General features: G+C 42.2%; 103 protein-coding genes, 4 tRNA genes and 1 riboswitch (2 of these 108 cut by a window edge). Of the genes, 39 read left to right on the top strand and 68 right to left on the bottom strand.

Annotation, left to right across the window (positions count from 1 at the left end):
• From ompR to MP622_RS15240, 3 genes are all read left to right on the top strand, one after another.
• Nucleotides 1-642, top strand: the 3' portion of a protein-coding gene (ompR, locus tag MP622_RS15250; RefSeq protein WP_016168735.1) for a two-component system response regulator OmpR. The gene continues 123 nt to the left of window position 1, outside the view; only the last 642 of its 765 coding nucleotides appear in the window; its start codon lies off the left edge, out of view; its stop codon occupies nucleotides 640-642.
• A gap of 270 nt (nucleotides 643-912) precedes the next feature.
• Nucleotides 913-2,373 (top strand): ATP-binding protein, encoded by a 1,461-nt coding sequence (locus MP622_RS15245; protein WP_243791665.1) that lies wholly within the window; start codon nucleotides 913-915, stop codon nucleotides 2,371-2,373.
• 432 nt (nucleotides 2,374-2,805) lie between these two features.
• Nucleotides 2,806-4,323, top strand: coding sequence for an acetyl-CoA hydrolase/transferase family protein (locus MP622_RS15240; protein WP_016168737.1), 1,518 nt, complete (start codon nucleotides 2,806-2,808; stop codon nucleotides 4,321-4,323).
• Between the two features lie 73 nt (nucleotides 4,324-4,396).
• On the opposite strand, the gene MP622_RS15235 is transcribed toward MP622_RS15240, so the two are convergent.
• The 5 genes from MP622_RS15235 to MP622_RS15215 all read right to left on the bottom strand — a co-directional run bounded on the left by MP622_RS15235 (nucleotide 4,397) and on the right by MP622_RS15215 (nucleotide 6,752).
• Nucleotides 4,397-4,909, bottom strand: coding sequence for a hypothetical protein (locus tag MP622_RS15235; protein ID WP_243791663.1), 513 nt, complete (start codon nucleotides 4,907-4,909; stop codon nucleotides 4,397-4,399).
• 84 nt (nucleotides 4,910-4,993) lie between these two features.
• On the bottom strand, nucleotides 4,994-5,746 hold the full coding sequence (locus MP622_RS15230) for a class I SAM-dependent methyltransferase (protein WP_243791661.1): 753 nt from the start codon (nucleotides 5,744-5,746) through the stop codon (nucleotides 4,994-4,996).
• Nucleotides 5,747-5,858: 112 nt separating this feature from the next.
• Nucleotides 5,859-5,934, bottom strand: a tRNA-Phe gene (locus MP622_RS15225).
• Between the two features lie 138 nt (nucleotides 5,935-6,072).
• Nucleotides 6,073-6,148, bottom strand: a tRNA-Phe gene (locus MP622_RS15220).
• 220 nt (nucleotides 6,149-6,368) lie between these two features.
• A complete protein-coding gene (locus tag MP622_RS15215; RefSeq protein WP_016168740.1) occupies nucleotides 6,369-6,752 on the bottom strand; it encodes a GNAT family N-acetyltransferase in 384 nt (127 codons plus the stop codon).
• 96 nt (nucleotides 6,753-6,848) lie between these two features.
• Between MP622_RS15215 and hisB the strand changes: the two genes are divergently transcribed.
• The 5 genes from hisB (at nucleotide 6,849) to hisA (ending at nucleotide 10,172) form a co-directional block, all read left to right on the top strand.
• Nucleotides 6,849-7,442, top strand: a complete 594-nt coding sequence (gene hisB / locus MP622_RS15210) for an imidazoleglycerol-phosphate dehydratase HisB (RefSeq protein WP_016168741.1) — start codon at nucleotides 6,849-6,851, stop codon at nucleotides 7,440-7,442.
• The gene (hisH, locus tag MP622_RS15205; RefSeq protein WP_016168742.1) at nucleotides 7,442-8,059 is read left to right on the top strand and encodes an imidazole glycerol phosphate synthase subunit HisH; all 618 of its coding nucleotides are present in this window, start codon (nucleotides 7,442-7,444) and stop codon (nucleotides 8,057-8,059) included. Before hisB ends, hisH begins: the two co-directional genes overlap by 1 nt.
• A 90-nt stretch (nucleotides 8,060-8,149) precedes the next feature.
• Nucleotides 8,150-8,656, top strand: coding sequence for a hypothetical protein (locus tag MP622_RS15200; protein ID WP_243791660.1), 507 nt, complete (start codon nucleotides 8,150-8,152; stop codon nucleotides 8,654-8,656).
• A gap of 66 nt (nucleotides 8,657-8,722) precedes the next feature.
• Nucleotides 8,723-9,355 carry a 3'-5' exonuclease gene (locus tag MP622_RS15195; protein WP_243791658.1) on the top strand — a complete coding sequence of 211 codons (633 nt, stop codon included), beginning with the start codon at nucleotides 8,723-8,725 and terminating at the stop codon, nucleotides 9,353-9,355.
• An 85-nt stretch (nucleotides 9,356-9,440) separates the two neighbouring features.
• Nucleotides 9,441-10,172 carry a 1-(5-phosphoribosyl)-5-[(5-phosphoribosylamino)methylideneamino]imidazole-4-carboxamide isomerase gene (gene hisA, locus MP622_RS15190; protein ID WP_016168744.1) on the top strand — a complete coding sequence of 244 codons (732 nt, stop codon included), beginning with the start codon at nucleotides 9,441-9,443 and terminating at the stop codon, nucleotides 10,170-10,172.
• A gap of 72 nt (nucleotides 10,173-10,244) precedes the next feature.
• On the opposite strand, the gene MP622_RS15185 is transcribed toward hisA, so the two are convergent.
• Nucleotides 10,245-10,793: an XRE family transcriptional regulator gene (locus MP622_RS15185; RefSeq protein ID WP_104441373.1), complete on the bottom strand. Its 549-nt coding sequence runs from the start codon at nucleotides 10,791-10,793 to the stop codon at nucleotides 10,245-10,247.
• Between the two features lie 97 nt (nucleotides 10,794-10,890).
• Here MP622_RS15185 and MP622_RS15180 point away from each other — a divergent pair, with 97 nt between their 5' ends.
• A complete protein-coding gene (locus MP622_RS15180; protein WP_243793560.1) occupies nucleotides 10,891-11,790 on the top strand; it encodes a DMT family transporter in 900 nt (299 codons plus the stop codon).
• 60 nt (nucleotides 11,791-11,850) lie between these two features.
• Here the strand turns inward: MP622_RS15180 and MP622_RS15175 are convergent, their stop codons facing one another.
• Together MP622_RS15175 and MP622_RS15170 are read right to left on the bottom strand one after the other, a co-directional pair.
• Nucleotides 11,851-13,263, bottom strand: a complete 1,413-nt coding sequence (locus MP622_RS15175) for an FAD-dependent oxidoreductase (RefSeq protein ID WP_044739115.1) — start codon at nucleotides 13,261-13,263, stop codon at nucleotides 11,851-11,853.
• 39 nt (nucleotides 13,264-13,302) lie between these two features.
• On the bottom strand, nucleotides 13,303-14,634 hold the full coding sequence (locus MP622_RS15170) for an APC family permease (RefSeq protein ID WP_104441371.1): 1,332 nt from the start codon (nucleotides 14,632-14,634) through the stop codon (nucleotides 13,303-13,305).
• Nucleotides 14,635-14,731: 97 nt separating this feature from the next.
• On the opposite strand from MP622_RS15170, the gene MP622_RS15165 reads away from it, so the two are divergent.
• Complete coding sequence (locus MP622_RS15165) at nucleotides 14,732-15,091, top strand: helix-turn-helix domain-containing protein (RefSeq protein ID WP_044739117.1); 360 nt, start codon at nucleotides 14,732-14,734, stop codon at nucleotides 15,089-15,091.
• A gap of 404 nt (nucleotides 15,092-15,495) precedes the next feature.
• Here the strand turns inward: MP622_RS15165 and MP622_RS15160 are convergent, their stop codons facing one another.
• The 3 genes from MP622_RS15160 to MP622_RS15150 are packed head-to-tail and all read right to left on the bottom strand — an operon-like array spanning nucleotide 15,496 to nucleotide 17,493.
• On the bottom strand, nucleotides 15,496-15,882 hold the full coding sequence (locus MP622_RS15160; RefSeq protein WP_044739118.1) for a membrane protein: 387 nt from the start codon (nucleotides 15,880-15,882) through the stop codon (nucleotides 15,496-15,498).
• A 31-nt stretch (nucleotides 15,883-15,913) separates the two neighbouring features.
• Nucleotides 15,914-16,528: a DUF1294 domain-containing protein gene (locus MP622_RS15155; protein WP_044739119.1), complete on the bottom strand. Its 615-nt coding sequence runs from the start codon at nucleotides 16,526-16,528 to the stop codon at nucleotides 15,914-15,916.
• Nucleotides 16,529-16,542: 14 nt separating this feature from the next.
• A complete protein-coding gene (locus tag MP622_RS15150) occupies nucleotides 16,543-17,493 on the bottom strand; it encodes a homoserine kinase (RefSeq protein ID WP_016168752.1) in 951 nt (316 codons plus the stop codon).
• A 110-nt stretch (nucleotides 17,494-17,603) separates the two neighbouring features.
• Between MP622_RS15150 and hisF the strand changes: the two genes are divergently transcribed.
• Nucleotides 17,604-18,365, top strand: a complete 762-nt coding sequence (gene hisF, locus MP622_RS15145) for an imidazole glycerol phosphate synthase subunit HisF (RefSeq protein WP_322873977.1) — start codon at nucleotides 17,604-17,606, stop codon at nucleotides 18,363-18,365.
• A gap of 153 nt (nucleotides 18,366-18,518) precedes the next feature.
• On the opposite strand, the gene MP622_RS15140 is transcribed toward hisF, so the two are convergent.
• Nucleotides 18,519-19,193, bottom strand: coding sequence for a sterol desaturase family protein (locus tag MP622_RS15140; protein ID WP_243791656.1), 675 nt, complete (start codon nucleotides 19,191-19,193; stop codon nucleotides 18,519-18,521).
• Nucleotides 19,194-19,296: 103 nt separating this feature from the next.
• On the opposite strand from MP622_RS15140, the gene MP622_RS15135 reads away from it, so the two are divergent.
• Both MP622_RS15135 and aqpZ read left to right on the top strand, forming a co-directional pair.
• Nucleotides 19,297-20,304, top strand: coding sequence for an AraC family transcriptional regulator (locus tag MP622_RS15135; RefSeq protein ID WP_026440940.1), 1,008 nt, complete (start codon nucleotides 19,297-19,299; stop codon nucleotides 20,302-20,304).
• 126 nt (nucleotides 20,305-20,430) lie between these two features.
• Complete coding sequence (gene aqpZ / locus MP622_RS15130; protein ID WP_243791654.1) at nucleotides 20,431-21,126, top strand: aquaporin Z; 696 nt, start codon at nucleotides 20,431-20,433, stop codon at nucleotides 21,124-21,126.
• 52 nt (nucleotides 21,127-21,178) lie between these two features.
• On the opposite strand, the gene MP622_RS15125 is transcribed toward aqpZ, so the two are convergent.
• Together MP622_RS15125 and MP622_RS15120 are read right to left on the bottom strand one after the other, a co-directional pair.
• Complete coding sequence (locus MP622_RS15125) at nucleotides 21,179-21,424, bottom strand: hypothetical protein (protein ID WP_044739124.1); 246 nt, start codon at nucleotides 21,422-21,424, stop codon at nucleotides 21,179-21,181.
• Between the two features lie 41 nt (nucleotides 21,425-21,465).
• Nucleotides 21,466-22,542, bottom strand: coding sequence for a DNA/RNA non-specific endonuclease (locus MP622_RS15120; RefSeq protein WP_044739135.1), 1,077 nt, complete (start codon nucleotides 22,540-22,542; stop codon nucleotides 21,466-21,468).
• 250 nt (nucleotides 22,543-22,792) lie between these two features.
• On the opposite strand from MP622_RS15120, the gene MP622_RS15115 reads away from it, so the two are divergent.
• Nucleotides 22,793-23,242, top strand: coding sequence for a hypothetical protein (locus MP622_RS15115; RefSeq protein WP_243791653.1), 450 nt, complete (start codon nucleotides 22,793-22,795; stop codon nucleotides 23,240-23,242).
• A gap of 92 nt (nucleotides 23,243-23,334) precedes the next feature.
• On the opposite strand, the gene MP622_RS15110 is transcribed toward MP622_RS15115, so the two are convergent.
• Nucleotides 23,335-25,212, bottom strand: a complete 1,878-nt coding sequence (locus MP622_RS15110; protein ID WP_044739125.1) for a potassium transporter Kup — start codon at nucleotides 25,210-25,212, stop codon at nucleotides 23,335-23,337.
• Between the two features lie 121 nt (nucleotides 25,213-25,333).
• Here MP622_RS15110 and MP622_RS15105 point away from each other — a divergent pair.
• Nucleotides 25,334-25,424, top strand: a tRNA-Ser gene (locus MP622_RS15105).
• 227 nt (nucleotides 25,425-25,651) lie between these two features.
• Here MP622_RS15105 and MP622_RS15100 read toward each other — a convergent pair.
• The 7 genes from MP622_RS15100 to MP622_RS15070 form a co-directional block, all read right to left on the bottom strand.
• Nucleotides 25,652-26,602 carry a hypothetical protein gene (locus tag MP622_RS15100; RefSeq protein ID WP_151504421.1) on the bottom strand — a complete coding sequence of 317 codons (951 nt, stop codon included), beginning with the start codon at nucleotides 26,600-26,602 and terminating at the stop codon, nucleotides 25,652-25,654.
• Between the two features lie 133 nt (nucleotides 26,603-26,735).
• Entirely contained in the window at nucleotides 26,736-27,800 is a 1,065-nt protein-coding gene (locus MP622_RS15095) for an enoyl-CoA hydratase/isomerase family protein (protein WP_243793559.1), read from the bottom strand.
• Between the two features lie 9 nt (nucleotides 27,801-27,809).
• Complete coding sequence (locus MP622_RS15090; protein ID WP_116759067.1) at nucleotides 27,810-28,613, bottom strand: enoyl-CoA hydratase; 804 nt, start codon at nucleotides 28,611-28,613, stop codon at nucleotides 27,810-27,812.
• 93 nt (nucleotides 28,614-28,706) lie between these two features.
• Nucleotides 28,707-29,831, bottom strand: coding sequence for an acyl-CoA dehydrogenase family protein (locus MP622_RS15085; protein WP_151504472.1), 1,125 nt, complete (start codon nucleotides 29,829-29,831; stop codon nucleotides 28,707-28,709).
• A gap of 120 nt (nucleotides 29,832-29,951) precedes the next feature.
• Entirely contained in the window at nucleotides 29,952-31,613 is a 1,662-nt protein-coding gene (locus MP622_RS15080; protein WP_243791651.1) for an AMP-binding protein, read from the bottom strand.
• 85 nt (nucleotides 31,614-31,698) lie between these two features.
• The gene (gene mmsB / locus MP622_RS15075; RefSeq protein ID WP_044739130.1) at nucleotides 31,699-32,589 is read right to left on the bottom strand and encodes a 3-hydroxyisobutyrate dehydrogenase; all 891 of its coding nucleotides are present in this window, start codon (nucleotides 32,587-32,589) and stop codon (nucleotides 31,699-31,701) included.
• 11 nt (nucleotides 32,590-32,600) lie between these two features.
• Nucleotides 32,601-34,118, bottom strand: coding sequence for a CoA-acylating methylmalonate-semialdehyde dehydrogenase (locus tag MP622_RS15070; protein ID WP_243791649.1), 1,518 nt, complete (start codon nucleotides 34,116-34,118; stop codon nucleotides 32,601-32,603).
• Nucleotides 34,119-34,287: 169 nt separating this feature from the next.
• Here MP622_RS15070 and MP622_RS15065 point away from each other — a divergent pair, with 169 nt between their 5' ends.
• Nucleotides 34,288-35,169 carry a LysR family transcriptional regulator gene (locus tag MP622_RS15065; RefSeq protein ID WP_243791648.1) on the top strand — a complete coding sequence of 294 codons (882 nt, stop codon included), beginning with the start codon at nucleotides 34,288-34,290 and terminating at the stop codon, nucleotides 35,167-35,169.
• 23 nt (nucleotides 35,170-35,192) lie between these two features.
• On the opposite strand, the gene MP622_RS15060 is transcribed toward MP622_RS15065, so the two are convergent.
• Both MP622_RS15060 and MP622_RS15055 read right to left on the bottom strand, forming a co-directional pair.
• Entirely contained in the window at nucleotides 35,193-35,657 is a 465-nt protein-coding gene (locus tag MP622_RS15060; protein WP_243791646.1) for a surface-adhesin E family protein, read from the bottom strand.
• A 160-nt stretch (nucleotides 35,658-35,817) separates the two neighbouring features.
• Nucleotides 35,818-36,738, bottom strand: a complete 921-nt coding sequence (locus MP622_RS15055; protein WP_243793557.1) for a LysR family transcriptional regulator — start codon at nucleotides 36,736-36,738, stop codon at nucleotides 35,818-35,820.
• Nucleotides 36,739-36,859: 121 nt separating this feature from the next.
• Here MP622_RS15055 and MP622_RS15050 point away from each other — a divergent pair, with 121 nt between their 5' ends.
• From MP622_RS15050 to MP622_RS15040, 3 genes are all read left to right on the top strand, one after another.
• On the top strand, nucleotides 36,860-38,104 hold the full coding sequence (locus tag MP622_RS15050) for an MFS transporter (protein ID WP_243791645.1): 1,245 nt from the start codon (nucleotides 36,860-36,862) through the stop codon (nucleotides 38,102-38,104).
• A gap of 33 nt (nucleotides 38,105-38,137) precedes the next feature.
• Nucleotides 38,138-38,464 carry a gamma-glutamylcyclotransferase family protein gene (locus tag MP622_RS15045; protein WP_243791643.1) on the top strand — a complete coding sequence of 109 codons (327 nt, stop codon included), beginning with the start codon at nucleotides 38,138-38,140 and terminating at the stop codon, nucleotides 38,462-38,464.
• A 126-nt stretch (nucleotides 38,465-38,590) separates the two neighbouring features.
• Nucleotides 38,591-38,666, top strand: a tRNA-Thr gene (locus MP622_RS15040).
• 56 nt (nucleotides 38,667-38,722) lie between these two features.
• Here MP622_RS15040 and MP622_RS15035 read toward each other — a convergent pair.
• From MP622_RS15035 to MP622_RS15025, 3 genes are all read right to left on the bottom strand, one after another.
• Entirely contained in the window at nucleotides 38,723-39,562 is an 840-nt protein-coding gene (locus tag MP622_RS15035) for a class I SAM-dependent methyltransferase (RefSeq protein ID WP_243791641.1), read from the bottom strand.
• Between the two features lie 4 nt (nucleotides 39,563-39,566).
• Entirely contained in the window at nucleotides 39,567-40,865 is a 1,299-nt protein-coding gene (locus tag MP622_RS15030; protein ID WP_016168781.1) for an FAD-dependent oxidoreductase, read from the bottom strand.
• 433 nt (nucleotides 40,866-41,298) lie between these two features.
• Nucleotides 41,299-42,183, bottom strand: coding sequence for a pirin family protein (locus tag MP622_RS15025; protein ID WP_243791640.1), 885 nt, complete (start codon nucleotides 42,181-42,183; stop codon nucleotides 41,299-41,301).
• A gap of 307 nt (nucleotides 42,184-42,490) precedes the next feature.
• On the opposite strand from MP622_RS15025, the gene ycaC reads away from it, so the two are divergent.
• Both ycaC and MP622_RS15015 read left to right on the top strand, forming a co-directional pair.
• A complete protein-coding gene (gene ycaC, locus MP622_RS15020; RefSeq protein WP_044738922.1) occupies nucleotides 42,491-43,117 on the top strand; it encodes an isochorismate family cysteine hydrolase YcaC in 627 nt (208 codons plus the stop codon).
• A 74-nt stretch (nucleotides 43,118-43,191) separates the two neighbouring features.
• On the top strand, nucleotides 43,192-44,148 hold the full coding sequence (locus tag MP622_RS15015; RefSeq protein ID WP_243791638.1) for a LysR substrate-binding domain-containing protein: 957 nt from the start codon (nucleotides 43,192-43,194) through the stop codon (nucleotides 44,146-44,148).
• A gap of 91 nt (nucleotides 44,149-44,239) precedes the next feature.
• On the opposite strand, the gene ahpC is transcribed toward MP622_RS15015, so the two are convergent.
• The 3 genes from ahpC to gabT form a co-directional block, all read right to left on the bottom strand.
• Nucleotides 44,240-44,803 carry an alkyl hydroperoxide reductase subunit C gene (ahpC, locus tag MP622_RS15010; RefSeq protein ID WP_044738920.1) on the bottom strand — a complete coding sequence of 188 codons (564 nt, stop codon included), beginning with the start codon at nucleotides 44,801-44,803 and terminating at the stop codon, nucleotides 44,240-44,242.
• Nucleotides 44,804-45,021: 218 nt separating this feature from the next.
• Nucleotides 45,022-46,479: an NAD-dependent succinate-semialdehyde dehydrogenase gene (locus MP622_RS15005; RefSeq protein WP_044738919.1), complete on the bottom strand. Its 1,458-nt coding sequence runs from the start codon at nucleotides 46,477-46,479 to the stop codon at nucleotides 45,022-45,024.
• Nucleotides 46,476-47,774, bottom strand: a complete 1,299-nt coding sequence (gabT, locus tag MP622_RS15000) for a 4-aminobutyrate--2-oxoglutarate transaminase (protein ID WP_016168786.1) — start codon at nucleotides 47,772-47,774, stop codon at nucleotides 46,476-46,478. The genes MP622_RS15005 and gabT overlap by 4 nt, the downstream gene beginning before the upstream one ends.
• A 156-nt stretch (nucleotides 47,775-47,930) precedes the next feature.
• On the opposite strand from gabT, the gene MP622_RS14995 reads away from it, so the two are divergent.
• Entirely contained in the window at nucleotides 47,931-49,430 is a 1,500-nt protein-coding gene (locus MP622_RS14995; protein WP_243791636.1) for an aminotransferase class I/II-fold pyridoxal phosphate-dependent enzyme, read from the top strand.
• A gap of 68 nt (nucleotides 49,431-49,498) precedes the next feature.
• Here the strand turns inward: MP622_RS14995 and MP622_RS14990 are convergent, their stop codons facing one another.
• From MP622_RS14990 to MP622_RS14975, 4 genes are all read right to left on the bottom strand, one after another.
• Nucleotides 49,499-50,938, bottom strand: coding sequence for an amino acid permease (locus tag MP622_RS14990; RefSeq protein WP_243791634.1), 1,440 nt, complete (start codon nucleotides 50,936-50,938; stop codon nucleotides 49,499-49,501).
• 526 nt (nucleotides 50,939-51,464) lie between these two features.
• A complete protein-coding gene (ssb, locus tag MP622_RS14985) occupies nucleotides 51,465-52,064 on the bottom strand; it encodes a single-stranded DNA-binding protein (protein WP_243791632.1) in 600 nt (199 codons plus the stop codon).
• 51 nt (nucleotides 52,065-52,115) lie between these two features.
• The gene (locus MP622_RS14980; protein ID WP_016168790.1) at nucleotides 52,116-53,480 is read right to left on the bottom strand and encodes an MFS transporter; all 1,365 of its coding nucleotides are present in this window, start codon (nucleotides 53,478-53,480) and stop codon (nucleotides 52,116-52,118) included.
• 150 nt (nucleotides 53,481-53,630) lie between these two features.
• Entirely contained in the window at nucleotides 53,631-54,716 is a 1,086-nt protein-coding gene (locus MP622_RS14975) for a DUF475 domain-containing protein (protein WP_016168791.1), read from the bottom strand.
• A gap of 211 nt (nucleotides 54,717-54,927) precedes the next feature.
• On the opposite strand from MP622_RS14975, the gene tenA reads away from it, so the two are divergent.
• The 3 genes from tenA (at nucleotide 54,928) to MP622_RS14960 (ending at nucleotide 56,945) form a co-directional block, all read left to right on the top strand.
• On the top strand, nucleotides 54,928-55,602 hold the full coding sequence (tenA, locus tag MP622_RS14970) for a thiaminase II (protein WP_104441358.1): 675 nt from the start codon (nucleotides 54,928-54,930) through the stop codon (nucleotides 55,600-55,602).
• A gap of 71 nt (nucleotides 55,603-55,673) precedes the next feature.
• Nucleotides 55,674-56,045 carry a MerR family transcriptional regulator gene (locus MP622_RS14965; protein WP_243791630.1) on the top strand — a complete coding sequence of 124 codons (372 nt, stop codon included), beginning with the start codon at nucleotides 55,674-55,676 and terminating at the stop codon, nucleotides 56,043-56,045.
• Nucleotides 56,046-56,138: 93 nt separating this feature from the next.
• The gene (locus MP622_RS14960) at nucleotides 56,139-56,945 is read left to right on the top strand and encodes an SDR family oxidoreductase (RefSeq protein WP_243791628.1); all 807 of its coding nucleotides are present in this window, start codon (nucleotides 56,139-56,141) and stop codon (nucleotides 56,943-56,945) included.
• Nucleotides 56,946-56,988: 43 nt separating this feature from the next.
• Here MP622_RS14960 and MP622_RS14955 read toward each other — a convergent pair whose 3' ends face one another.
• A complete protein-coding gene (locus MP622_RS14955; RefSeq protein WP_016168795.1) occupies nucleotides 56,989-57,330 on the bottom strand; it encodes a GlpM family protein in 342 nt (113 codons plus the stop codon).
• A 265-nt stretch (nucleotides 57,331-57,595) separates the two neighbouring features.
• Here MP622_RS14955 and MP622_RS14950 point away from each other — a divergent pair, with 265 nt between their 5' ends.
• Nucleotides 57,596-57,970, top strand: coding sequence for a hypothetical protein (locus MP622_RS14950; protein ID WP_243791626.1), 375 nt, complete (start codon nucleotides 57,596-57,598; stop codon nucleotides 57,968-57,970).
• Between the two features lie 52 nt (nucleotides 57,971-58,022).
• Here MP622_RS14950 and MP622_RS14945 read toward each other — a convergent pair whose 3' ends face one another.
• The 3 genes from MP622_RS14945 to MP622_RS14935 all read right to left on the bottom strand — a co-directional run bounded on the left by MP622_RS14945 (nucleotide 58,023) and on the right by MP622_RS14935 (nucleotide 60,029).
• Nucleotides 58,023-58,376 carry a DUF1304 domain-containing protein gene (locus MP622_RS14945; RefSeq protein ID WP_016168797.1) on the bottom strand — a complete coding sequence of 118 codons (354 nt, stop codon included), beginning with the start codon at nucleotides 58,374-58,376 and terminating at the stop codon, nucleotides 58,023-58,025.
• 69 nt (nucleotides 58,377-58,445) lie between these two features.
• Entirely contained in the window at nucleotides 58,446-59,423 is a 978-nt protein-coding gene (locus MP622_RS14940; protein ID WP_104441353.1) for a zinc-binding dehydrogenase, read from the bottom strand.
• A 3-nt stretch (nucleotides 59,424-59,426) separates the two neighbouring features.
• On the bottom strand, nucleotides 59,427-60,029 hold the full coding sequence (locus tag MP622_RS14935) for a TetR/AcrR family transcriptional regulator (RefSeq protein WP_104441352.1): 603 nt from the start codon (nucleotides 60,027-60,029) through the stop codon (nucleotides 59,427-59,429).
• 244 nt (nucleotides 60,030-60,273) lie between these two features.
• On the opposite strand from MP622_RS14935, the gene uvrA reads away from it, so the two are divergent.
• From uvrA to MP622_RS14920, 3 genes are all read left to right on the top strand, one after another.
• Complete coding sequence (gene uvrA, locus MP622_RS14930) at nucleotides 60,274-63,105, top strand: excinuclease ABC subunit UvrA (RefSeq protein ID WP_016168800.1); 2,832 nt, start codon at nucleotides 60,274-60,276, stop codon at nucleotides 63,103-63,105.
• A gap of 164 nt (nucleotides 63,106-63,269) precedes the next feature.
• Entirely contained in the window at nucleotides 63,270-64,847 is a 1,578-nt protein-coding gene (locus MP622_RS14925) for a DUF262 domain-containing protein (RefSeq protein WP_243791624.1), read from the top strand.
• A gap of 327 nt (nucleotides 64,848-65,174) precedes the next feature.
• Nucleotides 65,175-65,990, top strand: coding sequence for a toxin-antitoxin system YwqK family antitoxin (locus tag MP622_RS14920; protein ID WP_243791622.1), 816 nt, complete (start codon nucleotides 65,175-65,177; stop codon nucleotides 65,988-65,990).
• Between the two features lie 34 nt (nucleotides 65,991-66,024).
• On the opposite strand, the gene MP622_RS14915 is transcribed toward MP622_RS14920, so the two are convergent.
• Both MP622_RS14915 and blaOXA read right to left on the bottom strand, forming a co-directional pair.
• Nucleotides 66,025-67,728, bottom strand: coding sequence for a GGDEF domain-containing protein (locus MP622_RS14915; RefSeq protein ID WP_243791621.1), 1,704 nt, complete (start codon nucleotides 67,726-67,728; stop codon nucleotides 66,025-66,027).
• A 202-nt stretch (nucleotides 67,729-67,930) separates the two neighbouring features.
• Nucleotides 67,931-68,764 (bottom strand): OXA-1036 family carbapenem-hydrolyzing class D beta-lactamase, encoded by an 834-nt coding sequence (gene blaOXA / locus MP622_RS14910; RefSeq protein ID WP_158654371.1) that lies wholly within the window; start codon nucleotides 68,762-68,764, stop codon nucleotides 67,931-67,933.
• Nucleotides 68,765-69,831: 1,067 nt separating this feature from the next.
• Here blaOXA and omp33-36 point away from each other — a divergent pair.
• Nucleotides 69,832-70,710, top strand: coding sequence for a porin Omp33-36 (gene omp33-36, locus MP622_RS14905; protein ID WP_044738904.1), 879 nt, complete (start codon nucleotides 69,832-69,834; stop codon nucleotides 70,708-70,710).
• Nucleotides 70,711-70,761: 51 nt separating this feature from the next.
• Here the strand turns inward: omp33-36 and betT are convergent, their stop codons facing one another.
• The 4 genes from betT to MP622_RS14885 form a co-directional block, all read right to left on the bottom strand.
• On the bottom strand, nucleotides 70,762-72,735 hold the full coding sequence (gene betT, locus MP622_RS14900) for a choline BCCT transporter BetT (RefSeq protein WP_243791619.1): 1,974 nt from the start codon (nucleotides 72,733-72,735) through the stop codon (nucleotides 70,762-70,764).
• Between the two features lie 168 nt (nucleotides 72,736-72,903).
• Complete coding sequence (locus MP622_RS14895) at nucleotides 72,904-73,587, bottom strand: ion channel (protein ID WP_104441346.1); 684 nt, start codon at nucleotides 73,585-73,587, stop codon at nucleotides 72,904-72,906.
• A gap of 200 nt (nucleotides 73,588-73,787) precedes the next feature.
• Nucleotides 73,788-75,503, bottom strand: coding sequence for a cation acetate symporter (locus MP622_RS14890; RefSeq protein WP_104441345.1), 1,716 nt, complete (start codon nucleotides 75,501-75,503; stop codon nucleotides 73,788-73,790).
• On the bottom strand, nucleotides 75,503-75,835 hold the full coding sequence (locus tag MP622_RS14885) for a DUF485 domain-containing protein (RefSeq protein WP_104441344.1): 333 nt from the start codon (nucleotides 75,833-75,835) through the stop codon (nucleotides 75,503-75,505). The genes MP622_RS14890 and MP622_RS14885 overlap by 1 nt, the downstream gene beginning before the upstream one ends.
• Before the next feature lie 184 nt (nucleotides 75,836-76,019).
• On the opposite strand from MP622_RS14885, the gene MP622_RS14880 reads away from it, so the two are divergent.
• Together MP622_RS14880 and MP622_RS14875 are read left to right on the top strand one after the other, a co-directional pair.
• The gene (locus MP622_RS14880) at nucleotides 76,020-79,511 is read left to right on the top strand and encodes a PAS domain-containing hybrid sensor histidine kinase/response regulator (RefSeq protein ID WP_104441343.1); all 3,492 of its coding nucleotides are present in this window, start codon (nucleotides 76,020-76,022) and stop codon (nucleotides 79,509-79,511) included.
• A 436-nt stretch (nucleotides 79,512-79,947) separates the two neighbouring features.
• Complete coding sequence (locus MP622_RS14875; protein ID WP_104441342.1) at nucleotides 79,948-80,715, top strand: hypothetical protein; 768 nt, start codon at nucleotides 79,948-79,950, stop codon at nucleotides 80,713-80,715.
• A gap of 64 nt (nucleotides 80,716-80,779) precedes the next feature.
• Here MP622_RS14875 and MP622_RS14870 read toward each other — a convergent pair whose 3' ends face one another.
• Nucleotides 80,780-81,430, bottom strand: a complete 651-nt coding sequence (locus MP622_RS14870) for a response regulator transcription factor (RefSeq protein WP_016168813.1) — start codon at nucleotides 81,428-81,430, stop codon at nucleotides 80,780-80,782.
• Between the two features lie 369 nt (nucleotides 81,431-81,799).
• On the opposite strand from MP622_RS14870, the gene msuE reads away from it, so the two are divergent.
• Together msuE and sfnG are read left to right on the top strand one after the other, a co-directional pair.
• Nucleotides 81,800-82,534, top strand: a complete 735-nt coding sequence (msuE, locus tag MP622_RS14865) for an FMN reductase (protein ID WP_016168814.1) — start codon at nucleotides 81,800-81,802, stop codon at nucleotides 82,532-82,534.
• A 26-nt stretch (nucleotides 82,535-82,560) separates the two neighbouring features.
• Nucleotides 82,561-83,658: a dimethylsulfone monooxygenase SfnG gene (gene sfnG, locus MP622_RS14860; protein ID WP_044738897.1), complete on the top strand. Its 1,098-nt coding sequence runs from the start codon at nucleotides 82,561-82,563 to the stop codon at nucleotides 83,656-83,658.
• A 151-nt stretch (nucleotides 83,659-83,809) separates the two neighbouring features.
• Here the strand turns inward: sfnG and MP622_RS14855 are convergent, their stop codons facing one another.
• On the bottom strand, nucleotides 83,810-84,145 hold the full coding sequence (locus MP622_RS14855) for a hypothetical protein (protein ID WP_104441340.1): 336 nt from the start codon (nucleotides 84,143-84,145) through the stop codon (nucleotides 83,810-83,812).
• A 211-nt stretch (nucleotides 84,146-84,356) separates the two neighbouring features.
• Entirely contained in the window at nucleotides 84,357-86,306 is a 1,950-nt protein-coding gene (gene acs, locus MP622_RS14850) for an acetate--CoA ligase (protein WP_044738895.1), read from the bottom strand.
• A gap of 290 nt (nucleotides 86,307-86,596) precedes the next feature.
• On the opposite strand from acs, the gene MP622_RS14845 reads away from it, so the two are divergent.
• Together MP622_RS14845 and MP622_RS14840 are read left to right on the top strand one after the other, a co-directional pair.
• Complete coding sequence (locus MP622_RS14845) at nucleotides 86,597-87,178, top strand: DUF805 domain-containing protein (RefSeq protein ID WP_016168818.1); 582 nt, start codon at nucleotides 86,597-86,599, stop codon at nucleotides 87,176-87,178.
• A gap of 153 nt (nucleotides 87,179-87,331) precedes the next feature.
• A complete protein-coding gene (locus MP622_RS14840; RefSeq protein WP_044738935.1) occupies nucleotides 87,332-88,267 on the top strand; it encodes a mechanosensitive ion channel family protein in 936 nt (311 codons plus the stop codon).
• Here MP622_RS14840 and MP622_RS14835 read toward each other — a convergent pair.
• The 5 genes from MP622_RS14835 to prfB form a co-directional block, all read right to left on the bottom strand.
• Nucleotides 88,247-88,954, bottom strand: a complete 708-nt coding sequence (locus MP622_RS14835) for a 16S rRNA (uracil(1498)-N(3))-methyltransferase (protein WP_044738894.1) — start codon at nucleotides 88,952-88,954, stop codon at nucleotides 88,247-88,249. The two genes, MP622_RS14840 and MP622_RS14835, sit on opposite strands and share 21 nt — an antisense overlap.
• Nucleotides 88,955-89,176: 222 nt before the next feature.
• On the bottom strand, nucleotides 89,177-90,457 hold the full coding sequence (locus MP622_RS14830; RefSeq protein WP_044738893.1) for a 3-deoxy-D-manno-octulosonic acid transferase: 1,281 nt from the start codon (nucleotides 90,455-90,457) through the stop codon (nucleotides 89,177-89,179).
• 99 nt (nucleotides 90,458-90,556) lie between these two features.
• Nucleotides 90,557-91,636: an alkene reductase gene (locus MP622_RS14825; protein WP_044738892.1), complete on the bottom strand. Its 1,080-nt coding sequence runs from the start codon at nucleotides 91,634-91,636 to the stop codon at nucleotides 90,557-90,559.
• A 26-nt stretch (nucleotides 91,637-91,662) separates the two neighbouring features.
• Nucleotides 91,663-91,962, bottom strand: a complete 300-nt coding sequence (locus tag MP622_RS14820; RefSeq protein ID WP_016168823.1) for a metalloregulator ArsR/SmtB family transcription factor — start codon at nucleotides 91,960-91,962, stop codon at nucleotides 91,663-91,665.
• Between the two features lie 141 nt (nucleotides 91,963-92,103).
• A protein-coding gene (prfB, locus tag MP622_RS14815; protein WP_104441339.1) for a peptide chain release factor 2 occupies nucleotides 92,104-93,199 on the bottom strand; the annotation gives its coding sequence in 2 pieces (ribosomal slippage) (nucleotides 92,104-93,126 and nucleotides 93,128-93,199; 1,095 coding nt in all).
• A gap of 181 nt (nucleotides 93,200-93,380) precedes the next feature.
• On the opposite strand from prfB, the gene MP622_RS14810 reads away from it, so the two are divergent.
• Nucleotides 93,381-94,220 carry a putative porin gene (locus MP622_RS14810; protein ID WP_243791617.1) on the top strand — a complete coding sequence of 280 codons (840 nt, stop codon included), beginning with the start codon at nucleotides 93,381-93,383 and terminating at the stop codon, nucleotides 94,218-94,220.
• Nucleotides 94,221-94,529: 309 nt separating this feature from the next.
• Complete coding sequence (locus MP622_RS14805) at nucleotides 94,530-95,306, top strand: putative porin (RefSeq protein WP_044738891.1); 777 nt, start codon at nucleotides 94,530-94,532, stop codon at nucleotides 95,304-95,306.
• A gap of 56 nt (nucleotides 95,307-95,362) precedes the next feature.
• Here the strand turns inward: MP622_RS14805 and recJ are convergent, their stop codons facing one another.
• The 10 genes from recJ to MP622_RS14755 all read right to left on the bottom strand — a co-directional run bounded on the left by recJ (nucleotide 95,363) and on the right by MP622_RS14755 (nucleotide 108,853).
• Entirely contained in the window at nucleotides 95,363-97,063 is a 1,701-nt protein-coding gene (gene recJ / locus MP622_RS14800) for a single-stranded-DNA-specific exonuclease RecJ (protein ID WP_243791615.1), read from the bottom strand.
• Entirely contained in the window at nucleotides 97,064-97,720 is a 657-nt protein-coding gene (pdxH, locus tag MP622_RS14795; RefSeq protein ID WP_243791614.1) for a pyridoxamine 5'-phosphate oxidase, read from the bottom strand.
• 11 nt (nucleotides 97,721-97,731) lie between these two features.
• Nucleotides 97,732-99,063: a phosphoglucosamine mutase gene (glmM, locus tag MP622_RS14790; RefSeq protein ID WP_016168829.1), complete on the bottom strand. Its 1,332-nt coding sequence runs from the start codon at nucleotides 99,061-99,063 to the stop codon at nucleotides 97,732-97,734.
• Nucleotides 99,064-99,186: 123 nt separating this feature from the next.
• On the bottom strand, nucleotides 99,187-100,653 hold the full coding sequence (gene guaB / locus MP622_RS14785; RefSeq protein ID WP_016168830.1) for an IMP dehydrogenase: 1,467 nt from the start codon (nucleotides 100,651-100,653) through the stop codon (nucleotides 99,187-99,189).
• A gap of 183 nt (nucleotides 100,654-100,836) precedes the next feature.
• Complete coding sequence (locus tag MP622_RS14780) at nucleotides 100,837-101,634, bottom strand: MBL fold metallo-hydrolase (RefSeq protein ID WP_243791612.1); 798 nt, start codon at nucleotides 101,632-101,634, stop codon at nucleotides 100,837-100,839.
• Nucleotides 101,635-101,813: 179 nt separating this feature from the next.
• Entirely contained in the window at nucleotides 101,814-102,389 is a 576-nt protein-coding gene (locus tag MP622_RS14775) for a TMEM165/GDT1 family protein (RefSeq protein ID WP_243791610.1), read from the bottom strand.
• 85 nt (nucleotides 102,390-102,474) lie between these two features.
• A riboswitch (yybP-ykoY riboswitch) is annotated at nucleotides 102,475-102,616 on the bottom strand.
• Between the two features lie 71 nt (nucleotides 102,617-102,687).
• On the bottom strand, nucleotides 102,688-102,981 hold the full coding sequence (locus tag MP622_RS14770; RefSeq protein ID WP_243793555.1) for a hypothetical protein: 294 nt from the start codon (nucleotides 102,979-102,981) through the stop codon (nucleotides 102,688-102,690).
• A gap of 167 nt (nucleotides 102,982-103,148) precedes the next feature.
• Complete coding sequence (locus tag MP622_RS14765; protein WP_243791608.1) at nucleotides 103,149-105,116, bottom strand: 2-oxo acid dehydrogenase subunit E2; 1,968 nt, start codon at nucleotides 105,114-105,116, stop codon at nucleotides 103,149-103,151.
• A 2-nt stretch (nucleotides 105,117-105,118) separates the two neighbouring features.
• Nucleotides 105,119-107,833 carry a pyruvate dehydrogenase (acetyl-transferring), homodimeric type gene (gene aceE / locus MP622_RS14760; protein ID WP_016168835.1) on the bottom strand — a complete coding sequence of 905 codons (2,715 nt, stop codon included), beginning with the start codon at nucleotides 107,831-107,833 and terminating at the stop codon, nucleotides 105,119-105,121.
• Between the two features lie 330 nt (nucleotides 107,834-108,163).
• A complete protein-coding gene (locus tag MP622_RS14755; RefSeq protein ID WP_151504457.1) occupies nucleotides 108,164-108,853 on the bottom strand; it encodes a M23 family metallopeptidase in 690 nt (229 codons plus the stop codon).
• A 107-nt stretch (nucleotides 108,854-108,960) separates the two neighbouring features.
• Between MP622_RS14755 and MP622_RS14750 the strand changes: the two genes are divergently transcribed.
• A complete protein-coding gene (locus MP622_RS14750) occupies nucleotides 108,961-109,401 on the top strand; it encodes a hypothetical protein (RefSeq protein ID WP_016168837.1) in 441 nt (146 codons plus the stop codon).
• 97 nt (nucleotides 109,402-109,498) lie between these two features.
• Here the strand turns inward: MP622_RS14750 and lpxC are convergent, their stop codons facing one another.
• The 6 genes from lpxC to murC all read right to left on the bottom strand — a co-directional run.
• Nucleotides 109,499-110,401: a UDP-3-O-acyl-N-acetylglucosamine deacetylase gene (gene lpxC, locus MP622_RS14745; RefSeq protein WP_044738883.1), complete on the bottom strand. Its 903-nt coding sequence runs from the start codon at nucleotides 110,399-110,401 to the stop codon at nucleotides 109,499-109,501.
• A gap of 124 nt (nucleotides 110,402-110,525) precedes the next feature.
• Nucleotides 110,526-111,710 carry a cell division protein FtsZ gene (gene ftsZ / locus MP622_RS14740; protein WP_016168839.1) on the bottom strand — a complete coding sequence of 395 codons (1,185 nt, stop codon included), beginning with the start codon at nucleotides 111,708-111,710 and terminating at the stop codon, nucleotides 110,526-110,528.
• Nucleotides 111,711-111,871: 161 nt separating this feature from the next.
• The gene (gene ftsA / locus MP622_RS14735; protein ID WP_016168840.1) at nucleotides 111,872-113,134 is read right to left on the bottom strand and encodes a cell division protein FtsA; all 1,263 of its coding nucleotides are present in this window, start codon (nucleotides 113,132-113,134) and stop codon (nucleotides 111,872-111,874) included.
• 64 nt (nucleotides 113,135-113,198) lie between these two features.
• Nucleotides 113,199-114,053, bottom strand: coding sequence for a cell division protein FtsQ/DivIB (locus tag MP622_RS14730; protein WP_243791606.1), 855 nt, complete (start codon nucleotides 114,051-114,053; stop codon nucleotides 113,199-113,201).
• 3 nt (nucleotides 114,054-114,056) lie between these two features.
• The gene (locus MP622_RS14725) at nucleotides 114,057-114,986 is read right to left on the bottom strand and encodes a D-alanine--D-alanine ligase (RefSeq protein WP_016168842.1); all 930 of its coding nucleotides are present in this window, start codon (nucleotides 114,984-114,986) and stop codon (nucleotides 114,057-114,059) included.
• Nucleotides 114,987-115,037: 51 nt separating this feature from the next.
• A protein-coding gene (gene murC, locus MP622_RS14720) for a UDP-N-acetylmuramate--L-alanine ligase (RefSeq protein ID WP_016168843.1) crosses the window boundary here: on the bottom strand, nucleotides 115,038-115,343 show its 3' portion. It continues 1,143 nt past the right edge of the window; only the last 306 of its 1,449 coding nucleotides appear in the window; the start codon falls outside the window, past its right edge — the gene reads right to left on this strand; the stop codon is at nucleotides 115,038-115,040.

The following is a 115,343-nucleotide window of genomic DNA, read 5'->3' as shown; positions in this document are numbered from 1 at the left end:
GATAAAGGTTTCGTGGTGAAAACGGCTCACGATGCCACTCAAATGGATCGCTTACTTCAACGTGAACTGTTTTCACTTATCGTGCTCGATTTTATGCTTCCTGTGGAAGATGGTTTAAGTATTTGTCGTCGTTTGCGCCATTCAAATATTGATACGCCTATTATTATGCTGACCGCGCGTGGTAGCGATTCAGACCGTATTGCGGGTTTAGAAGCGGGTGCAGATGATTATTTACCTAAGCCATTTAACCCAAATGAATTGTTAGCCCGTATTCGTGCAGTGTTGCGTCGTCAAGTCCGCGAAGTGCCTGGTGCACCAAGTCAGCAAATGGAAGTAGTCAGCTTTGGACCTTGGTCATTAGACCTTTCAACCCGAACTTTAACGCGTGAAGGTCAAGTGGTTACACTGACTACGGGTGAGTTTGCAGTACTGAAAGCCCTCGTACAACATCCGCGCGAACCACTCACTCGTGACAAATTAATGAATTTAGCGCGTGGACGTGAATGGGGGGCTATGGAGCGTTCAATTGACGTACAAGTTTCTCGCTTACGTCGCCTGATTGAAGAAAACCCTGCCCGTGCCCGTTATATTCAAACGGTTTGGGGTGTAGGTTATGTTTTTGTTCCAGATGGTGCTGAGTAATTAAAACTCAAAGAAATATCTTAAATCATGTTTAAGAATTTCGTGACATAACCATTCGCAACTGTTCGAGGCAGGAGATTTTAAATAAAAATGTTTCTGCGAGAATTCAGATCAATGTTTGTATCTGTCGAGTTTTGCAAATGGAAATGGTTTTGCCTACTTTTGCCAAAACAAAAGTAGGTCGAACCGAAGGTTAAAACTGGAATTTAAATTAATCACAGTAAGACCCTGCACAAACTTAACCCTGTTCTTAAATTATGGGGAATTACCGTGAAACTAGATCCGATCGACCCGCAAGAATTTACCGATTTTGTCGCCTATTCTGAAAAGAAACGCACTTCTTCAGAACGTTTTTTCGATAAAATCAAGCCTCGTTCTGCTGCCATGCGTACCACGGTACTGGTGTTGTTTGTGGTGTTCTTTAGCTTATTCATGTCGTTATGGTTCTTCTGGAAAACCCTGTATTTACCTGAAATTCAACAACACGCGAGATTTCTTGCCGTTGAATTAGAAATGATCAACAACCCTCGCTTAAAGATTTACCACGATGATGTTCAACTCGACATTGACCAATGGCTCAAACAACGCGTTGGGGTTGAATATGTCACCGATCCTAATGAATATCCAAACGTCAAAGATAAACTGATTGCCGACTTCTTTACCAACCGCATTGAGCATCAGCTTGCCAAAGAATTAAATATCAAAGACGTCACCGTATATTTTCAGTTTAAACCAAGTCCCAGAATTTGGGTGCAAACCCCCGAAATGAATGGACACTGGGTACGTGAACCCTTAAAAACCTACGCTAACTACAGTCCAGAACTCATTTTCGGCTGGCTGTTTGGGGTTCCACTCATATCTGCTGTTATTATTTTAACGCTAGTGCGTCAATTGAATCGCCCATTGCGTCGTTTGCAAAATGCCGCCAACAGCTACAGTAGAACAGGCACTGCACCGTACTTAGAAACCAATCATGGTCCGCAAGAAATTCGTGAGGTGAATCAAGCATTTAACCATATGATTTATACACTAGATCAGACAGAGCGAGATCGTCGTATTATGCTGGCAGGTATTTCACATGACTTACGCACGCCCCTCACACGTATTCGCCTCAGCGCAGAAATGATGCCAGATGATGACTTCCTGAAAGAAGGTCTGATTTATGATGTGGAAGATATGGATGCAATTTTAAATCAATTCATTTCCTTTATGCGCGATGGCTCAGATGAAGTCCTACAAGCTACGGATATCAATAATTTATTGCAGGAATTGGTCATTCAATTTAAACCTCTTGATGTTCGCTTTAGTCCGCAAGAACTACCCCTAATTCAAGCACGCAGTCTGTCCCTGAAACGCTTAATTGGTAATTTAATTAATAATTCTAAACGGTACGGCGCAGAACCTGTTGAGTTATCCGCACGGGTGGAAGGCGAACATATTTTAATTAGTGTGGCAGATCATGGGGAAGGGATTCCAGAAGACCAAATTGAAGATCTGATGCAACCATTTGTGCGAGGCAATGCTGCTCGAACAGTGCAAGGCAGTGGCTTAGGATTGGCCATTGTGAAGCGCATTGTGGACATTCATCAGGGTAAACTCCTCATTCACAATCGTGAGCAAGGTGGGCTTGAAGCCATTATTTTACTGCCTTTGCCCAAAGACGAACCTGAAGAACTAAGCACCGCTAATCCCATAGAAAAATTAAAACAAAGTATTAGCGAACACTTCTAATTTATTTGCTTATCCTGCAATGGTGAAAGCCGTATTTCTAAATTATGGACTTTCACCTTTCAGTAATTGATGTCTTTACTCATGCCCTTCCGATCATTCCTTCAACAGCGATTGAGTGAAATTTCCAGCTTATTTAAAATGATTTACTCTGCTTTTTAATCTAAATTTTTCTGTATCGTGATGTTGTGATCTTCAAAACATGCCATTTGTAACAAATTTTGCACTAATTTTGATCAATAACCGTACAGTCAGTATTAAAAACAACCGAATAGTTATGAAATATCCCTCATAAAATCAATTGATTAAAAATTATCAAAATTTGTTATACCCGCATTTTTCTAAAAAATTAGACCTTAGCCTAACAGGTATGCAAAATGCGTTTTCTGATGGGTACAATCCCTATCAGTTTCAAAATTCCAACGAGAGTAAACCATGTCATTAGATCGCATTCGTTTAGCTTCACTACACGACAAAGTCATCAGCGCAGAACAAGCTGCGGAATTCATTCAGGACGGTATGACTGTCGGTATGAGTGGCTTTACCCGTGCTGGCGAAGCAAAAGCTGTTCCATTGGCTTTAGTAAAACGTGCTCACACGAACCCATTAAAAATCACGTTAATTACGGGTGCGAGTCTAGGGAATGACCTTGACAAACAATTGACTGAAGCGGGTGTTCTAGCTCGTCGCCTTCCTTTCCAAGTCGACAACACTTTACGTAAAGCCATCAACAATGGCGAAGTGATGTTCATTGACCAACACTTGTCTGAAACTGTTGAACAAATGCGTAATCTTCAGTTGAAAAAGCCTGATGTTGCGGTGATTGAAGCCGTAGCGATCACTGAAGATGGCGGCATCATTCCAACAACATCTGTAGGTAACTCTGCAAGCTTTGCAATTTTTGCTGAGAAAGTAATTGTTGAAATCAACACCAACTTAAGCCCAGCATTTGAAGGCTTACACGACATCTATATTCCAACATATCGCCCAACACGCCAACCAATTCCATTAACTCAAGTGGACGAGCGTATTGGTACAACTGCGATCAACATCGATCCATCTAAAATTGTCGGTATCGTATTCAACAGCGAATTACATGATTCTCCATCAACTGTGACTGCTCCAGATGATGAAACTCAAGCAATCGCAAACCACTTAATCGCATTCTTCGAAAAAGAAGTGGCTGAAGAACGTTTACCGAAAAACTTAGGTCCGCTTCAAGCAGGTATCGGTTCAATCGCAAACGCAGTATTGACCGGTTTGAAAGATTCAAACTTCGAAGACCTGATCATGTATTCAGAAGTTCTTCAAGACTGTACTTTCGAATTGATTGATGCAGGTAAAATGATTTTTGCGTCAGGTTCTTCGATTACACTTTCTGCAAAATACGGCGAGAAAGTGTTCAATAACCTTGAAGCATATAAAGACAAACTGGTGCTTCGTCCACAAGAAATTTCGAACCATCCTGAACTTGTACGTCGTCTAGGTATTATCGGTATCAATACTGCACTTGAGTTTGATATTTACGGTAACGTGAACTCAACACATGTTTGTGGTACAAAAATGATGAATGGTATCGGTGGTTCAGGTGACTTCGCACGTAATGCACACTTGGCAATCTTCGTGACCAAATCAATTGCAAAAGGTGGCGACATTTCTTCTGTTGTTCCATTTGCATCACACGTTGACCATGCAGAGCACGACGTAGACATCCTTGTAACTGAACAAGGTCTGGCAGATCTTCGTGGTTTAGCACCACGTGAGCGTGCTCGTGCGATTATCGACAACTGTGCACACCCACTTTACCGCGATGCATTAAACGACTACTTTGATCGTTCATGTGCAAAAGGTGGCCATACTCCTCACTTACTTCGTGAAGCGCTTTCTTGGCACTCTAACTTTGAAGAAACAGGTCACATGCTTGCTCCTGAAGTACAAGCAAAATCTGCTTAATTCAAATCAGCATAAAAAACGCCCCATCGGGGCGTTTTTTATTGGCTGAGTTTAGAATTTAAACCATAACAACTTAATGTGGCGTCAATAAAAACATCTTCATTAACCCATCAACATTCATCTGCTGCTCAATTGTCCCAATTGAAACCACGCCCAAATTCAACTGAATTTGGGGTGCTTGCTGTAAATACTGGATAGGACTATTCGGATTCACCACGGGATCAATCATTCGATATAGCCCCAGTCTCGGGTCATCCGACTGTAAGCCATCCGCAATTGAATAAACGTGTAACAAAATCGGTAAAGGCAAATCAAAAGTTGGAATACGTTCTGGAGGTAAAATTTCTTGTGAAACACGTGCCGTGTCGATCAATCTCCACTGCTGCGGAGCAGTCTCAAGTTTTATCAAATAATGGTCAAAGATTTGCTGTCTGACGTCATCGGGCTGGGATTGAATATCTCCAGTTTGAAGACGTAAATCTTGCTCTGTCAGCGCGGAAAGATCAGATGGGACATTGGCATAGCCATGACTCATCAACAATGCACCCAAAGCCAGTGCATTGAATATTTTGGGAGAGAAATACATGGCAAAATGTCCATTTAGATTTCTACCCTTTTTATTTTAAAACTCGGCAAATGATTAAACAGTTGTTTCAACGTAAAACAGCCTTTAGGCAACTTCACTCGCAAATTGACGCCCTACCCGTAACAAGACAGGAAAACTCAGCTTCACTGTAGGATTTCTCTTTGCTACCAAACACTGACGTATATTCAGCAATGGATCTTGCTGGCGTCGTTGCTGATAGTGCTGTACGCCTGACCATGTCGCTAAATACTGTAACAGTTGCATACTGCTCCATGTATAGCGTAAGGCTAAAGCAGGAACAGCCAACTCCTGAAAAGGGAAAGGAATGGTTTGATAATGCTCATCAATATAACGCCGCTCTGGATCCCAATAACCTTGTAGCGTTTTGAAATAGAGCTGCTGTAAGGCATGCTGCAATTCAGCATCCTGCAATTGAATCAGACCATAGCCAACCACGGCAAGTACACCCTCTGGTTTCAATACACGCTTTACCTCAGCATAGAAGGTCGTAAAATCGAACCAGTGAATGGCTTGCGCCACACAAACCAAATCCACTGACGCAGACGTACAAGGGCTGTGTTCCGCTGTGGCTTGTAAATAACGCACATTGGCAAAGACAGGAGCCTGTTGAAGCTGCTGCTCGCTTAAGTCTGTCGCGAGCACCTGCGCAAAATGAGGTGCAACTAACTGGGTAAATTGGCCCGAACCGGCCCCACAATCCCAAGCCAATGCCCGTTCGGGCACATAAGTCAAAATGGCATCAAGAATTTCTGTCGAATATTGAGGACGTGCTTGTTGATACAATTCACTGTTTGCAGAAAATAAATCCTTGGCCATTGCCCCTCGCTCCCCGCCATTTTTATTTTAAATTTAGTCATGATTGTACAGAGCACAACTTTTTTTTGTGCATAAAAAAACCCTTAAACAATGTTTAAGGGTTTTTTGAATATGGTGGCGAGACCCAGGATCGAACTGGGGACACACGGATTTTCAATCCGTTGCTCTACCTACTGAGCTATCACGCCGATGCCGTGTATTAAGCCTCATCTCAGCTGATTAGTCAATCCTAATCCATAACTTTTTGATCAATCGGATATTTTTCAGCCAAAAAAAATCCCTGATGGGATCAGGGATTGAAAACACAAATATGGTTTTAAAATATATGGTGGCGAGACCCAGGATCGAACTGGGGACACACGGATTTTCAATCCGTTGCTCTACCTACTGAGCTATCACGCCGATGGGGCGTATTAAAGCGGTTTAAGCCACAAGCGTCAAGCACATTTTTACAAATTTTGTATCAAATGATGGGTTTTTCAACAAATTTTGAGTTATCGCCATAAACTACCCCCATTCTCATACACCATTCAGGCTTACATATAAAAGGGCAGCATCAATGCTGCCCTTTTATTCAATCTATACAGATGCAATCCGATTACTACTTCATGATTAATTCTGTTTAGCTAGGTAATTTATTTAAATGGGCTAAACAGCGATGGATCGCACCACAACCAGGTTCAAATATTTTCACCCCTTTGGCCTCTTCCATACGGCAAACTTCTGCGACCAACCGTTCTGCAACGCCACGACCACGATTCGCAGGATGCACCACAATATACTCCAGCGTCTTACTTTCACCCTGCCCTGTACACCAAATCGCACCTATCACTTTAGTATTAAATTCTGCGGTGTAAACTAGGGTATACTGAGCTAAGTTTTGTTCAAGTTGTTCTATCGCATCTTGCCCATCACCAAATTCTGGGCTGGTGTCATACAGTCGCTCAAGCTGGCTGCGCATTTCTTCATTTTCTAGTGAAGTATAAGCATGTACGGTAATAGGCATTGATAAACCCTCCTGAGCAATCTAATATGCGGTGATTTCGTCACGGCGAAAAACATTTTACATCAATCATTTTTGACGTTTTTGAGGAACGTGTCTATGACAGAACGTATCAGTGAAGTGGTAAGAAATACCAACGAAACCAAAATTCGAGTACGCTTAAATCTCGATGGTACTGGTCAAGGCACTTTAAACACTGGAGTTCCTTTTTTAGACCATATGATTGATCAAATCAAGCGGCATGGACTATTTGATATTGATATCCATTGTGATGGCGACTTAGAAATTGATGATCACCACACGGTGGAAGACTGCGGTATTACGCTAGGTCAGGCCTTTGCCCAAGCATTAGGTGATAAAAAAGGCTTGCGTCGTTATGGACATTTTTATGCGCCACTTGATGAATCTTTAAGCCGTGCGGTGGTCGATCTTTCTGGTCGTCCGGGTTTATTTATGGATATTCCATTTACTCGCGCTATGATTGGTCGTTTTGATGTGGATTTATTTTCTGAATTCTTCCAAGGTTTCGTCAATCATGCCCTCATGACAGTGCACATTGACAACCTTAAGGGTAAAAATAGCCACCACCAAATTGAAAGTGTGTTCAAAGCATTTGCTCGTGCATTGCGTATGGCATGTGAGGTTGATCCTCGTGCTGCCAATACCATTGCGTCAACCAAAGGAAGTTTGTAATGACCCGTATTGCACTTCTTGATTATGGCATGGGCAATTTGCACTCAGCTGCAAAAGCACTGGAATATGTCGGTGCTACGGTGGATGTCACCAATGACCCGAAACTGATTGCTCAAGCAGACAAAATTGTGTTCCCAGGTGTCGGTGCGATGCGAGACTGTATGCAAGGCATGCATGAAGCAGGGATTGATGAAGTGGTACGTCAAGCCGCATTTAACAAACCTGTTTTGGCCATTTGCGTAGGTATGCAGGCACTGATGCAGCATTCTGAAGAAAATGGTGGTACGGATGCACTCGGCATTTTTGAAGGTGCCGTCAAACGCTTTCCAGACATGGATGGCTTAAAAGTACCTCACATGGGCTGGAATCAAGTGCATCAGGCCGATCCAAGCCACCCAATGTGGAATAATATTGAACAAGATGCACGTTTCTACTTCGTACATAGTTTCTATGTCGAACCGAAAGACAGCAATATTGTCGCGGCAACCTGTGATTATGGCATTCAATTCTGCACTGCTATTCATCAAGAAAACTTGTTCGCGACACAGTTCCATCCAGAAAAAAGTCATACGGCTGGACTACAATTGCTGAAAAACTTTGTGGAATGGGATATTTAATTCATTCTTATTTTAAATTTATTAAAAGCTCAACTTCGGTTGAGCTTTTCTTTTAATATCAGGCTATCACAGCATAGAAATATATAAAAAATGATTCAATTTCAGTTTTTTCCTCGCTCTCATCCAACAACACCAAAACTTTTAGAAGTTACTCAGGTTTTCGAATATTGCCTTAATGATATCAACTCACAAATACATCAACTCTCAAGCAATGAGGTACTTCTTATTATTGCAAGTGGTCTTGAGCAAATCGGATTCAAAGTTGAAAAAAGTAAATCTGCCGAAGATAAAATCCCTGTTCCAGTCCTATACGGTTACAATAACAAAACTTCTAAAAGTTTCTTAGCCGATGCAATTCACTTTGAGCAAAAAATCGTTATTGAAGTTGAGGCTGGCCGTGCTGTTGTCAATAATCAGTTCTTAAAAGATATATTTCAAGCCAGTATGATGGTTGATATTGATTATCTGGTTTTGGCTGTACGAAATACTTATCGCCAATCGGATGATTTTCAAAAAGTCTATCAATTCTTAGACACACTATATACATCCCAAAGAATCCAGCTACCCTTAAAAGGAATATTGATCATTGGTTATTAACTTCAAATCTTTTGCCAATCAACATGAAAGGCTATAGGCTAAAGCATCATCTTAGGCACTTATTCTATGGATAAGCTAGATTTATCATTAATCCCCAGTAAAGAACAAATTCAACAATTACCTGTTTTTCAAAATTTGCTACCCGATCAGATTCAACTAATTTCCAAGCTCGAACAGTGTCATGCTCTACAAGATGAACTATTTTCTGCCCCGTTCTTTGGCTTTGATTCCGAATCTAAACCCACCTTTCGTAAAGGTGAAGTTGCGACGGGGCCGCATGTCATTCAATTGGCAACAGCCAATAAGGCCTATGTTTTTCAAATTAGCCCTGCTATTTTGGACTTTTTAACTCCAATTTTTGAAAATCCTGAACAACTCAAAGTTGGCTTTGGTTTAAAAAATGATGCCCATCTGTTTCGTAAAAAAGGCATTCATTTCAATCAAGTGCTTGATCTTGCCAAAGCTTTTACTGCATTTGGCATCACGACTCCCGTAGGTGTTAAAAATGCGATGGCCTTGCTGTTTCAGGTCAATTTTCCAAAAAGTAAAAGTGTCAGCACCTCAAACTGGAGTAAATTTCCTTTAAGCGCGGCACAAATCCAATATGCGGCTGCCGATGCCTATGCCCCTGTGCTGATTTATCAAGAGTTACAACGTTTAGGTATAACTTTGCCTGCTGCACAACATAGAACGAAATAAAAGCAACATCTTGCTTAGATATTTGCCAATACTTTGCTAAGATTGCGGCGAATAAATTCTAAAAGATCGGGTAAGGAGCGAAAGCATGCTGATCATCCCTGCAATTGACCTGAAAGATGGCAAATGTGTCCGTTTAAAACAAGGCCGTATGGAAGACGATACCGTATTTTCTGATGACCCTGTAGCAACTGCACAGCATTGGGTTAATGAAGGCGCACGTCGCTTGCATTTGGTCGATTTAAACGGTGCTTTTGCGGGTACCCCGATTCATAAACCTGTGGTTGAGGCGATTGCCAAAGCACAACCTGAGCTGCCAATTCAAATTGGTGGCGGTATTCGTTCACTGGAAACCATTGAGCATTACCTTGATGCAGGCGTGTCATTTGTGATTATTGGCACCAAAGCGGTGAAAGAGCCTGAGTTTGTCGAAGAAGCATGTAAGAAATTTGCTGGTCATATCATTGTCGGGATTGATGCCATGAACGGTATGGTCGCAACCGATGGTTGGGCTAATGTGACAGATGTGAAAGCCACTGATCTCGCAAAACGTTTTGCAGATGCTGGCGTATCGAGCATTGTGTATACCGATATTGCCCGTGATGGCATGATGCAAGGTGTAAACGTGGAACAAACCGTTCATTTGGCACAATACTCAGGCTTGCCTGTGATTGCCTCTGGTGGTGTGACGAATTTAGATGATGTCCGTCACTTAAAAGGTCAACCTGGTATTTTAGGTGCAATTACAGGTCGTGCTATTTACGAAGGTTCATTGAACTTACGTGAAGCACAACTGTTATTGGATCAGCAATCGCTTTAAGTCTAAGCAATAAAAAAGAGGTCAAATGACCTCTTTTTTCGCTGAAAATTAGATTCAGCCCATATGCTCGCTTTAGTAAATCGCATTACGAATAAATTTGAGCGGAACTTCGGCCTGATTAATGTAACGGTATTCAATCGTACTGGCATACACGATCGATTCGCCTGCATGGAGTACTTGCACTTCACCTGCCAAATCTAAGGTGAGCTCCCCTTCAATCACATACAACATCTCACGATAGCCTTCTGGGTCGGGTTCGGCACAATATTGTTCATTGGGTGCCAAAGTCCACGTCCAGAGCTCTACCTTTTTGCTGGCAGATACAGAAGCCAAAAGTATTGCTTCACTTTGGGCTTGTGTTCCTTGCCATGCTAACGCATTTACAACGGCTTGGCCGTGTTGTTCAGGCGCAGCAATCATCTGGGCAAAATCCACCTCAAGTACATCGGCAATTAAGCTCAGTTTCGCCAGACTAATATTGTCTTGCCCAGTTTCCACCCCTGCCACCATGCGCCGACTTAAACCTGCCAAATCTGCCAATTGCTGTTGACTTAAGCCTTTTAGATTACGGTAATGGCGAACATTTTGACTCACATATTGTAAAACCGCAGGATGCTTCATATTGGCATTTCAAGAAAAATTTGAGCAATATATTGCACAAAAAATAAAAGCATGACAAGCTATGTGCAATATACTGCACACAACTCCAATGATCGCTATGTTCAATGCACGTTTTGGCTCCAATGCTCCTGTGATTGCCCTGATACTTATTACTTTTATTTGGGGTGGTACATTTTTGACTGTGAAATATGCCCTTAATTTTAGTTCACCAATGTTTTTTGTAGGTTGCCGTTTTGCCTGTGCAGCAACCATTATTGGTTTGCTCTCTTTTAGGCAACTCAAACACATTACCGCACAAGACCTATTCGCAGGTTGTATGATCGGCTGTATGCTCACTATCGGCTATGGTACGCAAACTGTGGGTTTACAAACCATTAGTAGCAGTGAGTCGGCATTTTTAACCGCATTGTATGTGCCCTTAGTCCCTGTATTATTGTGGTTAATTTTCCGTAAAGCCCCACATTTTATGATTTGGATTGGCGCGCTTTGTGCGTTTATAGGCTTGGTTTTATTGACGGGTAATGGTTTCCATGCAATCACTTTAAACTTTGGTCAGGTAGTGACTTTACTCGGTGCAATTGGAATCGCATTGGAAATTATTCTGATTGGTTATTTTGCCCCAAAAGTAAATTTAGGTCGGGTGACAGTTATTCAACTGGCGGTGGCTTCTGTACTGGCCTTTGCCTCAATGCCATTGGTAGGTGAACATACCATTCCAAGCTTTTCATGGCCTTTGCTCAGTATTGCGATGGGTTTGGGTCTCGCCAGTGCCTTGATTCAGTACGTCATGAATTGGGCACAACGTTCGGTAGCCCCTTCACAAGCGGCCATTATTTATGCAGGCGAACCCGTTTGGGCAGCACTTTTTGGACGCCTTGCAGGTGAACGCTTGGCACCATTGGCTTTGTTAGGTGGTGTGTTGGTGGTTTTTGGTATCCTCATCAGTGAATGGAAACCCAAACGCTTGAAATCCAAAACAGAAATTGAACAACTCTAATGACTTAAAAGAATGAAGTCGATTGCTACATTCAATCGACTTCATCATCACGCGATTTATTTAGAATGACACCATTTTTCCTGGATTCATCATGGCGCCGATGCCATACATGCTCTTGGCAATCGGAATGACAATCGGTGCCAATGCACGACCCATTGGAATATTCATGTGTTGAATTTTGGTCAGCATTTCAAAATCATCTGACAGTCCCAAGAAATCATCAGCAATCGCTTTCCCAATGCGTACGGTTTGCGCCACGCCATGTCCACTCCAACCATGTACTGCGTAAATCGGATATTGATTGCCAAATTTACGACTGTCAGTAGCCCCATTCACGGTTAAATCAGTGGTTCCACTCCAAACAAAATCGAGCTCGACCTGTTTAAGTTGTGGAAATACATGTTGAATACGCCCTAACAAATAATCGTGTGTTTGTGCAGCATCCCAACACGAACCCGTTCCTTCCCCCCCAAACAATAAGCGGTTTTTTGATACACCACGATAATAGTCAATCTGAAACTGTGTGTCATAGACAGGGAGATCAGTCGGGAGCAATGCTTTTAAATCAAGCTCTAATGGCGCTGTAGTACACACATAGGTATAAAACGGAATAGTGGTTTGTTTTTGTTCTTCTAGCAATTTAAACGATGCATGATGTACCGCCATCACCACACTTTTACGTGCTTTAATGACTCCATTGGCCGTAGTGACATAAATACCATCAGCACGTTCTTGTATAGATTGCACTTCAGTTTGCTCATAAATTTTGCCACCATTTTGACAAAAACCATATGCCAAACCACGGGTCAAGGCTAAGGGATGAATGTGTCCCCCGAGGTGATCCAACAAACCGCCAAAATAATGTTCAGAAGCGACATGTTCACGCAATTCATCCTGATTTAAGAGCGACGTATTTGTTTCTTGCAAATACTCACGTGCTTGCATTCCTGCGCACAAAGCATCTAAATGCCCAGGGTGTACCGCAGCCGTAATGTGACCGCGTTTGCGTTGCAATTCCAACTCATATTTTTCACTGATGCCATCAATTAAGGACATGGCTTCGGTGGACGTGAAATGCCATAACTTTTTAGCATCTTCAAAACTAAAGTGTTCCACCATGGTTTCAGCTTCCCAACGCGCCAAACCGGGAGTCAGTTGTCCCCCATTACGTCCAGATGCAGCACTGCCGATACGGTTTTTTTCGACCAGTACAGTGTCTACACCTTGCTCTGCCAAATGCAAAGCTGTGGATGTTCCCAATAATCCTCCACCAATTACCAGTACATCACAGACCAGATCGGCATTTAAAGTCTCAAATTCATGCCATGTTTTTAATGAACTTTCATAGTAATTTGCAGGATGACTAAACTCGCCCCGCTTCGGATTAAGCCAATTCCATTCTTTACCACTGTGTAAAGCATGACTGGCCTTATATTCCACGTCATTTTCAAATATTGGTTTATTTATCTTCATGTCATTCACACTCTCATTTACTTTATTTTCATGTCAGGCCTAATAGGCATTTTCAATCACAATGTTTTGTCTTTTCAGTCTTTTATAGATAAATAATGCAATACCGACAGCCAACCAAGAACATCCAAACATCAAGGCATTACGCTCTAAATTCAACCAAAGCCCAATCATGACCGTCACCGATAAAAGCGGCAGAATCAGGTTGAAAAATTTGTTCTTCAACCCTTGTGTTTGTTTGTCACGCAAATAGAATTTTGCAAAGACCGAGAAATTCACTGCGGTAAAGGCAATTAAAGCGCCAAAACTAATCATGCTCACCACTGTCGCCAACTCTAGGAAAATAGCCGCCAGTGAAATCAATCCAATGGTCAATACGGCATACAACGGTGTACCTAATTTTGCATGTAACTGCCCAAATGTTGCTTTAGGGAAAATACCATCCTTCGCCATGATATGAATTAAGCGTGAAGCACTGGCATGGGTCGCCAAACCTGAAGCAAATGTGTTCATAATTTGAGCACATAAAAAGACTGCTTGGAATAAAGTTCCACCGACATACAGTACGATTTCAGGCAAGGCTTCATCTGGCTTGTTAAAGCGAACATTGCTTGGGAAATACAATTGAATAAACCATGAAGCTGTGAAGAAGATGGCACCTCCCACCAATGTGGTGAGCAACACCGCACGTGGAATATTCTTTTTCGGATCTTTGGTTTCATGTGCCAGTGTAGTCACGGCGTCGAAACCCAAAAATGAAAAACATAGAATAGATGCACCTGCAATCAAAGGTAGAACCGTGGTATCTCCATTAAATAAAGGAGCCAAGGTCAATACATGGGCATAACCTTGTTCTGAACCCACGCCCTGAATAACCAAATAAATAAACACCACCATGAGCAATAGCGGCATAAATACAAAAAGCAGACTTAAATTTGCCAAGAAATTAATGCGGAAGCAGTTAATCAGCGTCACGATGCCAGTGAACAAAGCAACCCAAACCCAATACGGTACACTTGGAATCACAGCTTCTAAATAAATGCCTGCCAATAAAGCATTCACCAAAGGCAGCAAAATATAATCCAGCAATGAACACCAACCCACAAAGAAACCTGCTTTTGCTCCGCAGGACTGAGCAGTGTAATTATAAGCTGAACCCGAATCTTCACTAATTCGACTGAAACGTGCGTAACTAAACGCCGTTAAGAGCATCGCAAATAGCGCCAATATGTAGGCGAGGGGTACTCGACCTTCAGTCACCCCCGAGACGATACCAAAGGTATCGAATACCACCATAGGGGTCATGTACGCTACACCAATAATAATGACTTGCCACAAGGACAACGATCTTAAAGAAACCTCTGTTCTTTTCATTTAAACTCCATTTACATATTTTATTTAACTTAATTATTTTTTTGCAACAACTATGCCATATAATATAAAAAATCTTATTTTAAAATGAGACAAGTTAATGCCTAGATACTCTGTTGAACTACGTAAAGCTGCAATTCAAGCCTACAAGATAACCGACTACAAAGTAGCGGTATGCAAACAATTTAACATTTCCCGCGTCACCCTAGATGCTTGGATCAAGCTTGAAGAAGAGACAGGAGATCTTGTACCCAAGCCGAGTGAAAAGCGTGGTGCTCCAAATCATATCAAGGACTGGAATAGCTTCCAAGTATTTGTTAAAAAAACAAAATTTCAAAATATTAGTGATCTAGTTCCACTTTTTGAACAAGAGTTTGGTTATGCCGTTTCGTATGCGGTTTTGGTCCGTGCGATTCATGTTTTGGGCTTACGCCGACGTCGTGGTCGGTTTTATTCTTAATCATTTTTTAAATAAATTAAGTTTACTTATTTAATTAAATAAGTGTACATATATGTAAAGTTAATTTATTAAAAACGTAAATTATAATTATTAAAAATATAAACTTTAAAATAAAAAAATGTAAACTTTAATTATTAAAAAAGCAAATTATTTAATATAAAAATGTAAATTATAATTATTAAAAAAGTAAATTATTTAATAACAATTTCAAAACTTTAAAACGATCATGTCACATTTTCATGCCAAAAAAGTCCAGCTTGGGGCACAATACTGCCAAGCAGTGGTGCACTGGGTCTCAGAATCGGGCAAAAAAAAAGAGTGGCAAACGCCACTCTTTTTCATTTGAGATTTCATTTTACATCAAGCCAAATCTAAAACTCTCGACTCATCATTTGCCAGAAGTTTTAAATAGGCTGATTATCATTTAAAGTGATAATGCCTCGAATGGCTCGATAGACAATCCAAATCCATGAGAGTGCAATCACGCTAATACAAAAGATGGTACTGCCCAAAGCAACACCCGCAAACAAATCTGGGCTATTCCCAGTAAAGAACAAGAAAAAAAACGGCACAAATGCAATCACATTCCAGAACAAATACCACCAGAAACTTCGGATTTGCCAGAGAAAGTGGCTTTCGAAGATAGAGCCACGAACATCATTGAGTTTGACATAATTAATAATCAAGGCGATGAGTGCCAATAAACCACCAGTAAAAATCGCAATGATATAAAGGACGTATAGAACCAGCGTTAAGCTACGATTAGGATCTTGATCAATGGGTTTATTCATTTTTTTCCCTTATTGTTAGAAAACTCTCCTTCTAAATTGGCAAGCTATTTAAAGGAGAGATCAGCCATAAAATAAGTAATAGATTTAAGGCTATGGTACAGAAATACACCTTCCTGAAAGGTTGTTTTTGTGTTTTATGTCGCAACTTTTGTTGGGCTAACCATGCCGCTGGCCATCCACCCAAGAAGGCCAAAACATGCAGTGTTTGTTCGGGCACACGACGCCCACCCAGTTGTGCAGCTTCTTTATCTTGTGCATAGAACCAATAACTTGCCGCATTCATCAAGCAAATCAATAACAACACTAAACCACTGAGCAGCCCAGCAATCACCAAAACGGTCAAAACCACAAAATAAGCCATACATGCCAATTGCATAATGGAATGCTTTTGTGGCGGAGTCGGCTTAGCTTTGGGCTTCAGACCTGTTTGTGAAGCTTTTAAATAAGTGACCTGTTGTGCCCGAAAGCGCCCCTGACCATCCAATAAGACAATATATTCCAGAGCACAGCCAACAATTGGACGCGGACCAGGTCGTGCGAAGTCCTTAATATGTAAGAACACCCGCTCTTTATTGGTATCATTGGGTTGAATAAAGCCGTAGCCTTTATCATCAAACCATTCTACCAAGCGTCCCTGATCTCGCATGTGATCTTCCTTGTTTAACCATTTACAAATTTTAAGCGTTCAATCAGCATATTACGCATTTCTAAAGGATTTTTCTGCAAAATGTCGTCACCCGTGCGCCCTTCAGCCGCATTTTTCTGAGCTACTTGTAATCGCATCATCCAAAAACGCCCTGCTGCCATCGCCAAATAAAGCTCCAAACAGGCTTTCTCATCTTCTGTGAGAGGACGAACCGTTTGATAGGCGGTAAGGAAGGCCAAGGCTTTTTCTTCATCTAAATGCACATCTGGATATTCAGTACAGAAATCATTTAGGGTAATGGCGATGTCAAACAACAACTCATCTTTGTTCAATTCGTAAAAATCGAGAATGCCTTTGAGTTGCTCCCCTTCAAATAAGGTATTGTCACGGAACAGGTCCGAATGAATAAAACCTTTTGGTCGGTCTGGATAAACTGCAGTCATGGCATCATACAAACCGAGCAATTCATTCAGTAATGCGGTATCCGCAGCATTCAGCGTCGGTTTAATTTCACGCGACACCTGACGCCAGTATTGATGGTTACGGTATTGGGCACGTTCAAGTGGAAAATCCTGCAAGGCCACATGCATTTTCGCTTGTGCTACCGCAATCGCTTCCACCTGTGCCACAGAGGCTGGCATCGGATGTTTACCCATTAAACGCGGTGCAATTTGGGCAGGCTTTTGTTTAATAAAGTGAATGGCTTGTCCTGAATGTTTTAACGGCACAGGCACAGCTAGACCTTGCTGTCCTAAATGTTCCAATACAGGCACAATTTCACCCGCACCATGTTCATCCATCTCTTCAAATACGGTTAATACATATTGGCTTTGGTCTTCACAGACCAGAAAATAGTTTGTATTTTGGATACCTCCTTGAATGGGAATCAGGTCAATCACCTCTAATCCATAAGGGGCTGCGAAGTCCTGAACTTCCTTTAAAGTCAAAGTGGTATAAACCGACATAGAAAACCTGCGAAAAATCTTACATAAGTTTGATAGAATACCGTTTCAATCTACCAAGGTGTAGCGCTTGTGTAGGTGAGTTTCATAATCGGCTGTAATTATTGGAAAAAATTATGCTAGCTAAACGTATTATTCCTTGTCTCGACGTCGACAACGGTCGTGTGGTGAAAGGTGTACAGTTCCTTGATATTCGTGATGCAGGTGACCCTGTTGAAGTTGCCCGTCGCTATAACGAACAAGGTGCCGATGAAATTACCTTCCTTGATATTACTGCTACACATCATGGACGCGACACCACTTACCGTACAGTAGAACGTATGGCAGAAAGCGTGTTTGTTCCGCTTACAGTCGGTGGTGGTGTCCGTAAAGTCGAAGATATTCGCTTATTATTAAATGCGGGCGCAGATAAAGTGAGCATTAACTCAGCAGCCATTTATAACCCTGAGTTTGTCCAAGAAGCATCTCAACGCTTTGGCGCACAATGTATTGTGGTTGCGATTGATGCGAAAAAAACTGCAGAAAACAAATGGGAAATTTTCACCCACGGCGGTCGTAAAGAAACTGGGATTGATGCGATTGAATGGGCGGTGAAAATGGCCAACTTCGGCGCGGGTGAGCTTTTAATCACTTCAATGGATGCCGATGGGACCAAAGCAGGCTATGACCTTGGGCTGATGCGTGCCATTAATGACCGCGTGACCATTCCAACAATTGCTTCTGGTGGTGTAGGCACATTGCAACATTTGGCAGATGGTATTTTAAAAGGTGGGGCTGATGCCGTACTAGCAGCATCCATTTTCCACTTTGGACAGCATACTATTCCTGAAGCGAAGCAATATTTGGCAGCACAAGGCATTGAAATGCGCCTGTAAGCAGAGCAGGTATTTAATGATCTAAAAGAGCGCCTAGAGCGCTCTTTTTTATATACCGATCCTGCATAAAAACGCTTCTTAATGGCGCCTAACAAATCAAGCAGCCAATAAAACAATTTTAAATATCATTAAGCATGATGATTGCTGCCAAGATCATTGAGCGATTGCGATAGAATCTGAATCTTGCTGCTGTACAGTCTCATTTACTTCAGTTTTTAACTCTAACCCTGTTGCCCTATTGTTTTTCTCTACCCATTTGGCAGGGAAATAACGTTGCGCCACTTGATTCAATCGCTTGGCAAGCACTTGTGGCAATGCAATACCTAGTGGATTCTGCTCTTGCAAATTCGCAGCTGAAATCACTCGCGTACCCAATAAATAATCAAACCATGGCTTGGTCACACACCAGTTAGCATCCTGATTGGCATTCATATGATGATCATAATGCCACGGTATTTTCTTCATGGCCCATTCAGGTTCTAAATGTGCTCGACGATGGATGTAAAAATAATTACAGGCACTATAGACCGCAGCGGCTGCCATGCCTTTTGATATCGGATAAAACAAGGCACTGCTCACCCCTGCTGCAACCACTAATGACATCACTTCATTTTTGGTGCGCCAATGTGATAAACCTTCCACATAGCTATCATCATAAAATTGCTGTTTGCGCACCTCTCGATGATGTTCCCAATGCGATTTCATACTTAAAGGCACTGGGCTATAACGAGGCTGACCTGCACGATGAGTACCATGTAACACATATTTATGCGCTACCCATTCAAAACCATTTGCAACGACCAATCCTGCTAAAAATCCTTTCCACATAATTTATTTCTCCATTCATAACTTGAATATAGAAAACTGAATGTGATAAATATTGACCATCCACACCCTTAATATTGACAAATCACGACAACAAAAACAGATGATGCTTACCCTGAATGATTATACAGGCTCCGTCTATGGTGGACTGGGACACCTGCTGTATGCTTATAGTCAAGCTCAAGGTCTTGTCATTCAGCCACAATTGCTGAAAGTACAAAACCTTGAACGCTTTGATTATCGTATTTGGCATGAGTTATTAAATGAATTACAGCAACAAGTGCCTCGCCCCGCCCTCGGTTTAGAAATCTCCACCTATGTACAAACAAAACATTTGGGCATTCTGGCTTATCTTGCCCTCGCCTGTGACACTTTGGGCGAAGCACTCAACCGTTATCATGACTTTCATCGTCTGATTTATGATGGTAGCCCACTGCAAATTGATCTATCTACTGATTACCTTGCTATTCGCTGGGGTGAATTACCACAGCATCTGACCACGCAACTCACCGACGAAATTGCGATTGCCTTGATGGTGCAGTTCTTAAATCAGAATATGACTACACATCCTATTCAACTTCATGAAGTACATTTCCGTCATGCTGCTCCGAAAAATAGCCGATGCTATGAACAGTTTTTTCATTGTAAAGTGCGATTTTCACAACCTGTCACGCAGGTCTTGCTCCCAGTTGCCGAATTAAATAAACCCTTGCAACAAGGCGACCACACCTTACAGCAGTTATTAATGCAGCAAGCCCAAGCCCTGTTAAAGCAATTGCCACATTCGACCCAGTTAGATCAACGTCTCCAGCAAGCCATCTTGACGGGTTTACAGAAAAACCAATACCAAATCGAGCTAATTGCCCAACAGCTCAACGTTTCTGTGCGACAACTGCAGCGTTATTTACAGGCTCAAGGCAGTAATTATCAACAACGTACTCAACAAGTCCGCCAAATGCTCGCAGAGCAATACTTACAGGACCCCCATCTCAGCTTACAAGAGATTGCCTTACTTTTGAGTTATTCCGAACAAAGTGCTTTTCAACGTGCGTTTAAACTCTGGACAGGGCAAACACCGCAGCAGTTTCGTAAACTATATCTTCAAGTAATATAAGCATTTATAAGAATAAGCACATTTTTTAATCATCTTCACATTGAGTCATTTTATATTTTTCGTTAAAGATAGACTGTCGTGCTTTAGAACAAAAATTAATCACAACAAATAACACTGGAGATCAAGATGAATAAATATATTGCCGAACTGCTTGGTACGTTTTGGCTGGTATTTGGTGGCTGTGGCAGTGCAATCTTTGCCGCAGCGTTTCCTGAACTTGGCATTGGTTTTGCGGGGGTTGCCCTCGCCTTTGGTTTAACGGTTTTAACTGGTGCTTATGCTTTTGGGCATATTTCTGGCGGACATTTCAACCCCGCCGTCAGTGTTGGCTTATGGGTTGGACAACGCTTCGATGGTAAAGACCTTTTGCCCTATATTGCAGCTCAAGTCATTGGTGCGATTCTAGCGGCTTTTGTCCTGTTCCTGATTGCGCAAGGACAAGCTGGTTTTACAGGTACAGGTGCTTTCGCCAGTAATGGTTATGCAGAACTTTCCCCTGGAAAGTATGGCCTACTTTCAGCACTACTTATTGAAGTAGTACTGACGGCATTTTTCCTGATTGTTATTATGGGAGCTACTGATAAACGTGCACCTGTAGGTTTTGCTCCAATTGCCATTGGTTTAGCTCTCACCCTCATTCATTTAATCAGTATCCCTGTCACCAATACCTCGGTGAATCCCGCTCGCAGCACAGGGGTCGCACTGTTCGCAGAAACTGAAGCATTGCGACAACTGTGGTTATTCTGGCTTGCTCCAATTCTAGGTGCAGTCATCGGCAGTTTAATTTATAAATTTGTTGCACAAACTAAAACCACATCCTAAAAATAAAGCCAGTCGATCTTAAGAGCGACTGGCTTTATTCAAGTTTGAGTATTTATAAAAATGGATTTTCAACTTCCTGAGTCGCAGCATCAATGATTTGTTCTGGCAACTCCGCTTCTGCTTCCAACTTTGCCACAATCGCATTTAAATACGCTTGCAAAGCTTTTGCTGCGGCTAAACCTGCCTGATCTTTGCCTATTTGCAAATTGCCATAAATATTGACTCGATCGCATTGATTTTCTAAGGTTAAATCATGAATTGCATGTGATTCGGTGTCATTTTCAAAAGGTTTAAACATAATCACCTCGAAGCCAATACTTCAAATGGACGGGTATTTTTCTACTTCACCAATTGCAACATATACTGCAATAACGCTTCAATCAACTGTTTCACAATGGCATCCTGTGTCTCTGCATCTAAACTTGGCTTCGAACTTGCAGTAGATTTACTGCTACCTGAACTAAAGCTTTGTTGTGCAGTTTTGATCTGTTCTGCGGATACATCTTCCGCACACTGACTCTCTGCATCCCAATGCGAATAGGCAATTTCTTGTTTGGCTTTGACTGCATTTGCAGTCAGTGGCAACTGATAGGTATTTCGCTTTTGATCTTCAGTCAATTGGGGGAATACATTCACACCAATTTGTTCTTCCAAATAACATACGCTGACAATTTTCACTTCTTGTGAATTATTGTTCGGCGCGTAATACACCCCGATTGCACCCGTTTTTGGAATATACACCGCCTTATACACGGCAGTTGGCACGATAACCCCTTGTCCAATCACTTTTAATTTTTTACTGGTAAAAGTTGGACCTGACACCACATACACCTCAGTCTGGTGTTTGGTCACAATGGCACGTGTCGCTTCTTCCAGTTTACGCCACACTTCCTGATTATTTTTAGGTGCTTGCGGCACCATATTGGCCAGAGAAAAACTGTCAAACTGTGAGGTTTTATTCGGCATATCGGCATTCGGAGCCATATGACCTCGGTCATAGCCAGAGCCACGATAATCAGACAAAGTGGCACGATATTGTGCTGGAATCCGCTCTTCTTCATGGAAACTGTCTTCACGTGGAATTTTCTGGCTTAAGCGCGCAGGCGTTAAAGCTTCTGCTACCCAGAGTGGCGTTTTAGACACCCCAGAATACATGACATTAAAGCCATTAAAACACAAAGCATAGCTCTGCTTTTGGAGGCTTTCCTTATTTAAATAAGGGGGAACATCCCGATAAAACTGATCTAGACAGGCCGAGTTTGATGCACTCGGTAAAGACAAAAACTGGCTAATTCGTTCTTGTCCAAAGGCAATGGCAAAACTCCCTGCGGCAACCACTCCCAACACCACTTTTGAACTGTGCTGATTAAAAAACCAAGGAAAGGATTGCTTTGAACTACGTTTTTTACTGGCCATTACTTTATCAAACGACTGATTTTGCAGGAGCTTAACAAAGCCCTTCTGTAGAAGTATATCTAGATGTGACTGATCGTTTAACAATTCAACAAAATCGTGACAAGCAAGTGAAGGTTGTAACAAATTGTCTGATTTCATCAGGTGTTTAAGTAGCTTATCGATGCAATTGGGTAGATTCAATTGTCAGTTGGATTTTGTATGTGCCAAGGTAATGGCACAACGAATGGTCACAATAAATCACGGAGTCATGATGTCTTCACATAATTTAATTTCAGCAACAGTTTTAGCTTCTGGATTATTACTCGGTTTCAGCAGCGTCAACGCATTTGCAGAACCTGCAGTACAGGCAGGTGAAACGCTAGAAAGTTTGTCACAAGCCAAAATTAGCACCACGATTAATGGACAACCAGGATCCATTCAAGACTTAATACAATCTGGACAAGTACGTTTGCTCAATACCGAAAATAATCCTACAGCATCCAATATGAGCGCAACTCCGAATAGTATCGAGGATGCATCCGCAGCCGTACCCAATCAAGCCATTCCCCCAGCACCACAATTAAGCTCTTCGGCGAGCCATCCAATCAATAGTCCAGATACAGACGTCACAAATAATCATCTACCACAATCTGAGCAAAATCTTGAAGCACAGCCTATGCAAGCCCCTTCAGAACAGATGCCTGCTGAAGTCGTACAATAACTAATGTGACGCTAAAACATTTCAATCCGCATAAAAAACCAAGGACTATGCCTTGGTTTTTTAGCACTTAGACTAATGAAAGAATGAAATCATCAGATTTCAATTTGGCTTCCCAATTCCACCACACGATTCGGTGGAATTTGGTAAAAGTCACTGACAGGACTGGTATTGCGCTGCATCGAAATAAACAGTTTTTCACGCCACGGCGCCAAGCCATCTCCGACAGTACTAATAATACGTTCACGCGACACAAAGAAGCTAATTTGCATTAAGTTATATTCGAGTCCTATCGCTTGATAGACTGCTTCCAACGCCATTGGAATATTCATTTCATCTTTAAAGCCGTAGAACAATTCAACGCGATAAAAATGCTGATTCATGGTTTCCACGTGGAATCGATCTTGATCGGTAACATAAGGTACATCCTGAATTTTTACCGTCAAAATGATGTTCTTTTGATGCAAGACCTTATTGTGCTTCATGTTGTGTAACATGGCATGTGGCACAACTGTTGGAGTCCCTGTCAGAAAGACAGCTTCCCCTTCAACCCAGTTTGCCTGTTCACCAATGCTCTGCACAAATAAATCGAGCGGAAGCGTATCTTGTTGTAGCTTGGAAAAAGTAAGTTCACGCCCATCTTTCCATGTCATTAACAACATAAATGCAATTCCGCCAATCAATAATGGCACCCAACCACCTGACAGAACTTTTAGCGAGGTCGCACTCACCAAGACCAAATCCAGCAATAGAAATGGTGTAATCAGTAATGCTAGTTTTGGCTTACTCCATTTCCATGTGTAACGTATGAAAACTGCAATCAATAAGGTATCGCAAAGCATGGTCATGGTCACGGCCAAACCATAAGCATGGGATAAACGCGAACTGGTTTGGAAAATTAGAACTAAAACAATAATCGCTGCGAGCAAAATCCAGTTCAGTAAAGGTACGTAAATCTGCCCTTGCTCCGAATCTGAGGTATGCTTAATGCTTAAACGTGGCAAATAGCCCAATTGAATGGCTTGGCGTGCCAAGGAAAACACCCCTGAAATGACCGCTTGAGATGCAATAACAGCAGCCATAGTTGCCAAGAAAATCATTGGGTACAATGCCCATTCTGGTACCAATAAATAGAACGGATTTTCAATGGCATTTGGGTCACGCAGTAATAATGCGCCTTGCCCTGCATAGTTAAGCAATAAACAAGGTAAAACCACAACAAACCATGCTAAACGGATTGGAACAGGACCAAAATGTCCCATATCGGCATATAAAGCTTCACCACCCGTTACGGTTAACACGACCGCACCCATGATAAAAAATGCCATGAGTGGATTAGATACAATAAAGTGAATAGCCCAGTGTGGACTCAGCATCCCCAAAACCAAAGGGGTTTGAATAATGCTAGAGATACCTAATAGTCCAAGGGCAAAAAACCATAATAAGGTCAAAGGGCCAAAAAACTTACCAACAAAAGCTGTGCCATATTTTTGCATCACAAACAAAGCGGTCACGATACTAATCGCAATGGGCACAATATAAGGATCAAGTGCATCCGTCGCGATGGACAAACCCTCTACTGCTGACAACACTGAAATGGCAGGGGTAATAATCCCGTCACCAAAAAACAAGGAAGCCCCAATAAAGCCAATCGCGATTAACAATAATTTTTTGCGATCACTAAAATTGGTATTACGCAGGTTTAGGGCAAGCAACGCCATAATGCCACCCTCCCCATTGTTGTCTGCACGCATGACAATTGCGACATATTTGATGGTAATGACCAATGTCATTGTCCAAAAGATAATCGACAAAATACCCAAAACATTCTCAGGATTAATCCCTAATCCATGCGCGGCATGGAAAGATTCTTTTAATGCGTAGAGTGGGCTGGTTCCAATATCCCCAAACACAACCCCTAATGCTGCCAAGGTAATCGCAGGCAATGCGGCTTTTTTTGCAGAACTTTGCATAAGCTTGTCTTCAATTATCGACACTATTTTTGCGAATCATATCATTGAGCTAAAACTTTTGCTCGAATTCAATTGTTTCACCTTGTCGATGGCTATGTTTTTCGATATTATCCTCCGCCATGGTGAAGTGTCCGAGTGGCTGAAGGAGCACGCCTGGAAAGTGTGTAAACGTTTATAGCGTTTCGAGGGTTCGAATCCCTCTTTCACCGCCAAATTAGCTTCCCGTAGCATCCAACGGGGTACTGAAAGGCTTAAACCACATAGGTTTAAGCTTTTTTTACGTCTCATACAATCCACTTGATCTATTGTAAGCTTGATGTAGTTGGGGGTATAACTGGGGGTAAGCATTTATTCCTCTATTTTTATACCCCTTAAGAATAGAAGACCTATTTTAGAACAACGATATATTGCTATCTCAGATCTGCTTTAAAGTTTAATCTTATTCATCTACTTTCCGAGTTTTTTCTACAATAATGTAATCATTTGGAATAACGATCTGTTTTTCAATATTTCCCACTTTGTAAGCCACCAAAGTATTTTTACCAATGCCCTGAAATAACACTTTGACATCCTTAAATATAAAGGTTTGGTCTTGGCTAAGCGCTGAAGTCGTGGTTTTAGGTAAATCAATTAAATTGGCATACGGTGCTTTAATATACAGTGTCGCTTTTTCTATACTGACACCTGTTTTTTGCATCGTATAATTTAAAAATACTTGACCAATATCTCCAATAAAAAACATAGGTGCCAGTGGAATCAGAATAAGAAAACAGGCAATTTGTATACTGTCTTTAATATGTGTTTCTAATCTCTTTAATTTAGTTTTTGCAAATGTTTTAAGATTTTCACTCGCATCAGGGTCATCAATAATATCTTTTAAGTTTTCGAACTTGTTGTTAAATTCTTTGATCTTAAGTCGATTAATATAAAAAGCATAAGAAAACAAAGCGATAAAGCTGGCCGTAATCACTACATAAAGACTGATTTTCCAATGCAACACCAATAAACCATGAATAGCGTATAAAAGGTAAAGAGACCCACCAAATGTGATAATACTAATCTTTGGAAAAGGCAGTTTTTTCCCAATTCGACTATGAACAGGTAAATACAGATCCACGGTACTAAAAATGAAGTACACCGCAGGCATTAAGGAAACGCCAAAGATAAATAGCACCATGCTTAATCCAGCATAGACAATTGAACAAGCAACAAAGATCAATAAAAAAATGAGTGTATCACCAAAGCTAATATCTGAAGGGATATAACCAATGGTGAGAAGATAAGCGACTAAGCACAATACTCCTATTGCTATTGTCATTTTTATAAGCGTCAGGCCTACTTCATGCCACTGGGTAAAATTATTTAAAAATCTTGTTGTTAAGTCATTCATTCGTTATTTATCCAATTTCTGAGAATGAAATCTTAAAATAAATAATTCAAAATTTAAGCTATTTATTTAGGTCAAAAGCTATAAAAAATCCCCCAATACATTGGAGGATTTTCTGTACGGGTTGACAGCAAACTTACACTTGCACACTTGCCTGACGCTGCTGTCGCGAAGGCGGTAACAACTTCTCAAACATCTGCATTAACTTAGGGTTTTCAGTTTGCCATTTCGGTTGCTTGTCCTTATCAATCAGCAAAGCCCGTACACCTTCAATCATGTCGCCCTGCTCAAACCAGATATCTTGTAAATCCCGTTCTAACTGCATACATTGCTCTAAAGATAGCCCCCGCCCAACATGCTGTAGCTTTAGACTGATTTGCTTGGCTAACAAAGAACGTTGCTGCAAGTTTGCTAAGATTTTTTCAGCCCAATCCATATAGTCACTTTCTAATGTATTGGCTAGGCTGTCTTCAATTTGAGCCAATTCAGTATGTGAAAAATGCTGCCGAATCGCATCTTCATACTGTTTTAATTCACTGGGTGCTGGTTCTTTTAAATAACGCACAATCATCTGCTCAATTAACTGTTGATTCAACTGGGGTGCCTGTGCCAACTCAGTTTGCAACTGTGCCAAGTGGTCACTCGGCACCAAATAGTCAATTAAATCTAAATGCAAGGCATCGCTACTGCTGATTTGTTCCCCAGTCACCGCCATATACACGCCAATATCATCTAAACGAGACAGAAAATGGGTTGCGCCCACATCTGGGAAAAAGCCAATCGCGGTTTCTGGCATGGCAAAACGAGATTTCTCACTGCTAACAATAATCTGGCAAGCTTGTGCCAAACCAAAACCACCGCCCAAGACATAGCCATCTAAAAACACCATGACAGGTTTCGCATATTGGCGTAGGCTCTTCAGCATGTGATATTCATCGGCAAAATAGCGCTGATAATTGGCGGTTCCATTTTGATAGCTGTCATAGAGGAAACGAATATCTCCGCCTGCACAAAAGGCTTTCGGGCTATTGGAGTTAATCAAGACGGCTTGAACCTGATCGTCCTCACGCCACAGTTCTAACTGCTGGCTAATGCCATGAATCATGCTTAAAGACAGTGCATTCAAATGACTCGCTCGATCTAGCGTAATCACGCCTAAATGCCCTTGGAAGCTAATCTGTAAATTATTTCCCATGCGCAGACTCCTTATTTATTGATTTTTAAATTGGGCTGGTCGCTTTTCCACAAAGGCTTTCATGCCTTCTTTTTGGTCTACAGTTGCAAAAATGGAATGGAAAGTACGACGTTCAAAGCGTAATCCTTCACTTAAGCTCACCTCAAAGGCGCGATTAATGCTTTCCTTAATCATCATGGTGGCAGTCAGAGATCGCTGTGCTATTTTCTCCGCAGCCTCTAAGGTATAGGCCAATAATTCCTCTTTCGGCAGCACGCGCGCCACTAAGCCACTTTGTTCTGCCTCAACCGCACCCATTTGCCGTGCGGTTAAACACATTTCCATTGCTTTGGCTTTACCCAAGGCCAAAGTTAAACGCTGCGTTCCGCCAATACCCGGAATTACACCCAGGGTTACTTCAGGCAAACCAAACTTGGCATTATCAGCACAATAAATAAAATCGCACATCAAAGCTAACTCGCAGCCGCCCCCAAGTGCATAGCCACTCACCGCAGCAATTAAAGGTTTACGACGCTGCGCAATCCGATCTGCCAAATGGAAAAAATCATCAAAATAGATATTCGGAAAATTCAGCTCGGCCATTTCTTTAATATCAGCCCCCGCGGCAAAGGCTTTTTCTGAACCTGCCAACACCATACAGCCAATTTCAGCATCGCGTTCAAACTGATCTAAGGCTTGGTTAATTTCGGCAATCAGTTGACTGTTTAATGCATTCAACGCTTGAGGACGATTCAAGGTAATGACCCCGACACCCTTGCGCTTTTCAACTAAAATCGTGTCCCACTGTAAGTCTTCAATGAATGTTTTTTCCCACTGCATGTTGCGATCCTTCTTCTATAGACCAATACACATATCTCTTTCACAACTCGTGATCACTCACATGTGCAAGGGTCAGTTTTTTCGATATTGGGTTTATAAACTACGGGCAATCACCAAGCGTTGAATATCACTGGTACCCTCGTAAATCTGACAAATCCGAGCATCACGATAAATGCGCTCAATCGGAAAATCTTTCAGATAGCCATAACCGCCAAAGATTTGTAGAGCATTTGAACAGACCCGCTCGGTCATTTCAGAGGCAAACAACTTCGCCATCGACGCTTCGGTTAAACATGGTTGACCCGCTTCTTTTAAACGCGCCGCCTGATGTACCAACTGACGTGCTGCGGCAATTTCTGTTGCCATACTGGCCAATCGGAACGACACTGCTTGCTGCTCAAAAATTGGCTTCCCAAAAGCTACACGCTCTTTGGCATAACGGGTGGCTTCTTCCAAAGCGGCACGTGCCAATCCAACGGCTTGAGCGGCAATGCCAATGCGTCCGCCCTCCAAATTAGATAAGGCAATTTTTAAACCTTCGCCTTCTTTACCCAACAACATACTTTTGTGCACGCGCACATCGGTCAAAGCAATTTGGCAAGTGTCAGAGGCATGTAAACCCAATTTTTCTTCGACCCGAATGACTTCGTAGCCAGGTGTATTACGCGGGACTAAAAAAGCACTCATGCCTTTTTTCCCTGCGCTAGGATCGGTCACGGCAAACACAATAATCACACCTGCGTTATGCCCTGAAGTAATAAATTGCTTGGCACCATTGATAATGTAATGGTCACCATCTTTCACAGCGCGGGTTTTAATGGCTGCGGCATCGGAACCAGTGTGTGGTTCAGTCAGTGCAAAAGCCCCGATCATTTCCCCTTTGGCTAAAGGCACCAGAAATTGTTGCTTTTGCTCTTCGGTACCAAATTTCAAAATCGGCACACAACCCACCGAATTATGCACACTCATAATCGCCGATGTTGCACCATCCGCAGCGGCAATTTCTTCCAACGCCAATACATAGGCCAAGTTGCCTGTTGCCGAACCACCCCATTCTTCAGGCACCAACATCCCCATAAAACCCAGTTGCCCCATTTGCTGTAAGGCTTGGGCTGGGAAAGTACCCTGTCGATCCCACTCACTGGCATAGGGTTTAATTTGTTCTTGGGCAAAACTTTTTGCCATGTCCTGAATCAAGAGTTGTTCTTCAAAAAACATACCTTGTCGATCCCACTCACTGGCCGTCGGTTTTATCTGGTCGTGATCAAAACTTTTTACCATATCCTGCATGTGAGCTTGTCCTTCAGTGAATTGCATAATTTCTTTCCTTACAATATCTTAGCTTGCAGCAGTCGCCGTTGTTTGTTGCTTGGCAATTTCCTGATTGCGCAATAAAAAACGCTGAATTTTTCCACTTGGGGTTTTGGGAAGTTCAGTCACAAACTCAATCAAACGTGGATAAGCATGAGCAGATAAGCGTTTTTTCACAAATTGACTCAGTTCATTTTCAAGCTCAGCGCTGGCTGTACTTTCACCTGATAAAATCACAAAAGCTTTAATCACTTCTGTGCGCTCAGGGTCAGGCACACCAATCACGGCGGCTTCAATCACTGCATCATGTTCCAACAAGGCACTTTCCACATCAAATGGCCCCACACGATAGCCCGACGTGGTAATCACATCATCACTGCGTCCGACAAAACTCATGCTGCCATCGGCATGTATTTCAGCGGTATCACCCGTTAAATAATAATGTCCGATAAATGGCGATTTACGACTTTCTTGATAACCGCCAAACCACATCATCGGAGACTGACTTATGTCTACAGCTAAAATTCCTGGGGTATCTGCACCTAACTCCCGACCCTGTTCGTCTAGTGCCACAACACGATAGCCGGGACTGGCAAAACCTGCCGAGCCTGCTCGAACCTCATGTTCCAATGCATGATGATTACACACCACCATCCCGACTTCGGTTTGGCCATAATGGTCATAGATTGGCGCATCTAATACTTGTTTGAACCAGCGAAACACTTCAGGATTCAATGGCTCACCTGCACTGCTGACCACACGGAATTTGCCATGTAATTTCGCCATTTGCTTCAAGTCGGCCGCCATCATCATACGGTAGGCTGTGGGTGCTCCTGCCAAGTTATTCACGCCATAGTCATTTACAATCTGGCATAGACTGTCGGCAGTAAATGCGCCTTCATAAAAAATGGTCGGATGACCCAATAAGAGCGGACCCGTAATGCCGTAATACAATCCATAGGCCCAACCCGGATCGGCAATATTCCAAAACGAATCTTCAGCTCTTAAACCAATCGCATCTTGCATATAGCCACCAAATGCAATCAGCGCTTTCAGTGGCACTTGTAAGGGTTTGGCAGGGCCTGTCGTCCCTGATGTGAACATCAACAAGAATGGATCTTGGATGTTCATCATCTCCAATTCACATTGATCAGACTGGCGGTTTACTTCTGCCCAAAAGCTATAATCCCCTTGATACAGCCCTGTGCCTTTGGCTCCCGTGACCGTCACAATTGCAGGGCAACCCTCTACGTCGTGCAATTTGTCACGATTGCCCACATCGGTCACCACCAGTTTGCTTTGTGCCAACTGTAAGCGGTGCTCAATGGCTTTCGGGCCAAACGCAGTAAATAGCGGTTGATAAACCGCACCAATCCGCCATGCAGCTAAAATGGTAATAATCAGCTCTGGGGTACGTGGCAATAAGCCCGATACACGGTCACCTTTAGACACGCCTTGAGACTTTAAAAAGTTGGCAAATTGGCTGGCACGTTGTTGTAACTCTCGAAAGGTATATTGCTCTTTACGACCATCTTTACCCTGCCAAAACAAGGCAATCCGCCCCGGCAAAGCATGTCGATCGCAACATTCATAACATGCATTCAGGGCATCGATTGAACCTGATAGAAACCGTTGCGCAGCCTGTTGCAAATCAAAATTTTGCTGCGCTTGTAGATAATTTGAAGCCATCCTTTCACCTCAGTCACATTTTTGTTATTCACGACAAGGGTTTTTTTATAGGGTGCATTCATTGCACCCTTTCATTTCTTTTAAATCAATTTTCTCGGGGTAAATACTGCTGGATAATGCTAGAAAAATCTAAATGTGCATTGCCTTGCAAACACAATTGTTGATAGAGCTGCTGTGCCAACCCCCCGAGTAATACAGGTTGCTTGACTTGGCCTGCCGCTTCAATGGCCAAACCTAAATCTTTAAGCATGAGTTGTGAGGCAAAACCGTCGGTATAACCTCGTCCTGCGGGTGCATTCGGGCTAATATCGGGCCAAGGATTACAGATTTCAGAACTCCAGCAACGACCACTTGAACTATTGATCACGCCTGCCAGTGCATGGGTATCAATGCCCAATCGACTGCCCAAAGCCATGCCTTCTGCCACGGCCGCCATAGAAATACCGAGAATCATGTTATTGCAAATTTTAGCAATTTGCCCTGCACCCACTGCACCACAGTGCACCGTATTTTTGCCCATAAAGCTTAAAATCGGCTGCACACGCTCATAGGTCACGTCATCGGCGCCGACCATAAAGGTCAAGGTCCCTGCTTTAGCACCAATGGTGCCACCAGACACAGGCGCATCGCAGACTTGAACTTGATGCTTCAAGCCCTCAGCAGCAACATCTTTAATGGTTTGCGGGTCGATGGTACTCGAGTCAATACAGAGACTGCCTGCACGCATTACCGCCAGAATTCCCGTCTCACCCAAATACACGTCACGTACATGCTTAGCTGCGGGCAACATACTGATGACCACATCTGCCTGCTCAGCCGCAGCTTGGGGGCTGTCACAGACGATTCCGCCACTTTCGGAAAACTGCTGCAAAGCTTTTTCACTTAGGTCATAACCTAACACCGTTTGCCCTGCTTTGAGCAGGTTCTGTGCCATCGAACCGCCCATATTCCCTAAACCAATGAAAGCTATCTTCATCTCGCTACTCCTTAGCGTAAACTGATGGTGGTATTGACTTCCCCTGCTTCTTGACTGTCTTCAAACCAACGACTGGTAATGGTTTTGGTTTGCGTATAGAACTGTACCGCCTGTTTACCATAAGGGCCTAGGTCACCGAGCTTTGAGCCACGCGAACCTGTGAAACTAAAGAATGGCACAGGGACTGGAATTGGAATATTGATGCCCACTTGACCAATATCAATACGGTTTTGGAAGGTCCGTGCCACTGCCCCACTTTGGGTAAATAAGCCCACGCCATTGCCAAATGGATTGGCATTGACCAGCTCAATCGCTTCATCCAAAGTCTCCACACAGAGAATCGTGAGTACTGGCCCAAAGATTTCTTCTTTATAAATACGCATATCCGTGGTGACATTGCTAAACACCGTTGCCCCAACAAAGTTGCCATTTTCATAGCCTTTGACTTGAATATCACGACCATCCAATAACAATTCAGCGCCTTGTTCTACACCACTGTTAATTAAATCAATCACACGGGCTTTGGCACGCGGTGAAATCACAGGACCAATGTCCGTATTTGGCTCATGTCCCGCATTCACACTCAAGGTTTTGGCTTTTGCAACCAATTCATTGATCCAGTGTTTACTGTCACCGACCATGACTGCAACTGAAAGCGCCATGCAACGTTGCCCTGCCGCACCAAAGGCTGCTCCGACCATGGCATTTAAGGTTTGTTCTTTATTGGCATCGGGCATGACCACCACATGGTTTTTCGCACCCATCATCGATTGCACGCGCTTGCCATGTTGACCTGCCAAGTTATAGACATGTGTGCCGACAGCAGTCGAACCAACAAAGGAAATGGCTTTGATGTCTTGATGGGTACACAACGCATCGACCACATCTTTGCCGCCATGCACCACATTCAGTACGCCTGCGGGAATACCGGCTTCGATTGCCAACTCGACCAACATCATGGTGGAGAGCGGATCTTGTTCAGATGGCTTCAAAACAAAGGTATTGCCGCAGACGATTGCCATGGGGAACATCCACAAAGGAATCATCGCAGGAAAGTTAAACGGGGTAATGCCTGCACAAACACCTAAAGGTTGTTGCAAGGTATAAGTATCTACACCACGTGCCACCCCTTCGGTATATTCGCCCATTTGCAATGTGCCAATTGAACAGGCATGTTCCACCACTTCCAAACCACGCTGAATATCACCTTCAGCATCCGCCAAGGTTTTGCCCTGTTCCGCAGTGAGTACCTGTGCAATTTTCTTGGCATTGGCACGAATGAGTTCCTGCAATTTCAGCATAATACGCATTCGGGCTTGAATCGGGGTTTCTCGCCAACTGGCAAATGCCGCTTTTGCCGAAGCAATTGCAGACTGTACTTCTTCAGGCGTTGCAAAAGGGACTAAACCAATGACTTCTTGAGTTGCTGGATTAACAATGTCTTGCCATTGCTGGGTTTTAGACTCGATAAACTCACCGTTAATCAATAATTTAGCTGTCGATAATTGGATCTTAGAAACCGTATTCATAACCTCTCCATAGGCATTCATTTTTATTGTGTTGCGGCTGAACCATACGACTTAAACCGTATGTTCAATTTGTGATTTTCAACTCAGACTAGCAAAGAAAACTTTGACCACCAATGCAGATTGGTGCACGATGGTTGTGCAATTTTGCACAGGATGTGGAAAATAAAAAATGAAAGTCGATTGGGATCATCTGCAATTTTTTTTGGTCTTGGCACGTGCCAAAACATTGACCAATGCAGCACGGATTATTGGGGTTGAACACAGTACTGTGGCTCGACGGATACAGTCTTTAGAAGTCGCGTTAGGTACGCCCTTATTTAAACGTGAAGCCACAGGATATGAACTCACTGTCGATGGTATGGCACTGGTGCCGCGCGTAGAGCAAATGGAACAGGCTTTTTTGCAAATTCACAAACCGCAACAGCCACTTGAAGGTCGCGTGCGAATTGGTGCACCCGAAGGTTTTGGCACAGCGTTTTTGACCCAGTTATTGGCAGAACTGTCGCAGCAATTTCCGCTGCTCACGATCGACCTGATTCCTGTTCCCAAGATGATGAAGTTGTCGCATCGTGAAGCGGATATTGTGATTTCGATTGACCGTCCGAAATCGGGTCCCTACATCATTACCCGACTGACCGATTACTGTTTAAAAATTTATGGCAGCAAGCGCTATCTGGCACAACATCCACCCATACAAAATATGCAAGATTTAGCCCACCACCGCTTTGTGAATTATATTGATGATCTGATTTATAGTTCGGAGCTGTATTGCTTGGAACGACTCCCCATTCCTCTGACCGCCAATTTCCGTAGCAGCAGTATTTTGGCCCAACAAATTGCGGTAAATGCAGGGGCTGGATTGGCCATTTTGCCGCAATTTCTGGCCCATGATCAGCCCAACTTAGCACAAGTACTGCCTGAGCAAGTGCGCTTCACGCATACCTTTTGGATGCTGACTTTTGTCGATTTACAACATGAACCACGGATTAAATTGGTCTGGGATTATCTACGTAAACAGGCCGACTTCAAGCAAGGTATTCTTATGGATTAAGGCTGACGAAGCAGACAGCTTTATCAGTATTCCCCCATTGCAATACGGCGGGTGAACTGTTCCAATCGATCAACTTTCTGACTTTGCGGCAAAACTCGGCACACCATTTCAGCGGTGTAATCGAGTGCAGTATTCGGAATAATCGCTCGGGTCTGACTGGTGGTGTAATTTTGGCTACTCAACAAGGAACCATTTTTTTTAAAGTTTGCCGATGAGCGAATACTATATTGTTCGCTGTCACAGCCCACACGGTACAAGGCCAAGGAATAATCACCCAGTTCCAAGCCATCTTTTTCTTTGTCATTTTTAATTAAATACTTGACCCAGTATTCAACTTCATTGCTTTTTGCATCAAGTACTCTCACCCGATTAAAATCGACATAAATATATTGCGAGTGATCATAATTTGCATTGACGTAGGTCCACTCGGCACATGCAAATACACTCCAAAATAAACTGAAAAAACTGATCAGCACACGATTTAACACAATACTATCCCCCCAGATAGGCGCAAGGGATTATAGCAACTCCACCGCTTAAATCACATGATAAAATCAAACTAAGATACTGAAATAATTAAATTAATATAAATTTTATTTCAGCATTTTCAGCACAGATTCAGTGATATTCTTATGACTGGTTGGCACTCTAAATCGACTCTGAGGAATATTTAGCACCCTGATGGCAAACCATTTGCAAAATGCTGGCAAAATTGATGGCCAGTTGTGTTGCCAAATGCTGCTTATAAATTACAGCCAGCCCAACTGTAGGTACAGGCTCGGCAAAAGGTCGATAAACCACACCCTGAATTTGTAATTGCTGCGAAGATTCAGGCACCATCGATACCCCTAAATTAGCCGCCACCAAAGATAAAATCGAGACAATCTGTGGTGCACTCTGCCCCAGTTTGGGTTCAAAGCCTGCTTGTTGACAAGCATCAGTTACCGCATCATATAAGCCTGCACTGACGCTGCGCGGGGACAAAATCATTTCATGTTCACGTAAGCAGGTCACCTGTAACGGTTGTTCACCCTGCGCTAAATCACGACGTACAGAAACCGCGGCTATTAATGCTTCATTCAACAACTGTTGCATGGCTAAACTGCTATGAATTTGTCGCGGTGGCCGAATAATGGCAATATCTAGTCGGTCTTCCAGTACATAGTCAATTAATTTGAGGGAATTGGCTTCTTCTAGTTTTAACCCAACTTGGGGATACTGCTGCTGATAACGACGAATGCTTTCTGGAATTAGAGGGTTCAGCATTGAAGTACCTGTAAAGCCCAAACGCAACTGTCCCACTTCACCATTAGCAACATGGCGTGCCAACTGAATCGCATCATCCAATTGATGTTGTAACGGTTCCACCGCAGTGAGAAAAGCTTGTCCCACTTCGGTCAGCACCACTCCCTGCGAAGTTCGTAAAAACAGCTCTGCGCCAATACTCTCTTCCAAATCACGAATTTGCATACTCAAGGGCGGCTGACTCATACACAAGCGTTGTGCCGCACGGGTAAAGTTCTTTTCTTCTGCCACGGTTAAGAAGTAGCGAATATGGCGCAGCTCAATATTCATATATAAAACATATATTGCTATAGACTTAAATATATTAGAAGGATGACCTTCTCGCTGCTAGGCTTATTCTGTAAATCATCATGTTAGCCAAACCGTTTGGCTGTTGGAAGTTCAAATGCTTAGCCCCGCATCTTCAAGTCCAGAACTTGAGCCGATTTCCCCATTATCCAAATCATGGATTGAATCGGGTACGAGCACTTATTACCGTGCAGGACTGGCCCTGTTCTTGGTGGGATTTGCCAGTTTCTCTCTGATTTATTGTGTACAACCTTTACTGCCTGCGTTTACCCAGACCTTTGCCGTGAGCCCTGCCAATAGTGCACTCGCATTGTCGCTGACCACTGCTTTCTTAGCCATTTCGATTGTACTCTCCAGTGCTTTTTCACAGGCTTTAGGTCGGCGTAATGTCATTTTCATGTCCATGGCTTGTGCGGCTGGACTGAATATCTTGGCGATGTTTATTCCCCACTGGCATACCTTTCTTGCCACACGTGCACTGGAAGGATTTGTATTAGGTGGGGTTCCTGCCGTCACCATGGCATGGATTGCAGAAGAAATGGATCCCAAAGCCTTGGCACAAACTATGGGGCTGTATATTGCGGGAACGGCTTTTGGCGGCATGATGGGACGGGTTGGCATGGGGATGCTGATTGAATGGGTCAACTGGCAAACAGCCTTAGGCTTATTGGGTCTATTGTGTTTATTCTGTGCCTGTGGTTTCTTATATTTACTGCCCCCTTCTCGCCATTTTGTTGTAAAAAAAGGGCTAAATTTAAATTTCCATGTGCAAGCGTGGTGGTCACATTTACGCAATCGCTCATTACTGCGTCTCTATGCGTTGGGCTTTGTGTTGACCAGTATCTTTGTAACCCTATTTAACTACATTACTTTCCGTCTCGATGCAGCGCCATATTTTCTGAGTCAAACTCAAATCAGCTTAATTTTTCTCTCTTATAGTTTAGGTATGGTGTCTTCATCACTGGCAGGTCGTTTGGCACAGCGTTATGGTCGGCAAAGCATGATCATAGGCGGCTTTATCTGTATGGGATTGGGCATTGCCTGCACCTTAGCGGCAAACCTCTGGGCAATTATTTTAGGTGTGGCATTGATTACCACAGGCTTCTTTATTGCCCACGCCCTCTGTAGTGGCTTGGTTGGTGCAACAGCCCAAGACAACAAAGGACATGCGACTTCGTTATATTTACTGTTTTACTACCTTGGTTCCAGCATTATCGGTTCGGTAGGAGGATGGTTCTGGTTACATGCAGGATGGTTAGGCGTTGTTCTCTTGGCAATGCTCTTGGTGTTTGCTGGTATTGGACTCAGCCTCATTAAAGTTTCCCCTCTACACCAGACTTAACTTTTCAAATCAATCGAGGAACATATTTTTATCATGTTGAGCTTATTTGTTTATGGCACCCTTGGACCAAACCGCCCTAATGCGCATATTTTAGAAAATATGGGTGGGACATGGGCAACAGCCTATGTACATGGCGAATTACATGCCAAAGGTTGGGGCGCAGACTTAGGCTTTCCAGGCATTGTACTCAATGAAAATGCTTCTGCTGTACAAGGCTTTGTGTTTTTCTCGGAAAATTTAGCCCAACATTGGGCAATGCTCGATGAATTTGAAGGCGAAGGTTATGTCCGTAGCCCAGTACAGGCCACTTTAATTGAGACAGGTGAATGTATTAACACTTGGATTTACAGTCTAAAATAGCTTTCTTTTTATACAAAAATAGCTAATGAGTCGAAACTTAGATTCAGTTCATAACGCTGAACATTCAATCGGTTATTTTTTGGCTTGCATTCAAAACAACTTAATGTAAAATGCACAGCACAAGATGCCGGCATAGCTCAGTTGGTAGAGCAACTGACTTGTAATCAGTAGGTCCACAGTTCGAATCCGTGTGCCGGCACCATTTACTTAAGCTCACTATTTATTAGTGGGCTTTTGTTGTTTTTAAACCTGCATTTTTTATTTCTTCTGTGCTGTCACTTGCACATACCGCACTACGCCTTGCATCCATAATTTCTGACACAGTTTTGCTGTCAACTGAATCTTCATTACATCAAAAGCTGTATATTGCGCTTCAGTCTGCGGTGCTGTGGTCTGCTGCTGAATATATTGGGAAAAACCACCCAATACAGCTTCAGAAAAATCTTCAATTTGAATCTGTTCAAAACCTGCTTGTACCAACTGTTGCTGTACAGCAACTTCATCAGACAAGTTTTTTAAATTCACATCGGCAGCTTTAAGCAACAAGGCCAACTGTATTTTTTCTGCGACATTTAAATTCAAAAACTTCGGGCTTAAAATTAGATAATGAAATCCCAAACGCCCTTTTGAATTTAAAACGGGTGCAACTGAATTTAAAAATGAATTCAAACTACTGTGATAGGCCGCATCGATACACAGCACCACATCAAATGCTTTCTGAAAGGAAATTTGTTTTAAATTTAAAAAAGAGTGGCAATGAATAGCCTTTAGCTGAGGAATGGCTGTTTGAATTTTTTGTATATATTTAGGTTGTAATTCAACCGCTTCAATATGTTGTATCTGATACTGTTGTTGCCAATGCAACAGGCTCGCCCCCTGTCCACAGCCCAAATCCAGTACATGATCGGATGTAGTTAACTGCACACTGTGGGCCAAATGATCGGCAAGGGCACGGCAAGCGTCGGGATAGGTCTGATTCGTTTCAGACCAATATCCCAGATTGCTCCAAGCCAGTTCGCTGCTGTCTCCTAATAATTTTGCATTGATGGCATATTTATGTTGGGAAACCTCTGTGCGAAGCTGTTGGAGCCATTTCATGAACTTAGTAGCCGAGTTGCGGAGCAACCTCTACTTTAGGCTTTAAGCCAACGAACGGCAATGGTGCACCAAAAATCTCAGCAATATTCATGGCAGAGGTCACTGCCGATTCCAAGATTGGCAAACCATCACACGACCAAGAACCACAATAGAATACTTTGCGATCAGGTTGCTTATGACGTTCTTGCAATTGCTTATTCAATGCCACGGTTTCCGAGTTCACCACCGCACGGGTTAACGTTACGCTTGAAATGATCTTTTTCGGATCAATTTCAGTCACAGGACGCCAAGTTTGGAACACAGGATTTTTACCCACGAGGCTTGGCTCAACTGCGTTTAACCAAACCGTGAATTGCTGACGGGTAAACTTACGATCCATCATATAACTCAACACCGCCCAGTCTTTACGCTTCGGTGGCATAACTGACGTGTCGGTATGAATGACCAATTGACCTTGTTCAAATTTAAATTGCTTTAATAAATCAATGTCGTCTTTAAATTGTGCTTGATCAAGGAAAGTGTCAATTTTGTTGGTTGGTGTTGCAATCACAGCACGATCAAACTGGTAGGTTTCACCTGCCGAATTTTCAACCTGTACTTTATCGCCTTGTTGTTTCACATGGGTGATGGCAGAGCCACTGCGGATTTCAATACCTTGTATCAACTTATCAACTAAGGCTGGTGTACCACCCTGCATACGCAATAAGGCATCCCCATCCGTGAGTTGACGCAAGAAGGTCAACAACGGTTTTGCGGGCCAATCACCAATGGTTTTTGGATTACAAGTACAAATGGTATATAGCACTGGCATTACCGCACCATGCCAGAAGACTTCTTCAATATCATTCTGATTAATGAATTCTGCCAAGGTAATCTCTTGATTCTCAGATTTGAAAAATTGAGAAATCGCGGTTTTTAACTGCAACATGCCTTTAACCAAGCGCCAACCATATTGTTTGATGCCTTTACGGTTATTGATAATTGGAAAATTACCAATACGGGTACGTGTGGTGGTAAGCCATGTTTCAGTTTTATCTTCAAATAACCAGCTACATGCCATATAGGTTCGCACTGGATAAGTTTGAATACCTAAATACGTTGCTAAACTTAAGGTGTTTTTCCATAAATGCGGATTCATGACACGCAAAGGTGCATCAATCAACCCACCTTCAAACTCGGTACTGTGACTGTCCATTCCACGCCCTGGTAGGGCTTCAAAAATTGTAATGTTATGTCCAGCATCTTTAAGAATTCTCGCAGTAGCCAGTCCAGCCATGCCACTACCAATAACTGCAATATCCAAAGTTATTATCCGTCAGTTACACATTAAGGAAATTATGTACTACGGGGCGACAAAACAGACTATTAAAAAATGCCAGAATCCATGCTTTTAAAATTCGTTAACAATTTAATTTTAGCTTGCCCGCTTTATCCCATATTCATGATTATTTTTTAAACAAAGTCTTTTTTTAAAGAATAGATACTTTATTTTTTATTTAAAATTAGCAACTTAAATCGATGTACTTTTTACATCCCGTTTTACAAATAATAAAAAAGTAGGTATCATACACCACATAAAAATGACAACTTCATCACACTAACCAAAATATAGCACTATGCAAATTTAGATAACATCTGTGTCATCTACAACAAAGCTTAAAGCGCAAAAAGCCCCGAATGACTTCGGGGCTTCTTCTTTTTTCTAGCAGTTACTACATTCGGATTGGCTGAATTGCTTAGCGATGATGTTCCTGAACTGGAATCTCACCAAATTTACCTTGATTGAAATCTTCAAATGCCTGAATGATTTCCTGTTTGGTGTTCATCACAAACGGGCCATAACCCTGAATCGGTTCATTCAAAGGTTTTCCTGTCAAAATTAAGAATTTCGCATCAGTAAGCGCTTCCAATTGAATGTGTGATTCAGCATCATGTGCAAATAACACGATCGAGTTATCCAACACTTTTTGATGACTGTTCAGCAGCATTTCACCTTGTAACACCACCACTAAGGTGTTGTGATCGACTGGCACAAATACATCTTGGCGGTGACCTGCTTTCAGCATGCCATCCCAAACATTGACTGGACTAAAGGTCGATGCTGCACCTTGTTGCTCTGCATACGTACCCGCAATCACACGTAAATGCCCAGCTTCATCTTCAAAATGAATCACAGGAATCTCTTGAGCTTGAATGGCCTGATATTGCGGGGCTGTCATTTTATCGGCTGCGGGTAAATTCACCCACAACTGAACCATTTCAAACAAACCGCCTTGCTCCGCAAATTCAGTCGAGTGAAATTCCTCATGCACCAAGCCTGAACCCGCAGTCATCCACTGTACATCGCCCGTTTGGATCGTACCACCACCGCCACTAGAATCTTTATGTGTGACTGCACCTTGATAGGCAATGGTCACGGTTTCAAAGCCACGGTGCGGATGTGAACCCACACCATGCTGCTCTTTGGTAGGTGTAAATGGATACGGCGCAGCATAATCTAATAACAAAAACGGGCTAATCGCTTGTCCTAAACGGTCATAAGAAAACAGGTTTCTCACTGGAAAACCATCACCGACCCAATGCATATTTTGGTTACGGTACACACCTGTAATTTTTTTCATTTCAAAACTCCTATCTCTAGGATCTAACATGCAGTCATGTTAAGCATTTTAAAGTGCAGGACATAGTGAGCTTATGCGATACACCATCCTATTTTTACAACAATCTCTCCAGAGTATTGAATTTATATGTTTTTATTTTCGTATCGAGTGCAACAACAAAACTATCTCAAAAATAAGACAATCTTTCCCAAGATCATCCTTTAAGCTTAATTACAACTCTGCTTAATATAACAACAACGCAACCATGCGCTAAACATAATTATGAGCATGGCTGAGTTCTCTATTCATCCACTAAAGGAATAAGAAAATGGGTAAACCTTATACTCGCTTAGATAAAAATAATGCTGCCGTTTTGCTGGTCGATCATCAAACTGGACTGTTGTCCTTGGTACGTGACATCGATCCCGATAAATTCAAAAACAATGTACTGGCTTTGGCCGATGCTGCTAAATATTTTAATTTGCCTACCATTCTGACCACCAGTTTTGAAAATGGTCCAAACGGCCCTCTGGTACCAGAATTAAAAGAAATGTTCCCCGATGCACCCTATATTGCCCGCCCAGGACAAATTAATGCATGGGACAATGAAGACTTTGTCAAAGCCATTAAAGCCACAGGTAAAAAGCAACTGATTATTGCAGGTGTCGTGACCGAAGTCTGTGTGGCTTTTCCAGCGCTATCTGCACTGGAAGAGGATTTTGAAGTGTTTGTCATTACCGATGCTTCAGGCACGTTTAATGCCTTGACCCGTGATGCCGCATGGGAGCGTATGTCACAAGCAGGTGCACAACTCATGACATGGTTTGGCATGGCGTGTGAACTGCATCGTGACTGGCGAAATGATATTGAAGGCTTGGGGACTCTCTTCTCCAACCATATTCCTGATTATCGCAACCTTATAAATAGCTATAATCAAAATACAGGGCAAAAATAAACCAGAATAAAGTACGTTACAGCATCGCATTCATGCTGTAACGTACTTGAAAACATCACGAACAGAGGTGGCAAATGCGTTCATTTGATGACTACTATTATTTTTATTTAGTGGTCAAGCATGGTGGATTCAGTGCAGCCAGCGAAGCCAGTCAAATTACCAAGTCTAAGCTCAGTCGACGGATTCTTGATTTAGAGCACCAATTTAACATTACACTGATTCAACGTTCGACCCGACATTTTAAAGTGACCGCGTTGGGACAAGCATTTTATGAAGAATGCTGCAAAGTAATTGCACAAGTCCAATGTGCTGAAAATGTCCTGCTTCAACAGAAAAATGAACCTCAAGGTTTAGTCAAAATCAGTTGTCCCTCCGTGATGTTGCAATACCAAGTCCGTCATATTCTCACCCAATTTCTAAAAGATTACCCACGAGTTGAGGTGGAACTCGAATTAACCAGTCGTCGAGTTGATGTCTTACATGATGATATTGATCTTGCGCTACGGACCAACTTTTCGGTCAATGAAGATGCCAACATTGTCGTACGTGATGTGATGCAAACCACGCATTGCTTGGTCGCTAGCCCCTCTTTATTACAAGGTCATCACATTCAGCTGATTACCGAACTTGGTGATTATCCCAGCGTTGTACTAGGGACACAAAAAAATCAGTATGCTTGGCATTTACATCATCGGGGTCGTAATGAAAGCATTGAAATACCCTTACAGCCACGCCTGAAATGTAATGACTTGGCGGGGGTTTATTTTGCTGCACTGGATGGTTTAGGGATTGCAGATCTACCTTATTTAACTGTTGAATACGATATCGCTTCAGGAAAACTGATTCATATTTTACCTGAGTGGTGTTCCAACATTGGTACGGTGCAATTAGTTTATGCTTCTCGTAAAGGACAACGTCTAGTTGTAGAGAAATTAATTCAGGTGCTCATGACAGGTTTACGCGCATTGGCACAGGAGCAACCAGGCTATCTATCCCCAATGAATCACCCTGTGCCATTTAGTAGACCTTAAACAGCAAGTTCAATTTGAATTGAATTATCTTTGAATTCAAAAAAAATCCAGAACCAAAGTTCTGGATTTTTTAAATTCAAAGTGCTTTGACTTAGATTTTACCAATCAGGTCAATCGATGGTGCCAAAGTCGCATCACCTTCTTTCCATTTTGCTGGGCAAACTTCACCAGGGTGTGCATGCACATACTGGGCTGCTTTAACTTTACGCAATAACTCCTGCGCATCACGCCCCACACCCCCCGCATTAATTTCAATAATTTGGATTTTCCCTTCAGGGTCAATCACAAATGTGCCACGATCAGCCAAGCCTTCTGCTTCAATCAGCACTTCAAAGTTTTTCGCCAAGACCCAAGTCGGATCACCAATCATGCTGTACTGAATTTTCTTAATTTCTTCTGAGCTGTCATGCCATGCTTTATGCGTGAAATGGGTATCAGTCGAAACGGAATAAATCTCCACACCCATGTTTTGGAATTCAGCATAATGATCGGCTAAATCGCCTAATTCAGTTGGACAGACAAAAGTAAAATCGGCAGGATAGAAAAACACAACCGACCATTTGCCATAAAAATTCTGTTCAGACACTTGAACAAATTCACCATTTTTATAAGCTGTTGCGTTGAAGGGTTTGATTTCAGTATTGATTAAACTCATGTGCGGTTCCTCGGTATCAGTGACTGTATTTGTTTAACTTGAAACCAAGAATAAGAAATTTTCCCATATAGGTAAAACCGTAGTTTTTTATAATTTTAATCGGTTTTATAGATTTAAAATTTAGATGCTATTTTCCTTTTTAATGATTTTATCCGATACAAATAAAAATGCTGGTGACCACCAAAGCCATCACCAGCATTTTCTATCAACAGCAAAGATTATGCTGAAGGATCGGTCACATCGATACACATGTACTTCATTTCTAAGTACTCATCGATGCCCCACTCTGAACCTTCACGACCTAAGCCTGACTGTTTCACACCACCAAACGGAGCAACTTCATTCGAAATCGCGCCCGTGTTTACACCCACCATGCCATATTCTAACGCTTCGCCCACACGCCATTGACGTGCAGCACTTTGGGTAAAGATATAGCTGGCTAAGCCAAACTCAGTGTCATTTGCCAGTGCAATCGCTTCTGCTTCAGTTTCAAAGCGGAATAACGGTGCCAATGGGCCAAAGGTTTCTTCTTTCGCAACACGCATGTCTTGCGTTACATCACGCAGAACGGTTGGTTCAAAGAAAGTTTTACCCAAAGCATGTAATTGACCACCGATCAGTACTTTCGCACCTTTCGTTTTCGCATCATCAATATGTGATTGCACTTTAGCTACGGCTTTCGCATCAATCAATGGACCTTGCGTCGAGCCTTCGACACGACCATCACCCACTTTTAATTTTGCAACTTCAGCCACTAAGCGCTCACAAAGTGCATCATAAATGCCTGCTTGCACATAGATACGGTTGGCACACACACAAGTCTGACCGCTGTTACGGAATTTGCTCATCATGATGCCTTGCACAGCTTGATCAAGATTCGCATCATCAAATACGATCACAGGCGCATTACCACCCAACTCTAAAGAGAGTTTTTTGATGGTTGGTGCACATTGCTGCATCAAAATACGGCCCACTGGCGTCGAACCTGTGAAGCTCAGTTTGCGTACCACATCGCTGTTACACAATGTTTGACCCACTTCAGCAGCATCACCCACAATGTTCAACAGAAGATCTTGTGGCAAGCCTGCTTGCAAGGCCAATACTTCTAATGCATAGGCAGATAACGGGGTCTGTTCTGCTGGTTTCACCAACATTGAACAACCCGCTGCAAGTGCAGGTGCTGCTTTACGCGTAATCATGGCTGCTGGGAAGTTCCACGGCGTAATGGCCGCAGTCACACCAATCGCTTGCTTGATCACCACCAAACGCTGATGCGCTTGAGTTGGAGGAAGAACCGCACCATCAATACGACGGGCTTGCTCTGCAAACCAACGAATAAACGAGGCTGCATAGGCAATTTCACCACGTGCTTCAAGCAAAGGTTTACCTTGTTCAGCCGTTAACAACTGCGCCAAGTTTTCCTTATGCTCGAGCATCAATTCATACCATGCCCACAAGATGTCGGCACGATGTAAAGCGGTTTGCTTTTTCCAAAGTGCTTGTGCTTGTTCAGAACGACTAATGGCTGCTTCAACGCCCGCTTGGTCATAGGTTTTTACCCATGCCAGACTTTCGCCAGTCGCTGCATCTTGAACTTCAATAAAGCCGCTTGAAGCAGGTGCTTCAAGGGCAATATCAGGATGTGCCAATAAATATTGCAATCCTTGTTGAATCATGCTGATTGCTCCGCAGTTTGCGCCCCAACAGTTGCTGGCAATGCTAAAGAATCAAAACCTTGTTTTAGAATGTCTAAAGCTTGACGGAATTGTTCTGTTGGAATGGTCAGTGGATATAAGAAACGAATCACGTTGCCATTTTTACCACAAGTTAACAACAACAAACCTTTCTGCATTGCAAAAGTTTGTACAGCTTTTGCGATATCCGCATTTTCAACTTCAACAGCAACCATTGAACCTAATGCACGAACATCATTCACAATGGTCGTTTCTGATTGAATTTGTTTCAATACCGCAACTAATTCTGCACCTAAAACATTGGCACGGTCGCAAAGCTTTTCTTCTTCAATCGCATCAATCACTGCATGTGCTGCTGCAACTGCAATTGGGTTACCTGCATAAGTACCACCTAAACCGCCTGGGTTTGGTGCATCCATCACGTCGATACGACCCACAACACCTGAAATTGGGAAACCACCGCCAAGGCTTTTCGCCATAGTGATCAGGTCAGCTTTAGTTTCGTAATGATCCATTGCGAACAATTTACCAGTACGCGCAAAACCAGTTTGTACTTCGTCTGCAATCAACAAAATACCGTGTTGGTCGCAAATGGCACGTAAACGTTTTAAGAATTCAGCAGGAACAACGTTAAAACCGCCTTCACCTTGTACTGGTTCAAGCACAATGGCTGCTACATCATGTGCAGATACATCTTCACTGAAAATATTTTCAACGCTTTCAATGGCTGCATCAACAGAAATACCTTTCGATGCCACTGGGTAACGCGCATGGAATACGCCACCAGGCATTACACCAAAATCGCGTTTGTATGGTGCAGTTTTACCTGTCATTGCCATCGTCATGAATGAACGACCGTGGAAACCGTTACCAAAGGTAATAATGCCGTGACGACCTGTGTAAGAACGTGCGATTTTTACCGCATTTTCAACTGCTTCTGCACCTGTCGTGAAAAATGCAGTTTTTGCTTGACCCGCAATTGGTGCGCGTTCATTGATACGCTCAGCCAAAGATACATAGCTTTCGTATGGTGTTACTTGGTAAGCGGTATGGGTGAACTTGGTTAACTGTTCAGTCACAGCCGCAATCACTTTTGGATGACGGTGACCTGTATTCAATACTGCAATACCACCCGCAAAGTCGATGTATTCGTTGCCATCTTTATCCCAAATTGTGGCATTTTCTGCTTTTTCCGCATACCACTGACACATCACGCCTACGCCGCGTGGGGTTGCTTGCTGTTTACGCGCATTGAGTGCAGAATGATTAGCATCCATTATTTTTTCCTCATTTTTTCATCGTCAATTACAGCTTTGGTCTATGCATCCGTTCGCCTAATTTCAGGATGCTTTACAATGACTGCCTATGACTGTAATTTCGCGCTTCTTGGGTCAACTGACCAGAGCCACTTTTTAACTGTAGGAGAGAGCCAATTGCGCAGTTTGTTAGGTGATCATTTATTACAACGTCTCCAGCAAGATACGGAGGGTAAGCTACATCAACGCCTATTCCGTTGCTTGAGAGGTGCGATTACCGAAGGTGTGATTCAGCCCAAAACGCGCTTACCTGCATCTCGTGATTTGGCCAATGAAGTCAAGGTATCGCGCAATACCGTGCTGTCTGCTTATGAGCAACTGCAAGCCGAAGGCTATTTGGAAGCACGTACGGGTCACGGTACTTGGGTTGCAGAGCACTTACCCGAAGTGTTTTTAAATACCATTCATGGCAAGAAAATTGAAGGAATTGCCAAAGCCAAAAAAAATGCATCTTTATCACAACGTGGTACACAAGTGATGGGACATGCCGCGGCATCTCCACATCAATGGGGGGCTTTTGTACCGGGTGCACCTGATGTGACTGAATTTCCACATCATGTTTTTAGTCGGATTCAAGCACGTTTAAACCGTGAACCCAATATTGAACAATTAATTTACAGCAATGCTGGCGGCTGCCTAGAACTACGTAGTGCGCTGGCCGATTATTTGCGTGTCGCCCGTTCAGTTCAATGCGATACCGACCAAATTATTATTACCGAAGGGATTCATCAAGCCATAGATTTGGTCTCTCGTGCCCTGTGTGATATTGGCGATCAGGTCTGGATTGAAGATCCTGCCTATTGGGGCATGCGCAACACTTTGCGTATTAATGGCCTAGACATTCACCCCATGCCTGTCGATGCCGACGGTATTATTCCAGAACAAAACCCGAAAAAACCACCCAAACTGATTTTTGTGACGCCGTCACATCAATATCCATTGGGATCACATCTAAGCCTAGAACGACGCAAGCAGCTCTTGAGTATTGCCAAGCAAAATAATAGCTGGATCGTGGAAGATGACTATGACAGTGAATTCCGCTTCTCGGGTCAACCCTATCCATCGCTGCAAGGTTTGGAATCCGATGCTCCCGTCATTTACATGGGAACATTCAGTAAAACCATTTACCCTGCACTACGTATTGGCTACTTGGTGGTACCACGTTCGCTCTTTTCACCATTACGGATTTTGGCAGCAGAACTTTATCGTGGTGGACATTTACTCGAACAGAAAGCCTTAGCGGTGTTTATTCGTGAAGGGCATTATGAAGCACATATTCGACGTATGCGCCTACTGTATGGTAAGCGTCGTGCTTATCTGGTCGATTTGATTCATCGCTATTTAGGACACGAATTTGTCCACGAATATAGCCATGATTCAGGTCTGCATCTGGTTATGAAACTGCCTGAACAGTGCGATGATGTTGCGATTGCGTCTAAAGCTTTAGAACGTGGTATTAAAGTTCGTCCCTTGTCTCAATATTATATGCACTCGCATGCACGTGCGCAGCGTGGACTGCTGATGGGCTTTGCATGTGTGAATGAGCGCGATATGGTGATGTCTTTTGGTGTGCTATTACAATGTCTACGTGAAGCTGGTGTACCCACAGTCAATTGATTATCTTAATGGCTTCAAAAAAAGAGTCTCCAATTAGAGACTCTTTTTTTAATTCAGCTTAACGCAGCTTAAACCAGTTTTTCGGTATTGTGATGTGCTAAATGAGAAGCCCTACGCTCTTTTCCCCAACCCAATTTTTCCGAAAGTAATCCAAAGAACACAATCGTACCGAACAAGACCGTCGTATAAATCACTTCTTTAAAATAGGTGCCTTCAATCAACATGGTCAGAATTGCCCCAATAATAGCGATGATCACACCATAGGTGACATAAGGGAACATCCACATTTTAAAATCAATTTGTACCCCTTCTGCTTCAAGTTTTTTACGCATACGGAGTTGCGAATAAGCAATTGCCAAATATACGTATAGCGTCGCTGCACCTGTAGTGAGCATGAATACATCATAAACATCCATACTCTTGGTTGCCGTTAAAATCACCGCAATCACAGAGAAGAAACAAGAGACTATCACGCCTACTGCTGGGCTACCATGACGGTTCACCGTACCAAAACTCTTCGGAGCATCACCACGTTTGCCTAAAGAGAACAACATACGTGAACAGGTGTACAGTGCTGAGTTAAAACAGCTACAAACCGAAGTCAGTACGACAAAGTTGACAATATGACGTGCGCCAGGAATTCCAAGTGCCGTCAAAGTCACACTATAGGTACCCCAAGTCGAATCTTTCAAAAGTTCATTGTTGTGTGGAATCAAGCACACTGCTACAAACATTGAACCCACATAGAACAAGATAATACGCCAAACCACTGAGTTAGAAGCCTTACGGATTTCCTTCGAAGGATCTGCTGATTCTGCGGCTGCAACGGTGACAATTTCAGCACCAATATAGGCAAACATTACACCGAGTAAAGCCGTAATGACTGAGGATACTCCATTAGGCATAAAGCCTTGTGCGGTTAAATTACTGATGCCTGATGCAGCAGGATTGCCCCAAGGCCATAAGTGCATAATCGCTAAACTACCGAGCACAAGAAAAATCACAATCGCGATAACTTTGATCAAGGCAAACCAGAATTCAAATTCACCGTAGTTTTTCACGTTTTGTAAATTGACCGCGACCAAAGCAACAATGACGACTGTCATATAGGCCCAGATCGGGATAAAGGGAAACCAATTATTTAAAATTTTGCCCGCAACATAGGCTTCCCAGCCCATGAGCATGGCGAGCGTACACCAATACAGCCAACCAATTGAGAAACCCGCCCAACGACCAATGGCACGGTCAGCATAAGTAGAAAAAGAACCACTATCAGGGTTTAAAACAGCCATTTCACCAAGCATACGCATGATGAACCAAACCAATAAACCGCCTAAAGCATAAGTGAGAAAGACCACAGGTCCAGTGTTATAAATAATACTGCCTGAACCGACAAATAAAGAACCACCAATGACACCTGCAATTGAGATCATGGTCAAATGGCGAGATTTAAGCCCGTTATGTAAGCCTTGAGAGCCGTTGGCTCCTGACGTTTGATGTCCAGCCATACAATTTTCCTTAACATGATAGAAATATAGCTGTCCCAAAGTCAGTTTACTCTAGGTCATCAATATTCCTAATTTTCTGGTGAATCTGCCCAATCGCCTAAGGAGAAAGAATTGAGTGGGCAAATCCGACGTTTCCGTATGCATACTTCTATATAGGCTTAATTTGTCGTTTTGGCGCTCAAGAAACGAGAGCCATTTTTCTTATGAAGGAAAGAGCCAATTGTTGCTTTTATGCACCAATTTTGTGCGTTTATGTTATTTTTCAATATTTTAAACCGTTGAATATAACGCATATTTAATATAAAAATAGATATATATCAATTTGTTATCGTTAAGATACAGTTAAAATAAATGCAAGTTAGAATAAACAATATGTTAAAAGGGATCGGTTCGCCCTTCTCTATAACTTTGGTCTGACTTGACACTGTGCAGTCAGACTCAATAAAAAAACCTTCCTAGCAAAGCCAAGAAGGTTTTATCTGTTTTGGAGGCAATTGGATTAAAATATTTGCCTTAGATCTATGATCTAAAACGGTAAATCATCATCCAAATCTGCAGGTGCTGGTGCAGAAGGTGTTGCTTTAGGTGCAAAACCACCTGAATTATTGTTGCCATAACCACCTTGGTTACCACCGCCCTGATTATTGTTAAAACCGCCTGTGTTGCCATAACCTTGGTTATTATTATTGTTGTTATAACCCGTGTTATTGCCATAACCACTGTTCTGGTTATTGTTAAAACGCGGTTGGTTAAACCCAGCGTTATCGCTTGGTACACCTTCACCTTGCTGACGGTTTGAATCAAGCATTTGCATTTGTTCACCACGAATCTCTGTGGTGTAACGTTCTTGACCATTTTGATCTGTCCATTGGCGCGTACGCAATGAACCTTCAATATAAACCTTCGAACCTTTACGTAAATATTGCTGAGCAATTTCACCTAAACGATTGTGCAAGACAATTCGGTGCCATTCAGTTTGTTCTTTACGTTCACCTGTGCTTTTGTCAGTCCAAGAATCGCTGGTTGCGATTGAAAACTGAGTAAGCGAGCCCCCATTTGGAAAAGTTTTCGTCTCTGGATCTCGGCCTAATGTGCCCACTAAAATAACTTTATTTACACCGCGCATCTGATGTTTACTTCCTATCTATTTCTATTATTTACTTTATAAGAGTTATGCTTAAATGGCTACCTCTTTCCCCAACAAGTGCGTTAAATGTTGTCGCGCAGCTTCATCAATCCGCTGCTTGTCTACTTTCACATAGGCCACTTGTTGGTCCGACATCACCACAACTTCTTCAATACCACGAATCGCTAAAAGTTGAGAAGTCCACTCATCTGTTTGTTTATTTTCAGGTAAGCGCAATACCAACGATGAAAGATAACGTGGTTGAGCCAATCCAAAACTGATGAGTAGCCAAATTATAGCAATTGCGGTGAGGATACTCCAACCGAATGCGGTGTTATTCAGCATCAATAATTGACCACCCAATGTACCGCCAAAAAATGCCCCTAAAAACTGACTGCTGGCATTTACGCCCATCGCAGTGGCTTTGGATTGAATCGGTGCAGCCTTAGACAGCCACGATGGCAATAAAGCTTCCATGACATTAAAGGCAATGAAGAATAAACCCAGTCCGATCAATAAGATATATTTAGATTCATAGCCAAAAATGAGGGTAATTAAACCTAAAATGATGCCTGCAATGGCAGTCAGGAAAATACTGCGCATTTTGCGATATTTTTCCGCCACAATAATACTGGGGAAAGCAAAAAACAGGCTAATGACCAGCAAAGGCAGATAAATTAAACCATGCTTGGCTAATGGAATTTTTGCAAACTCAATTAATTGGGATGGCACATAAATGAACATTGCGGTAAGCAATAAATGCAAAGTAAATACGGACACATGCAAACGATTCAGATCTGACATTTTCAGCACTTGCTTTAACTGTGCCAAATAACCTTGTTGGAAATTTTTATGATGTCGAGTCACTTTAGGCACCAGCAACAGCATAGCAATCGCTGCCAAGCCCATAATGGTCGTGACCCAGAACAAGCCCGAAATGCCCACTAGACTGGTCAGCCAAGGACCCAAACTAAAGGCCACCACAAAAGACAAACCAATACTCATGCCCATAGCCGCCATGGCTTTGGTGCGCTGTTCTTCACGGGTGACATCGGCCAGCAAAGCCATCACCACCGCAGAAACCGCCCCCGCGCCCGCAATGGCACGACCAATAATCACGCCATAAATGGTGTCAGACATCGCTGCGACTGCACCACCAATCGCGAACAACAATAAACCCAATACTACCAAAGGCTTTCGGCTAAAACGGTCGGCAATTAAGCTAAACGGAATTTGTAAAATGGCTTGACTGAGCCCATATACGCCCACAGCCAAACCAATCAGCGCAGGTGTCGCATATTGATACGACTGACCAGCCACGGAAAAGACTGGAATAATCATGAACAGGCCCAACATGCGCAATGCAAAAATACTGCTTAAAGCAAAGGTCGAACGGCGTTCTAAGGAATTCATCATATCAATAGACTTAAATGCGTTGAATTTGGAAGTTATGCTACAACATTCAGACATGAATGCGTGGTGATTCTGGAATTATCTCAAGAAAAAAGGGCGCAATTCAATGCACCCTGAATTCTACTATGTGGACATTTCGTTCCCATGAACGATTTAGCCTTGCTGTCCTTGGCGCTTGCTATATTGAATCGAGGCGATGACTGCCCAAACAATAAAGGCGACACCAATTAAACCTGTGACCACTTCTGGAACATGAACACCTGTCCCACTGGCCAACATAATGAATGCCAAAGCACCAATCGCATAATGCGCACCATGTTCAAGGAAAATGTAGGCATCGAGGGTGCCTTTTTCAACCAGATAAATCGTCATTGAACGCACGAACATCGCACCAATTGCCAGACCCAGCATAATGATGACCACATCCGAAGTAATCGCAAATGCACCAATTACACCATCAAAACTGAATGAGGCATCGAGGACTTCAAGATAAATAAAGCCCCCTAAACCTGCTTTGATCACGCCTGTAGATGCACCACTGGCATCATGTGCTACGGCATTGCCCTCTTCATCAATTTCAGGCTCACCACCTAACAAATGACTCAACACTTGCACACCGATATACACCACAATGCCCCAAATACCCGCCATCGTTACCAACAAACGTTCAGCATCTGAAACATTGGCTGCCATAATCAACAATGCAATCAGTGAAATAAAGACAGACATTGCAGGAACGTTGGCTAAGTTGGCTAAACGGTGCTCTAACCATTTGAACCAGTGCGTGTCTTTACCTTCATCGAAGAAGAAATTCAAAAACACCAATAACAAGAATGCACCACCAAAAGCAGCAATTTCAGCATGATGGGCCATCAGTTTTTCTGAATATTGTTGCGGCTCATTCAATGCCATATTCACCACTTCGAGCATGCCCATATCGGCAGTCACAGCCACAATCACAATTGGGAACACCAGACGCATGCCAAATACGGCAATAATGATACCCACGGTTAAGAAGATCATTTTCCAAAAATGATCCCATCCGCGGAGGACCGAAGCATTCACGACCGCATTATCAAATGACAATGAAACTTCCATTACCGCCAAAATTGCAGTAATGGTCAGCGCAGTAAACATGGTCTTCAAGCCTGCTTCAGGACCATGCGTAAAGCCCCAATAAGCAGAAATGGCAAGACACACAATCGTAAATAAGATAGAGAAACCAAAATGTTTCATCATAACGAAGTGACCTTTGGATAATAAGAGCGCTATAGCATGACTACAGCATAAAAATTCATGCGCGATATTATGACGCTTTTACACGCTAAACCAAAATTGTTCTGCGATTTTTTCTGCGAAGAACTTTGCCCTATAAAAAATGGGTCGTCTATTGAGCATGCTTGGGTTAGTCTAGTCGCCATAATTTGTAAAGCTAGACCAGGAAACCCGCATGCTTTTTTCTGAACAATTGTGGCAGCGTAATCTCGACCTCTACCAAAAAACTTTAGCGCTTCCTTTCAACCAAGAACTCGCACAAGGTACGCTCAGCCGTGAAGCCTTTTCTCATTATGTCATTCAAGATGCGCATTATTTATTGGCATATGGCCGTGCTTTAGCGGTATGTGCAGCAAAAGCGTATGAAGCCGATGATGTCATGCAATTTTCGGATGCCGCCAAAATTGCGATTGTGGTTGAGCGCAGTTTGCATGACAGCTTTATGCAAGAATTCGATGTCTCTAAACAACAGTTTGAAACTACACCACTGACCTTGGCTTGTCATCATTACACGTCATTTTTAAGTGCAACTGCGTGGTCAGAAAGTTATCCTGTCGTGCTGGCTGCATTGTTGCCGTGCTTCTGGATTTATGCCGAAGTTGGTCAAGACATTGTGCAGCATTCTGTGCCGAATAATCCGTACCAAGCTTGGATTGATACCTATGCAGGCGAAGAATTTCATACCGCTGTGCGCAATGTCATTGCCACTGTAAATAAAGTCGCCGCACGTTGCGATGCCGACACCTTAGAAAAAATGCACGCGGCGTATCGCATGGGCGCCAAACTCGAATGGTTATTCTGGGACAGTGCTTATGATCAAAGACAATGGTTGGGTTTAGACCATCTATAATTGAAGTATCTATTAAACTGATCATGAGGGCTGTTGGCTCATGATCATCTTTTTAAGTGATGGGGAAAAATATGTATATTGGAGAATTGGCTGCGTTAACAGGCACCACCCCGAAAGCTATTCGGCATTATGAAAAACTCGGTTTATTGCCCGTCGCAAAAAGAAAAGGAAATTATCGTATTTATGAAGCGATTGATGTCCAATCAGTCAAAATGATTCGTCTTGCCCAAGCGGTTGGATTTAGTCTTGCCGAGCTTTACGATCTTTCTGTTTTAAAATATCAACAAAACCGATTTCCTGTAGAAGTGGCGAAGGCTTTAATCGCCAACAAGCATCAGCAAATTTTAGAACACCAACAAGCCTTAAACCGTTTACAAGAAAACTTAAAGCAATTGGAAGATGAAATTACCCAAACCTATATGACCGACAACAGCGCTGTATAGCAGCATCAATTCACAAATCTGCAAATTAAAGCTTGACTCTGCCCCTAGGGGAAAGGTTTATGGTCATAACTCCTTTTATTATGGATTTATAAAATGAGTTCTCATCTTTCTATATTTAAAAATTCAACAGCATTAATTACAGGCGCATCTTCAGGAATCGGCAAAGCCTATGCGCAAAAGCTTGCGTCTTTAGGCATCCACTTAATTTTAACCGCGCGCTCTGAGCAAAAACTGAATGAGTTAGCCAATGAGCTTGAAAAAAAATATAACATTCAGGTTGAAGTCATTGGTCTAGATTTGGCTCAACCCCATGCAGCACAAAAGCTGTTTGATGAGGTGCAAGCACGAAAATTGTCGGTAGACATTTTAATTAATAACGCTGGATTTGGAAAATGGAGTCAATTTCTAGATCAATCTGCCGCAACCTACAACGAAATGATCATGCTCAACATGAATAGTGTAACGTCCTTATGTTACTTATTTTTGCCACAGATGCTGGCGAGTAAAAAAGGCATCATGATCAATATCGCATCGACAGCAGCTTTCCAACCTTTACCTTATATTGCGGTCTATGGAGCAAGCAAATCTTACGTGCTTAATTTTACTGAAGCACTTGCAGGAGAATATGCATCTTCAGGGGTTAAATTGTTGGCAGTTTGTCCCGGCAATACCGAAACCAATTTTACAGAAGTGGCAAATGCCGATACTCGCGGCATGAAAAGCTCTTCAGTTGATGACGTCGTTTCAGCCACATTAGTCGCCCTAGATCAAAACAAAACATCTATTATTGTCGGGTGTAGTAACTATCTCACCGCTCAATTGCCCCGTATTCTATCTCGTAAGAAAATGCTTCATATAGCTGAACGTATTCTCAGAGACCGCGTTCTGAAAGCATCGTAAATACATACCAATTGAAAAGATTAAGAAACTTTACTTAATCTTTTCAGTGCTGAAAGATTTGCCACGCATAAATTAAACCTGCCGCCGCCACGACCCAACTGAGTGTCGCCACGCCCAAACATGACCACATCGACATGCGCGTCGCCAACACATAAACGGCAGCTAAATAAATGGCATAAGGAATCAGAGACCATAAGCCAAATAACGCGGTTTTTTGTAGGGCTTCTGCCCCTTTTTGCTGGTACACAATCACATGTGCAATCAGGGCAAAAGTGGGAAACAGAGGAACCAAACCCGCAATATAAAAAGCCTTACTTTTGGATAAAATTGAAATCAGCAGCACAACTGCTGCCCCCAACATACATTTTAAAAATAATGCCCACATACTTCGGTTCTATCCAATACTTTCACTACCTAGCCCACCCTCGTATTCTGCGCTTTAAAAGGTAGCTTTGCATGTGAATTTAGTGGAAATATCTAGGGAAAAATATCGAATCTGCGCCAATTTTGCTCATCAACCAACGTTCGACTAAACATGGTGACGTTCTGTGCAAGGGTATGCACCATCTTAATAATCTCTAGACATTTTTAATTAATTAAATAATAATGATTATCATTAACAATATGTGACTTTTTTGCGAGGTTTGCTCATGCAACAAGCAACTTTAGGTACAGAAGCCATTCGAGCATTTTTCACCTTACAATGTTGTTGGTTAAATAATGAAGAAATTTACTTAGAACAAGGCTGCTTACATTGCGGTTCAGCCGCAACTTATCTAATTTATTTTACCAATACGCATATTCAAAAACGCTTACTGGACTTTATTGCACAATACAGCTGTGTCTATAACCATGGTTTAGATTTACTTTATGTCGAAAATTTTGAACAGCACTACAATGACTTTCTGCAGATTTTGGAAAAAGATATAAATGTTTATGCACGCCAGTATCAGGATCTTCCAAGGCAATATGCTTTCGAATCCATTGATTCAATTTTTGAACGTCCCCTTGCCTGGGCTTGCTAAATCATCCCAAGTAAAGGTGTTGCACAGGGAACTAACACCTCGTAGGAGGTTTTTAAAGTAAATTGACTGCCAATAATGCCAATAGTGCAGGCACCGCCTGAATATAAATAATCTTTTTACTGGCGGTCAAACCACCATAAATCCCTGCCGCCAATACACAGCCTAAAAAGAAATTTGCCAAAGCTAAGGCATAGCTTTCTGGTGCGCACAATGACCAGAATAGACCTGCTGCCAAGAAGCCGTTATACAGTCCCTGATTTTGTGCCATAACCTTGGTCAATTGGGCTTTTTCAGGAGTGTTGCCAAAGGCTTTTAAGCCATAGGGCTTATCCCATAAAAACATTTCTAGCACTAAAATATACACATGCAAAACTGCAATGAGTCCCACTAAAATTTGTCCGAGCATTTTTATTTTCCTTGTTGTTTTATTTGCGATGGCAAAAGTGAGCCTTTCGGCCCACTTCAACCTTCAAAATTAAGGTTTAAATAACACTTTACCTTGGCGTGCTGCTTGAGTTGCTTTTTCCGCTGCTTGCGACACCTGATCAAAAGTATAAATTCCTTCGACAGGCAGAGTCAGTTTCTGCTGTGCCGCGAGCGTTAATAATTCAGCCACCAAAGCTTTTTTACGTTCCGCAGGCATGTGCTGATTCACTACACTCGCCCAAAATCCTTTGATTGTGGCTTGTTTAAAGATTAAATCGCCCGACTCAATCTGCATGGTTTCACCCGTCATGCTACCGAAGGAAACCAATAAGGAATTTTCACCCAATAAGCTCAACAACTCACCGCTGGCTTTACCTCCAATCGAATCGACCCCAACCATCAATGGCTGATCACCTTGAATAGCTTTGACTTGGGCTTTCCAATCGGTTTGATCGGTTGCCACCACATTTTGAATGCCTAAAGCAGTCATTTCGGCAACAGCTTCTTGACGACGCACCAAGTTAATCACATGAATGCCACGTGCTTGTGCCACCATCGCTATGGTTTTACCTACTGCACCATTGGCAGTATTTTGAATCATCCACTGACCTGACTCTAAGTTGGCATAATCCAATAACATTAAAGAACTAAGAGGCATGGCAATAAGTTGTGCTGCCAATTCATCGGGAATGCTATCAGGTAAAGGGATGAGGGCTGCTGCTGGTGCTAGACAATATTCTGCCCAACTACCATGAATGCCCGCTACCGAAACACGCTGTCCCAATTCAAAGCCTGTTACGCCTTCACCGAATGCATCGATTACTCCAACCGCTTCACTACCACCAATAGCAGGTAATTCAGGCTTATAGCCATAGCTACCACGTACCGTCAATACATCATGGTTATGAATGGGGGATAAAATCACTTTTAAACGGACTTGCCCTGCTTTTGGCTCAGGTTGTGGCATGTCTGCTTGTTCTAATACATCAACTGGTTCGTCAAAACGACGATGAATAATACTACGCATGGATTAATCCTTGATGGGTTGTAAGAGGTTGTGTGTGGTTTCAAGCGCCAAATGCAAAGGGGCTTTGTCTTGTGCCAATTTGGCCAACAAGGCTGCACCCAACCACAGTTGATACATCACTTGTGCCATTTTAAAAGGTTGGATATGTACAGGAATGGAACCTTCCTGCTGCCCTTCCTCAAGCAAAGTCGCAACGCGTTCGGTTAATTTATCTACACCAAAATTCAGGATTTGACGCATATCTTCGGACAAGTCAGAAACTTCTGCCGCCAATTTCACAATTAGACAGTTTTCCGCCCAACCGCCATGAATCGGGTCTTCAATCCATGCCTGCCATAACGCTATCAATCGCGCATAGGCACTACCATCAGTCAGTTGCCACAACTGCTCTACCTGATTTTTATAGTCCGTGATGTACTGCTCTAACAGTGCACAGCCAAAAGCCTCTTTCGATGCAAAATAATGGTAGAACGAGCCTTTTGGCACGTCACAGGCTTTTAAGATTTCTTGTAGCCCAACTCCGACAAAGCCTTTCTGTAATACCAGTGGGAAACTGGTGTCGAGAATATGTTGGCGGGTGGCTTCACTTTTACTTGATCGTTTCATGAGCTGACTATATTCCACTATTAGACCAGTCGTCTAGTTAATTTATGTAACTTACATTGCTTTACTTTCGAGAAATAGTCACTGCGACAAATGAATGTTAATAATAGCGAGCTATACTCTGCTGCATTGTTCAGAGATAATTCATCCGTCATGATTTGTCGTTTAAAAATTCAGATCACTGACTTGAACAATTTTAAAGCGCTATCATATAAGTTTCTATTTGCACAATAATTGAGATATTTTCATGAGCCAAAGTCATATCCGTATTCGAGGTGCACGTACCCACAATTTAAAAAATGTGAGCCTCGATATTCCCCGCGACAAGTTTGTGGTGATTACGGGACTCTCAGGTTCAGGTAAATCTTCTCTCGCTTTCGATACCTTATATGCCGAAGGTCAGCGTCGCTATGTAGAATCACTATCTGCCTATGCGCGTCAGTTTTTATCGCAAATGGAAAAACCTGAGGTCGATTCGATTGAAGGTTTAAGCCCTGCGATTGCCATTGAGCAGAAGTCTACCAGCCACAACCCGCGCTCGACAGTAGGCACCATTACTGAAATTTACGACTATCTACGTCTACTCTATGCACGTGTCGGTACGCCTTTTTGCCCTGAACATGACCTACCAATGGTGGCACAAACCATTTCAGAAATGGTCGATGCAGTCAAAGCCCTTGAAGAAGGCACAGCCCTGATGCTACTTGCACCTGTGGTGCGTGAGCGTAAAGGTGAATACAGCAATCTGTTTGAACAACTGCAAAGCCAAGGTTTTGTTCGTGCGCGTGTAGATGGTGAAATCATCGATATTGATTCACCACCTGAACTGGACAAAAAGAAAAAGCACACCATTGAAGTGGTGGTCGACCGTTTTAAAGTCCGTGATGACCTCGGCAACCGTATTGCAGAAAGTTTTGAAACTGCCTTACGTTTAGGTGGTGATATTGCAGTACTATCATGGATGAAAGGCGAACACCCTGACCGCGTCTTTTCAGCCAAGCACTCTTGCCCTGAATGTGACCGTGCTGTAGCAGAACTGGAACCGCGCTTATTTTCCTTTAACAATCCCTTTGGTGCCTGCCCTGTCTGTGATGGTTTAGGTACGCGTAGCCATTTCAGTGCAGACAAACTCATTCCAAATTCCGAGCTATCGATTAGTCAGGGTGCCATTCGTGGTTGGGACAGACAACGCCCGTATTACTACAGCATGATTCAAAAAGTTGCGGATCATTTTGAATTGTCACTCGATACCCCGTGGAACGAGCTGGATAAAGACACCCAGAAAAAGTTTTTATACGGTACAGGCAAAGAAAAGGTCGATTTGAGTTATATCGATGAGCGTGGACGCAAGCACAATCGGGTACAACCGTTTGAAGGGATTTTACCGCACCTTGAGCGTCGTTACCGTGAAACCGAGAGTAACTATGTGCGCGATGATTTGGCACAGTACTTATCCAATGCAGCCTGCGATGCCTGTGGTGGTTCACGTTTAAACGAAATTTCCCGCAATGTGCGTGTCAAAGATAAAACTATTGCTGAGATCACCAAAATGTCGATTGGTGATGCGGAAGCCTATTATCAAACCCTAAATTTAACAGGTGCTAAAGGCGAAATTGCCGACAAGATTTTTAAAGAAATTCGTGAGCGTCTACACTTCCTCGTTTCTGTCGGATTGAACTATCTGAGCCTGTCGCGTTCGGCTGAAACCCTGTCAGGCGGTGAAGCACAGCGTATTCGTCTAGCTTCGCAAATTGGTGCAGGCTTGATGGGAGTAATGTACGTGTTGGATGAGCCATCGATTGGTCTTCATCAACGTGACAATGACCGTCTACTGGAAACTTTAGTGCGCTTGCGTGACCTCGGCAATACCGTATTGGTGGTCGAACATGATGAAGATGCGATTCGTGCAGCCGATCATATTATTGATATTGGCCCTGGTGCGGGCGTGCATGGTGGTGCGATTATTGCCGAAGGTACGGCAGATGAATTGGCACGTCATGAAGATTCACTCACAGGACAATATCTGTCTGGAAAACTCAAAATTGCTGTGCCTAAACAGCGTACGCAACCTCCACGTCCTGACGAACAAATTAAGCTCATGGGTGCTGCTGGACACAACCTAAAAGATGTTGACCTCACCATTCCACTGGGTGTGATGACCTGTGTTACAGGTGTGTCGGGTTCAGGGAAATCGACTCTGATTAACCGTACCTTATTGCCATTGGCTGCGACTCAACTCAATGGTGCAACCACCCTCACTGCGGAGAAGTTCGACTCAATTGATGGCTTACAATTCCTCGATAAAGTCGTAGATATTGACCAAAGCCCGATTGGACGAACCCCACGTTCCAACCCTGCCACCTATACAGGTTTATTTACCCCAATTCGTGAGTTGTTTGCCCAAACGCCAGAAGCCAAAGCACGCGGTTATGCGGCAGGTCGTTTCTCCTTTAACGTGAAAGGCGGACGCTGTGAAGCCTGCGAAGGCGACGGTATGATTAAAGTCGCCATGCACTTCTTGCCAGATATGTATGTGCCCTGTGATAACTGTCACGGTAAACGCTATAACCGTGAAACTTTGGAAGTCGGCTACAAAGGCAAAAACATTTCCGATGTATTGGACATGACGGTTGAAGATGCCATGCATTTCTTCGATGCTATTCCTGTGATTCACCGTCGTTTGGAAACCTTGAACCAAGTGGGTTTGGGTTATATCCGTTTGGGACAGTCAGCAACTACGCTGTCTGGCGGTGAAGCTCAACGGGTAAAACTGGCACGTGAGTTGGCAAAACGCGATACAGGTAAAACCTTGTATGTACTGGATGAACCGACTACAGGTCTGCATTTCCATGACATCGCCAAGTTGCTCGACATCCTGCATGAGCTACGTAACAAAGGGAACACCATTGTGGTGATTGAGCATAATTTGGATGTGATTAAAACCGCAGACTGGATTATTGACTTAGGCCCTGAGGGTGGTGCAGGTGGTGGTCAGATTATTGCCGAAGGTACACCCGAAGAAGTGGTGAAAAATAAAATTTCACATACAGCAAGGTTTTTAAAACCGTTGTTGAAATAAGAATCTCCCCTAGCCCCTCTTTTTAAAGAGGGGAATTCCCTGCTTTGGGAAAAGAGGATTACTCTCTTTTTCTTCTACTAAATATTATTCAAGATCAAGAGAGTTAATTAATCTTATAAAACCACAACATACTTACTAAATAATAAACTCTTAGGATTAAATAAATGGCTAGTAAATCTAATCTAGTAAATTTAGATGCGATGATTAAGCGTGAAGACTTTGCAGAGGAAAGTCCTGATAATACTTCTTTTGAAAATTTCCATAGTATTCCTGCACGAGAGTTAGAAACTGGTAAACCTATTATTAGTTTATTAAGGAAGCCTGATTTTCAACGTGAAACAAATCATTGGTCTCCCGAACAATTAGTATCATTATTAGAATGCTATTTAGATGGTGATTTAATTCCTTCAGTCATCTTATGGAAATCAAATTCTTATATGTTCGTAATTGATGGTGGACATAGATTAAGTGCATTGCGCTCTTGGGTTGAAGATGATTATGGTGATGGTCATTTATCATTTAAATATTTTGGCTCTGACAATATATCTTTAGAGCAGAGGAAGGCTGCTACGAAAGTACGCAAAATGATTAATGATAAAATAGGGAGCTGGGCAAGTTACCAATCTCTTTCAAAATTAGATGATCACTCACAACTAGATCCTCAAAAAAAGAAAAGATTGAATACTCTTACAGCTAGAGGGTTATCAGTACAATGGGTTACTGGTGATGTAAAAAAAGCCGAAACATCTTTTTTTAATATCAACATGAAAGGCACTCCTCTTGATGAGCTAGAGGAGAAATTACTAAGAAATAGATTCAAGCCAATTCCTATTTCAGCTCGAGCAATTATTCGTGCTGGGCAAGGTCACAAATACTGGTCAAACTTCGACTATGAAATACAATCAAAAATTGAATCCGTAGCAGCATCATTACATGCAACTTTATTTAGTCCAGAAGCCTCACAACCAATCAAAACATTAGACTTACCCTTAAGTGGATCTAAAGGTGTAAGAAATGCTCTTCAAATATTAATAGAATTACTTGCAATGGCTTCATCCAAGCAAGCTAGTATCAAAAAACTTGAAGATGATGAAAACGATGATACTGGATCTCTGACTCTTACCTGTCTAAATAAACTATTAAAATTAGCATCACGGATTACTGGTAATGATAACGGTAGCTTAGGACTACATCCTGCTGTCTACTTCTATGGTCCTAGTGGAAGACATTCAAGTTCAATGTTCTTAGGCACATTTTCATTAATTAACGAGAAACTCTCTAATAACGACCAAACCTTTTTTCAAAACTTTATTAAAATAAGGGAACAACTTGAACGTCTCTTGATCGAACACAAAGATCTTATTGCGGGCATTCTCCAACGCTCTTTAAGTAATAAACGTAATAATACTTATAAAGAAATTTTATCCGAAGCAATAAAAAAACTGTTATTAAATAAAGATGTAACTGAACAAGATTTTATCAATTTTGCAGGCTTTCAAGGAAAAATCTTAGTTGGCGAGTATCAAAGTTCATCTACCAAGTTTACCGATGATCAAAAAAGTCAAATCTTTATTTATTCAGCATTAAAGACTGCACTTAAATGTCCAATATGTAATGGTTATTTAGATGCTCCTAAATCTATTTCTTACGATCATATTATTCGTGTCGAAGATGGCGGTACAGCTGGCTATAACAATGGGCAATTAAGTCACCCTTATTGTAATCAATCCATAAAGAATTAATATTTTATAAAGTCCTGTTATAAAACAGGCGACATGGATGTCGATGTCGCCCGTTTGACTGTGCTCAAGGGACTGAGCATCAGTCAAACACATGGGTTTTGTCACTTTTGTCCAGTCAAAAGTGAGGCAACTCCTACACAACTAAAATCAAAACTGCTACTTGAATATGAGGACGTGGTAAAGAATCAAACGGATATTCAAATCACTTAACACCAAAATCTAAATTCTATTTCTCAATTTAAATTCAAATCACGTAAAATCCGACTCGGCTTTTATCAAAACAGAAGCCCTATGACTTTTCAATAACTCAATTACATTATCAAAATCATGAAAGCATTTCTTCTCAGCATGTCTTTGGGACTTGTGTCCCTACACACCTTCGCCGATGGCTATATCAATGAAAATATGGTTGTTTTCACTTCAGAATCGGATGGCAGTGATGATCCATGGCAAGACCATCCCAAATGCACACCCAGTATTCAAGCAGGCGGTTCTTCAAAATCATGGCTAGTGCAATATTTCTACTCCGACCAAAGCCCCTTAACCTCTGGATTTATCACTACACAAAAGCCTTCGAACAAAGCCAGCGAATGCGAACATCTGGTGCATTTTCCAGATCAGGTGCAAGGGTCAGGGACATTCGAAAGTTATTATACGAATGGCAAAATACGCAGCCACATTGAATATGAAGATGGCAGTTATCATGGCAAACTCATTTTTTGGCATGCCAACGGCTTAAAAGAACAAGAGTCAACGATGAACTACGGCATTCCAGATGGTGAATATCGCATTTGGCACCCGAATGGACAATTAGCACTGTCCATGAAATACAAAGATGACATGCAAGATGGCATGAAACAGCGTTGGTATGCCGATGGTAAACCGTGGACCTATGTCCGTTTTGAAAATGGCGTGATGCGTGGCGAACTCAAACAATGGTTTCACAACGGCAAATTGGAACGTCGCGGAGAATACCGTAATGGTCTCAGACAAAACCGTTATGAAATTTGGTATGAAGATGGCACACCTGAAGCTGTTTTAACCTATGATGCAGGCAGTATTATCCAAGCCCAATGTTGGAACGAAGCTGGCAAACCTCGTGCTCGCAATAGTTGTCTTAGCAGCTATCAAGATGAAGAATAATTCTAAATAAACACTTAATGATGCGGTGATAAGTCTAACCTTGTACCGCATTTTTCCCTTTCGCCTTCGCTTTAAATAAAGACTGATCGGCTTTATGAAATAACTCTAACCAACTGGCACCGCCAATGGCATAGCCCGCACTGACAGAGACATGTAAATCGGGGGCTAGACCCACCTGCATATTTGTCTTATCTACATCACGACGAATCTGATCGGCAATGCTCAGCGCTTCAACATCGTTCATTTGCTCAAGCAAGACCAAAAATTCATCGCCACCATAACGCACAATTAAATCCGTACTACGCACATGGGCTTTTAAAATATTGGCCACCATCTGAATCACTTTGTCGCCAATCATATGCCCATACTGATCATTCACTTGTTTAAAATCATCAATGTCAATCACTATCAAACCCAACTTTTCGAGTTTTTTGGGCTGATTTTCTAAGTGCCGAATATAACTCTCTAAAGCCAAACGATTCGCTACGCCAGTTAAAGCATCAGAATTGGCAATATTTTTTAATTGAAACTCTAAAGCATCTCGTTGTTGCAACATACTTTCTAATTTACGTATTGCGGTAAACAGTGAGTCTACCCCTGAACCATGCTGTAATGTTTCAGCTGTCTCAAGCTTTGAGCCTTGGGACAAATTTAAAATCGTTTCTCGCGCTTGAATTAACGGTTCAAAAACCCTACGGCGCGCGTAGATCATGGTGAATAAGGCAGCAAACAAGGAAACAGTGGTCACAAAAAGGGTCAGAAAAAATTGACGTTGCGCCTGTAATTTCTCTCGTTCTGCCACTTGCAAACTATAATCTAAAATATAGGTTTGCAAATTCACAACAGAACTGAATTTATCGACGATTTTCTTGGTTAACTCGGTCCCCGACAGTCCATAAGGTCGACTCGAAAGGCTGTCTTGTATCAAATGTTGTACCGTACTAATCCCCTGTTCAAGAAAGTCCGTTCTGACTTTGTCATGTAATTGCATGAATTCAGCAGTTTTATCTTGTTCAGGCAAGACGGTATTCACCAAATCCCATAAATAATGTGCCTGATGCTGGGTTTGTAAAGAACGTGCCAAATTGGTATCTGGCATTTTCTGTTTAAACGTTACTGGGGCAATCACATTCGAAGCCACACGCCCCGCTTGATCACGTAAATCCGCTAAAATTAAAATCAGGGTATAATAATTCGAGGTATGCTCATCAAGGTTTTGTGAGTGAATTACCATATTTTTCAATACATTATGACTTGCATCCCATGCCGAGAACATCTGTAAAATGGCGGCATCCAATTGTTCCATATTGCGTTGTGAACGGGGCAAAGCCGCATACGAATCTACCGCCTCACGCCCTTGTTGTAACTGTGGTTGTAATTGCGTCACAATTTCAATCGCTTCAGTACTAAATCCCGTTTCTTTCAGACGTAAAATAGTACTCTGAATATGCTGATCCACACCTCGACGATATTCAACTAATTCTTGTCGGTTTTGTGCATACTCTTCAGGGGTACTCGACATGACTTTGTTGCTGGGTGCACGTTCACGTGAAATTTTATTGGATAATTCGGCAACTGCACGGAGACTCTGAATCTCTGTTAAGGAAAGCTGTGCATGCTGGTAATTTTGGTGGCTTTTAAAAATAAGGGGTACGGAAATAAACAGTAACGAAAGTACAATGACCAACATTGCACCCAATAATCGCTGACTTATATTTTCTGCACGTAATCTTGCCATGAATATGATTAAATTTCTCTACGTTGCGTCTTTATAGTTAAACCACAACCTTTATAAAAGATGCAACTCTGAAAATGATATTTTAATTTGTTAGTTTGACTTCGTGTTGAGGTATTTAAATTTAACATAAACAATTAAGCACTCGTAAACAAACTTAGGCTGCTTTCATCTCATTACCTCGTCTATTGTATGTCTTTTATTTTTATAAATAAGGAAAGATACTAAGTTTATCTAAAGCATCTAGGGTGAGCTGTTTACGCATTGCCAATTGCTGCTCATTCTGTATCTGCATATTTAAAGCAAAGGCCAAAATTTTGCCATTGGGCTGTTCCACCCATCCCACATACCAACCCACCTGAGGTTTTACATCGGCTCCCCATCCTGACTTAGCATACAACTTAGCAACACCACGACGCTCCACATAAAGCATTTGTTTCACCTCTTGTTGCACATGTGCATCAAAAGGTAAGGTCTGGGTCGCAAGTCTGTAAGCAAATTCAGCTTCTTGTTGCGGTGTAATTTTTAAGGGTCCATCTAACCAAAAGCGATCAACCTGTGTACCAATCTGAGCATTTCCATAACCAACTCGATGAAGCTCTTTTTGCATCAACGGCAGACCAATGCGTCGAGCCAAGGTTTGATAGATGGGAACTGCTGAGACTTGCATCGCCTCAGCCAAAGTCATATCCCGTTCCCAACTTTTCATTGCGCGTGCTTTTCCATCCCATAAAAATACTTCAGTGGTCGTGGTTTTACGCTGCTGTAAACCAATTAAAGCATTTAACATTTTAAAAGTTGAAGCAGGTATATAGGCAGTTTCAGCTCTTTGCAAATCATTGCCAAAACGCTGCAATTTTTCCCCATCATAAGTAACAAAAACTACCGCACTGCCCACTGCTTGAAACATATGATTCAACTCAGCTAACCGTGGTTGTTGCATCATCAATGGCTGCTGCATTTGGTCCTTAAGAGGTTGCTGACTGCATGCACTTAACAGCATCCAGCTTAAAACTGAACAAGATATCGCTTTTAGCATCCACATCCTGACTTGTCCTATCACTTTTAAACCTATCATAGCCAGATTTTGACCAAACGGAATAAATTCCATTGAATTTGTTTACTTTTGATCCATTATGGTGCATAATGCACAACATTAGGGCGTTTTTAATTTCATCCTCAGCAGATATTTTTAAATTTCCCTGTTTTTTGGCAAAAAAATCCCAGTTTATTTATTTAAACTGGGATTTTTTTTGCTTATGCAATTAAATCTCAACATTAAATTCACGCAAATCAAAAGAATAACTGCATCATTTTGGTGCGAAAATAATTCAAAATACTGGCTTGAACTATCATATTCACACTCATTACCCTAGTTAAAATGTAATTAGATCATTTGACTGACTTGTAATCACTCAATCTATGGCTCATGCAATACCTTAATCCTTCTCTGAATGTTGATATTTTCAAATTACAAATCATGTTTTTAAAAGAAAAAAAAGCCCAACCTTGGGGAAAGTTGGGCGATAAACTAAAAACTTTTTGTGGAGAATCAGGCAGGTATCACACTATTTCTATGAAACATGATCTGATTACTCAATTATTATGTCTCTCTTTTGTTCAGAAGTAAAGCCGATTAAATTCCTTTGTTTTATATAAAAACACATTTAATACAGATAAAGAGAACCATGTCACACTAATAAAAGAAAATAGCTTATAAAAAGTCCAATTGTTACATTTATAGTAATATTTAATTAAATTTTGAGCGAATATTTGAAATGAATTACAAAATTTTGCTTCAATTTAATGAAATTTATCATTGTTTTTGGCAATCACATATTAACAAATTATTCTTTTTTACAATCAAAGAGCCATCTAATTCCACACTGTTATTGTACCGAAAATTTAGGAAAGAATGCACTTATTCAATTGTTATCCTTGTCTTTTTTTAAAGGTTGACACATTTTTTTCCATTTGTCTAATTTCTATACATTTTCTTTTTAGATTAAAACCCACTGCACTCTGTAACATACACTTAATTGACTAAATAAATTGTTACAATACAATGCCACTTGTTTAATCCATTCTAACAAACTGGTAACACTCATGAAAAAACTCGGTTTAGCCACTGCTTTATTATTAGCCATGACCGGTGCTCAAGCATACCAATTCGAAGTACAAGGTCAGTCTGAGTACATCGATGCATCTGCAGCAAACGACAAAGACTTTACTGGCGGTGTGCAAGGTACTTACTACTTTAAAGATGTAGATTCTTCTAAAGGTCCTTTAGCTGAAGCAGCTTTCTTAAACCAAGCGTCTAATGTTTCTTTGGCATATAACTATGCTGAATTAGGTTCGAACGGTTTTGATGTTACTGCTCACAACTATGGCGCTAAAGCTGAAGCTTATGTACCAACTAAATTTGTACCTGTATATGCAAGCGCGTCTTACAGCCATACAATTCTAGACAGCAAAAACAACAATGCTTCTGACGATCAAGGCGACCGTTATGCATTAGAACTTGGTGCTTTAGCTGCTCCGAATTTCTTGGTTGCTGTAGGTTATACCAGCGTTGCTGACCAATTTGCTTTAGATGCATTTAATGTAATGAGCAAAGGTGTAGTTAGTGCTGTAGGTGAAACTGCAACTATTGGTGATGACCAAGATGCAATCACTGCACGTACTAAATATGTAGGTAACATTGACGGCACAAACATGGCTGTAGGTTTCGAGTCTGGCATCGTTTATGGTGATGACACAGCTTACCAATTCAAAACTGATTTATATGTAACACCAAAACTTAGCGTTGGTGCTTCTTATGTAAAATCAAGCTTTGACAACACACCTGACTCTGCTTGGGGCGCAAACGTAAACTACTTCATCACTCCAGCAGTTGCTGTAGGTGCAAGCTATGTTAATGCGAATGCAAAAGATGTTGATCTTGATACGCAAACTGTTGGCTTAAATGCTAAATTCCGTTTCTAATTGATTAGACACGGAATCAAAAAAGGACGCTACATGCGTCCTTTTTTATGCTTATGCATTCGGGCTACGCACCAAACTCAAGAAATGTAAATGACGTTCATACTGATCAATAATATCTTGCAGTAAATCTTCCAAGGTCCAGTCCATCACATCATAATTTTGACCACCTTCCCGCAAGAAAACTTCGGCTTGATAAAACGGCTGATCTTGCTCTCGTGTATCTGCCATAAAACTCGGCGGTTGAGTTTCACGTGAAACCACCTGATAAATAAAATTGATTTCGTTGTGATGATCAACACGCAGTTGCAATCCCTGTTCGACGGGTCGAATGGTCACTTCAAGTTGACGGCGCTGAAATTCCTTTTGTACTTGTAGAAAAGCATGTTGCACATCTTGTTGTATAAACTGTTCAACTTCTTGTTGGGTATGTGGATAATGCATAATCAACCCCAAACGCTGCTGCCAACTGCGTGGATTTTGAATGGCTCGTGGGGTAATCCGTGCTTCTTGCAGTGCTTGCATTTTGGTCAAATCTAAATTGAGCGCTTTGATTAAGCCCCAACTCATCAATAGCATAATCAAGGTAAACGGCAAAGCACTCATAATTGTGGCCGATTGCAATGCCGCTAGGCCACCCGCCATCAAGAGAATAATCGAAAGCAATGCAATTAAAACTGTCCAAAATAATCGCTGCCATAAAGGTGAGTTCTCACTTTCTGCAGTTAAATAATCAATCACGAGAGAGCCCGAGTCAGCGGAAGTGACAAAGAACAGTACTACCAATACCGTGGCAATCAGACTCGAAATTTGGACAAAAGGAAGATGGGTCAAAAACTCAAACAATGCTACAGATGAATCACGCTGTACTGCTGCAATTAAGGAGGTTTGCCCATCATGAAGAATACTGAACAGCGCCGCATTCCCCATAAAACCCATCCATATTAGAGTAAAACCTGTCGGAATAAACAACACACCAACAATGAACTCTCGGATACTGCGTCCACGAGAGACCCGGGCAATAAACATTCCGACAAATGGCGACCATGAAATCCACCATGCCCAGTACATAATGGTCCACCCGCCAATCCAGCCATTGGGTTGATAGGCATATAAATTAAACGTCATGCTAAACAGGTTAGATACATATTGCCCAGCATTTTGAATCGTGGTTTGTAGGATATAAATTGAGGAACTGGCGAAAAAAACGAATAAAAGCAAAACTAAAGCGAGAATCAAATTCAACTCAGACAGTCGCTTAATCCCTTTATCTAGCCCAAAACCGACCGATAAGGATGCTAAAAAGCTGACAAAGACAATCAGCCCCACTTGAATAGCCACACTTTGCTGAATACCGAATAAGTAATTCAAGCCAGAGTTAATTTGCGTGACCCCAAAACCGAGTGTGGTGGCTACCCCGAAAATCGTGCCCAAAGTGGCAAAAGTATCAACCGCGTCCCCTACAGGACCATATATTTTTTTGCCAACCAATGGATACAATGCTGAACGGACTTTTAGCGGCAAATTATGTCGAAAGGAAAAGTAAGCCAGTGATAATCCCACCAGTGCATAAATAGCCCATGCATGTAAACCCCAATGGAAAAAAGTAATCCGCATCGCTTGCTGTGCCGAGGCTAACGTTTCCCCTTCTCCAGTCGGTGGGCTGACATAATGCATGACGGGTTCAGCCACGCCAAAAAACATCAGCCCAATCCCCATACCAGCGGTAAACAGCATGGCAAACCAAGAGCCTTTACTGTATTCGGGGCTGCTATGCTCAGGCCCCAGTTTAATTTTACCCATGTCCGATATGGCAATGAAAATCAATAAAATAAGAAAAAAAGCAACGGCTAAAACATAAAACCAGCTAAAAGAATCAATAATCCATTGATTTAAATGCTTGGTTAAGCGTTCAAAACCGCTTGGATCGAATAAAATGAGTGCCAGAAATAGCACGATAATCGCAACAGTACTTAAAAATACATTCCGTTTGACATTGGCAAACGGAGACGTCTTGATGGAAGGCATAATTTCCCCCAGAAGATTTTTATAGATGTAAAAAAGATAAAACCAATTCGGTTAATTTCGCGGATCTTATTAAGAAATGAATATGTTAAATTTTAACGATTCTTGATAATGATAATAAATTCTGTCTGTTGAGGCAGTTCAATTCCTGTAACGATTTATCGCGTTGCATTATTCATTATTATGTCGTGGGTCATGCCGAATATATTGTAGTGCAATCAGTCTGGAGACAATTAAGGCTAAATACATGACACCACAAAACATTTGCAACATCGCTAAAATACGTGCGGCGGGCGTCATGGGCATAATATCAGACAGTCCTGTCGCCGACTGTAAACTAAAACTTAAAAATAACAGGTTCAACCAAGATTGCAGACCCGAAATTGGACTTTGGAAACTATGGGGAATCAGAAGTTGACAAATGTTATATAAAAATGCAAATCCCCAAGCCATTAGGGTAAACACAGCACCTGCTGCAAACATTTCATCTTTGGTTAAATAACGGTCTGCAAACATATAGCGTACCAAACCATAGGCTGCCAGAAAATAAGCCAAACTCTCAAAACTGTGTGCAATCACCTGTATCGTGATGGTGTCAAAGCCCAATAAAATCAGAAGGGAAAAAATAAAAGCCCCTCCAACAAAACTTAAGCCCAGAAAAGTATAAACGGGCGTTTGTCGAATCACTTTGGCAATAATCAGTAAAGCCAATACCCCCAGACACCACATAAATGCCCGATATGACAACCCACGGTATCCCATGATCGACAGCCACAACATACAGAATTGAACCAACAATAACCATGCCGATGGCAATAAACGAAATCCTTTCCAGAAGTCGATCATCACTTGCATACCTGCCTGCCTTATTCAATTGATGGGGACACTTCAAACATTTGTTTGTACTTATTTTTGAGAAATCTTTTATTTTGCTTATTCTGTTTTAGCGTATTTAGTGGGCTAGGTCTAGCAGGTATTCGGTATTCATTATTTGACAACTTTTAGTACACAATAAAAAAACCCCTGACGGGGCTTTTTTATTGTTTGATTCAGAATTAGTGATCAGATGCGCCTGAAATACCAACACCTGTCATCGAACGTACATACTGTGCGTCAAATGCTTTACGTTCTGCTTGGGCACGTGCAGAATTATCTGTCACAGAGAACAACCAGCAGCAGAAGAACGCCAATGGCATAGCAAAGATTGCAGGACCATTGAATGGGTTGATTGGCGTATCAGAAATACCCAAAGTATCTACCCAAACTGCTTTCGCTAAGACAATGAGTACCACCGCAGTGATTAGACCCACCAAACCGCCAATTACTGCACCACGTGTCGTTAAGCCTTTCCAGAACATTGATAATACAAGCACTGGGAAGTTCGCACATGCAGCTACAGAGAATGCTAAACCAACCATGAAGGCAACGTTTTGTTTTTCGAACAAAATACCCAAAATCATGGCAAAAATAGCTAAACCTAAAGTTGCAATTTTAGACATGCGAAGTTCAGATTCAGGAGTCGTTTGACCTTTCTTGAATACGTTTGCATACAAGTCATGAGAAATTGCTGAAGCACCAGACAATGTCAAACCTGCAACTACTGCAAGAATCGTTGCAAATGCTACTGCTGAAATGAAGCCCATGAACAAGTCACCGCCCAATGCATCAGACAAGTGAACCGCAGCCATGTTGTTACCACCAACAAGCTCAAGCTTGCCAGTCATTGCCATTTTCGCAACATCAAGGAACTGTGGGTTGTTCGATACATAAAGGATCGCACCAAAGCCGATGATGAAAGTTAAAAGATAGAAATAACCAATGAAACCTGTTGCCACAACTACTGATTTACGTGCTTCTTTTGCATCTTTAACGGTAAAGAAACGCATTAAGATGTGTGGAAGACCTGCTGTACCGAACATCAATGCAAGACCTAAAGAAATCGCATCAATTGGATTCGCTGCAAGTTTACCAGGGCCCATGATGTTACCTGCTTCAGCTACAGTAATTTCATGTACTTTTGCAAAAACATCAATCGATTGAGAGAACATTTCAGCGAAGCTAAAACCTACGCCTTTCATGACCATGAATGCCATAAATGAAGCGCCAGATAAAAGCATTACCGCTTTAATAATCTGTACCCAAGTCGTTGCCAACATTCCACCGAAGATTACGTAAGCCATCATCAGAAGACCAACAATCACTACAGCAATGTTGTAGTTCAAACCAAATAAAAGTTTGATCAACTGACCTGCACCCACCATCTGAGCGATCAGATAGAATGCAACCACAACTAATGAACTGATTGCTGCAAGTGTACGTACTGGTTTTTCCGCCAAACGGAATGACACCACGTCAGATAAGTTGAACTTACCTAAATTACGTAGACGTTCAGCCACCAAGAACAATACAACTGGCCAACCCACCATGAAACCCAATGAATACAGCAAGCCGTCAAAACCTGAGCTGAAAACCATTGCAGAAATACCCAAGAATGACGCCGCGGACATATAGTCACCCGCAATCGCTAAACCATTTTGGAAACCTGAAATTCCGCCACCTGCTGTATAGAAGTCTGCAGTGTTGGTGGTTTGTTTTGCCGCCCATTTGGTAATAAACAAGGTAAAGCCGACAAAAATGGCAAACATGATGATGGCATGCCAGTTAGTTGCTTGCTGTTCTGCTGCACCTAAGTCTGGACTTGCTAGTGCGACACCTGAAGCCATTAGGGTTGTTGCAGCAACTGTAAGTGCTTTCAATGAATTCCATTTCATTAGTGCTGTCCTTTCTCATGCGCAATTGCTTCGACTTCACGCATTGCTTCTTCATTTAATGCATCAAGTTTGTTATTCGCGATATACGAATACACACCACATAAAACAAAAGATAATACAATAATGCTTAGACCCAATGGCATACCAATCGTGGTAACACCACCACTAAAGGAAGTCATTAAAAACTCTTTGTTATAGCCGACCAACAGCATAAAACCAACGTACACAACCAACATAATGACCGTCAGTGTCCAGCTGAGTTTACTTTTGCGACTGACCATTTCCTTAAATTTGGGATTTTGCAGAATTTGGTTTACCTGAACCTCATCCATAATCTTGCTCCTGTGAAGCGTCCAGCCATAGACGCATTTTTAATTTGAATTATTTCGTATACAAACTTAACAATGTTGTAGGGTTCTTGTAATTTAGACTTTGGTCGTTAAATTTTAAGCAAATCAAACTGACACGAACTTGAATAGGCTATGATAAGCCCGTAACTCGGGACAATTCAGCACTATGAACAGTTGGCTTATTATTGGTGTTCTCGCACTTTATATCGTATTACTTTTTATTTGCGCTTTCTATGGGGAGAAACATGCAACTCGTCTAAGCACACGTGGCCGGATGCTGTTGTTTAGCTTAACTTTAGGAGTGTATTGTTCTTCATGGACATTTTACGGTGCAACAGGTGCCGCAGTTCGTGAAGGCATTATCTTCCTGCCAATTTATTTAGGCCCTTTACTGTTTGTTGCGCTGGGTTATGACATTTGGCGTAGACTTGGTCGTGTGCGTCAACACCATGCGATTTCTTCAATTGCTGACTTTATGGCAGCACGCTATGGTAAAAGTGGACCTTTGGCTTCACTGGTCACCATTTTAGCAGTAATTGCTATTATTCCTTATCTCGCGCTGCAACTCCGTGCGATTGCTTTGAGTGCAACCGTTATTTTGCAGCAAAACACAGGGCTGGAAAGCACCACCAATAGTGTGCTTTTTCTGACGGGCATTCTGGCTATTTTGGCCATGATTTTCGGAACGCGACAAATCGCCAATACCGAGCAGCATGGTGGATTAATGCTGGCTGTAGCGTTTGAATCTTTCGTCAAATTATTCGCCTTGCTGTGCGTGGCCATTTTCTTCGTTTTTGCTGAACCTGAAAACCTTGGGCAAATTTCACATGATGTCGGCAAAACCTTCAAAGATGTCCAACTCTTTGGCGTACCCGAAACCTTCTGGATTCAAACGCTATTAGCCGCCTTAGCCATCATCTGTTTACCCCGCCAATTCCATGTTGCTGTGGTCGAACTACGGGATGAAAAACATATTCGTGGCGCGCGTCGCTGGTTTGCCATTTATCTTATTCTCACCACACTGGCAATTATTCCGATTGCCAGTTGGGCATTACATGCTGCACCTGAGTATTTAGCAATTCCCGATGTTGCAGTACTCTCACTGCCAATTAGTTATCAGCAGGATTGGCTCACTATCTTGGCATTTTTGGGTGGATTTTCTGCCTCAACAGGCATGTTGTTAGTATCTTCAGTTGCCTTGTCTATCATGCTCAGTAATGACCTGATCATGCCAGCTCTATGGCGCTTCAATTTTCTTTCTCGACATGATAAACGCATGCCTTTGGTGCTGAAATTTACCCGTCGGGTCTGTATCTTAGCGGTCATGCTGTTGGGCTTTTTATTCTTTCATTTCTTCAACGATATTGATCAGCTCTCTGTATTTGGTTTATTGGCTTTTAGTGCGGTAGCACAATTTGCCCCAGCCTTAATTGGAGGTTTGTATTGGCGTGGTGGGAGTAAACAAGGCGTTTATGCAGGCTTAATTGTTGGTTTTATGATGTGGGCTTACACCCTACTGCTGCCCACCATATTACGCAGCTTCCCTGAAGATTATACCACCTTCACCATGCAGTTCTTACTCCATGGCCCATTCGGTCTAAGCTGGTTACGCCCTGAAGCCCTACTGGGTTTTGAATCTTTTGCGCCCTTAACCCATGGCGTCATTTGGGCTTTGGGTCTTAACATTCTGTTATATATATGGATTTCTCGTATTTTCAGACCAAGTATTGCAGAACAAATTCAAGCAGAAAGTTTCTTTTATTATGAAACCAAACCACTACCTGCTCAAAATACATCTTCTGAAATCAACTATTTACATCATGATGTCGCACGCTTAAAAGTTGCAGACTTAATTACCTTAGCTAAACGCATTACTGGAGATGGGCCTGCAACCCGAGCATTTGAACAATTCTGTCAACAAAACAATGTCGTTTTAAATGCCAACAGCAGCGCCAATGGCATGTGGTGGCGCTTTACGGAACAGTATTTGGCTGGCACCATTGGTGCAGCATCTGCACGTACCTTATTGACGACTGCAATGGTCAATAATGGCTTAGCTTTAGGGCAAGTGGCGAACATCTTAGACCAAGCCTCTCAATGGCAACGTTTTAATCAAAACCTGATTATGACCATGATCGACCACATGACCCAAGGTGTGAGTGTGGTGGATGAAAACATGTGCTTAGTGGCATGGAATAATCAATATCTTAAATTATTTGATTATCCTAAAGATCTGGCTTATGTCGGTTGTCCAATTGCCGATTTAATTCGCTATAACGCAGAGCGTGGCGAATGTGGACCAGGGTCGGTGGAAGAACATGTGCGTAAACGTATTCACTGGATGAAAGTCGGCAGTGCACACGAGTTTGAACGAATTCGTAAAGATGGTCGTGTCATTCAAATGCGTGGCAATCCGATTGAAGGCGGGGGATTTGTGACGACCTTCGCCGACATTACTGCATTCCGAGAAAATGAAGCGATGTTAGAGGCACGGGTGCAAGATCGTACCCAACAGCTTGCCGATGCTTTGACAGAACAACAGTTGGCACGGGAGCAGGCCGATAAAGCCAATATGTCGAAAAGCCGATTTATTGCCGCAGCCAGTCACGACCTGTTACAGCCAATGCATGCTGCACGCTTGTTCAGTACGGCGTTGGAACAAAGTGTTCAATCTGAAGAAGACCGTAAAACCTTACAACAACTGGACCGAGCTTTGCATGGAGCAGAAAGTATGTTGTCGGCATTATTGGATATTGCCCGCTTAGAAGGCGGTACGATTCAACCGAAACGTCAAGCCTACCCACTACATGACTTGTTGAGCGACTTAGAATTACAGTTTAAGTCGATTGCAGCACAACGCGGTATTCAACTACATGTACATGATGCTCAGTTCTGGATTGATACTGACCCGCAATGGATTCGCCGTATTATTCAGAACTTTGTCAGTAATGCACTACGCTATACCGCCAAAGGACGTGTCATTGTGGGTGTACTGCGCGATTCAGAACGTCCACAGCATATTCGGATTGGGGTTTGGGACACAGGGCCAGGCATTGCCGAAGAACAACGAATTAAGCTGTTTCAAGAGTTTGAGCGTTGCGGACATACCTCCCCTTGGGGTGAACAAGGTCTGGGACTCGGTTTGGCTATTGTACAACGCATGACGGGATTATTAGATTATCCAGTACATGTCTATTCCGAGCTGGGCAAAGGTTCTTGCTTCATGATTGAAGTGCCTGTGGTCGCAGCACCTAAGGTCATTGCAACTCCTATACAAGCGGTGCCATTAAAAACCAAAGCCTATAAGATTCTATGTTTGGATAATGATGAAACCATTTTGGAAGGTATGAGTACCTTACTGACCAAATGGGGCTATCAAGTGTTTAAAGCCACTGAACCCGAACAAGCTTTTGCCCTGATTCAACAAGAAAACATTCAAGTCTGGTTGGTCGACCAACATTTAAATGACGATAAAATGGGGTTGGACTTTATTTTACAAAATCGTCAGGAAAAAGTACCTGTCGCACTCATTACAGCAGACTCTGATCCAGAGTTGCCACAGACCTTAAAAGAACTCAATATTGTCTTGTTAAGAAAACCTTTAAAACCTGCATCTCTACGATCATGGTTATCTGGGCTAAAAATTTCCAGCGACTAAGCGTCTTAATACTTACAGGATGGTGTATTTAGAGCATTCTGGATACACCATTTTGCTTTAAAATGCCAAATATGACCTTAAGTAAGGACAAAAACTTTTAACTGACTTCATATGCTGCTCTCATATATAAAATTAACTCAATGAAAATTATAAAATTATAAAAAATTAGGGAGTCGTTCTCGCATTTTATTTTTTTGGCTATGGCAGATTCATTCAGGTTACATTAATGCACAGTTGTACACTTAGTTACAAAATTTCAACTTCATCATTTTATTGATATTTATTACTTATTTCCCACCATATACGACTTTCGTCTTATACATTTTCCAAGGCAGAAATTCCATAAATGAGGACATCCCTCGAGCAAAAAATTCACAAGACCAATAGTTCAATTGTCAATGCTCGCCCACATTGCACAAGCTTTCAGGAGACCTCAATGAATATTTCTGAAATGGTTCCACATGATTTACATCAAGCACAACAGTTTCATCGACTTTATGGTGTAAATGCACTATTGCCCGATATTGATTGGAATCATGTTTTTGAACAAAGTAAAATTACCCCCACTCATGTTGAAGCACTAAATACCCTCTATCAAAATGCCGTCCCACTTGCGCTACAAGTTTTTGATGAACTCAATTTTGATGTGTTTACCCCTGCCGAATATAAACCACAAGGGCTAGGACTCTTTGAAAAACTAACTCAACAGGAAGAAAAACTGTTGCAGTTACTTCAGACCGAGACACGTAATTTAAATCCTGCTGTTCGTCACCAAATTTGGAGTATGTTACTTCGCGGAGGTGCTGTACTAGTATTCAAAGCATGGTTAGGTAAAGTCAAAACCAATTTAGACCAATTAGACACCAGTCAATTCGATGAACTGTCCGATCTACTGTTTATTAAAACGCCACCAATGGAATTAGCAAATTGGCTGATGGTCGATGTAAATGATCCATATGATCACATCTTTTTAATGTATGACAATCAAATCTATCTCGACCGCTTCAACAGTTTGGAAACTGCTGCATTGTTTGTAGATTTGGGCGTCTATGACGCTGCATTTTTGAGTCTACGCGATGATCGCGTCGCGGAATATTTAAAATCGAAAGGTTATATTAACCAAGAACAAATTGATGAATTGGAATGTGCACTCAACCCACTTTATTGTGACAATACCATGCACAAACAAGACTTTTTAGCTTAAAATCATTTTATACAGATAAAAATAAAGACCTCTAAAAGGTCTTTATTTTTTGTACTTCACAGCATTACATTTTCTTTTCATCAATATTCAGCGCATTAATGGCCAAGACCGCCTGAGTACGATTCTGCACGCCTAATTTACGGAAAATGGCAGTCACGTGCGCTTTAATCGTAGCTTCTGATACATCTAGTTCATAGGCAATCTGCTTGTTGAGCAAACCTTCCGCAACCATCATTAACACGCGGAACTGTTGTGGCGTAAGCGATTGAATACGCTCTGCCAATTCAGTTTCATCTGCTGCACGAGGGTCAAAACTCGTATTGGTTGGCAAATTTGGTGGTAACCAAATTTCACCTTCTAGGACTTGGCGAATCGCCTCACCAATGTGACTCGGATGTGCTGACTTCGGAATATAGCCCATAGCACCATGCGCAATGGCACGCTGGATAATTGACACTTCCTCATGCGCAGAAACCACAATAATTGGCAGCGATGGGTATTGTGCACGAACATGAACCAATGCAGAAAAACCTGAAGCACCAGGTAAATTTAAGTCTAATAAGACCAAATCAGGTTCAGGACCTTTTTCTAAACGTTCATAAAATTCATTTACTGCGGCAGTCTCATTAATTTGGGCTTGAGGTAAGCTATAGCGAACGGCTTGAATCAAAGCATGACGAAACAACGGATGATCATCAACGATTAAAATATTCATAAGCAGCGTAAGAGATCTAGTGCACAGTAATTCTTATTCTAACCATACATGTGCCCTTAAGGATATGCAAATATTAACTATTTTTTAAATAACTACAAAAAATAGGGAAATCACCCGTATAAAGTTTTTCAAAAAAGTCGAAAAACAAATCTGAATTTACTATAAATCTAATTCTCAGGTTAAAAATCCTTATTCATTTGCAATATAAATTGAAAATTCAAATAATTAATCAGGATTGTTGCGACAAATCTCACCCTTTTTAGATATATCTTAAAATCAGATAATGAATCTGTTTTTCCTTATTTTACAGCGCCTTTGCTCCTGTTGATAAATAGTAAACATTCTAAGACTGCTTTTAGGTTATTTACTATGTCATCTTCTCATCAACCGAAACCCCTCAATATTGTCGCTGTTTCAGGTGGTTTAAATACACCTTCTAAAACCGAAGCTTTGGTTCAAGAAATTCTGAATGAACTGGGTGAAGCCACACCAATCAATGTACATTTTATTAAGTTCAGCGAAATTGGACATTTATTAGGGGGCGCTATTTATCGCCATCAGTTACCACAACGTATCCAAGATGATTTAGCGGCAGTAGAAGCAGCCGATGCATTGATTGTGGGGACTCCTGTTTATCGTGCTTCATTTACAGGACTTTTCAAACATTTCTTTGACTTTGTCGAGCAAACCGCATTAGTGGATGTCCCTGTATTACTGGCTGCATCAGGCGGAAGTGACCGTCATGCCTTGGTATTGGAACACCAACTACGTCCGCTGTTTAGCTTTTTCCAAGCACAAACGCTTCCAATTGGCGTGTATGCCACAGACCGTGATTTCACTCCAGAATACACCATTCACAGTGAACTGTTGCGTGACCGTATTACTCTGGCTGTTGCACGTGCCTTACCAATTTTGGAATGGGCGCCAGCCAAAGGACAACGTGCCGATGTCATCAAAGAAAAATCCCAACATGCTAATCAAACTTTGGGCATTAATACGCAAATTGAACAGGCCGAAGTTTTACCTTCTGCCGCAGTACCAAGTTTAGATGCGGCTGAGTCTCGGCTCCATGCAAAAAAACCGCTACAAAGCCATGTTGCATAAAAATTAAACCTTTTGAGGGTCTCCGCATGACACAACATAATGACGTTCTTTTTGCTTATTGGGTGCCCAATGTCAGTGGTGGCTTGGTCGTTAGTGACATTGAACAGCGTACTGACTGGAGTTATGAGTACAATGTCCGTTTGGCGCAAACGGCTGAGCAAAATGGCTTTGCGTATGCACTGACTCAAATTCGCTTTACCGCTGGTTATGGTGCAGAAAATCAACATGAGTCGGTGAGTTTTAGCCATGGTCTCTTGGCTAAAACAGAAAAACTCAAAGTTATTGCTGCGATTTTGCCTGGTCCCTGGAAACCTGTTTTAGCTGCGAAACAATTAGCCACCATTGATCACTTATCGCAAGGACGCATTGCGATTAATGTGGTCAGTGGATGGTTTAAAGGTGAATTCGATGCCATTGGGGAAGAATGGCCCGAACATGATCAACGTTATGCGCGTTCAGAAGAATTCATTCGGAGCCTCAAAGGAATTTGGACACAGGATCATTTTAGTTTTCAAGGCCGTTATTACCAATTTAATGACTACACTTTAAAACCAAAGCCTGTGCAGCAACCTCATATTGAAATCTTTCAGGGTGGAAGCTCTCGTGCCGCACGTGATATGGCTGCCCGCGTTTCGGACTGGTATTTCACTAATGGCAATACCGTCGAAGAACTGAAAAAACAAATTGATGATATTCGCGAGAAAGCCAAACTAAATGGTCATCAGGTCAAAATTGGGGTAAATGCCTTCATTATTGCCCGTGATACAGAAGAAGAGGCTCAAGCGGTATTACAGGAAATTATTGCCAAGGCCAATATTTCAGCCGTTAATGCCTTTGGTGACGCCACACGTGAAGCAGGCGCCGCAACGATAGAAGGCGAAGGCAACTGGGCAAAATCGACTTTTGAAGACTTAGTTCAATATAACGATGGATTTAAAACCAATCTGATTGGTACACCTGAACAGATTGCCCAGCGAATTATTGAGTTAAAACAAGTGGGGGTAGATCTGGTTTTATCTGGCTTCTTACATTTTATTGAAGAAGTCGAATACTTCGGCGCAAAGGTGTTGCCTTTGGTCCGTGAACTTGAAGCACAACATCGTGTACAAGCAAAGTCTGCTTAATTGTTGCATTACAATTTAAGCAGACTGATTTCATGTACCTATAATAACAATAATATGGCAACACCAAATTTCCCCTAAGGCTCGGCTTAGGGGATTTTTTTTGGATAAAATAAGATTTAAATCACCGTGATATCCGTTTGAATACTCGGTCTTAGAATACTCTAGAACTTTGCATATATTCTGCAGTTACCTGATTCAAACTATCCAAAACCTGGTCTTTTTGACCCGTCTGAATTGCACTGTCCAGCTTTAACATATAGCCCAGTAGCTGCTGTTTGGCGGTTTGGGCAAACTCAGATGTGACCGCTTGATCTTCGTAGAGTAAAACGTAATTTTTAGCAAACCCGTAAATTAAAAATAAAGCGGTTTGTTCAGATGAATCTGTGGCAAGTGGAATACTTTGCTCACAAAGCTGTTTGAGTTTTTTGAAGGCATCAGTGCCAGAAGAGAGCGTTTGGAATTGGGTCAAAATCGATTGAAAAATCATTTGAAAAGATCCTCACAAAAAGAAAATCTACAGATTTCAATCTGAGGCGTCAACTTAAAAAATTTATATTTACATCTTCTTTACAAAATCTTAAAAATGATTCGTTTTAACCAGACGTTAAATTATTATTTAACCTGATCGGCAAGAAGCAGCGTATTACACGACTTCTTGCCTTAGATTTTTATAAATTTAGAACCCAATCTAAACGGACTTAAGAGGGGGCTTTCGAGTAAACATTGGCGATCAGAACCTCTACCACCTGTGGGTCAGCCAAGGTTGAGGTGTCACCTAGACTATCCAATTCATTCGCGGCAATCTTTCTGAGAATTCGTCGCATAATTTTACCCGAACGGGTTTTAGGTAAAGCAGGTGCCCAATGTAACGCATCTGGTGTAGCAACAGGACCAAGCACTTTGCGTACCCATGCCACCAACTCGGCTCTCAGTTCTTCAGATTCAGGAACATCTGCTTGTAAAGTCACAAAAGTACAAATACCCTGCCCTTTAATCTCATGCGGCATACCCACCACGGCAGCTTCAGCAACAGCTTCATGTGCCACCAAGGCACTTTCAATTTCTGCCGTGCCTAGACGATGACCTGCAACATTCAACACATCATCCACGCGTCCCGTAATCCAGTAATAACCATCTTTATCTCTTCTCGCGCCATCGCCAGTAAAATAATTGCCTGGATAGGTCGAGAAATAGGCTTCAATGAAGCGTGCTGGATCACCCCAAATAGTACGCATTTGCCCCGGCCAAGAATCCTTAATAATCAGATTGCCTTCGGCTTCACCTTCCAGTTCTTTACCCTCTGCATCAACTAAAGCGGGTTGAATCCCAAACAAAGGACGGGTCGCCGAACCCGGTTTTAAATCCGTTGCACCAGGTAAAGGGGAAATTAAAATACCACCCGTTTCTGTTTGCCACCATGTATCCACAATCGGACAGCGGCTTTCGCCGACAACGGTGTAATACCAATTCCATGCTTCAGGATTAATCGGTTCACCCACTGAACCCAATAAACGTAAACTACTCCGATCACTCTCTCGCACAAAGGCATCACCCTCACGCATCATGGAACGAATAGCCGTAGGTGCAGTGTATAAAATAGTGACATTATGCTTATCGACGATATGCCCCGTACGTGCCCAACTTGGATATTGCGGGACACCTTCAAACATGACCGTGGTTGCACCATTCGAAAGTGGTCCATAAATCACGTAGGAGTGTCCTGTAATCCAGCCCACATCGGCAGTGCACCAGAAAATATCATCTTGTTTTAAATCGAATACTTCACGGAAAGTACTGTTCACATAGGTCAAGTAACCCCCTGTGGTATGCAATACTCCTTTTGGTTTCCCTGTCGAACCTGAGGTATATAAAATAAATAATGGATCTTCAGCTTTCATGGGTTCTGGCGGGCAAATATCATTCACCGACATAATTTCCATGTGATACCACAAATCACGCTGCGGTTTCATCTCAATTGGATTACCTGTACGGTGTACCACTATGACATTTTGCACCGACTCTGTACCTGACAGACTCAAAGCAGCATCGACATTCTCTTTCAGAAAAATAGGCTTGCCACCTCGCATGCCAGAGTCAGCAGTAATCACGACTTTGGCCTGACTATCCTCTATTCGACTGGCTAAAGAATCAGGAGAAAAACCACCAAAGACTACACAATGTACAGCACCAATACGTGCACAAGCCAACATTGAAATTGCGGCTTCAGAGACCATAGGCATATAAAGCACCACGCGGTCGCCTTTTTTTACCCCATTTTTCTTTAAGACATTGGCAAAACGGCATACTTCATCGTGCAATTCCATATAAGAAATTATTTTATGCCGTGAAGGATGATCTCCTTCCCAAATAATGGCAGGTTTATACGGATGTTCTTTTAAATGTCGGTCTAAGCAGTTGGCACAGACATTCAATTCACCATCGGCAAACCATTCAATTTTAAAGTTCTCTTTATCAAAATTGGTATTTTTGACTTGGGTGAATGGGGTGATCCACTCCAATTTGTGAGCCTGCTCTGCCCAAAAATCTTCGGGATGCTCAATGGATTGCTGATAACGTTCAAAATATTCGGCTTCATTGGTCCGCGCCGTTTTCTTAAATTCTTCTGGAACAGGATAGACTTCTTTCATATTCATACTTCCTTGATCTTCTCCATCTCATCACGAGATGCATGCCACGTTATATATTTTTTATTGCTGCATCTGGGCAGTATTACGGCTCTTTTTTAGACACTGCAATCATGCTTTGGTCGTATATTATTTATACAGCTTAAATTCAAAAGATGAAATCTAAGTTCTAGAAAAACTTTCGATGAATCAGTGTTTGGCGCTTAAATTCATCTTATAATTTTCCTGAAATGCCACGTATCTTCTTTTGCAAAACGCAACATTTCATTACCGAATCCACACTAGGAAAGCCTATGAGCACTCCGCAAACATCACCATTTTTCTCACGTAATGTCTCACCTCAAAATGAGAATCCCTTGTCTATGCAAGGGCGCTTTGGTCGACTGAGCTTGATTGCTTGGAGTGGTTTTCTCAATCTAATCACCTTTTTTGCCACATTGGCGTTAAGCCTGTTCCTTGGAATTTTTAATTTCAGTACCTATTCTTTAGAAAGCAATGTCTTACAAACCTTTTTAAGCGTGGCTGGACTTGGTTTTTGGGTCATTTTCATTCTGTATTTTTATTTCAGTTTGGTGATTATGATCCGTCGCCTTCATGACCTGAATAAATCAGGCTGGATGCTGTTGTTGTTCTTGATTCCGCTTGTTAATTTTTTTATGGCATTTTATGTATTATTGGCTTCGGGTACAGCAGGATTAAATCAATACGGTGCGCCACGTACCACACCTGTTTGGGAGAAAATTCTAGCGTGGCTGATGATCATTTTGTTTGTGTTAAGTTTTATGGCTTCAGGCAGTTTCATCTCTTATATGATGGGAGCTGGTGAGCTCGAAACCCCACAAGAAGTCATTCAAAAAGGGACTGAATATTTTTAACGGTGATCCACATCGTTAAAGCTGTATAACTTCAGTTCTATTTGGTTATCTTTCTGGCACTTTTCAGGCAAAATAGCGACAAATTTAAATTGTTTCGGATCTCCTGTGGCAGAACAACACAACCTGAGCGAAGTTGCTCAGGGCACTTCTCAAATGATACAAGAAGCAGGTGCAAAAACGGCTGAAACCGTGATTGCACATACTGCGAAATATAATGACGCCTACACCACCATTGATAAAATCATGGCCAGTTTTTGGGAGCGTGTGCCCTATTTCTGTATTGCCCTGATTGTTATAGTTATTTTCTGGCTATTGTCTAAGGTGTTTAAGTTCTTTGTTCGTAAAACTTTAGAAAATCGCTCATATACGCGACAAAATCTGGTGCTGGTACTGAATCGTGTCGGAACCAGTATCATTATTTTCTTTGGTTTTCTAATTGCCATGGTCATTGCCATTCCGGGCTTTACTCCAGGGCAACTGATGAGTGCCTTGGGAATTGGTTCGGTGGCGATTGGTTTTGCCTTCAAAGACATTTTCCAGAATATGCTGTCAGGTATTCTGATTTTACTCGGTGAACCGTTCCGTATAGGTGATGATATTATTGTTAATAATATGGAAGGGACCGTTGAAGATATTCAGATTCGCGCAACCTTCTTACGCTCTAATGATGGACGCCGCATTGTGATTCCAAATGCAACCGTCTATACCAGCCCTGTTACGGTGAATACCGCTTACCAACGTCGTCGTTGCGAGTTCATGGTGGGGATTGGTTATGAAGATGATGAGCAAAAAGCCAAAAACATTATTACAGCCATTTTAGATAAAAATCGTAATGTCCTCAGTCAACCTGGCTTTACGGTTAATGTCAGTGCATTGGCTGATTTTTCGGTGAATCTGACCGTACGTTGGTGGATTGATACTACTGAAACCAATATTGCGGCATCAATCAGTGAAATTCAGGCCGAAGTCAAACGTGCCTTTAATGAACACAATATTAATATTCCTTATCCAGTACAAGAGGTAAAAGTCCACCGTGACCAGAACCTTCCTTACATGAACGCAGAAACTTCAGGTAAACAAACGCCCTAAAATATAGGGAATTGCGGTTTCCGTTCTTAAAATTCGGTTGCCTAAGCTCACCGCTTGGCAGCCATTTTTTTCAAGTAGATCAATTTCATAAGGAATAAAGCCGCCTTCTGGCCCAATCAGCAAGGTACAGGCATGTGTAATCGCATTCGGCATAGTCATGCCTGCATAAGGATGCGCCACATAAGCAGGTCTTTCAACCGTAATCCACGTCGGTAATACATCTTCCACAAAAGGTTTAAACCGCTTATAAATTTCGATTTTCGGTGCAACTGTATCGCCAGCTTGCTCTAATCCCAAGGTCACGTATTGATCAATCTGCTGTAAAAAAGGGGTTTGCCAATAGCTTTTATCTACTCGGTAACTGTTTAGCAATACAATTTTTTCCACCCCTATCGTCACGCTGTCCATGATTAAACGCCGCAGTACTTTCGGACGTGGCATCGCCACAATTAAGGTTACTGGCAATTTAGCAGGAACAGGTTCAGTCTGAATGGGTGTCACTTGAATGACACTATCACTGACCATCAGGACTTCGGTTAAATAGCGTTGACCTTCACGGATCCCGACTTTCAAGCGATCACCAACTTGTACATTCAGATGGGTACGTAAGTGCGCTAACTGGCGAGTGGATGTAATTGACCAGACTTCAGATAGGGTTTGGCGAGGGTCTAAAAGAACGATATTCATAATAAAGAGAACAAATCCAATCAGTAAAGGCTCAATCAGCACATGCTATCGCAGAGGGTGACAGGGATGTCGCCCGCGGTGCTGAGGTACAGGACGTACCTTCAGCACCGCAAAAGATTTTTGCTACTTTTCATCTCTGAAAAGTAGGAATCACCTACACAAAGGCATCAACTGAATCCACAATATTTGCGGTTGTGACAAACGCATTCAAATTTCAGAGACTTATAAATAGCCATCAATGGCTTGAATATGCTTGTCCAAGGAACCTTTGTTCAGCTGCATAATTTTCTGCGCTGCTTGATTTAATTGTTGGGCTTGACCAGTATCTGCCAATAACTGCATCAGTACGACAGCGGCTTGTTCAGCATTCTCAACCACTTTCACTGCATCGGCATGTAAAAATTCATCTACAATACTTTGAAAATTAAAATAGTTTTTCCCCAATACGGTCGGCACATCCAAGGCTATCGGCTCTAAAATATTATGTCCACCGCCGGGTTCATTCAACGAACCACCGACAAAACAGGCATCCGATAAGGCATACCACAACCACAGTTCACCCATTGAGTCAGCTAAGTAGACTTGGTTATCTGCCACTATTTCTTGCTTTAAACTTCGACGTGTGGTGTTTAAATTTAAACTTTGTGCAATTGCAAAGACCTCATCGAAGCGTTCAGGGTGCCGTGGTACCACAATGCACAACAGTTCAGGCTGTGCATCTAAATATGGTTTTAAAGCACTTAATAATTTTTGTTCTTCAGGTGCATGGGTACTGGCAATAGTTATAATTTTTCGCTCAGCAAGTGACCATTCTTGTTTTAGTTGAGCCGCCTGTTTCACAAACAATTCAGGTGCATGAATATCAAATTTAATACTGCCCACCACCTGTGTTACTGACTGAGCTGCGCCTAACTGGATAAAGCGCTCAGCCGTTGCTCGGTCTTGTGCCAAGAGCTGGTCTAGCCCGTGTAACATCGCGCGAGTTAAACCTGATACTTTGGCATAGCCTTGTGCTGATTTTTCCGAGAGACGTGCATTGACCAAAATCGAGGGAACTTTAAAGAACTGTGCCTGATCCAATAAGTTTGGCCATAATTCAGTTTCAACTAAAATTAAAATCTTTGGTTGATATTTTTGAAAAAAACCCTGTACTAAACCCTTTTGATCAGCAGGTAAATACACCGCTTGAAACAAGGCTTGATAAGGTGTTTTATCAAATAAAGATTTGGCTCGTGCCTGTCCTGTTTTAGTGGTGTTGGTCACCAAGACAGGATGACCTTGTTTTAAATAATGTTCAATTAAAGGCTGTGCTGCATTCGTTTCACCGACTGAAACGGCATGGAACCATAGCGCATTGCGGTTTTTCGGCGTTTGAAATGGCCCAAAACGCTCAAGACATTCTTGTTGGTAAGCTCTTTCATCTTGCGCCCGTTTTTTGATTCGCCATTGATACAGCGGTTTAATCATTGCGAGTGCTGCGTTATACCAAAAAGGAGTAGCCAAATACGTGCTCCGAAAAAACGATTACAAATAAAACAGCGCAATTTATCACACTGGGTAAATTGCGCTGTTATCTTGTCGTGAATTTAGCTGAAAAGCAATTTAAACCACTGCTGTTTCAGTTTCAGCTAAAGTTGGATAATCAATATATCCTGCTGCTACATCTGTTCCGATCATGTTTTCTAGCTTAAGCTCATTCAGAGGCGCATCTTGAACCAAACGCTCAAACAAATCTGGATTGGCAATATAGTCTTTACCCCAAGACACCGCATCTGCCTGTCCTGTTGCCAATAAGTCAATCGCATCTTCACGGCTTAAACGCATGTTAGCAATCAATGGTACGCCACCTGAACGTTGTTTCAAGTAAGTACTGATACTGTCATCTGCCAAATATTCTCGGGTAAAGAAAAAGGCAATATTACGTTTACCCAATTCTTCGAGTGCATAACCGAATGTTTCACGTGGATTGGCATCGCCCATGTCATGTTCGTCGCCACGAGGTGCCAAATGTACCCCAACACGACCTGCACCCCAAACTTCAATCAGCGCATCGACCACTTCTAATAACAAACGTGCGCGGTTTTCGACACTGCCACCATATTGGTCATCGCGTAAATTGGTGGAACTTTGTAGGAACTGGTCAATCAGATAGCCATTCGCTGCGTGTAATTCAACGCCATCAAAACCCGCTGCTTTGGCATGAATCGCTGCTTGTTTATATTGCTCAATAATGGCTTGAATTTCTGCGATTTCTAGAGCACGGGGCACCACATATTCACGTTTTGGACGCAATAAGCTGACATAACCTTTCTGTTGCACATTACTTGCCGAAACAGGGGTTTCACCGTTGAGTAAATCTGGATGCGATACACGACCCACATGCCACAACTGCGCCACAATTAAGCCAGCTTTGGCATGTACCGCCTGAGTGACCTGTTTCCAGCCTTCAACTTGTGCTTCATTAAATAGCCCCGGTGTATTCAAGTAACCATTGGCTTCTTCCGAAATCACGGTCGCTTCAGAAATAATCAAACCTGCACTTGCACGCTGCGCATAATATTCCGCCATCATGGCAGTTGGCACGCGGTCTGCTGTTGCACGACTACGCGTTAAAGGTGCCATAATCACACGGTTTTTTAAGTGTAGATCACCCAGAGTTAAAGGAGTATTCAATTCAGCCATAGTCGCCTCGATCGCCACTTTTTCAATTAAAGTGAACGTTGCAAATGTTCGATATATTGCTGAATCAAGGCTTCATTGCGGGAAAAATAAGACCATTGCCCATATTTTTCGACTTGAATTAAACCTGCTTGCTGGAGCACCGATAGGTGATTGGACATGGTCGATTGCGAGACTTTACCTAAACGTTCAATGTGCCCCGCACATACGCCTCGTCTAAAGTCACCACATTCGTCACTCGACAAAAATTGTTCAGGATGTTTTAACCATTCCAAAATTTGTCGACGGGTCGGATTCGCCAGTGCTTTAAAAATTAAATCAATATCCATAGTTCAGACAGGTTCAATCATGTGCAAGCTTGATTCAGCTTTTCTTTAATATATCGTATTTTTTCGATTTTTATATCGAACATTTTAGATATATTGTAAAAAACTGCATCAAACTTAGCTAAGTTATTGATGATAATTGACTTATAAGCCTTGCTTTAAGCTGGCTTCGATAAATTTATCTAAGTCACCATCCAATACTGCACCTGTATTCGAGTTTTCAACACCAGTGCGTAAATCTTTAATGCGTGAGTCATCCAAAACGTATGAACGAATCTGACTGCCCCAACCAATATCAGACTTCGAATCTTCCAATGCTTGCGCTGCTTCGTTACGTTTGCTCATTTCCAACTCATACAACTTGGCACGTAACTGTTTCCACGCATGGTCACGGTTGGCATGTTGTGAACGCTGGTTCTGACACGCTACCACAATACCTGTAGGTGCATGCGTTAAACGTACCGCAGAATCGGTTTTGTTAATGTGCTGACCACCTGCACCCGAAGCACGATAAGTATCGGTACGCACATCAGCAGGATTGATATCAATTTCAATGTTATCATCCACTTCTGGCGAAACAAACACTGCAGAGAATGAAGTATGACGGCGGTTACCCGAGTCAAATGGTGATTTACGCACTAAGCGATGCACGCCTGATTCGGTACGTAACCAACCATAAGCATACTCACCTTCTACACGAATGGTCGCTGATTTAATTCCAGCCACATCACCATCAGACTCTTCCATCAATTCAGCTTTAAAGCCATGACGCTCAATCCAGCGCATATACATACGCAACAGCATGGACGCCCAGTCTTGAGCTTCAGTACCACCTGAACCTGCCTGAATTTCCACATAACATGGATTTGGATCCATTGGGTTACTGAACATCCGACGGAACTCAAGTTTTGCCAGCTCTTCCTCGGCTGAAGATAATTCAGCTTGTACATCTGCCAACAGACTTTCATCATCGGCTTCTACGGCCAAGTCCAGCATTGCCTGTGCATCTTCAAGTTGAGTGGCTAAACCATCCAACACGTTTAAAACGTTTTCAAGTTCGCCTTTTTCTTTAGCCATAGCCTGTGCACGGCTCTGGTCATTCCAAATTGTAGGATCTTCTAATTCACGTAAAACTTCTTCTAAACGCTCTTTCTTTAGATCGTAGTCAAAGATACCCCCGTAGTGTTTGACCACGGTCGTTTAAATCTTTTAATTGGTTTAAATAAGGATTAATTTCCACGGGAGCTGCTCTCAAATCAATAATTAGCTTAAATAGCCCTCAATTATAGCACAGAGCATTTGGAGATTTTTAGCCACTACCTGCAATTAGGAATTGACGGCACTGATGGATTTATCAACAATAGCTCCACTTAAAAAAACATAACACTTTTATAACGACAACCACTTTAGGGGTTTATTACATGAAAAAAGTTCTTACGAGTTTAGCTTTGGCACTTATGGCATCTTCAAGTTTTGCCTATGATGCTCAAATAGATACAGGCTTTAGTTATTTTGACCGCGATGATGATATTACTGATGCTGAAGGACAGTTTGACCTAAAAGGAACCTTCTACTTTAATCCTGTTATAGTAAAAAATTCACCGCTTAATGAAGCGGCTTTCTTAGGTCACAATAGCAATGCTTCTTTGAGCTATACCTATAATTACTGGGACAGTAAAACCTTGTCCGATGGTTTAGGCAATAGCATTTCTCAAGAAAGTAAAGCACATCATATTGGTGCTGGCATAGAGTATTTTGTCGAACAATTTTATTTGAACGGGCAAGTGGGTTTTGGGCAAGCAAAAGATGAAACCAAAATTCAATCGGTGCTGGGTAGTGCTAAATATAAAGACGATTACGATGCCACGACCTACCGCGCCTTAGTGGGTTATATGCCAATCTCCAACTTACTCCTTGCTACAGGGATTGATGGCTACCAAGGAGATGAAGACAATGACGATAACCGTTTTGCGCTAGCAGCCAAATATGTTGCACCAGTGGGTCAAGGACAGTTTATCAATCTTGAAGCAGAGGGCGCTTGGGGAGATGTCGACACTATCAACTTAGCCGCAGATTATTACTTTGATCCTGCTTTTAGCTTTGGACTGGCTTATAACATAGAAGATGATGGCGATGAGGATATCGACTTCTTCTCGGTACGCTCTAAGTATTTCTTCAGTCCAAACTTTGCAGTCGGTGGTGCAGTTGGTTTTGGTGATGATATACAAGGCTTTAATTTAAATGCCACACTGCGTTTTTAAGATTTTCTGACCTTTAAAGCTTTCCAAAAAACACGCCATTCGGCGTGTTTTTTAGTATTTTCTACTTACAATTTCGTCGAATATTTCACCATTTTCTATGCTATTCATAGAATATCCACAATTTTAATAAATCACTACAATTATTAAATTTAATATATATCAAATATTTAATAAAAGGTAATTACATAATATTACGCCCGAAACAATTCCGTAACCTTCACGCTGTTGACGCAATCTTGTTTTGCCCTAGACTAAAAGTGTAACAAAAAATTAATTTATTTTTAGCCAAGTTTCAGAGGGGTCCTTTCCATGAAAAAATTAGCAATTGCCTCAGCGTTGTTCTCTGTCGTTGCCATGACTGGAACAGCTCATGCATACCAAGCCGAAGTTGGTGCTTCTGCTGGACTAATCGATCCTGATAACGGCAGCTCAAGCGGTTCTTTTGGTGTAGATGGCACCTATTACTTCAACCCAGTTCAAACCCGTAATGCACCTTTAGCCGAAGCTGCATTCCTAGACCGTGCAAGTAATGTGAATGCGCACTATGCTTATAACGAAGTAGGTGATGACGAAGTCAACAATTATGGTGTTGGTGCTGAATACTTTGTTCCAAACTCAGATTTCTACTTGAGCGGTAATGTTGGTCGCCAAGATGTGAAATTCAATAACGGTGCTGACTTTGACACCACACTTTACAGCGCTGAAGTGGGTTACTTACCAGCACCTGGTTTCTTAGTGGCTGCTGGTCTTAAAGGTTATGACAATGACCATGATGACGGTGTAGACCCTACAATCCGTGCAAAATATGTCACTCAACTCAGCAATGGTAAAGACATCAACCTTGAAGCAGGTGCTTCTTTTGGTGACTTAGACGAATACAACCTTGCTGCTGACTATTTCATTGATAAAAGCTTCAGTGTGGGTGCAGACTACTACAGCAATGACTTAAACGATGTCAATGAATTCGGTGTAAATGCACGTAAATTCTTTACTCCGCAAGTGAGCCTTGAAGGTCGTGTAGGTTTTGGTGAAGTTGGTAACAATGACTACAACAAGTTTGGTGTAGCAGCGAAATACCGCTTCTAATTCTAATTTACCTAAGCTTTAATTAAAAAAAACCGCTGAATTCAGCGGTTTTTTTATTATTGCAAATGCAAAACTCGCAATTGCAAACTCACTTGCCCATTAAAACTATTCTGTTCTAATTCATAGACCAAATGTACCGAGGACTGCATTGGATCAAAGCTGAATTTATCCGCAGCATTAAAAGCAATCGCGTCCACCACTTGTCCGTTCTCCAAAGCCAGACGTAATTTCAAGTGAATTTCCTTTAACCAACGATAATCCAACACCTGAAACTGCCCTTCAAAGATAGGGGAAGGAAATTTTTGCCCCCAAGGGGTTAAATTTTGCAGTAAATGAACCGTATCTAAATTCAATGCCTCAGTCGGTAATATGCCATCGGTCCACAACGTTGCTTGAAACAGTGATTCATCCATACTTTGGATGAGTTGAACAAAATGCTGTTTAAATTCATCGAAATGCTGTTTCTTGATGGTTAAGCCAGCAGCAGCGGCATGTCCACCAAAATGGCTGACCAAGTGTGGAAATTGCTCTGCCACGTTTTCTATGGCATCACGAATATGAATACCTTCAATTGAGCGGGCTGAGCCTTTAATATGCTCACCATCTTCATCGGTAGCAAATACAATGGCAGGACGGTGAAACTGTTCTTTTAAGCGTCCCGCCACAATCCCAATCACCCCTTGATGCCAATGGGGTTCAAATAAAATCAACGCAGCAGGTGTCTCGCTCAGCTCAAGTTTGAATTGTGCCAAAGCTGTTAAAGCATCCTGCTTCATTTGAGTTTCGACTTGACGTCGTTCCACATTCAACTGATTCAGTTGCTGAGCTAAAGCATATGCGGTGCTGTACTCTTCTGCCAATAAACATTCAATACCAATGTCCATGGTTTCCATGCGTCCCGCAGCATTAATTCGTGGTCCCAAGACAAAACCTAAGTCTGGGGCTTTCAGTTGTGTGGCATCACGCCCAGCTATTTCCAATAAAGCCGAAATCCCGATGCGACACTGTTGTTGCTGAATCCGTTTAATGCCCGCATCAACCAAAATACGGTTGTTATAGTCCAGTGCTGCAACATCCGCATAAGTCCCCAAAGCCACCAAATCCAGATACTGCGCCATTTTGGCACTGGATTTACCTTGCTGAGCACGACCACTACTTAAATTCGCCAACAGATAAAACGCAACGCCTACACCAGCCAAGGCTTTGCTTAGAAATTCACAGCCCAATTGATTAGGATTCACCACAGCCTCAGCAGCAGGCGTCTCTTTGGTCGTGAGATGATGATCGGTAATCACCACCTGCATGCCATGTGCTTGTGCCTGAGCCACACCCGCATGGCTAGAAATCCCGTTGTCTACTGTAACCAAAACATCAGGCTGAAACTTCGCAAAAGCCAAATCTGCAATTGCAGGGGTTAAACCATAACCATATTTGAAGCGGTCAGGCACCAGATAATTCACTTGTGCCCCCATTTCTCGCAATGCCAAAACCATTAATGCCGTACTGGTAGCACCATCTGCATCATAGTCTCCAACAATGACGATTTTTTTTTGCTGATCAAGGGCTTGATCGAGCAGTTTAACCGCCTGAGGCAATCCTTTTAAATTCGGAGCTAAAAGATGTTTTAGCTTTAATTCCAGTTCTTGTTCCGATTGCACCCCACGGCGCGCCAAAATTTGTGCAATAAAAGGTGACACGCCCTGAATATTTTCAGGGCGTGTTAAATAAGGTCGTTGTTTAATTTGTATCTGAGTCATTTAAGGCATCAGTCGTTGTAATTTCCATTTACCATCGATTCTTTCATAACTCAGACGGTCATGTAAACGATTTGGTCGTCCTTGCCAAAACTCATAATAGTCTGGCTGCAAACGATAGCCACCCCAAAAACTAGGTTTATCCAATTCGGACTGATCTACAACCTGCTCTTGTAAATTCTGGAACCGCTGCTGAAGCTCGTCACGACTGGCAATCACACCACTTTGCGGCGTACTGATATGTGCAGCAATCTGGCTGTCACGTGGGCGCTTTCGATAATAGGCTGTTGCCTCATCTTCAGAAATTTTTTCGACACGACCACTGACACGAATTTGGCGCTCCAACTCGGGCCAATAAAACAATAGCTCAGCATAAGGGTTTTCAACCAAATCTAAGCCTTTTTGACTATCATAATTGGTATAGAAATCATAACCCGCTTCAGTTGCACCGCGTAACAGTACCGTACGGACGTGTGGACGACCTTGGCTGTTGGCAGTCGCCAAATACATGGCATAAGGTTCGTGTAAACGTGCCTCTAAGGCCATATTGAACCAATTAAGAAATTGCTCATGCGGATACTGTTCAACCTCCGACTCGAGTAATTCCCCTTTCTGATAACTCAACCGCAATTCACTTAAATCTTTAATTAAATCGCTCATGACATGATTCCTTAAGCGGCTTGGGTACGAACAACATCAGCAAGATGATTTGCCAAAGTAGTCACTTCTTCTAGTTGATCACCTTCGACCATGACCCGAATCACTGGTTCCGTGCCTGATTTACGAATCAAAAGTCGACCACGACCTGCGAGCTGTGCTTCCGCTTTTTCAAATTCAGCCACCATTGCAGGGTTTGCATACGGGTCTATCATCTGCTCCAAACGCACATTGACCAATACTTGCGGGAATAGATTGAAGTCTGCAACCAGTTCATGCAATGGCTTATTCTGTTCAACCATTACTGTAAGCACTTGTAATGCGGCAATAATCGCATCCCCTGTCGTGCTCTTATCTAGGGTTAAGATATGACCTGACGGTTCGCCACCTATGACCCACTGATTTTCTTCAAGCGCTTGCAACACATAACGGTCGCCCACTTTAGCGCGTACAAATGGCACTTGAGCTTGTTCTAATGCCAATTCTAGCGCCATGTTGCTCATGACTGTACCAGCAATACCTGCTGGTTTTTTGCTGGCTTGTGTCGCCAAAATATACAGAATATGGTCACCTGTGATTTGTTCACCATTACGGTCGACCATAATCACGCGATCCGCATCACCATCAAAAGCAATCCCTACATCTGCCTTATGTTCAACAACAGCTTTCTGTAAGTTTTCAGGATGGGTTGAACCACAGTCTTTATTAATGTTGAGACCATCTGGCTCATTATAAAGTGCAATTACTTTGGCACCGAGTTCTTTAAACACGGCAGGTCCCACGTTGTACGCAGCCCCATTAGCACAATCCACTACAATTTTTAAATTTGACAAATCATAATGATATGGGAAAGTCGATTTACAGAATTCAATATAACGGCCGTTCGCATCTTTCACACGAACACTTTTACCTAAGTTGGCAGTATCTTCAATCAACAAGTCATTTTCCAACTCTTGATTAATTGCTTCTTGCAATGCATCAGGCAGCTTTTTGCCTTCACCAGAAAAGAATTTAATGCCGTTATCAAAATACGGGTTATGCGACGCAGAAATCACGATCCCTAAGCTCGCATGCAAAGCACGAGTCAAATGGGCAATTGCAGGCGTTGGTAATGGCCCTAATAAATGCACATAAACACCCGCAGCATTTAGTCCTGCCTGTAAAGCCGCTTCTAAAATATAGCCCGATAATCGGGTATCTTTACCTAATACGACGATTGGCTTTTCTTTCTGCGAATTTTTTTTTAAGACTTTTCCTGCTGCAAATCCTAGTTTTAATGCAAATTCAGGCGTAATTGGTAATTCTCCAAATTTCCCACGAATACCATCTGTGCCAAAATAACTCATGTTTTACTCACTTCTTATAGCTAGGTGCTGTTATCCACCTTTTGTCATAGTGAAATACTTTACACCAAAACAAAAAAGACCGTCATAGTGTTGACGGTCTCTTTAGATCTAAATTACGAAAAATCAACCAACGCGATAGTTGGGTGCTTCTTTGGTAATGGTGACATCATGCACGTGAGACTCTGACATACCTGCGGCAGTAATCTTCACGAATTTTGCATTTTGACGTAGATCTTCAATGGTCGATGAACCCGTATACCCCATAGAAGAACGTAAGCCACCCATCATTTGATGTACGATATTGCCCATTGGTCCTTTGTACGGTACACGACCTTCAATACCCTCTGGCACCAACTTCTCAGCACCCGCTTTAGAGTCTTGGAAGTAACGGTCAGCCGAACCTGTCGCACCCGCCATTGCACCCAATGAACCCATACCACGGTAAGCTTTGTAGTAACGACCTTGGAAGAATTCCACTTCACCAGGTGCTTCTTCAGTACCTGCAAGGAGTGAACCCACCATAATCGTGCTTGCACCCGCACCAATCGCTTTTGCCATATCGCCAGAGAAGCGAATACCACCGTCAGCAATTAAAGGAATTTGATCTTTTAATGCATTGGCAACACTGTCAATCGCAGAGATTTGCGGCATACCAATACCCGCAACAATACGAGTAGTACAGATTGAACCTGGACCAATCCCGACTTTTACAGCATCAGCACCTGCATCAAGTAAAGCTAATGCAGCATCACCTGTTGCAATGTTACCGCCAATTACTTGCACTTGTGGGTAGTTTTGTTTAACCCAACGTACACGTTCGATAACACCTGCAGAGTGACCATGTGCGGTATCGACCACAATCACGTCAACACCTGCATCAACCAATGCTTCTACACGGCTTGGTGTTTCTACGCCTGTACCAACTGCAGCACCTACGCGTAAACGACCTAAGTCATCTTTACAGCTGTTTGGATAAAGTTCTGCTTTACGGAAATCAGTGACCGTAATGAGACCTTTTAATTCGTTGTTTTCGCCAACCACCAATACTTTTTCAATACGGTGTTTCTGTAAGAGTGCTTGAATCTGTTCTTTAGATTCGCCTTCACGTACAGTCACTAAACGGTCTTGACCCGTCATAATGCTGCTTACAGGTTGCTCAAGATTGGTTTCAAAACGCGTATCACGTCCTGTCACTATACCAACCACTTTCCCGTCTTTTACTACAGGCACACCACTGATGTTGTTGGCTTGCGTAATCGCAATCAACTCACGTACTGTGGTTTCTGGTGTTACTGTAATTGGGTCTTTGACCATACCTGCTTCAAATTTTTTCACACGGCGTACTTCTGCAGCTTGGGCAGCAATATCCATGTTTTTATGCAAAATACCAATACCACCGTTTTGTGACATCGCAATTGCCATACGTGACTCAGTCACAGTATCCATTGCTGCTGAAACGAGAGGGATATTTAAGTTAATGCCACGAGTCAGGCGTGTCTTTAGAGAGACATCTTTTGGGAGGACAGTAGAATAGGCAGGGAGTAATAAGACATCATCGAAGGTTAACGCTTCTTGAACGATGGTCAACATAACAGTCTCACTGGTAATTTCCGTGCGCTATTATAAACAAATTTAGCTTTAAATTTCATTTTTTATTAAAAAAATATCATTTAAAAAATATAGGTACACGGTAAAGCATTTTTCAGCCCCCGTTTTAATGTTAGAAATGAGATTGTCTGATCAGCCAATCCCATTTCTCAATTGGGTAAGACGTTAGGTTGGGCAGGTAAAAATACTTTCATCCATTAAGTCAATGCCACATTCTAAAGTTTCAATCCAATCCAAGAATTGGTTAATCATCTCTTTACCGATAAACGGCGTACCATGTTGTGGCACAATCATTTCAACATCCATGCTGCGCACCATGTTTACCCAAAGGCGAATCACTTTGTTGGAACACATATAACGTTGATGGAAACCTTTCATTTTTGGGATATGCGCAGCAAAATTTTCCAAGGGCTTATTGGCATCATCCACCATAGATGCGCCCATATCACCTGAAAACAAAATTTTTGAGATTGGATCATAAAATTGAAAATTCCCAACTGAATGTAGAAAATGTGCAGGGACAACAATAATACTAGATTCACCCAAAGGAATGATCCCACCGTGGTCTGGCAATTCGATCAAGCGTTCTAACCAGCCACCTTTCATTCGGTCACTCATAAAGGCAGAATTTAAATGGGGTAAGAAGCGTGCCCAAAGCTTTGAAGCCACAACTTTGGCATCCGTATACACCAGCCAGCGTGGCATTGAAGTAATGATGTCAGGATCTTGGTGCGAGGCCATCACATAATCAAGATTGGTCAAGCGTGTATATTTGTTCAGTTCCATGGTTAAGGGTACATAGGTCAAATCTCCCCCCGGATCTAATACTGCAGCACGCTCATGATCTAAAATCAGAAACTGGTTTGCCTGTACGCCTTCACCTTTAACCAAGCTGGTAAAACTGATGCACTTATGTGTGCCATTATCAAATAACACTTGTGACGTGGTGCGATCAAAAGCCATAGCAAAACCCCAATAATTCTATTCTATTAAGTACAATTTTTTAATTCCCTATAACATAAATGGAAATAACTAAACTTACAATAAATATACAGAGCTAGTTTTCATTTTTATGTACTTATTTGACTGATTTACCTAATAAAAAACCCAACTAATTTGCTGGGTTTTCTAAAAAATCTCACTTAGAAGAAATAATGCTGCACTAAGGTCGAGACCCCGATAATCAAGAAGATGGCTGCGCCAATTTTATGAATTAATGAGATCGGTAGCTTATCTGCCAACTTATTACCCACAAAAACTGCAGGTGCGTTTGCCAACATCATGCCTACTGTGGTTCCAGCCATCACCCAGAAAATGCTGTCGTAACGCGCAGCCAAAGCCACAGTTGCAATTTGAGTTTTATCGCCAATTTCTGCCAAAAAGAACAAGACAAAGGTTGCACCGAATACGCCAAATCTCTGCCACTTATTGATACTATCGGTCTCATCACCCAGCTCATCTGGAATTAACATCCACACTGCCATACCAATAAAGCCAAGTGAAAGTACCCAGATTAAGACTTCAGGACTCAAAACAGTCGTAATCCACTGCCCCAATACTGCAGATAAACCATGGTTAATCAGCGTTGCAGCTAAAATTGCAATCAGAATAGGAACAGGTTTACGGAAACGTGCAGCCAATAATAAGGCAAGAAGTTGGGTTTTATCACCCATTTCAGCGAGTGCGACAATTGCTGTCGAAATGAGGAACTCATGCATAACATCTTTTCTCTGGCTAGCAAAATTTGCCTATGACTTACCTCTCCTGCTAGCCAAAATCAAATAGATTGATGCAGAGTGGTAAATCAAAGGTCTTGCCAACAAAAAAAGCTGTTCGATAAGCTTATTTGGTTCTTTGCTATGATGACCATGTTCTGTGGAACAATTATGTTGATCATCACCTTTTTACATAGCGTAAAAAGCGGCTACTCCCCAATGAATCGCAACCATTATACAAAATTTACTCAAGTTTTCCACTCTTTCATTTGTATTTTATCATCACGTAATTGAGTTCAGTTTAAAACTGAAATTCAAAACGTTGATATAGCCAAATAGCGATTCGACACAATCCCAAGAACATCGCCAAACTGACATTAAAGCCCAACCAACCAAAACTTCCCCAACCGCTGGCACCACCAATATGCTGTGCCTGATATTCCATTGAAAAGACAATCGTGGCGGTGAAAATTTCCAGCCCCATCACTATATACGTCACCCAATGCCATGGAAAATGCAGCACACTGAGCCAAAGCCCCATCAACACCAAAACCAATAATAAGACTGGCAGCATAAATTTAAAAAAGGCAAACATCTGCATGCAACTCCCTGCATTCAATTTATCTTTGACATCTTTATGCATTTTAACCAAATCATGCGAATGCACGAGACTTCACAACAGATTTTTACGATTTATCCAAATTCATCACCATAAAAAAAACCCCGCCGAGGCGAGGTTTTATGCGCTGATCTAGAAATAAATTAGAGCAGTAAACTGCGAATATCACCCAATAACTTGGTGAGCTTATTGGTAAAGCGTGCCGCATCTGCACCATTAATCACACGATGGTCGTAAGACAAAGATAACGGCAACATTAAGCGTGGGTCAAAGTCTTTGCCATTCCAAACAGGCTGCATGGTTGCTGGTGAGATTCCTAAAATTGCTACTTGTGGCCAGTTCACCAACGGAGTAAATGCCGTACCACCAATTGCACCTAAGCTTGAAATAGTGAAATTCGCACCTTGCAAGTCTTTCGGTGAAAGTTTCTTGTCACGTGCTTTTTGACCCAATACACCCAATTCAACTGCAATTTGCTTAATGGTTTTTTGGTCTGGATTACGCAATACTGGAACCGTTAAACCATCTGGAGTTGCTACCGCAATTCCCATATGGATTTCATTGCGCAACAGCACTGATTTACCATCATCAGATAAATGACCTGCGAACTCACGCTCTTCTTTCAACAAATGCGCAACCGCTTTGATGATGAATGCCATAATCGTCAGGCTGATACCTTCTTTTTTGAAGTTGCCTTTCAGTTCATTACGCCAATCTTCTAACTCAGTAATATCAGCCAAATCAAACTGGGTGACTTGCGGAATAAAGTTGTTTAACGACAATTGCGGAATTGATACTTGCTGCAAACGCGTCAGTACTTTTTCTTCAACGCCACCAAACGCAGTGAAGTCAGGAAGCTTTGGCAAACCCGAAACCGCTGGTGCAGCCGCTGCAACTGGTGCAGCTTGTGGCGCAGTTAAACGAGTCTTCACATAAGCAAAGATATCTTCTTTAACAACACGACCATGCTCACCAGAAGTTTTAACTTGTGACAAGATCACACCAAGTTCACGAGCAAGCTTACGAACAGCAGGGCCAGCATAAACTTTAGCGTTTTCAGCTTCTTGCTCTTTGGTTAACTTATCACTACCAGAAACTGGAGCAGATACAGCCTGAGTCGGAGCAGGAGCTGCCGCTTTAGGTGCTGCTGCCTGTGGAGCTGGAGCTACTTCTGCTTTTGCCGCTGGTGCCGCAGCAGGTGCTTGGCCTTCAGCTTCAATTGTTGCAAGCAATATACCTTGTGAAACCTGTTGGCCTGCTTGCAAGTGAATCGCTTTCACAACACCCGCAACAGTACTTGGAACTTCAACAGTCGCTTTATCTGACTCAACCACAACAAGGCTTTGATCTACATCAACTTTATCGCCAACTTGTACCAAAATTTCAGCAACAACTGCTTTATCTACGCCCAAATCAGGAACGTTAATATCAACTGGTCCAGATTGAGTAGCAGTCGCAGTTACAGTTTCTTGTTGAACTGGTGCAGGCGCTGCCGCTGGAGCTGCTGTAGAAACAGGAGCTTCAACTGGCGCACTTGATGCAGATGTTGATTTCACTTTTAACAGTACAACACCTTCTTTCACGGTGTCGCCAGCTTGAATTTCAACACTTTCAACTGTGCCCGCAACCGTGCTCGGTACTTCAACTGTCGCTTTGTCTGATTCAACCACCACAATACTTTGATCAATTTCAATCGTATCGCCAGCTTTGACCAGTATTTCACCCACGACTGCTTTTTCAACACCAATGTCTGGAACTTGTACATCAACTACAGCACTTGTCGCTGGTTGAGTCGCTGCAACAGGAGTAGCTACTTCTGGTTTAGCAACTGGAGTAGGTTCAGCTACTTTTTCTTCCACTTTTGCTGCGACAGGAGTTGAAGCAGCATCTGATTCAAGCTCAATCAATACAGCGCCTTCAGACACTTCATCGCCCACTGCAACACTGATGCTTTTAACCACACCTGCTGAAGTGCTTGGCACTTCAACAGAGGCTTTGTCTGACTCAAGGAGAACTAGACTGTCATCAACAGCAATCTGGTCACCCACTTTCACTAAAATTTCTGCAACTGTGGCTTTGTCCACGCCAATATCAGGTGTTGTGATTTGCATGCTTAGTTCTCCTCACCTGATTGTTCTTTATAGTCCGCAACTGCGTGAACTTCAGGGTGTGCCTGAGGAGCCCATGCCACTGGACGGTCTGTATCTAACTCAAATGAAGAAATCGCATCTTTGACTAGGCGCGCATCGACTTCACCTTCATCTGCTAGTTTTTTCAAGGTCGCAACCACAATGTGTGCAGCATCTACACCAAAATAGCTACGTAAGTTTGCACGTGTATCTGAACGGCCATAACCATCTGTACCTAAGGCTACGAATGGACGGTTGTCAGGTAAGTAGGCACGAACTTGTTCGCTATAAGCGCGCATATGATCCGTTGCAGACACAACGATACCGTCTGTTGGACGAAGTAACTGAGAAATCCACGCTTCTTTCGCTTGTTCAGCCAACGGATGTAAGCGGTTGTATTCTTCACATGCCATACCATCACGCGCCAACTCATTGAAGCTGGTTACACTCCAGACGTTTGAATGGATCTGGTATTCATCACGTAAGATTTTTGCCGCTTTAATCACTTCACGTAGAATCACACCCGAACCGAGCAATTGAACTGTTGCTTTCTCATCTTGTTCGAATAAGTACATCCCGCGCTTAATGCCTTCTTCAACACCTTGTGGCATTTCAGGGTGTTCGTAGTTTTCGTTCATTACGGTTAGGTAGTAGAAAATACGCTCTTGGTTCACATACATACGCTGTAAACCATCATGTACGATCACTGCTAATTCATAACCAAAGCATGGATCATAAGACACACAGTTTGGAATCGTGTTCGCAAGGATGTGCGAGTGACCATCTTGGTGCTGTAAGCCTTCACCGTTCAGTGTTGTACGACCAGCAGTTGCACCTAACAAGAAACCTTGAGCTTGTGCATCTCCCGCAGCCCATGCAATGTCACCAATACGTTGGAAACCAAACATTGAGTAGTACATGTACATTGGAATCATCGGCAAGTTGTTGGTTGAATAACTCGTTGCCAACGCTGCCCATGCACTCATCGCGCCCGCTTCGTTAATGCCTTCTTGAAGCATATGACCGTCTTTTGCTTCGCGGTAATGCATTAACTGTTCTTGGTCTTCTGGTGTGTACTTTTGACCGTGAGCAGCATAAATACCGAGCTGACGGAACATCCCTTCTAAACCAAACGTACGTGCTTCATCTGGAACGATTGGTACTACGCGGTCTTTAATTGCTTTTTCTTTAAGTAAAGAAGCAATCAAACGAACCATCACCATGGTAGTAGATTGTTCTTTGCCTGCAGAACCTTTTAATACTGCATCAAATACCGACAATTCAGGAATGGCTAATTGCTCACTCTCTTTACGACGTGCAGGTAGGTAACCACCCAAAGCTTCACGACGCGCCTTCATATACTTCATTTCTGGAGAGTTTTCACTTGGGCGGTAGAATGGAAGCTCTTCTAGCTTATCGTCTGTAAATGGCAGGTTGAAACGGTCACGTACATATTTCAAAGAGTCGATCTGCATTTTTTTGATTTGGTGAGTTTTGTTCACCGCTTCAATTTCTTCAGACAAACCATAACCTTTAACCGTTTTTGCAAGAATAACTGTTGGTTGACCTTTGGCTTTCATTGCTTCTGCATAGGCAGCAAAAACCTTGTACGGGTCATGACCACCACGGTTAAGATTATCGATATCTTCATCGCTTAAATCTTTTACAAGTTCCGCAGCTTCTGGGTACTTGCCAAAGAATTTCTCACGCGTGTATGCACCACCTTTTACTTGATAGCGTTGGTATTCACCATCAACTGTCTCTTCCATGACCGCTTTTAAAGCGCCTGTGCTGTCTTTTGCAAGTAGTGGATCCCAATGACGGCCCCATACCACTTTAATGACACGCCAGCCCGCACCACGGAATAAAGATTCTAGTTCTTGAATGATTTTACCGTTACCACGTACAGGACCATCTAAACGCTGTAAGTTACAGTTAACCACCCAAATCAAGTTGTCCAGTTTTTCACGGCCAGCAAGTGAAATTGCACCAGTACTTTCTGGCTCATCCATCTCGCCATCGCCAAGATAAGCCCAAACTTTACGATCTTCTTCTTTGATCAAGCCACGATTCATCAAATATTTTTGAATATGTGCTTGATAAATCGACATGATTGGACCAAGACCCATTGATACCGTTGGGAATTGCCAATAGTCTGGCATTAAGTATGGATGTGGATAGCTTGGTAAACCATTACCGCCCACTTCACGGCGGAAATTACTTAACTGTTCTTCAGTTAAACGTCCTTCCAAGAAAGAACGTGCATAAATACCAGGCGCACAGTGACCTTGGTAATAAATCATATCCCCGCCAAAGTTATTGCTGTTTGCGCGGAAGAAGTGGTTAAAACCAACATCGTATAAAGTTGCTGAAGATGCAAAACTCGCCAAGTGACCACCTAGGTCATCACCTGTTTTATTGGCACGAAGTACCATTGCCAAAGCATTCCAACGAATCAATGCACGAATACGGCGTTCCATATCTTGGTCGCCTGGCATTGCTGGTTGTTCTTCAACAGAAACCGTATTTAAATAAGGAGTGTTTAAGCGCTGAATAGGAACATGTTTCGCGATTGCACGTTGATATAATTTTTCTAATAAAAATGCAGCACGCTCTGTTCCCATGTGTTTTAGAACCGAATCGAAAGCATCTTGCCATTCTTGGGTTTCTTGCGCATCTGTATCGCCATAAAACGCCATAATCCACCTATTCCTTAAGCTTAATCTATTATGTATATGTACCATACTTTGGTATTAGAAGTTATCGCTGTAGCTGAATACGGGCAGGTACCACTATTTATAAAATAAATAATTGATGACGATTTAACACTCAAATTAACAAAAAATCGCCAATAATGATGTTTTTTTATACAAACAAAACTCTTCTGCCTGATAATATGAAAAAAGATACAGAAAACGTCACTACTTTGGTGCAAATATTGGAAACAATAAAAAGGCAGTGTATGGGAAAGAGGTAGGACCCAATACACTGCCTTTAGAAGGATTTGAAGCTTTAATAACGAGATGTAATTATGGCAACATGGCTAAATAAGTTGATGGATTTTTACGCTGACCATCTTTTACAACTTCATAATGCAAATGTGGTCCCGTACAACGGCCTGTACAACCCACATTGGCAATATGTTCACCCGCATTTACTCGATCACCAACACGTGCAATTAAACGTGAAGCATGTGCATAACGTGTGATATAACCATTGCCATGGTTAATTTCAACATATTGACCATAACCAGAACCCCAACCCGATTTGGTTACAACACCTGGTCCTGTCGCATAAATTGGCGTACCACTTGGTGCTGACAAATCTAAACCAGAGTGATGTTCAGCACGACCACCCATAGTACGACCACCAAAGTCCGAGCTGATGCGTTTCATGTCTGGTAATGGATGAGAGACTAACCATGAATAAGGACTATTCGAAGATGCAGAATACGAAGTTTTAGTGCCATATTTTTTAGCAATCGATTCGTTATTTAGCTCAACTGTTTTTTCACGCAATCTGACTGATAACTCGGTACTTGCAGGAAGATCAATATCTTCAGGTTCAGCATACGAACCTTGTGCTAAAGTTTGAGTCAGTTGCTCTATACGATCTGGTGAAGCAGTGGTGTTAGAATTTAATTGAACTAAATCAGCGAAAGCCACCGATGCGGCCGAAGCTGCCAAAGAAAATGCCAATAAAATACGTCTTGTGTGCATGAAAACCTCTTTAAACTGTTCTTACAAAAGTTCCTTGCGTGATCTCTTCCTTGATATCTACTGAAAGGAGCGCATAAGATTAAGACACAAATATGAAGGTAATATGTATGTCTGAACCAGAGAATCTCTTTCAACAAACAAGAAAACGCATAAAAACAGGAAACTTGTCGTTTCTCTCAACCCAAGTTGCTGCATGGCAGAAACTTAGCAAACTCATTCAACCGTTATTGCCTCAACCAGAGCAATGGCAGGTTGCTTGTTATCAATATGGTGTTTTAACCGTAACGGGTGAAAATCAAGCGATGGTGAGTCAACTTGGTTACTTACAAAAGCACTATATTGTTCAATTGGCTCAACTAGAAGAACTGAAAGACTTACAAAAAATACAGGTTCGTTTAAGAGTATCCTCAAAAACTACACAGACAACTGAATCATCTTCCCGATCTCTTAGCCCAGAAACCCAAGATTTATTAAAAGGGGCTGCTGACTTTGTGAGCGACCCTAAGCTTAGCCAAGCAATGCTACGTTTGGCAAGCAATAAAAAGTAACCTAGGGCTGGGTTTGGAAAATGCCTCAGCCAACGAACGTGACTTAATTCACATTTCAATTTGTTATATTATAACGTAGCCCATATAAGACAATGACTTATGTCACACTTACATAAGGGATTGGACATTGATCCATGTCATCAAATGTTACAATTTCGTAGCTACTTGGATCACTTTGAACATTGCGTAACAATTGGTTATTGAGAGCATGACCTGACTTATATCCATCAAATTTCGCAATAATTTGATGTCCTAATAAATATAAATCACCTACAGCATCCAATATTTTGTGACGAACAAATTCATCTGAGAAGCGCAAACCTTCTTCATTGACCACGCCAGTATCATCTACACCAATGGCATTCTCTAAACTTGCCCCTAAAGCCAAATTGTTGGCTTTTAAATAATCTAAGTCCTTCATGAAGCCAAATGTACGTGCTTCACTAACTTCGTAGACAAAAGTTTCAGTTGAAAAATCGATGGTGGCTGACTGATATTCTTTTTTAAATGCGGGGTGGTCAAAATCGATGGTGAAATTCAGTTGAAAACCTGAATGGGGCGTGAAAATTGCACGCTTATCATCAATTAATGCTTCAACAGGTTTTAAGATTCGAATAAATTTTTTGGCTGCATTTTGCTCGACCAATCCACCTTGCATTAACAGATAGATAAATGGGCCAGCACTGCCATCCATAATTGGCACTTCTGAAGCCGAAACTTCGATAATTAAATTATCAATACCCAAACCTGCGATCGCACTCATCACATGTTCAATGGTGCCTACTTTGGCATCTTCCTGAACCAAATTAGAGCACATAAAGGCTTCTTGAATCAGCATCGCATCGGCTTGAATGTCCACAGGTGGATCCAAATCAATACGGCGAAATACAATACCCCCATCCACATGGTGCGGCACAAAGTTCATTAATACCTTTTGCCCACTATGAAGACCAATACCGCTCGCTTTCACGACACGTTGCAGGGTACGCTGTTTCAACATGCTCTTTCTATCATCTGCCCATAAATCCGCTATACGTTAGCATATTTAGCCATTGATAAAAAACAAAAAGGTAGCGATAACGCTACCTTTTATAGTATTTCAAAAGCAAGTTATTGAAAAATAATTACTTACGTTGCTGATTTTTCAAATAATCTTGAATGCTCATTGGTGTTGGGCGTGATGCACCAGCAGATGAAGCCGCATTAATTGCTGGAGCATCAGCCTGCTGACGTTGAATCGCAGGAACATCATCTTCCTCAACCACAGCATGGGTCGTTGCAGAACGTGAAACCTGCGTATTGGGACGCTTCACAGGTTCAATCGCATCTGCTGAATTGCGGGTTAAACCTGTTGCAATCACAGTCACGCTAATTTCATCACGTGCATCAGGGTCAAAGACCGTACCGTAGAAGACTTGACCTTCATCCAAGTCCACAATTTGGTTCACGACATCCGTGATTTCTTCAATTTCACCAAAGGTTACATCATCACCACCAGTGACGTTAATCAAAATACCCTTCGCATTCATAATGGTCACGTTATCTAATAACGGGCTACGAATCGCCTGTTCTGCGGCTTGACGCGCACGATGTTCACCACGACCTGAGCCTGCACCCATCATGGCATAACCACGAGTACTCATTGCTGTTTTCAAGTCGGCAAAGTCAAGGTTAATGTGACCAGGGCGAACCACCAAATCGAAGATACTGCGTACCGCATTCAACAATACATCATCTGCCTTTTTATAAGCATCTTTCATCGAGATATCGCGGAATACTTTGAGCAAACGCTGGTTTGGAATAATAATAAGTGAGTCTACGTGCGCTTCTAAAGCCTCAATGCCTTTTTCAGCAGACTGTTGACGACGCTTACCTTCAAAATTAAACGGCGTAGTCACTACACCTACCGTTAAAATACCCATTTCTTTGGCAATTTCTGCAACGACTGGTGCAGCACCTGTACCTGTACCACCACCCATACCCGCAGTCACGAACACCATGTCGGTGCCTTCTAAATGCTGGCGGATCAACTCACGACTTTCTTCGGCCGCCGTTTGACCCACTTGAGGATTCGCACCTGCACCTAAACCACGGGTACTTTGTTCACCTAACTGGATTTTAAATTGTGCGTTCATACGGTCTAACGCTTGCTTGTCCGTATTGGCACAAACAAATTTTACACCTTGAATATCCGATTCCAACATGTGTTGAACGGCATTACCGCCTGCACCACCTACACCAAATACAGTGAAACGGGCTTGACCGTTGCTATCGTTCTGATCATCTTCTAAAAATTCAAATGAGGCCATGACCTTTAAATTTCCTAATTCGTAATTGGCAGTCACTTAAGCCCGTATACTGCCTTGATCTGCATAAATAAAATTGGTTTTAGAATGCTGTTCAATGTCTAGGTTGTCAAGTCTTGACCGCCTAACGTACAACTTCCAAACAATATTCCTTAAAAATACCACTAAAAAATAGACTTCAACTTGTCATTTAGCCCTGACCATGCTCGTCCAGCACGTTTCCAGAACGAAAGTGTTTCAGGGTCTACGGTTTCTACCAAGGTCTCTTGTGGATCCCCTTGACTGAACATCAATAAGCCCGCCGCCGTTGCGTATTGGGAACGGCGTAATGATGCCAAATAAGGCTCATCGGCATAAACTTGTACAGGTGGATTGCCCAAATGCGCTGAAATACCCAACATGCGACGCACCAAGCTGACCATGCCTTCAATTTGGCAAGCATCACCCGTCAAAACAACACCATGATATAAACCATGAATAGCGCCACTACGCTCAAGCGCTTCTCGAACTTGGGTCAAAATTTCTTCATAGCGTGCAATCATAATGTCAGACAATTCAATTCGGCTAATGGTTTGCGGACCATCGATCCCTTGAATTTGAATCATATGGTCGGGTTTAACCACTTTTAAATCAACACAACCATAAAGTAACTTAATTCTTTCTGCTTCTTCTGTCGTGGTTTGTAAGACTGCCGCAATATCACGTGTCACATGTTCACCGCCACGTTGTAACGTTTCCGCCATCGCCAGACGACCATCTAAATAGACCGCAAGATTGGTGGTTCCAGCGCCCATATCGAGCAAACAAACCCCATATTCTTTTTCGTCTTTCAGCAAACTGGCTTCTGCTGTGGCCAAACAAGACACCACCATTTTTTCTACGGTGATGTTTGCACCTTTCATGGCACGATCCAAATTCTGCATGGTACTGATCGGCAACATCATCAACTGATAATGCCCTTTCATCGTGTGTGCGGACATCCGAATTGGATTCTGCACCCATTCTGGAGAATCATCCAATTCAAAACCTAGTGGAACTGCACTTACCAAATAATGATCTGAAGTGACATGGCTGGCTTTGGCCAACTCTAATGCTCTCACGACTTCATTGGTGCTAATACTATGTTCAGCGTTTTCAATTGGGGTACGCCCCGAAGCATAAAAACTTTTTAATTCTGCACTTGGAATAGAAACCCAAGCTGAATGCACACGGCACTCAGCCATATCTTCCGCTTCCTGAACGGCATTTTTTATCGCCGTGATGACTTTGTCCAAGCTCACGATTTTGCCTTTGTTCATACCGCGGTTACGTGCAGTCGCCATCCCAATGACTTGTATCTTGTCTGGGGCATGCACCTTACCAATCAAAACTGAAACTTTATGTGTCCCAATGTCAATCGCAACAACTGAGGGAACAGCTTCACTCATTATTTACTACCATTACATGTTTGTTTAATTTATGGCTTTACGCCTCTATTTATAAAGCCAACCATTATGGCTTTGCAGTTATCCCATCCGCAATGCTTGTGTCATTAATCGTTACAACAAAGTGACCATTTACAATTTTGGGTGGGGCTGTGCTTTTCCATTGAATCGCTAGGCCGTTCCTATAGCGTAAATCGATTGCCGAGATTTGTGACCATACTGGTTTCAAATCACTTTGTGCGAGATGACTCAAACGTTGTAGCTTACTCATGGTTTGATCTTGATCAACAATAACACGTAATCCAGAATCAAACTGCATAAACCAAGTCATACGCTCCGTTAAATATAATTCTTTTAGCCGAAGGTTGACTGGAAGGAATAATTGATTAATTTCATTATAGCGACGCATCATGGTTTTGGATTGGCTGATCGGCCCATGAAGCAATGGCAATTGTTGATAATTCTTGGGTGTCACTTCGGCAAAAATATCACCGCTATCGCTTAGCAAACGCCCAGTTCCCCAACGGGCAATCGCATGACGAGGCATTACACGGACGCGAATCGCATTCGGCCATGCACGAGAAACAACAACACGATCTACCCATGACAACTCTAAAGCACGGTCACGGATTTGCTCTAAATCAGAAGTAAAATAATTATTTTGTAAAGTTGGCGCCACGTGCAACATCACTTGACGATGCTCAGCATCGGAACGTGTTCCAACCACATCCAAATCTGCTACACGTGCATCTGTCATGACCTTGTATAAGCCAAATATTCCAGCAGCCAAGACCACAAAAGCAATAACCAAGAGCAGCCAGCCACCCACGTTAGTCAGCTGTTCTTTTCGCGTGGGTGGTTTGTCATGAATCGAGGTAATTGCGGCGCGTTTGCGGCGCATCGATGCTGGAAGTTGAGCCATAACTTAGTGTGCTACACCTGTAAGTGTTTGTTCTAAAATTGCAACACATAACGCATCAAAACTATAGCCTACAGCATTGGCAGCTTTTGGCACCAATGAGTGACTGGTCATACCTGGTACTGTATTCACTTCAAGTAACCAGAAGTTGCCTTGTTCGTCCTGCATGGCATCAATACGTCCCCAACCACTTGCCCCAACCGCTTGAAATGCGCGTAAACATAAGGCTTGTAGACGTTGTTCTTCAGCTTCCGTTAAACCGCACGGGATACCATATTGCACATCATTACGTTGATATTTCGCCTCATAATCATAAAAAGCGACATCCGCAGGAGGTTGTAAACGAATCACAGGTAAAGGTTGACCATTCAAGAATGAAATCGTGAATTCACGTCCTGTAATCCATTTTTCAGCCATGACTACAGCATCATGCTGAGTGGCTTTAGCAATTGCAGCAGCCAAATCTTCAGCCTTTTCAACCTTGCTCATGCCTACACTAGAACCTTCGTGCACAGGCTTAATAATGAGTGGCAAACCTAGGCTTTCTACAACTTCAGCTAAATCACTGTCTTTATCAATAATACGGTACGGTGCAGTTGGTAAGTCTGAACCTTGCCAAATTTGCTTGGTTTTAACTTTGTCCATACCAATGGCAGAACCTTGAACACCAGTTCCTGTATAAGGAATGTTTAACCACTCCAATACACCTTGGATCTGACCATCTTCACCACCACGACCATGCAATACAATGAAGGCACGATCATAATTGACCAATTCTGTCACGCTACGATTCTGAGGATCAAATGCCTCGGCATTTACCCCAGAACGAATCAATGCTTCAAGTACAGCCTGACCACTATCGAGAGAAACCTCACGCTCAGCTGATTTACCACCAAGCAACACGGCAACTTTGCCGAACTTTGAAGCATTTGACACGTTTTTATCCTTAAACTGTTATAACTTTTTAATTGAAACCGAAAATGGCAATTAATCTACATATAATTGATGCTGTGCCAGCTCAACCGAGATAGCTCCCACATTACCTGCGCCTTGTGTTAATAACAAGTCGTTCGCTTGTAACACTTTACGCATTACGTTTGGCAAGTTTCCTTCTACCGGATCAATCAAGATAGGCTCAACTTCACCACGTAAACGAATGCTACGCGCTAATGCACGACTGTCCGCACCTACAATTGGTTTTTCCCCAGCAGGATAAACTTCTAATAACAACAATTGATCCACTTGTGACAACACATCAACAAAATCATCAAAACAATCGCGGGTACGACTAAA

Source organism: Acinetobacter sp. PK01 (assembly GCF_022819285.1).
GTDB classification, from domain to species: Bacteria; Pseudomonadota; Gammaproteobacteria; order Pseudomonadales; family Moraxellaceae; genus Acinetobacter; species Acinetobacter tandoii.
This window is presented reverse-complemented; position numbering and strand designations above follow the sequence as displayed.

What these genes read in the sequence shown, in the direction of transcription:
- gabT (WP_016168786.1), bottom strand. Translation starts at nt 47,774, where the DNA reads ATGGATGCTAATCATTCTGCACTCAATGCGCGTAAACAGCAAGCAACC.
- MP622_RS14770 (WP_243793555.1), bottom strand. Translation starts at nt 102,981, where the DNA reads ATGTTTGCCTTTTTTAAATTTATGCTGCCAGTCTTATTATTGGTTTTG.
- betT (WP_243791619.1), bottom strand. Translation starts at nt 72,735, where the DNA reads ATGCCTTCCATCAAGACGTCTCCGTTTGCCAATGTCAAACGGAATGTA.
- MP622_RS14805 (WP_044738891.1), top strand. Translation starts at nt 94,530, where the DNA reads ATGAAAAAATTAGCAATTGCCTCAGCGTTGTTCTCTGTCGTTGCCATG.
- MP622_RS15135 (WP_026440940.1), top strand. Translation starts at nt 19,297, where the DNA reads ATGCTTACCCTGAATGATTATACAGGCTCCGTCTATGGTGGACTGGGA.
- MP622_RS14820 (WP_016168823.1), bottom strand. Translation starts at nt 91,962, where the DNA reads ATGGATATTGATTTAATTTTTAAAGCACTGGCGAATCCGACCCGTCGA.
- MP622_RS15045 (WP_243791643.1), top strand. Translation starts at nt 38,138, where the DNA reads ATGTTGAGCTTATTTGTTTATGGCACCCTTGGACCAAACCGCCCTAAT.
- MP622_RS15120 (WP_044739135.1), bottom strand. Translation starts at nt 22,542, where the DNA reads ATGGCCAGTAAAAAACGTAGTTCAAAGCAATCCTTTCCTTGGTTTTTT.
- MP622_RS15025 (WP_243791640.1), bottom strand. Translation starts at nt 42,183, where the DNA reads ATGAAAAAAATTACAGGTGTGTACCGTAACCAAAATATGCATTGGGTC.
- MP622_RS15085 (WP_151504472.1), bottom strand. Translation starts at nt 29,831, where the DNA reads ATGTTTTTTGAAGAACAACTCTTGATTCAGGACATGGCAAAAAGTTTT.
- MP622_RS14845 (WP_016168818.1), top strand. Translation starts at nt 86,597, where the DNA reads ATGAGCACTCCGCAAACATCACCATTTTTCTCACGTAATGTCTCACCT.
- MP622_RS15170 (WP_104441371.1), bottom strand. Translation starts at nt 14,634, where the DNA reads ATGAAAAGAACAGAGGTTTCTTTAAGATCGTTGTCCTTGTGGCAAGTC.
- MP622_RS15175 (WP_044739115.1), bottom strand. Translation starts at nt 13,263, where the DNA reads ATGAAGATAAATAAACCAATATTTGAAAATGACGTGGAATATAAGGCC.
- ssb (WP_243791632.1), bottom strand. Translation starts at nt 52,064, where the DNA reads ATGCGCGGTGTAAATAAAGTTATTTTAGTGGGCACATTAGGCCGAGAT.
- lpxC (WP_044738883.1), bottom strand. Translation starts at nt 110,401, where the DNA reads ATGTTGAAACAGCGTACCCTGCAACGTGTCGTGAAAGCGAGCGGTATT.
- MP622_RS14895 (WP_104441346.1), bottom strand. Translation starts at nt 73,587, where the DNA reads ATGCAAGTGATGATCGACTTCTGGAAAGGATTTCGTTTATTGCCATCG.
- MP622_RS15215 (WP_016168740.1), bottom strand. Translation starts at nt 6,752, where the DNA reads ATGCCTATTACCGTACATGCTTATACTTCACTAGAAAATGAAGAAATG.
- MP622_RS14810 (WP_243791617.1), top strand. Translation starts at nt 93,381, where the DNA reads ATGAAAAAAGTTCTTACGAGTTTAGCTTTGGCACTTATGGCATCTTCA.
- MP622_RS15195 (WP_243791658.1), top strand. Translation starts at nt 8,723, where the DNA reads ATGGATAAGCTAGATTTATCATTAATCCCCAGTAAAGAACAAATTCAA.
- MP622_RS14825 (WP_044738892.1), bottom strand. Translation starts at nt 91,636, where the DNA reads ATGGCTGAATTGAATACTCCTTTAACTCTGGGTGATCTACACTTAAAA.
- MP622_RS15185 (WP_104441373.1), bottom strand. Translation starts at nt 10,793, where the DNA reads ATGAAGCATCCTGCGGTTTTACAATATGTGAGTCAAAATGTTCGCCAT.
- MP622_RS15035 (WP_243791641.1), bottom strand. Translation starts at nt 39,562, where the DNA reads ATGAAATGGCTCCAACAGCTTCGCACAGAGGTTTCCCAACATAAATAT.
- MP622_RS14855 (WP_104441340.1), bottom strand. Translation starts at nt 84,145, where the DNA reads ATGATTTTTCAATCGATTTTGACCCAATTCCAAACGCTCTCTTCTGGC.
- MP622_RS15200 (WP_243791660.1), top strand. Translation starts at nt 8,150, where the DNA reads ATGATTCAATTTCAGTTTTTTCCTCGCTCTCATCCAACAACACCAAAA.
- guaB (WP_016168830.1), bottom strand. Translation starts at nt 100,653, where the DNA reads ATGTTGACCATCGTTCAAGAAGCGTTAACCTTCGATGATGTCTTATTA.
- MP622_RS14780 (WP_243791612.1), bottom strand. Translation starts at nt 101,634, where the DNA reads ATGGCTTTTGATCGCACCACGTCACAAGTGTTATTTGATAATGGCACA.
- mmsB (WP_044739130.1), bottom strand. Translation starts at nt 32,589, where the DNA reads ATGAAGATAGCTTTCATTGGTTTAGGGAATATGGGCGGTTCGATGGCA.
- MP622_RS14840 (WP_044738935.1), top strand. Translation starts at nt 87,332, where the DNA reads ATGATACAAGAAGCAGGTGCAAAAACGGCTGAAACCGTGATTGCACAT.
- MP622_RS15150 (WP_016168752.1), bottom strand. Translation starts at nt 17,493, where the DNA reads ATGTCGGTTTATACCACTTTGACTTTAAAGGAAGTTCAGGACTTCGCA.
- MP622_RS14885 (WP_104441344.1), bottom strand. Translation starts at nt 75,835, where the DNA reads ATGGATGAGGTTCAGGTAAACCAAATTCTGCAAAATCCCAAATTTAAG.
- MP622_RS14775 (WP_243791610.1), bottom strand. Translation starts at nt 102,389, where the DNA reads ATGCATGAGTTCCTCATTTCGACAGCAATTGTCGCACTCGCTGAAATG.
- MP622_RS14945 (WP_016168797.1), bottom strand. Translation starts at nt 58,376, where the DNA reads ATGCTCGGACAAATTTTAGTGGGACTCATTGCAGTTTTGCATGTGTAT.
- MP622_RS15090 (WP_116759067.1), bottom strand. Translation starts at nt 28,613, where the DNA reads ATGCAGTGGGAAAAAACATTCATTGAAGACTTACAGTGGGACACGATT.
- MP622_RS15115 (WP_243791653.1), top strand. Translation starts at nt 22,793, where the DNA reads ATGTCTTCACATAATTTAATTTCAGCAACAGTTTTAGCTTCTGGATTA.
- MP622_RS15065 (WP_243791648.1), top strand. Translation starts at nt 34,288, where the DNA reads ATGAAAGTCGATTGGGATCATCTGCAATTTTTTTTGGTCTTGGCACGT.
- uvrA (WP_016168800.1), top strand. Translation starts at nt 60,274, where the DNA reads ATGAGCCAAAGTCATATCCGTATTCGAGGTGCACGTACCCACAATTTA.
- MP622_RS14870 (WP_016168813.1), bottom strand. Translation starts at nt 81,430, where the DNA reads ATGAATATTTTAATCGTTGATGATCATCCGTTGTTTCGTCATGCTTTG.
- MP622_RS14940 (WP_104441353.1), bottom strand. Translation starts at nt 59,423, where the DNA reads ATGCGTAGTATTATTCATCGTCGTTTTGACGAACCAGTTGATGTATTA.
- MP622_RS14965 (WP_243791630.1), top strand. Translation starts at nt 55,674, where the DNA reads ATGTATATTGGAGAATTGGCTGCGTTAACAGGCACCACCCCGAAAGCT.
- MP622_RS15160 (WP_044739118.1), bottom strand. Translation starts at nt 15,882, where the DNA reads ATGAATAAACCCATTGATCAAGATCCTAATCGTAGCTTAACGCTGGTT.
- MP622_RS14890 (WP_104441345.1), bottom strand. Translation starts at nt 75,503, where the DNA reads ATGAAATGGAATTCATTGAAAGCACTTACAGTTGCTGCAACAACCCTA.
- ftsA (WP_016168840.1), bottom strand. Translation starts at nt 113,134, where the DNA reads ATGAGTGAAGCTGTTCCCTCAGTTGTTGCGATTGACATTGGGACACAT.
- ftsZ (WP_016168839.1), bottom strand. Translation starts at nt 111,710, where the DNA reads ATGGCCTCATTTGAATTTTTAGAAGATGATCAGAACGATAGCAACGGT.
- blaOXA (WP_158654371.1), bottom strand. Translation starts at nt 68,764, where the DNA reads ATGCTAAAAGCGATATCTTGTTCAGTTTTAAGCTGGATGCTGTTAAGT.
- MP622_RS15125 (WP_044739124.1), bottom strand. Translation starts at nt 21,424, where the DNA reads ATGTTTAAACCTTTTGAAAATGACACCGAATCACATGCAATTCATGAT.
- MP622_RS14990 (WP_243791634.1), bottom strand. Translation starts at nt 50,938, where the DNA reads ATGGCTGGACATCAAACGTCAGGAGCCAACGGCTCTCAAGGCTTACAT.
- MP622_RS14935 (WP_104441352.1), bottom strand. Translation starts at nt 60,029, where the DNA reads ATGAAACGATCAAGTAAAAGTGAAGCCACCCGCCAACATATTCTCGAC.
- MP622_RS15015 (WP_243791638.1), top strand. Translation starts at nt 43,192, where the DNA reads ATGCGTTCATTTGATGACTACTATTATTTTTATTTAGTGGTCAAGCAT.
- glmM (WP_016168829.1), bottom strand. Translation starts at nt 99,063, where the DNA reads ATGAGTTATTTTGGCACAGATGGTATTCGTGGGAAATTTGGAGAATTA.
- MP622_RS14765 (WP_243791608.1), bottom strand. Translation starts at nt 105,116, where the DNA reads ATGCAAATCACAACACCTGATATTGGCGTGGACAAAGCCACAGTTGCA.
- hisB (WP_016168741.1), top strand. Translation starts at nt 6,849, where the DNA reads ATGACAGAACGTATCAGTGAAGTGGTAAGAAATACCAACGAAACCAAA.
- pdxH (WP_243791614.1), bottom strand. Translation starts at nt 97,720, where the DNA reads ATGAGCGATTTAATTAAAGATTTAAGTGAATTGCGGTTGAGTTATCAG.
- MP622_RS15050 (WP_243791645.1), top strand. Translation starts at nt 36,860, where the DNA reads ATGCTTAGCCCCGCATCTTCAAGTCCAGAACTTGAGCCGATTTCCCCA.
- aceE (WP_016168835.1), bottom strand. Translation starts at nt 107,833, where the DNA reads ATGGCGTTTTATGGCGATACAGATGCGCAAGAAACCCAAGAATGGCAA.
- MP622_RS15155 (WP_044739119.1), bottom strand. Translation starts at nt 16,528, where the DNA reads ATGCGAGATCAGGGACGCTTGGTAGAATGGTTTGATGATAAAGGCTAC.
- MP622_RS15080 (WP_243791651.1), bottom strand. Translation starts at nt 31,613, where the DNA reads ATGGCTTCAAATTATCTACAAGCGCAGCAAAATTTTGATTTGCAACAG.
- MP622_RS15140 (WP_243791656.1), bottom strand. Translation starts at nt 19,193, where the DNA reads ATGTGGAAAGGATTTTTAGCAGGATTGGTCGTTGCAAATGGTTTTGAA.
- MP622_RS14975 (WP_016168791.1), bottom strand. Translation starts at nt 54,716, where the DNA reads ATGATGAAACATTTTGGTTTCTCTATCTTATTTACGATTGTGTGTCTT.
- MP622_RS14980 (WP_016168790.1), bottom strand. Translation starts at nt 53,480, where the DNA reads ATGATGAATTCCTTAGAACGCCGTTCGACCTTTGCTTTAAGCAGTATT.
- sfnG (WP_044738897.1), top strand. Translation starts at nt 82,561, where the DNA reads ATGACACAACATAATGACGTTCTTTTTGCTTATTGGGTGCCCAATGTC.
- MP622_RS15165 (WP_044739117.1), top strand. Translation starts at nt 14,732, where the DNA reads ATGCCTAGATACTCTGTTGAACTACGTAAAGCTGCAATTCAAGCCTAC.
- MP622_RS14915 (WP_243791621.1), bottom strand. Translation starts at nt 67,728, where the DNA reads ATGGCAAGATTACGTGCAGAAAATATAAGTCAGCGATTATTGGGTGCA.
- omp33-36 (WP_044738904.1), top strand. Translation starts at nt 69,832, where the DNA reads ATGAAAAAACTCGGTTTAGCCACTGCTTTATTATTAGCCATGACCGGT.
- MP622_RS14950 (WP_243791626.1), top strand. Translation starts at nt 57,596, where the DNA reads ATGCAACAAGCAACTTTAGGTACAGAAGCCATTCGAGCATTTTTCACC.
- ahpC (WP_044738920.1), bottom strand. Translation starts at nt 44,803, where the DNA reads ATGAGTTTAATCAATACTGAAATCAAACCCTTCAACGCAACAGCTTAT.
- MP622_RS14925 (WP_243791624.1), top strand. Translation starts at nt 63,270, where the DNA reads ATGGCTAGTAAATCTAATCTAGTAAATTTAGATGCGATGATTAAGCGT.
- MP622_RS14960 (WP_243791628.1), top strand. Translation starts at nt 56,139, where the DNA reads ATGAGTTCTCATCTTTCTATATTTAAAAATTCAACAGCATTAATTACA.
- acs (WP_044738895.1), bottom strand. Translation starts at nt 86,306, where the DNA reads ATGAAAGAAGTCTATCCTGTTCCAGAAGAATTTAAGAAAACGGCGCGG.
- MP622_RS14955 (WP_016168795.1), bottom strand. Translation starts at nt 57,330, where the DNA reads ATGTGGGCATTATTTTTAAAATGTATGTTGGGGGCAGCAGTTGTGCTG.
- MP622_RS14835 (WP_044738894.1), bottom strand. Translation starts at nt 88,954, where the DNA reads ATGAATATCGTTCTTTTAGACCCTCGCCAAACCCTATCTGAAGTCTGG.
- MP622_RS15240 (WP_016168737.1), top strand. Translation starts at nt 2,806, where the DNA reads ATGTCATTAGATCGCATTCGTTTAGCTTCACTACACGACAAAGTCATC.
- MP622_RS15005 (WP_044738919.1), bottom strand. Translation starts at nt 46,479, where the DNA reads ATGATTCAACAAGGATTGCAATATTTATTGGCACATCCTGATATTGCC.
- ycaC (WP_044738922.1), top strand. Translation starts at nt 42,491, where the DNA reads ATGGGTAAACCTTATACTCGCTTAGATAAAAATAATGCTGCCGTTTTG.
- MP622_RS14875 (WP_104441342.1), top strand. Translation starts at nt 79,948, where the DNA reads ATGAATATTTCTGAAATGGTTCCACATGATTTACATCAAGCACAACAG.
- MP622_RS15110 (WP_044739125.1), bottom strand. Translation starts at nt 25,212, where the DNA reads ATGCAAAGTTCTGCAAAAAAAGCCGCATTGCCTGCGATTACCTTGGCA.
- aqpZ (WP_243791654.1), top strand. Translation starts at nt 20,431, where the DNA reads ATGAATAAATATATTGCCGAACTGCTTGGTACGTTTTGGCTGGTATTT.
- hisA (WP_016168744.1), top strand. Translation starts at nt 9,441, where the DNA reads ATGCTGATCATCCCTGCAATTGACCTGAAAGATGGCAAATGTGTCCGT.
- MP622_RS14730 (WP_243791606.1), bottom strand. Translation starts at nt 114,053, where the DNA reads ATGGCTCAACTTCCAGCATCGATGCGCCGCAAACGCGCCGCAATTACC.
- hisH (WP_016168742.1), top strand. Translation starts at nt 7,442, where the DNA reads ATGACCCGTATTGCACTTCTTGATTATGGCATGGGCAATTTGCACTCA.
- MP622_RS14755 (WP_151504457.1), bottom strand. Translation starts at nt 108,853, where the DNA reads ATGCACACAAGACGTATTTTATTGGCATTTTCTTTGGCAGCTTCGGCC.
- recJ (WP_243791615.1), bottom strand. Translation starts at nt 97,063, where the DNA reads ATGACTCAGATACAAATTAAACAACGACCTTATTTAACACGCCCTGAA.
- msuE (WP_016168814.1), top strand. Translation starts at nt 81,800, where the DNA reads ATGTCATCTTCTCATCAACCGAAACCCCTCAATATTGTCGCTGTTTCA.
- MP622_RS15070 (WP_243791649.1), bottom strand. Translation starts at nt 34,118, where the DNA reads ATGAATACGGTTTCTAAGATCCAATTATCGACAGCTAAATTATTGATT.
- MP622_RS15230 (WP_243791661.1), bottom strand. Translation starts at nt 5,746, where the DNA reads ATGGCCAAGGATTTATTTTCTGCAAACAGTGAATTGTATCAACAAGCA.
- MP622_RS14750 (WP_016168837.1), top strand. Translation starts at nt 108,961, where the DNA reads ATGTCTGAACCAGAGAATCTCTTTCAACAAACAAGAAAACGCATAAAA.
- MP622_RS15100 (WP_151504421.1), bottom strand. Translation starts at nt 26,602, where the DNA reads ATGAATGACTTAACAACAAGATTTTTAAATAATTTTACCCAGTGGCAT.
- MP622_RS15180 (WP_243793560.1), top strand. Translation starts at nt 10,891, where the DNA reads ATGTTCAATGCACGTTTTGGCTCCAATGCTCCTGTGATTGCCCTGATA.
- MP622_RS14920 (WP_243791622.1), top strand. Translation starts at nt 65,175, where the DNA reads ATGAAAGCATTTCTTCTCAGCATGTCTTTGGGACTTGTGTCCCTACAC.
- MP622_RS15235 (WP_243791663.1), bottom strand. Translation starts at nt 4,909, where the DNA reads ATGTATTTCTCTCCCAAAATATTCAATGCACTGGCTTTGGGTGCATTG.
- tenA (WP_104441358.1), top strand. Translation starts at nt 54,928, where the DNA reads ATGCTTTTTTCTGAACAATTGTGGCAGCGTAATCTCGACCTCTACCAA.
- MP622_RS14880 (WP_104441343.1), top strand. Translation starts at nt 76,020, where the DNA reads ATGAACAGTTGGCTTATTATTGGTGTTCTCGCACTTTATATCGTATTA.